Source organism: Pseudomonas sp. PDM22, assembly GCF_014851965.1.
In the GTDB taxonomy this organism is placed as follows: domain Bacteria; phylum Pseudomonadota; class Gammaproteobacteria; order Pseudomonadales; family Pseudomonadaceae; genus Pseudomonas.
Genome location: NZ_JACVAR010000006.1, coordinates 393,395 through 508,737 on the forward strand (window position 1 = coordinate 393,395; position 115,343 = coordinate 508,737).

The 115,343-nt window shown below is 64.3% G+C and carries 92 protein-coding genes and 3 tRNA genes (2 of these 95 running past the window's edge); 45 read left to right on the forward strand and 50 right to left on the reverse strand.

Going from position 1 to position 115,343, the window contains the following annotated elements:
• Both IB255_RS22380 and IB255_RS22385 read left to right on the forward strand, forming a co-directional pair.
• A protein-coding gene (locus IB255_RS22380) for a nitrite/sulfite reductase (protein WP_081516550.1) crosses the window boundary here: on the forward strand, positions 1–1,135 show its 3' portion. 524 nt of this gene lie to the left of the window's left edge; the window shows 1,135 of its 1,659 coding nt (coding positions 525–1,659); its start codon lies beyond the left edge, outside the window; its stop codon occupies positions 1,133–1,135.
• Positions 1,119–1,622 (forward strand): DUF934 domain-containing protein, encoded by a 504-nt coding sequence (locus tag IB255_RS22385; RefSeq protein ID WP_081516549.1) that lies wholly within the window; start codon positions 1,119–1,121, stop codon positions 1,620–1,622. Before IB255_RS22380 ends, IB255_RS22385 begins: the two co-directional genes overlap by 17 nt.
• A gap of 197 nt (positions 1,623–1,819) precedes the next feature.
• Here the strand turns inward: IB255_RS22385 and IB255_RS22390 are convergent, their stop codons facing one another.
• Positions 1,820–2,398 (reverse strand): TetR/AcrR family transcriptional regulator, encoded by a 579-nt coding sequence (locus IB255_RS22390; protein ID WP_081516548.1) that lies wholly within the window; start codon positions 2,396–2,398, stop codon positions 1,820–1,822.
• Positions 2,399–2,566: 168 nt separating this feature from the next.
• Between IB255_RS22390 and IB255_RS22395 the strand changes: the two genes are divergently transcribed.
• Positions 2,567–3,004, forward strand: a complete 438-nt coding sequence (locus IB255_RS22395; protein ID WP_081516547.1) for a hotdog fold domain-containing protein — start codon at positions 2,567–2,569, stop codon at positions 3,002–3,004.
• 11 nt (positions 3,005–3,015) lie between these two features.
• On the forward strand, positions 3,016–3,870 hold the full coding sequence (locus tag IB255_RS22400; protein WP_081516546.1) for an alpha/beta fold hydrolase: 855 nt from the start codon (positions 3,016–3,018) through the stop codon (positions 3,868–3,870).
• A gap of 33 nt (positions 3,871–3,903) precedes the next feature.
• Here the strand turns inward: IB255_RS22400 and IB255_RS22405 are convergent, their stop codons facing one another.
• Both IB255_RS22405 and sohB read right to left on the reverse strand, forming a co-directional pair.
• On the reverse strand, positions 3,904–4,896 hold the full coding sequence (locus IB255_RS22405; protein ID WP_081516545.1) for a YhdH/YhfP family quinone oxidoreductase: 993 nt from the start codon (positions 4,894–4,896) through the stop codon (positions 3,904–3,906).
• Positions 4,897–4,951: 55 nt separating this feature from the next.
• On the reverse strand, positions 4,952–5,980 hold the full coding sequence (sohB, locus tag IB255_RS22410) for a protease SohB (RefSeq protein WP_081516544.1): 1,029 nt from the start codon (positions 5,978–5,980) through the stop codon (positions 4,952–4,954).
• Positions 5,981–6,191: 211 nt separating this feature from the next.
• Between sohB and IB255_RS22415 the strand changes: the two genes are divergently transcribed.
• From IB255_RS22415 to IB255_RS22430, 4 genes are all read left to right on the forward strand, one after another.
• Positions 6,192–6,902: a histidine phosphatase family protein gene (locus tag IB255_RS22415; protein WP_081516543.1), complete on the forward strand. Its 711-nt coding sequence runs from the start codon at positions 6,192–6,194 to the stop codon at positions 6,900–6,902.
• A gap of 58 nt (positions 6,903–6,960) precedes the next feature.
• Complete coding sequence (locus IB255_RS22420; protein ID WP_081516542.1) at positions 6,961–7,272, forward strand: SCP2 sterol-binding domain-containing protein; 312 nt, start codon at positions 6,961–6,963, stop codon at positions 7,270–7,272.
• Between the two features lie 319 nt (positions 7,273–7,591).
• Complete coding sequence (locus tag IB255_RS22425; RefSeq protein WP_081516541.1) at positions 7,592–8,659, forward strand: phosphotransferase family protein; 1,068 nt, start codon at positions 7,592–7,594, stop codon at positions 8,657–8,659.
• Between the two features lie 27 nt (positions 8,660–8,686).
• Complete coding sequence (locus tag IB255_RS22430; protein ID WP_045208354.1) at positions 8,687–9,454, forward strand: SDR family oxidoreductase; 768 nt, start codon at positions 8,687–8,689, stop codon at positions 9,452–9,454.
• A gap of 247 nt (positions 9,455–9,701) precedes the next feature.
• On the opposite strand, the gene IB255_RS22435 is transcribed toward IB255_RS22430, so the two are convergent.
• Positions 9,702–10,346: a hypothetical protein gene (locus tag IB255_RS22435; RefSeq protein WP_081516540.1), complete on the reverse strand. Its 645-nt coding sequence runs from the start codon at positions 10,344–10,346 to the stop codon at positions 9,702–9,704.
• A 156-nt stretch (positions 10,347–10,502) separates the two neighbouring features.
• Here IB255_RS22435 and IB255_RS22440 point away from each other — a divergent pair, with 156 nt between their 5' ends.
• On the forward strand, positions 10,503–11,285 hold the full coding sequence (locus tag IB255_RS22440) for a TSUP family transporter (protein ID WP_192210881.1): 783 nt from the start codon (positions 10,503–10,505) through the stop codon (positions 11,283–11,285).
• A gap of 24 nt (positions 11,286–11,309) precedes the next feature.
• Here IB255_RS22440 and nudC read toward each other — a convergent pair whose 3' ends face one another.
• The 9 genes from nudC to IB255_RS22485 all read right to left on the reverse strand — a co-directional run bounded on the left by nudC (position 11,310) and on the right by IB255_RS22485 (position 23,649).
• The gene (gene nudC / locus IB255_RS22445; protein ID WP_138216319.1) at positions 11,310–12,149 is read right to left on the reverse strand and encodes an NAD(+) diphosphatase; all 840 of its coding nucleotides are present in this window, start codon (positions 12,147–12,149) and stop codon (positions 11,310–11,312) included.
• Positions 12,149–13,822: a ferrous iron transporter B gene (locus tag IB255_RS22450; RefSeq protein WP_081516537.1), complete on the reverse strand. Its 1,674-nt coding sequence runs from the start codon at positions 13,820–13,822 to the stop codon at positions 12,149–12,151. Before IB255_RS22450 ends, nudC begins: the two co-directional genes overlap by 1 nt.
• A 42-nt stretch (positions 13,823–13,864) precedes the next feature.
• Positions 13,865–14,677: a crotonase/enoyl-CoA hydratase family protein gene (locus IB255_RS22455; RefSeq protein ID WP_081516536.1), complete on the reverse strand. Its 813-nt coding sequence runs from the start codon at positions 14,675–14,677 to the stop codon at positions 13,865–13,867.
• Between the two features lie 238 nt (positions 14,678–14,915).
• Positions 14,916–16,259, reverse strand: coding sequence for an amino acid permease (locus IB255_RS22460; RefSeq protein WP_045208363.1), 1,344 nt, complete (start codon positions 16,257–16,259; stop codon positions 14,916–14,918).
• Positions 16,260–16,450: 191 nt separating this feature from the next.
• Entirely contained in the window at positions 16,451–18,637 is a 2,187-nt protein-coding gene (locus tag IB255_RS22465; protein WP_081516535.1) for a putative bifunctional diguanylate cyclase/phosphodiesterase, read from the reverse strand.
• Positions 18,638–18,743: 106 nt separating this feature from the next.
• Complete coding sequence (locus IB255_RS22470; RefSeq protein WP_081516534.1) at positions 18,744–20,996, reverse strand: Orn/Lys/Arg decarboxylase N-terminal domain-containing protein; 2,253 nt, start codon at positions 20,994–20,996, stop codon at positions 18,744–18,746.
• A gap of 633 nt (positions 20,997–21,629) precedes the next feature.
• On the reverse strand, positions 21,630–22,367 hold the full coding sequence (dnaQ, locus tag IB255_RS22475) for a DNA polymerase III subunit epsilon (protein ID WP_081516488.1): 738 nt from the start codon (positions 22,365–22,367) through the stop codon (positions 21,630–21,632).
• A 71-nt stretch (positions 22,368–22,438) separates the two neighbouring features.
• Positions 22,439–22,882: a ribonuclease HI gene (rnhA, locus tag IB255_RS22480; protein WP_024763291.1), complete on the reverse strand. Its 444-nt coding sequence runs from the start codon at positions 22,880–22,882 to the stop codon at positions 22,439–22,441.
• Between the two features lie 11 nt (positions 22,883–22,893).
• A complete protein-coding gene (locus IB255_RS22485) occupies positions 22,894–23,649 on the reverse strand; it encodes a class I SAM-dependent methyltransferase (RefSeq protein WP_151189651.1) in 756 nt (251 codons plus the stop codon).
• Between the two features lie 89 nt (positions 23,650–23,738).
• Here IB255_RS22485 and gloB point away from each other — a divergent pair, with 89 nt between their 5' ends.
• The 8 genes from gloB (at position 23,739) to fabI (ending at position 34,574) form a co-directional block, all read left to right on the forward strand.
• On the forward strand, positions 23,739–24,533 hold the full coding sequence (gloB, locus tag IB255_RS22490) for a hydroxyacylglutathione hydrolase (protein ID WP_192210902.1): 795 nt from the start codon (positions 23,739–23,741) through the stop codon (positions 24,531–24,533).
• A gap of 79 nt (positions 24,534–24,612) precedes the next feature.
• The gene (locus IB255_RS22495; RefSeq protein ID WP_081516485.1) at positions 24,613–26,223 is read left to right on the forward strand and encodes a LysM peptidoglycan-binding domain-containing protein; all 1,611 of its coding nucleotides are present in this window, start codon (positions 24,613–24,615) and stop codon (positions 26,221–26,223) included.
• Between the two features lie 116 nt (positions 26,224–26,339).
• Entirely contained in the window at positions 26,340–28,169 is a 1,830-nt protein-coding gene (locus IB255_RS22500) for an extracellular solute-binding protein (RefSeq protein ID WP_192210882.1), read from the forward strand.
• Positions 28,166–30,031, forward strand: a complete 1,866-nt coding sequence (locus tag IB255_RS22505) for an extracellular solute-binding protein (RefSeq protein WP_192210883.1) — start codon at positions 28,166–28,168, stop codon at positions 30,029–30,031. The genes IB255_RS22500 and IB255_RS22505 overlap by 4 nt, the downstream gene beginning before the upstream one ends.
• Positions 30,031–31,113: a microcin C ABC transporter permease YejB gene (locus IB255_RS22510; RefSeq protein WP_081516482.1), complete on the forward strand. Its 1,083-nt coding sequence runs from the start codon at positions 30,031–30,033 to the stop codon at positions 31,111–31,113. The genes IB255_RS22505 and IB255_RS22510 overlap by 1 nt, the downstream gene beginning before the upstream one ends.
• Before the next feature lie 4 nt (positions 31,114–31,117).
• Positions 31,118–32,137 carry an ABC transporter permease gene (locus tag IB255_RS22515; RefSeq protein ID WP_081516481.1) on the forward strand — a complete coding sequence of 340 codons (1,020 nt, stop codon included), beginning with the start codon at positions 31,118–31,120 and terminating at the stop codon, positions 32,135–32,137.
• Position 32,138: 1 nt separating this feature from the next.
• A complete protein-coding gene (locus IB255_RS22520; protein ID WP_192210884.1) occupies positions 32,139–33,749 on the forward strand; it encodes an ABC transporter ATP-binding protein in 1,611 nt (536 codons plus the stop codon).
• 27 nt (positions 33,750–33,776) lie between these two features.
• The gene (gene fabI / locus IB255_RS22525) at positions 33,777–34,574 is read left to right on the forward strand and encodes an enoyl-ACP reductase FabI (RefSeq protein WP_192210885.1); all 798 of its coding nucleotides are present in this window, start codon (positions 33,777–33,779) and stop codon (positions 34,572–34,574) included.
• A gap of 56 nt (positions 34,575–34,630) precedes the next feature.
• Here fabI and IB255_RS22530 read toward each other — a convergent pair whose 3' ends face one another.
• From IB255_RS22530 to IB255_RS22580, 11 genes are all read right to left on the reverse strand, one after another.
• Positions 34,631–35,686: a fimbrial protein gene (locus IB255_RS22530; protein WP_081516478.1), complete on the reverse strand. Its 1,056-nt coding sequence runs from the start codon at positions 35,684–35,686 to the stop codon at positions 34,631–34,633.
• Between the two features lie 467 nt (positions 35,687–36,153).
• Positions 36,154–42,408, reverse strand: a complete 6,255-nt coding sequence (locus tag IB255_RS22535) for an Ig-like domain-containing protein (protein WP_192210886.1) — start codon at positions 42,406–42,408, stop codon at positions 36,154–36,156.
• Positions 42,409–43,158: 750 nt separating this feature from the next.
• Positions 43,159–45,048, reverse strand: coding sequence for a SurA N-terminal domain-containing protein (locus IB255_RS22540; protein ID WP_081516475.1), 1,890 nt, complete (start codon positions 45,046–45,048; stop codon positions 43,159–43,161).
• A gap of 227 nt (positions 45,049–45,275) precedes the next feature.
• Positions 45,276–45,548, reverse strand: a complete 273-nt coding sequence (gene hupB / locus IB255_RS22545) for a nucleoid-associated protein HU-beta (protein ID WP_003087931.1) — start codon at positions 45,546–45,548, stop codon at positions 45,276–45,278.
• 136 nt (positions 45,549–45,684) lie between these two features.
• A complete protein-coding gene (gene lon / locus IB255_RS22550; RefSeq protein WP_081516474.1) occupies positions 45,685–48,081 on the reverse strand; it encodes an endopeptidase La in 2,397 nt (798 codons plus the stop codon).
• Between the two features lie 133 nt (positions 48,082–48,214).
• The gene (clpX, locus tag IB255_RS22555; protein WP_017519553.1) at positions 48,215–49,495 is read right to left on the reverse strand and encodes an ATP-dependent Clp protease ATP-binding subunit ClpX; all 1,281 of its coding nucleotides are present in this window, start codon (positions 49,493–49,495) and stop codon (positions 48,215–48,217) included.
• Between the two features lie 107 nt (positions 49,496–49,602).
• Entirely contained in the window at positions 49,603–50,241 is a 639-nt protein-coding gene (clpP, locus tag IB255_RS22560) for an ATP-dependent Clp endopeptidase proteolytic subunit ClpP (RefSeq protein WP_081516473.1), read from the reverse strand.
• A gap of 96 nt (positions 50,242–50,337) precedes the next feature.
• Complete coding sequence (tig, locus tag IB255_RS22565) at positions 50,338–51,648, reverse strand: trigger factor (protein WP_081516472.1); 1,311 nt, start codon at positions 51,646–51,648, stop codon at positions 50,338–50,340.
• 142 nt (positions 51,649–51,790) lie between these two features.
• Positions 51,791–51,875 (reverse strand) — tRNA-Leu (locus tag IB255_RS22570).
• A gap of 52 nt (positions 51,876–51,927) precedes the next feature.
• Positions 51,928–52,003: transfer RNA gene (locus tag IB255_RS22575), tRNA-His, on the reverse strand.
• Positions 52,004–52,034: 31 nt separating this feature from the next.
• Positions 52,035–52,111, reverse strand: a tRNA-Arg gene (locus tag IB255_RS22580).
• A 262-nt stretch (positions 52,112–52,373) separates the two neighbouring features.
• On the opposite strand from IB255_RS22580, the gene folD reads away from it, so the two are divergent.
• The gene (gene folD / locus IB255_RS22585; RefSeq protein ID WP_081516471.1) at positions 52,374–53,228 is read left to right on the forward strand and encodes a bifunctional methylenetetrahydrofolate dehydrogenase/methenyltetrahydrofolate cyclohydrolase FolD; all 855 of its coding nucleotides are present in this window, start codon (positions 52,374–52,376) and stop codon (positions 53,226–53,228) included.
• Positions 53,229–53,291: 63 nt separating this feature from the next.
• Here folD and cysS read toward each other — a convergent pair whose 3' ends face one another.
• Positions 53,292–54,680: a cysteine--tRNA ligase gene (gene cysS, locus IB255_RS22590; RefSeq protein WP_081516470.1), complete on the reverse strand. Its 1,389-nt coding sequence runs from the start codon at positions 54,678–54,680 to the stop codon at positions 53,292–53,294.
• Positions 54,681–54,683: 3 nt separating this feature from the next.
• Positions 54,684–56,381, reverse strand: a complete 1,698-nt coding sequence (locus IB255_RS22595) for a glutamine--tRNA ligase/YqeY domain fusion protein (RefSeq protein ID WP_081517051.1) — start codon at positions 56,379–56,381, stop codon at positions 54,684–54,686.
• A 121-nt stretch (positions 56,382–56,502) separates the two neighbouring features.
• On the opposite strand from IB255_RS22595, the gene IB255_RS22600 reads away from it, so the two are divergent.
• From IB255_RS22600 to IB255_RS22610, 3 genes are all read left to right on the forward strand, one after another.
• Positions 56,503–57,009, forward strand: coding sequence for a peptidylprolyl isomerase (locus IB255_RS22600; RefSeq protein WP_081516469.1), 507 nt, complete (start codon positions 56,503–56,505; stop codon positions 57,007–57,009).
• 4 nt (positions 57,010–57,013) lie between these two features.
• Positions 57,014–57,736: a UDP-2,3-diacylglucosamine diphosphatase gene (gene lpxH, locus IB255_RS22605; RefSeq protein ID WP_081516468.1), complete on the forward strand. Its 723-nt coding sequence runs from the start codon at positions 57,014–57,016 to the stop codon at positions 57,734–57,736.
• A gap of 123 nt (positions 57,737–57,859) precedes the next feature.
• Complete coding sequence (locus IB255_RS22610) at positions 57,860–59,188, forward strand: SPFH domain-containing protein (RefSeq protein WP_081516467.1); 1,329 nt, start codon at positions 57,860–57,862, stop codon at positions 59,186–59,188.
• Between the two features lie 65 nt (positions 59,189–59,253).
• On the opposite strand, the gene IB255_RS22615 is transcribed toward IB255_RS22610, so the two are convergent.
• Complete coding sequence (locus IB255_RS22615) at positions 59,254–59,865, reverse strand: tRNA-(ms[2]io[6]A)-hydroxylase (protein ID WP_412548052.1); 612 nt, start codon at positions 59,863–59,865, stop codon at positions 59,254–59,256.
• A gap of 173 nt (positions 59,866–60,038) precedes the next feature.
• Here IB255_RS22615 and IB255_RS22620 point away from each other — a divergent pair, with 173 nt between their 5' ends.
• Positions 60,039–60,902, forward strand: coding sequence for a universal stress protein (locus tag IB255_RS22620; RefSeq protein ID WP_081516466.1), 864 nt, complete (start codon positions 60,039–60,041; stop codon positions 60,900–60,902).
• Between the two features lie 60 nt (positions 60,903–60,962).
• Here IB255_RS22620 and IB255_RS22625 read toward each other — a convergent pair whose 3' ends face one another.
• Positions 60,963–61,439 carry a DUF1289 domain-containing protein gene (locus IB255_RS22625; protein WP_081516465.1) on the reverse strand — a complete coding sequence of 159 codons (477 nt, stop codon included), beginning with the start codon at positions 61,437–61,439 and terminating at the stop codon, positions 60,963–60,965.
• 382 nt (positions 61,440–61,821) lie between these two features.
• On the opposite strand from IB255_RS22625, the gene acnB reads away from it, so the two are divergent.
• From acnB to cobA, 11 genes are all read left to right on the forward strand, one after another.
• Complete coding sequence (gene acnB, locus IB255_RS22630; protein ID WP_151186560.1) at positions 61,822–64,431, forward strand: bifunctional aconitate hydratase 2/2-methylisocitrate dehydratase; 2,610 nt, start codon at positions 61,822–61,824, stop codon at positions 64,429–64,431.
• 421 nt (positions 64,432–64,852) lie between these two features.
• Positions 64,853–66,055 carry a CmpA/NrtA family ABC transporter substrate-binding protein gene (locus IB255_RS22635; protein WP_081516463.1) on the forward strand — a complete coding sequence of 401 codons (1,203 nt, stop codon included), beginning with the start codon at positions 64,853–64,855 and terminating at the stop codon, positions 66,053–66,055.
• A gap of 2 nt (positions 66,056–66,057) precedes the next feature.
• Positions 66,058–66,636 carry an ANTAR domain-containing response regulator gene (locus IB255_RS22640; protein ID WP_081516462.1) on the forward strand — a complete coding sequence of 193 codons (579 nt, stop codon included), beginning with the start codon at positions 66,058–66,060 and terminating at the stop codon, positions 66,634–66,636.
• Between the two features lie 254 nt (positions 66,637–66,890).
• Complete coding sequence (locus tag IB255_RS22645) at positions 66,891–67,583, forward strand: polysaccharide lyase family 7 protein (protein WP_081516461.1); 693 nt, start codon at positions 66,891–66,893, stop codon at positions 67,581–67,583.
• 98 nt (positions 67,584–67,681) lie between these two features.
• Entirely contained in the window at positions 67,682–68,110 is a 429-nt protein-coding gene (locus IB255_RS22650) for a thioesterase family protein (protein WP_081516460.1), read from the forward strand.
• Between the two features lie 313 nt (positions 68,111–68,423).
• Positions 68,424–69,635 carry a nitrate/nitrite transporter gene (locus tag IB255_RS22655; RefSeq protein WP_081516459.1) on the forward strand — a complete coding sequence of 404 codons (1,212 nt, stop codon included), beginning with the start codon at positions 68,424–68,426 and terminating at the stop codon, positions 69,633–69,635.
• A 116-nt stretch (positions 69,636–69,751) separates the two neighbouring features.
• On the forward strand, positions 69,752–71,422 hold the full coding sequence (locus IB255_RS22660; protein ID WP_081516458.1) for a bifunctional protein-serine/threonine kinase/phosphatase: 1,671 nt from the start codon (positions 69,752–69,754) through the stop codon (positions 71,420–71,422).
• Positions 71,423–71,696: 274 nt separating this feature from the next.
• Positions 71,697–74,147 carry a nitrite reductase large subunit NirB gene (nirB, locus tag IB255_RS22665; RefSeq protein WP_081516457.1) on the forward strand — a complete coding sequence of 817 codons (2,451 nt, stop codon included), beginning with the start codon at positions 71,697–71,699 and terminating at the stop codon, positions 74,145–74,147.
• 56 nt (positions 74,148–74,203) lie between these two features.
• Positions 74,204–74,533, forward strand: coding sequence for a nitrite reductase small subunit NirD (nirD, locus tag IB255_RS22670; protein ID WP_081516456.1), 330 nt, complete (start codon positions 74,204–74,206; stop codon positions 74,531–74,533).
• Between the two features lie 49 nt (positions 74,534–74,582).
• Positions 74,583–77,297 (forward strand): nitrate reductase, encoded by a 2,715-nt coding sequence (locus IB255_RS22675; protein WP_081516455.1) that lies wholly within the window; start codon positions 74,583–74,585, stop codon positions 77,295–77,297.
• Between the two features lie 36 nt (positions 77,298–77,333).
• Positions 77,334–78,071 carry a uroporphyrinogen-III C-methyltransferase gene (cobA, locus tag IB255_RS22680; RefSeq protein WP_081516454.1) on the forward strand — a complete coding sequence of 246 codons (738 nt, stop codon included), beginning with the start codon at positions 77,334–77,336 and terminating at the stop codon, positions 78,069–78,071.
• Between the two features lie 67 nt (positions 78,072–78,138).
• On the opposite strand, the gene IB255_RS22685 is transcribed toward cobA, so the two are convergent.
• The 8 genes from IB255_RS22685 to ppsA all read right to left on the reverse strand — a co-directional run bounded on the left by IB255_RS22685 (position 78,139) and on the right by ppsA (position 86,195).
• Positions 78,139–79,197 (reverse strand): OmpA family protein, encoded by a 1,059-nt coding sequence (locus IB255_RS22685; RefSeq protein WP_081516453.1) that lies wholly within the window; start codon positions 79,195–79,197, stop codon positions 78,139–78,141.
• Positions 79,198–79,306: 109 nt separating this feature from the next.
• A complete protein-coding gene (gene sigX, locus IB255_RS22690) occupies positions 79,307–79,897 on the reverse strand; it encodes an RNA polymerase sigma factor SigX (RefSeq protein ID WP_045208526.1) in 591 nt (196 codons plus the stop codon).
• Positions 79,898–79,970: 73 nt separating this feature from the next.
• Positions 79,971–80,795 carry a mechanosensitive ion channel family protein gene (locus tag IB255_RS22695; RefSeq protein WP_081516452.1) on the reverse strand — a complete coding sequence of 275 codons (825 nt, stop codon included), beginning with the start codon at positions 80,793–80,795 and terminating at the stop codon, positions 79,971–79,973.
• A gap of 2 nt (positions 80,796–80,797) precedes the next feature.
• Positions 80,798–81,046 carry a hypothetical protein gene (locus tag IB255_RS22700; RefSeq protein ID WP_017516812.1) on the reverse strand — a complete coding sequence of 83 codons (249 nt, stop codon included), beginning with the start codon at positions 81,044–81,046 and terminating at the stop codon, positions 80,798–80,800.
• Positions 81,047–81,100: 54 nt separating this feature from the next.
• Positions 81,101–82,099, reverse strand: coding sequence for a zinc transporter ZntB (locus tag IB255_RS22705; RefSeq protein WP_081516451.1), 999 nt, complete (start codon positions 82,097–82,099; stop codon positions 81,101–81,103).
• A gap of 101 nt (positions 82,100–82,200) precedes the next feature.
• Positions 82,201–82,689: a ribonuclease E activity regulator RraA gene (rraA, locus tag IB255_RS22710; RefSeq protein WP_024765711.1), complete on the reverse strand. Its 489-nt coding sequence runs from the start codon at positions 82,687–82,689 to the stop codon at positions 82,201–82,203.
• A 96-nt stretch (positions 82,690–82,785) separates the two neighbouring features.
• A complete protein-coding gene (locus IB255_RS22715) occupies positions 82,786–83,760 on the reverse strand; it encodes an alpha/beta fold hydrolase (RefSeq protein WP_081516450.1) in 975 nt (324 codons plus the stop codon).
• A 65-nt stretch (positions 83,761–83,825) separates the two neighbouring features.
• Positions 83,826–86,195, reverse strand: a complete 2,370-nt coding sequence (ppsA, locus tag IB255_RS22720; RefSeq protein WP_081516449.1) for a phosphoenolpyruvate synthase — start codon at positions 86,193–86,195, stop codon at positions 83,826–83,828.
• A gap of 166 nt (positions 86,196–86,361) precedes the next feature.
• Between ppsA and IB255_RS22725 the strand changes: the two genes are divergently transcribed.
• The 6 genes from IB255_RS22725 to IB255_RS22750 all read left to right on the forward strand — a co-directional run bounded on the left by IB255_RS22725 (position 86,362) and on the right by IB255_RS22750 (position 93,221).
• Entirely contained in the window at positions 86,362–87,180 is an 819-nt protein-coding gene (locus IB255_RS22725; protein WP_017516884.1) for a pyruvate, water dikinase regulatory protein, read from the forward strand.
• A 154-nt stretch (positions 87,181–87,334) separates the two neighbouring features.
• Complete coding sequence (locus tag IB255_RS22730) at positions 87,335–88,963, forward strand: DUF3300 domain-containing protein (protein WP_192210887.1); 1,629 nt, start codon at positions 87,335–87,337, stop codon at positions 88,961–88,963.
• A gap of 10 nt (positions 88,964–88,973) precedes the next feature.
• Positions 88,974–89,867 carry a DUF2950 domain-containing protein gene (locus IB255_RS22735; protein ID WP_081520577.1) on the forward strand — a complete coding sequence of 298 codons (894 nt, stop codon included), beginning with the start codon at positions 88,974–88,976 and terminating at the stop codon, positions 89,865–89,867.
• A gap of 284 nt (positions 89,868–90,151) precedes the next feature.
• Positions 90,152–90,694 carry an ATP-dependent zinc protease gene (locus IB255_RS22740; RefSeq protein WP_081520578.1) on the forward strand — a complete coding sequence of 181 codons (543 nt, stop codon included), beginning with the start codon at positions 90,152–90,154 and terminating at the stop codon, positions 90,692–90,694.
• A gap of 4 nt (positions 90,695–90,698) precedes the next feature.
• Positions 90,699–92,231 carry an inactive transglutaminase family protein gene (locus IB255_RS22745; RefSeq protein WP_081520579.1) on the forward strand — a complete coding sequence of 511 codons (1,533 nt, stop codon included), beginning with the start codon at positions 90,699–90,701 and terminating at the stop codon, positions 92,229–92,231.
• Positions 92,232–92,234: 3 nt separating this feature from the next.
• Positions 92,235–93,221: an alpha-L-glutamate ligase-like protein gene (locus IB255_RS22750; RefSeq protein ID WP_081520580.1), complete on the forward strand. Its 987-nt coding sequence runs from the start codon at positions 92,235–92,237 to the stop codon at positions 93,219–93,221.
• A 156-nt stretch (positions 93,222–93,377) separates the two neighbouring features.
• On the opposite strand, the gene IB255_RS22755 is transcribed toward IB255_RS22750, so the two are convergent.
• The 7 genes from IB255_RS22755 to IB255_RS22785 form a co-directional block, all read right to left on the reverse strand.
• The gene (locus IB255_RS22755; protein WP_081520581.1) at positions 93,378–94,562 is read right to left on the reverse strand and encodes a MalM family protein; all 1,185 of its coding nucleotides are present in this window, start codon (positions 94,560–94,562) and stop codon (positions 93,378–93,380) included.
• 10 nt (positions 94,563–94,572) lie between these two features.
• Positions 94,573–96,171, reverse strand: coding sequence for an outer membrane protein transport protein (locus tag IB255_RS22760; protein ID WP_139791695.1), 1,599 nt, complete (start codon positions 96,169–96,171; stop codon positions 94,573–94,575).
• Positions 96,172–96,189: 18 nt separating this feature from the next.
• Positions 96,190–97,194: a transporter gene (locus IB255_RS22765; protein ID WP_081520583.1), complete on the reverse strand. Its 1,005-nt coding sequence runs from the start codon at positions 97,192–97,194 to the stop codon at positions 96,190–96,192.
• A gap of 48 nt (positions 97,195–97,242) precedes the next feature.
• Positions 97,243–98,004: a C39 family peptidase gene (locus IB255_RS22770; RefSeq protein WP_081520584.1), complete on the reverse strand. Its 762-nt coding sequence runs from the start codon at positions 98,002–98,004 to the stop codon at positions 97,243–97,245.
• A 90-nt stretch (positions 98,005–98,094) separates the two neighbouring features.
• Positions 98,095–98,550 carry a DUF6160 family protein gene (locus IB255_RS22775; protein ID WP_017516894.1) on the reverse strand — a complete coding sequence of 152 codons (456 nt, stop codon included), beginning with the start codon at positions 98,548–98,550 and terminating at the stop codon, positions 98,095–98,097.
• Positions 98,551–98,781: 231 nt separating this feature from the next.
• On the reverse strand, positions 98,782–101,505 hold the full coding sequence (locus IB255_RS22780; protein ID WP_081520585.1) for a helix-turn-helix transcriptional regulator: 2,724 nt from the start codon (positions 101,503–101,505) through the stop codon (positions 98,782–98,784).
• Between the two features lies 1 nt (position 101,506).
• Positions 101,507–104,215, reverse strand: a complete 2,709-nt coding sequence (locus tag IB255_RS22785; RefSeq protein ID WP_081520586.1) for a helix-turn-helix transcriptional regulator — start codon at positions 104,213–104,215, stop codon at positions 101,507–101,509.
• A 162-nt stretch (positions 104,216–104,377) separates the two neighbouring features.
• Between IB255_RS22785 and pabB the strand changes: the two genes are divergently transcribed.
• Positions 104,378–105,721, forward strand: coding sequence for an aminodeoxychorismate synthase component I (gene pabB, locus IB255_RS22790; protein WP_081520587.1), 1,344 nt, complete (start codon positions 104,378–104,380; stop codon positions 105,719–105,721).
• Positions 105,722–105,910: 189 nt separating this feature from the next.
• Here the strand turns inward: pabB and thrH are convergent, their stop codons facing one another.
• Positions 105,911–106,528, reverse strand: coding sequence for a bifunctional phosphoserine phosphatase/homoserine phosphotransferase ThrH (thrH, locus tag IB255_RS22795; protein WP_024765701.1), 618 nt, complete (start codon positions 106,526–106,528; stop codon positions 105,911–105,913).
• A 189-nt stretch (positions 106,529–106,717) separates the two neighbouring features.
• Between thrH and IB255_RS22800 the strand changes: the two genes are divergently transcribed.
• The 3 genes from IB255_RS22800 (at position 106,718) to IB255_RS22810 (ending at position 109,145) form a co-directional block, all read left to right on the forward strand.
• Positions 106,718–107,452, forward strand: a complete 735-nt coding sequence (locus tag IB255_RS22800; RefSeq protein WP_081520588.1) for a phosphoadenylyl-sulfate reductase — start codon at positions 106,718–106,720, stop codon at positions 107,450–107,452.
• Between the two features lie 85 nt (positions 107,453–107,537).
• Positions 107,538–107,882, forward strand: a complete 345-nt coding sequence (locus IB255_RS22805) for a hypothetical protein (RefSeq protein WP_081520589.1) — start codon at positions 107,538–107,540, stop codon at positions 107,880–107,882.
• A 78-nt stretch (positions 107,883–107,960) separates the two neighbouring features.
• Positions 107,961–109,145: an MFS transporter gene (locus IB255_RS22810; RefSeq protein WP_081520590.1), complete on the forward strand. Its 1,185-nt coding sequence runs from the start codon at positions 107,961–107,963 to the stop codon at positions 109,143–109,145.
• Positions 109,146–109,199: 54 nt separating this feature from the next.
• Here the strand turns inward: IB255_RS22810 and cysB are convergent, their stop codons facing one another.
• The 5 genes from cysB to IB255_RS22835 form a co-directional block, all read right to left on the reverse strand.
• On the reverse strand, positions 109,200–110,174 hold the full coding sequence (gene cysB / locus IB255_RS22815; RefSeq protein ID WP_024765699.1) for an HTH-type transcriptional regulator CysB: 975 nt from the start codon (positions 110,172–110,174) through the stop codon (positions 109,200–109,202).
• 167 nt (positions 110,175–110,341) lie between these two features.
• Positions 110,342–110,827 carry a universal stress protein gene (locus tag IB255_RS22820; RefSeq protein ID WP_081520591.1) on the reverse strand — a complete coding sequence of 162 codons (486 nt, stop codon included), beginning with the start codon at positions 110,825–110,827 and terminating at the stop codon, positions 110,342–110,344.
• 96 nt (positions 110,828–110,923) lie between these two features.
• Complete coding sequence (locus IB255_RS22825) at positions 110,924–111,835, reverse strand: 5'-nucleotidase (RefSeq protein WP_081520592.1); 912 nt, start codon at positions 111,833–111,835, stop codon at positions 110,924–110,926.
• An 18-nt stretch (positions 111,836–111,853) separates the two neighbouring features.
• Complete coding sequence (locus IB255_RS22830; RefSeq protein ID WP_081520593.1) at positions 111,854–112,801, reverse strand: putative 2-dehydropantoate 2-reductase; 948 nt, start codon at positions 112,799–112,801, stop codon at positions 111,854–111,856.
• Positions 112,801–113,187: a thioredoxin gene (locus tag IB255_RS22835; RefSeq protein WP_081520594.1), complete on the reverse strand. Its 387-nt coding sequence runs from the start codon at positions 113,185–113,187 to the stop codon at positions 112,801–112,803. The genes IB255_RS22830 and IB255_RS22835 overlap by 1 nt, the downstream gene beginning before the upstream one ends.
• On the opposite strand from IB255_RS22835, the gene IB255_RS22840 reads away from it, so the two are divergent.
• Positions 113,186–113,605, forward strand: a complete 420-nt coding sequence (locus IB255_RS22840) for a PilZ domain-containing protein (protein WP_081520595.1) — start codon at positions 113,186–113,188, stop codon at positions 113,603–113,605. The genes IB255_RS22835 and IB255_RS22840 overlap by 2 nt on opposite strands.
• Positions 113,606–113,785: 180 nt before the next feature.
• Entirely contained in the window at positions 113,786–114,862 is a 1,077-nt protein-coding gene (locus tag IB255_RS22845; protein WP_081520596.1) for a 3-deoxy-7-phosphoheptulonate synthase, read from the forward strand.
• A 213-nt stretch (positions 114,863–115,075) separates the two neighbouring features.
• Here IB255_RS22845 and IB255_RS22850 read toward each other — a convergent pair whose 3' ends face one another.
• Positions 115,076–115,343, reverse strand: partial view of a GNAT family N-acetyltransferase gene (locus IB255_RS22850; RefSeq protein ID WP_024765462.1) — the 3' portion only. It continues 17 nt past the right edge of the window; only the last 268 of its 285 coding nucleotides appear in the window; its start codon lies off the right edge, out of view — the gene reads right to left on this strand; the stop codon is at positions 115,076–115,078.

Here is a 115,343-nt window from a genome sequence, read left to right on the forward strand (position 1 = left end):
CGACCGTGCGGCCATCGAGGTGCACGACATCGGTCTGGAAGCGGTGCAGAACGAAGCCGGCGAGCTGGGCTTCCGCGTCTCCGTCGGCGGCGGCCTGGGCCGTACCCCGATCGTCGGCAGCTTCATCAATGAATTCCTGCCTTGGCAGCACCTGCTGTCCTACCTGGACGCCATCCTGCGCGTGTACAACCGCTATGGCCGTCGGGACAACAAGTACAAGGCGCGCATCAAGATCCTGGTCAAGGCGCTGACTCCTGAAGTCTTCGCCCAGAAGGTCGACGCCGAATGGGCGAACCTGAAGGACGGCCCGAGCACCCTGACCGACGCCGAGCTGCAGCGCGTGGCTGCGCACTTCGTCGATCCGGCCTACCAGGCCCTGGAAGACCAGGACGCCACCCTCGCCCAGCTGGACGCCGAGAACCCCGGCTTCGCCCGCTGGCGCACCCGCAACACCTTCGCCCACAAGAAGCCCGGCTACGTCGCCGTGACCCTGTCGCTCAAGCCCACCGGCGTGGCGCCTGGCGACATCACCGACAAGCAGCTGGACGTGGTCGCTGACCTCGCCGACCGCTACAGCTTCGGCGAAGTGCGCAACAGCCATAACCAGAACATCATCCTCGCCGACGTCGAGCAGGCGCAGCTGTTCACCCTCTGGGGCGAACTGCGCGAGAACGGTTTCGCCACCCCGAACGTGGGCCTGCTGACCGACCTCATCTGCTGCCCGGGCGGCGACTTCTGCTCCCTGGCCAACGCCAAGTCGCTGCCGGTGGCCGAAGCCATCCAGCGTCGCTTCGATGACCTGGACTACCTGTTCGACATCGGCGACCTCGACCTCAACATCTCCGGCTGCATGAACGCCTGCGGCCACCACCACGTGGGCCACATCGGCATCCTCGGCGTGGACAAGAAGGGCGAGGAGTTCTACCAGGTCTCCCTCGGCGGCAGCGCCAGCCGTGAGGCGAGCCTCGCGCAGATCCTCGGCCCGTCGTTCGCCCAGGACCAGATGGCCGACGTGATCGAGAAGATCATCAAGGTCTACGTGGAACAGCGCACCGAAGAGGAACGTTTCCTCGATACCTACCGTCGCATCGGCATCGACCTCTTCAAGGAGCGCGTATATGCAGCGAATCATTAAGAACCGCGAGGTCGTCGACGATCGCTGGCACCTGCTGCCCAAGGACGCGACCCTCGAGACCGTGCCCAACTGCGACGACGTGATCATCCCGCTGAACCTGTGGCTGGAACACGGCCCTGCGCTGCGCGGCCGTGACGGCGGCCTGGGCGTGTGGCTGGACGCGGACGAAGAGCCCGAAGCCATCGCGCAAGACCTGGACAAGTTCAAGGTCATCGCCGTGAACTTCCCCGCCTTCACCGACGGCCGCGGCTTCAGCACCGCGCGCCTGCTGCGCGAGCGCTTCGGCTACAAGGGCGAAGTGCGCGCCATCGGCGACGTGCTGCGTGACCAGCTGTTCTTCATGCAGAGCTGCGGCTTCGACGCCTACGCCATCCGCGCCGACCGCGACCCGCAAGCGGCGCTGGCCGGTCTGGATGACTTCTCCGAGGTCTACCAGACCTCGGTGACCCAGCCGCAACCGCTGTTCCGTCGCCGTCAGCTCGCCTGATTCAGCGACAGGAAAAAGCCCCGCACTGCGGGGCTTTTTCATTTCTGCTCGGCACGGTTTCTCGCAGGGCGCCTATCGCGCCAGCGTTATCCGCAGCCGGGACAACGGCGGATAACCTGTTCCAGGTTATTCGCCCTACGGTTCGGCGAGCCCCCTAGTGGCTCGCTCCTACAGGGTGCCATTGCGCGACCACGGTATCAGGCGCGGACGCTGTCCCACGCGATCTGCGCCAGTTGCTCACGGCACTCGATCAGGTCCACCCGCGTCCGCCCGGCCAGCCAGTTGCGCGCGTAGTCATGAGTCGGACCAATCACCACGGAGTTGAACAACTCCGCCGACAGCGCCTTGAACGCCCCCGCCTTGCGGTGTTCGGCCAGCAGTTCGGCAATACGCCGGCCCTGCTGGCGGTTGGCCTCGCGCAATTCCTCGCCCACCTCCCCCGCTTCCACGCGCCCGCGGCTGTGCAGGATGAAGCGAGCCCACTGCGGATTGGCCGAGACCCAGTCGATGTAGGAGGTGACGAACAGCTTCACCACTGCCTCGGCGCTCTTCGCCTCCTCCAGCCCGGCGTCGAGCAACGCCGCGTACTGGCCGATGCCGGTCAGGTACAGCGCGCCGATGATGCGCTCCTTGTTGCCGTAGTGGTGATAGAGGCTGCCAATGCTGGCACCGGAGCGATCGCGAATCATCTCGATGGTGGTGGCGTCCACGCCGGATTCACTGAAACAGGCCAGCGCGGCCTGGAGGATGTCGTCTTTGCGGGAAGGTCGGGCCATGGGGGTCCTGTATCGAAATTCGGTCCAGAAAGTAATTCTAGAATAATTTTCTAGAATTACTTTCTAATCTTCGTATACTGCCTGGGCGCGCACCGCTCTTCAATGACAGTTCTTCAATCACAGCTCTTCAATCCCAGCTTGCCCACCCCATCAGCCTGCGGAGCCACCATGAGCCAGATGCTGCAGATGTTCCAACAGGCCGGCCCGGCGCAGTTCAGCGCCATGATCGGCCAGGTTGCCCCCTACTTCTCTACCATCGCCCCGCAGTTCGTCGAGCTGCGTCCGGGCTATGCAGAAGTCACCTTCCCCAAGCGCCGAGAAGTGCTGAACCACATCGGCACCGTGCACGCCATCGCCCTGTGCAACGCCGCCGAACTGGTGGCCGGTACCCTGACCGACGTGTCGATCCCCAAGGGTCGCCGCTGGATTCCCCGCGGTATGACCGTGGAATACCTGGCCAAGGCCGAAGGCGACGTCCGCGCCGTGGCCGACGGCCTGGCAATCGACTGGAACCAGGAAGGCGACATCACCGTACCGGTGCTGGCTTATGTCGGTGACAAGAAGGTCTTCCGCGCCGATATCACCATGTACGTCAGCCAGGCCTGAGGGACGCTGCCATGATCACCCCGCTCCCCCGCCCCCTGGACAACGGTAACGGCCACAGCCTCTCCAGCCACTGGTACTACCCACCCGGCGAAGCCCGCGGAGCGGTGCTGATCGTCCCCGCCATGGGCGTCGAGCAGCGCTTCTACACCGCCTTCGCCAACTGGCTGGCAGAGCGCGGCTTCCTCACCGTGACCTTCGACTACGTAGGCATGGGCAAGTCCCGCGCCGGCCACCTGCGCGACCTGGACGTCAACGTCGTCGCCTGGGGCAACCACGATTGCAGCGCCATGCTCGACGCCGTGGTCGAGGCCGCTGGCGAGTTGCCGGTGTACTGGATCGGCCACAGCCTGGGCGGGCAGATCCTGCCCTTCGTCCGTGGCAACGAACGCATCCAGCGCGCCTTCACCATCGCCACCGGCAGCGGCTACTGGCGCGAGAACACCAAGGGATTGCGGCACAAGGCCTGGCTGCTCTGGTACTGCCTGGCACCGACCATCACGCCGTTGCTGGGCTACTTCCCGGGCAAGCGCCTGGGCGTGGTCGGCGACCTGCCGCGCGGGGTGATCGAGCAATGGCGGCGCTGGTGCCTCGACCCGGAGTACGCGGTGGGCGCGGAAGGCGGTGCGGTGCGCGAGGCGTATTCATCGGTGCGCACGCCCATCACCTCCATCTCCTTCACCGACGACGAGATGATGTCCGGCCGCAATACCGAGTCGCTGCACGGCTTCTACCGTGGCTCGCCAAAGACCGTGAAGCGAATCGCCCCGGAGGACATCGGCGTGAAACGCATCGGCCACTTCGGCTTCTTCCGCAGCCAGTTCGCCGATTCGCTGTGGGCGGGCTACCTGCTGCCGGACCTGGGCTGACACCCAGGCCCGGCGCGGGCATCGATCGGAGGATCAGTCCAGCGTCACCAGTACCCGGCCAACCAGCTTGCCGGCGAGGATCTGGTGGATGGCGGCGGGCAGGTCGTCGAGCTTGACCTCGCGCACCGCCGCTTCGAGGTTGTCGAGCTTCCACTGCAGGGACAGCTTGTCCCACATGGACGCCTTGACCACCAGCGGCAGCTCTACCGAGTCGACGCCCAGCAGGTTCACGCCGCGCAGGATGAACGGCAGCACGGTGGCCTTGAAGGCGGCGCCGGCAGTCAGGCCGCAGCAGGCGACGCTGCCGCCGTATTGCAGCGACTTGACCACGTTGAACAGGATGTCGCCGCCCACGGTGTCCACCGCGCCGGCCCACTGCTCGCGCAGCAGCGGCTTGTCGACCCCATCGGAGACGGTGGCACGGTCGAGGATCTGCCGCGCGCCCAGGCGGTTCAGCAGCTCGGCCTGCTCCAGCTTGCCGGTGGCGGCGGCCACGGTGTAGCCCAGTTGCGCCAGCAGCATCACCGCGATACTGCCCACGCCGCCGGTGGCGCCGGTGACCAGGATCGGGCCCGCGGACGGCGTGACGCCAGCGCGCTCCAGCTTGTCGACGCACAGCGCGGCGGTCAGGCCGGCGGTGCCGAGGATCATCGATTCACGCAGCGACAGGCCCTGCGGGCGCTTGATCAGCCAGGCCGCGGGCACACGGATGTACTGGCCGAAACCGCCAGGGGTGTTCATGCCCAGGTCGTAGCCGGTAACGATGACTTCGTCGCCAACGGCGAATTCGCCCACCGAGGATTCTTCCACCACGCCAGCAGCATCGATGCCGGGAGTGTGCGGGTACTTGCGGGTGACGCCACGGTTGCCGCTGGCGGACAGCGCATCCTTGTAGTTCAGCGAGGAATACTTCACCCGCACCAGCACTTCACCCGCCGGCAGATCGGCAACCTGCCGCTCGGCCACCTGCAGGTCATACACGCCATGCGCGCTCTCCGTGACCCACAACGCCTTGAATGCACTCATCTCGACCCTCCTCTTTCGAATTTGGAACGGGCGCGATCCCGGCGCCCGACGACGATCATTGCCAGAAGCGGCTGCGACCCAGGCGGTCCCACCAGGTCACCAGCACGCGATCGATCACGCCGCTGACGCCCACGCCGAAGCGCTCCTGGATGGACTTCTTCTGTACGTAACTGAGCTGGTAGACATCCGCCTCGCGAGCGCGTTCGGCCAGGTATTCGTCACTGGTCTTGAGCTCGTCGACCAGCTTCTTGCCCAGCGCCGCTTGACCCAGCCAGACCTCGCCGGTGGCGATCTCGTCGATGGCCAGTTGCGGGCGGTAGTGGACAACGAAGCGCTTGAACAGCTCGTGGGTGGTTTCCAGGTCTTCCTGGAACTTCTCCCGGCCCTTGTCAGTGTTCTCGCCGAACACGGTCAGGGTGCGCTTGTACTCGCCAGCGGTGAGCACCTCGAAATCGACGTCGTGCTTCTTCAGCAGGCGATGGATGTTGGGCAGCTGCGCCACCACGCCAATGGAGCCGAGAATGGCGAAGGGTGCGGAAAGGATGCGTTCGCCGATGCAGGCCATCATGTAGCCGCCGCTGGCTGCAACCTTGTCGACGCAGACGGTCAGCGGTACGCCGGCCTGACGGATGCGCGCCAGCTGAGAGGCCGCCAGGCCGTAGCCGTGGACCATGCCGCCGCCGCTCTCCAGGCGCAGCACCACTTCGTCACGCGGGGTGGCGAGGGTCAGCAGCGCGGTCACTTCATGGCGCAGCTGCTCGGTGGCCGAGGCCTTGATGTCGCCGTCGAAGTCGAGCACATAGACGCGGTTCTTCTCGCCGCCCTTCTTCTTTTTCGCTTCCTTCAGGCTTTTCGCCTCGGATTTGCGCAGGGCCTTGAGCTTGGTCTTTTCCAATACGCTATGTTGCAGGCGCTCGCGCAATTCCTTGTAGAAGTCGTTGAGCTTGTGCACTTCAAGATGCCCGCTGCCGCCGCGACGACCGCGGCCGCGCAGTGCGGCGATCACCACCAGGACGATGACGATGGCCACCACCACGGTGAAGGTCTTGGCCAGGAAACCCGCGTAATCCGCTAGAAACTCCACTCACATCCCCTTTTACAATTCTGGTCGAGCCCGCCAGGCGAGCGCAGCGAATCCCGCAAGCATACCCACGCCGCAGGCCCGCCACCAGCGCTGGCAAACCGCTGCATCAGTCCAGCGAATGCCATTCAAACAAGCGTATGTTTTTTCGTTGACAGCCCCAGGTGATCCTCATAACCTCGCCGGAACTTTCAGCCCTGCCGGGATACTGCGCGTGGGAAGCATCTACCTGATTCGACATGGCCAGGCTTCATTCGGTGCCGACGACTACGATGTGCTCTCGGCCACTGGCGTACGCCAGGCTCAAATCCTCGGCGAACACTTGGCCGGCCTGGGCCTGCGCTTCGATCGCTGCGTGGCCGGCGACCTGCGCCGCCAGCGCCACACCGCCGAAGCGGTGATGGGCCGGCTGAACGAAGCCGGGATCGAAACCCCCACCCTGGAAATCGACTCCGCCTTCAACGAATTCGAAGCCGACGCCGTGATCCGCGCGCACCTGCCGGACCTGCTCGAGATCGAGCCGCAGGCGCTGCACATCATGCGCAACGCTGCCGACCACCGCGCCGAGTTCCAGCGCCTGTTCTCCACCGTGATTGCCCGCTGGGTTTCCGGCGACCACGACAAGGACGGCCTGGTCAGCTGGGCCGAGTTCCTCGACACCGTGCACGGCGGCCTCCAGCGCCTGCTGGAATCGGCCAGCGGCAAGGACAACATCGGCGTGTTCACCTCCGGCGGCACCATTACCGCGGTGCTCCAGCATGTGACCGGGATTCCGGCGCTGAACGCCTTCGAACTCAACTGGCAGATCGTCAACACCTCGCTCAACCGCCTGAAGTTCCGCGGCAGCGAAGTGGCCCTGGCTTCCTTCAACAGTCACGTGCATCTGGAACTGTTGAGGGCGCCGGAACTCATCACCTATCGTTGAGTACCGGCCCATTGCGACGCGAGCGTCGCGCGAGAAAACCTAGAAAAGGAATAGAACCATGAGTGTTGCTGACATCGTTTCCACCATGCAGAGCAAGTTCAACGCCAGCGCGGCCGCCGGCCTGGATCTGGTGTTCCAGTTCAACATCGAAGACGGCGACAACCACTACCTGGTCGTCAAGGACGGTACCTGCCAGGTCGTACAGGGCGACGCCGAGTCCCCCAACGTCACCCTGATCATGGACAGCGAAACCCTCAAGGGCATCACCAGCGGCGAAACCGACGGCATGCAGGCCTTCATGGCTGGCAAGCTGCGCGCCGAAGGCGACATGATGCTGGCGATGAAGCTGGGCGAACTGTTCCCGGTCTGATCCGAGGAAAACCTGCCCGCGCAGCACGAAAAACCGGAGTCCATGGCTCCGGTTTTTTTATGCCCGCGCCCCGCTGCAATACCCGGATCAGGCAGCTTGATCGGGGTCCAACACGAACGCCAATAAGGGCTTTGTGTGCTTGTGACGGGCAAGGCCTGACATTAGATTAGCCAATGATCACCCGGCGCCATCATTGCTTTGCCTGATCCTGCCGCGACCCATCGGGCAAGATACAGACGCCGGCCTGCGCGCACCTCGCCAGGAGCCCTGGGCCCTCGCGGGGACGATTCGTAAAAGCCCGTACAAGAAAGGGACCAGCATGTCGTTGACCGACCAGACCATCCGCTCCCGCGAAGGCGAAGAACTCGATGCCGCCGTGATCGACGGCTTCCTCAAGGACCACATTCCCGGCCTGCAGGGTCAGCCGCGCATCAGCCAGTTCCCCGGCGGCGCCTCGAACCTGACCTACCTGATCCAGTACGACAACCAGGAACTGGTCCTGCGCCGCCCGCCGTTCGGCAAGAAGGCCAAGTCCGCCCATGACATGGGCCGCGAATACCGCATCCTGAATCAGCTCAAGGACGGTTTCCCCTACTGCCCCAAGGCGTACGCCTACTGCACCGACGAGTCGGTGATCGGCGCCGAGTTCTATGTCATGGAGCGGGTCAATGGCATCATCCTGCGCAGCGACCTCCCCAAGGAACTGAACCTCGACGCCGGGAAGACCACCGCGCTGTGCAAGAGCTTCATCGACAAGTTCGTCGACCTGCACAACGTCGACTACAACGCCTGCGGCCTGGGTGACCTGGGCAAGCCCGAGGGCTACGTGCAGCGTCAGATCGGCGGCTGGATCGATCGCTACGAGAAATCCCTGACCCCCGACGCGCCGGCCTGGGAACAGGTGAAGGTGTGGCTGCGCGAGAAGATGCCGGCCGACCACCACAAGCCGGGCATCGTCCACAACGACTATCGCTTCGACAACGTCATCCTCGACCCGAACAACCCGATGCAGATCATCGGCGTGCTCGACTGGGAGATGACCACCATCGGCGACCCGCTGATGGACCTGGGCAACACCCTCGCCTACTGGATCGAAGCGGGCGACCCGCAGCCGATGCAGATGCTCCGCCGCCAACCCAGCCACGAGCCGGGCATGCTGACCCGCCAGCAGTTCGCCGACTACTACGCCGAGCGCGCCGGCATCCAGATCGACAACCTCGATTACTACTACACCTACGGCCTGTTCCGCCTGGCCGGCATCATGCAGCAGATCTACTACCGCTTCTTCCACGGCCAGACCCAGGACAAGCGCTTCGCCACCTTCATCCACGCCAACAAGCTGCTGGAACAGGTGAGCCTGCAGGTCATCGGCAAGTCCCGCCTGTAACGGCGCCCCAGAACAAGGAGAACTCCCATGTCCAAGACCCAACTGTTCGACCTCGAAGGCAAGATCGCCTTCGTCTCCGGCGCCAGCCGCGGTATCGGCGAGGCCATCGCCAAGCTGCTGGCCCAGCAGGGTGCCCACGTGATCGTCTCCAGCCGCAAGATCGACGGCTGCCAGGCCGTGGCTGACGAAATCGTCGCCGCCGGCGGCAAGGCCACCGCGATTGCCTGCCACATCGGCGAGATGGAGCAGATCCAGGCCGTCTTCGCACAGATCCGCGAGCAGTTCGGCCGCCTGGACATCCTGGTCAACAACGCCGCCACCAACCCGCAGTTCTGCAATGTGCTGGACACCGACCTGTCGGCCTTCCAGAAGACCGTCGACGTGAACATCCGCGGCTACTACTTCATGTCCATCGAAGGCGGCAAGCTGATGAAGGCCAACGGCGGCGGCAGCATCATCAACGTCGCCTCGGTCAACGGCGTCACCCCGGGCGAGTTCCAGGGCATCTACTCGGTAACCAAGGCCGCGGTAATCAGCATGACCAAGGTCTTCGCCAAGGAATGCGCGCAGTTCAACATCCGCTGCAACGCCCTGCTGCCGGGCCTGACCGACACCAAGTTCGCCTCGGCGCTGGTGAGCAACGATGCCATTCGCAACGTCGCCCTGCAGCGCATCCCGCTCAAGCGCGTGGCCGATCCGAGCGAGATGGCCGGTGCCGTGCTGTACCTCGCCAGCGACGCCTCCAGCTACACCACCGGTGTGACGCTGAACGTGGATGGCGGATTCCTCGCCTAAGCGCTATCGCGGAAACCAAAAAGGGAGCCGGTTGGCTCCCTTTTTCTTTGGTGAGGATTGGGCTCGCTCAGACAAGATCAAAAGCCCCTCACCCTAACCCTCTCCCGCAAGCGGGAGAGGGGACTGTCTGGTGCAGGATGACACCACAGTGCCAGCCGGCACGAGTTGCCCCTCTCCCGCTGGGAGAAGGTTGGGGTGAGGGAATGAGGCGGCACAGACTTCACAGAGGAAACCAGTTGCTCCTGGCTCACTGCCAATCCTTGAGAGCCTGGTTCGCCGCCGCATTCATCGGCTCAGCGGTCAGCCCGCCGGCCCCGTAACGCACCGCGAAAACAGCCTGGTCGGCCAGCGGCAGGTAGTTCACCCGGCCCGCCTTGGGCACGAAGGTCAGCAGGTCATGCTGGCCGTCGCGCAGCCATCGCCACAGATCGAGACCCAGCACGTCGTCCGCCAGCGCCACCTTGCGCCCCAGGCTCTGCTGCTCGACGGCGAGGAATCGGCCGCTGAGGTCCTGCAGGCGGTAACCCGGCGCCATCCCTATCAGCCGCGCCAGGCCTTTCCATTCCAGCACCCGCGCATCCAGTTGCCAGAGGTCACCGGCCAGTTCAACACGACGCTCGTCATCGCCCTGCAGCAACGTCACGTCATACCGCTGCTCACCGACCTTGTGGAAGCTCAGCGTCGCCAGCGGGCGCTCTGCCGGTAGCGGGTCGTAGCTGCGCAGGTCCCAGGCCACCAGCGCCACCAGTGCGGCCACGGCCACGAACAGCATGCCCGCCGTACCCCGCAGCCAGCCGAGGAACCAGTGACGGTCGAACAGAATGCGGGCGGCTACCACCAGGGCCAACAGCGCCAGGAAGGCAACGACCCAGGCCAGACCGTCGTACTGCATCGAATGATTTCCTTCCTCGTAGAAATGCCGGCATTATGCGCACCGCGTACCTGCACGGCCAGCCAGACCGTCGCAGCTTTCGGGCCCGTTAACGTTTCCCGCGCACCATTCTTTACGAGAGAGTGGCGCCACGGGCCCCCGATCAAGGCCAACCCCATGCCCTTCGAACTCGTCGTAGACCCGACCACCCTCGTCATTCTCGCCGGCGTCGCCTTCCTTGCCGGCTTCATCGACGCCATCGCCGGCGGCGGTGGCCTGCTGACCATCCCTGCCCTGCTCACTGCCGGCGTCCCTCCGCACCTGGCGCTGGGCACCAACAAGCTGAGCTCGACCTTCGGCGCCGCCGTGGCCAGCTACACCTTCTATCGGCGCAAATTGTTCCAGCCGCGCCAGTGGCGCAAGGGCCTGATCGCCGCAGCCATCGGCGCCGCGCTCGGCGCCTGGGCCGCGCACCTGATGCCGGCGGAATGGCTCAACCGCATGCTGCCGGTGGTGGTCTTCGGCTGCGGCCTGTACCTGCTGTTCGGCAAGACGCCCGAAGCGCCTCTGGACGCCAATCCGCAAATCGCCCAGGGCCGCCAGTGGCCGCAAGGCCTCGGACTGGGCTTTTACGACGGCGTGGCAGGCCCAGGAACCGGCGCCTTCTGGACCGTCAGCACCCTGCTGATGTACCCGCTCGACCTGGTCCGCGCCAGCGGCGTGGCGCGCAGCATGAACTTCGTCAGCAACATAGTCGCGCTGGCGGTGTTCATCGCCTCGGGTCAGGTGGTCTGGCTGATGGGCCTGTGCATGGGCAGTTCGCTGATGATCGGCGCCTACTTCGGCGCGCGCACGGCGATTGGCGGCGGCGCCAAATTCATCCGTCCGGTATTCATCCTGGTGGTACTCGCCTTGACCGTGCGCCTGGCCTGGCAGCACTGGTTCACCGCCGCGGCCTGAGGGAGGCCGGAGCGGCGCCTGGAATCAGGCGCCGCCGGGCAGGACAGGATCGGGACGACCGGCGCGGCGCGCCAGGTAGACCTCGATCAGGTAGCGGGCGATCGAGCGCTCGGCCGGCAGGCGCGGCAGCTCGTCGACGTGGAACCAGCGGGCGTCCTCTATTTCGTCCGGCTGCATGACGATCTCACCGCTGACGTACTCGGCGTGGTAGCCGAACATCAGCGAATGCGGGAACGGCCAGGGCTGGCTGCCCATGTAGCGGATATTGCCGATCTCGACGCCCACCTCTTCGCGCACCTCGCGCGCAACGCAGTGCTCCACCGACTCGCCCGGCTCGACGAAGCCGGCCAGGGTGCTGTACATCCCCGGCACGAAGCGTGGCGAACGTGCCAGCAGCACCTCATCGCCACGGGTCACCAGCACGATCATGCTCGGCGACAGCAGCGGGTAGCGCTGGATGCCGCAGCTTTCACAGTGCATGGCGCGGTCGCGGGGCATACGCAGGCTGGGCTGGCCGCAGCTGCCGCAGAAGCGGTTCTGCCGCCACCAGATGCCGATCTGGCTGGCGAAGCCGAGCATGGCGAAGATGTCTTCCTCGGCCTGCATCATGAACTGGCGCAGGCCGATCCAGCTGGCGCCTTCCAGCGGGTCGGTACGGTCGATTTCCAGCAGGTAGACCGGTTCGCCGTCGAACTGGCCGACAGCATGTTCGGACAGCACCGAAAGATCCTGGCGCTTGAGCCAGTCACGGGGGAACAGCACGCCGTTGCTGTCGGCGAGGAACTGCTGCTGGCAGTGGGCAAGCGCCCAGCCGCCGTTGGCAGCGACCTCGAACATCGAGGACTCCCAGCGCCCGGTGCGCATCAGGCTGCCACCGTCAGGCCCAGGGCCTTGACGCTCTCGCTGGCGACGTCGAGGACGTCGGGTTGGCCTTCAGGCCGCATCATGGCTCCACCCTCCAGGTAGTACTCCAGGCCGGTCAGCGCATCCGCCAGGGTTTCCAGCATCTGCTCGGACGGCATCTGGGTCGTCTCGATCATCTGCCCCTGAATGTAATCGGCACAGGCGCCCACGAGCAATGCCGCGCGCTCCTGGCCGAGGAACCACAGGCCGCCGCGCACTGCCTGCAGGCTGATCGGCACGTTGGCCAGGTGAAGTTTGTCGCCATTGGATTCCAGGTAGGCGGTGATCGCGCGCTTGGCCAACGCCAGGCCCGCCTGAGCCTCGTCGATCACCACAATGCGCGCTTCGGCGAGCTGGTGCACGGCGAAGGAGTCATCCTCACCCATCGGCGCCGGACGCGCATTCATGCGCTCGCCACGCTCCAGGTTGCCGACCATGCTCTCGACGTAGAGCAGCGCGTCGGCCAGGGAGTTGAGGGCGGCAGGCTCGTCCACCGAGCCCTTGGCGACCCAGCCGGCGACCACGCCGTGCTGGTGCTGCAGCGAAGTGGCGGCGGAATTCAGGCCGACCATGCCCAGGGTCTTGGCCAGTTTGCCCAGCTGGGTGTGCAGGATGCCCAGCGCATCGGCCTGGGACACGCCGCGCTCGATCAGGTCGAGCTGGTCCTTCACCGCCGTGAGTTCCTCGCGGATCGCCACCGACAGCGAGCGCATCACCGACTTGCCCGGGCCGGACAGGCGTTGCGACTCGTCTTCGAGCAGGTGATCGGTGAACGGCAGCGGTGCCAGGCCGAACACCTGGCGCAGTTCGGTCGCGCGCACGCCGCTGGTGTCAGCCAGCGTGGTGAGATACAGCAACTCCTTGAGCAGCTGCCGTGGCGCTTCGTACTGCGGGTTGGCGATCAGCTGCTTGAGTTCGCGGTCCAGGCGCGAGAACACCTGCTTGCGCGTCTTGCGCGGCAGCATCTGCGCGTCCACCAGCGACTCCAGCGCGCCAGCGCCGACCCAGCACAGGCGGGTGCGCGCGGCGCTGCCCAGCAGCACGTCGAGCTTGCCCAGTGCGCGCCCCATGAGCTTGAGGCTGGGGTAGAGATTCTGTTCGCGGATCAGCCCGACCAGGCCGACCTGGTACATCTGCCGCAGACGGCGGACTTCGCGGGCCGGGTCTTCCACCTGCGGTGCGGTAACGGCGCGCAGCGGGCGTGGCAGGTCCAGGCGCGCGCTGAAGAAGAAGCTCTCCGGCAGCGCGGGCTGGCCAGCGGCCTGGCGCACATCGTTGATCGCCGGCAGCAGCAGCTCGGGGATTTCCTGGCGGTGCGCCTCGAGGTTTTCCAGGTAGCGGCGCAGCACGTAGAGCGCATTGCCGAGCGCTGCCAGCTGGCCGTCGCGGTCTTCACTGACCCCGGTCGGAATGTCGGTGGCCAGGTCCAGCGCTTCCTGCGCCAGCAGCTCGGCGCCGGCCAGTTCGATGAGATTCAGCGTGCCGCGAATCTGGCTCAGGCAATCGACGGAATGTTGCAGCAGGCTGCCGTTCTGACGCTCGGCGATGAAGTGCTCGAGATTCTGCTCGGCCTCCTCCATCGTCGCGAACAGCTCGTCGCGGACCAGACTGAGGGACGTGGCTCCAGTAACCATCGGCCTAGTGCGCCTCCTGCGCGCAAGAAGAGTGGACGGACATCAATCGGCGAACTCGGGGGTCTTCTTGCTCATGTGCGCCATCATCGCGGCCTGCAGGTCAGCGGACTGCAGCATGGCGGCGTTCCAGGTGGCGATGTATTCCAGGCCGTCCTCGACGCGGTGGTCGCGGGCGTAGCCGATCATTTCCTTGGTGCCGCGGATGGCAATCGGCGACTTGGCGGCGATCTGCCGGGCCAGCTCCATCACGCCGTCCTGCAGCGCGGAATGGTCGGCGTAGACGCTGTTGACCAGGCCAATGCGCTGCGCTTCCTCTGCGTTGACGTTACGCCCGGTGTAGGCCAGCTCACGCATGATGCCGTCGCCGATCAGGCGCGGCAGGCGTTGCAGGGTGCCGACATCGGCTGCCATGCCCATGTCGATTTCCTTGATGGAGAACTGCGCATCCGCGCTGCAGTAGCGCATGTCGCAAGCGGAGATCAGGTCGATGCCGCCGCCGATGCAGTAGCCCTGGATCGCCGCAAGGACCGGCTTGCTGCACTTGTCCACGGCGTTGAAGGAGCCCTGCAGCTGCAGGATGGTCTTGCGCAGTGCGCGGGCGTTGCGGCCGACGTCCTTGCCCAGGTGGTTGGCGGCCTGGGCCAGCAGGGCGAGGTCGATACCGGCGGAGAAGTGCTTGCCGGCGCCGCTGAGGACGACGACGCGGACTTCATCCGTTTCATCGGCCCACTGGAAGATATCGATGATTTCCTTCCAGAAATCGGCGTTCATCGCGTTGAGTTTTTCCGGACGGTTGATCTGCACATGGGCGATCTTGTCCGCCAGTTCAACGCGGAAGGCTTTGTATTCGGTCACGGGAGATGTCCTCGGGAATGCCCTGCTTCTCGTCTGGGTGCGGCGCGCTGCCGCTGGAGCCCGGGCCAACAGTTCTTATGGTTGCCGCATACAGATTTTTGGCATCGCGCCACTATAACAAGGCAAGACCAAAAGTCGATGCCGCGGTCTGTGACACAGGCCACGGCATCGGGCGTGAATCCGCTCGCAATTCGCTCACCAACTGCTTGATCTGGCAGGAAGGTGGCCGCCGCGACAATCAGTCGCCGGCGGCCATCGGCAGCCCCTGCGCGCGGTTGCGGTACTGGCGCCAGGTGTACATCGGGATGCCCGCCATGAACACCAGGAAGCCCCAGAAGATCGCCTGCTGGCCGGTGCCGTAGAGTGCCCACAGCGAGTAGAGGAAGCCCAGGCAACCAATCGCCAGCACCTGCGGGCGCGAGCGCGGCGAGAAGGACTCGGGCTTCACCGCCAGCATCTGGATCAGCGCGGCGGTGCAGAAGGCGTAGGGTACGACGCCCGTCATGGTGCCGAGCAGGATGATGACGTTGAACACCTCCACCAGCTCGCCATGGCCATCGACCATCACCAGCGCGGTGACCAGCAGCCCGGAGGACAGCAGGCCGTTGGCCGGCGCGCCGTTCTTGTTGAGCTTGCCCAGGGACTCGGGGAACAGCCCGTCGCGGGCCGGCGCCACCGGGATCTGGCCCTGCAGCAATACCCAGCCGTTGAGCGCGCCGAGGCAGGCGATCACTGCCCCGCCAGCCACCAGGTAATAGCCCCAGGTGCCCAGCAGGATGCGCGCGGCATCAGCGAACGGCGACGTGGACTTGGCCAGCACTTCCGGCGGCATCAGGCCCTGCACGGCGGTGATCGACAGGATGTACACCGCGGCAGCCGCCAGGGTGCCGAACAGCGTGGCGCGGGGGATGGTCTTCTTCGGGTCGCGCACATCGTCCGCCGGCACAGTGGCCGATTCCAGGCCGATGAACGACCAGAGCGTCAGCGCTGCCGTGGTGGCGATGGCCTGGGCATAGCCCATGTTCGGCAGCTCGCTGGGCGCCGGGATGGTCAGGTAGTCGGGGTTGAAGTGGAACCAGCCGAGAATGCCCACCAGCAGCAGCGGGATCAGCTTGAGCGCGGTCAGGCAGTTCTGCACCACGGCGAAGGCGGTGATGCCGCGCAGGTTGATCAGGGTGCACAGCCAGATGGCGCCGATGGCCGTGGCGACCATCAGCAGCGGGTCGGCCAGTGCCGGAATGAAAACCCGCAGATAACCGACCAGCGTGACGGCGATGGCGGCGTTGCCGATCCAGGCGGCTTTCCAGTACGTCCAGGCACAGAGATAGCCGGCGAAGCTGCCGAAGCCGTCACGGGTATAGGCGTATGGCCCGCCAGCTCCAGGGTTGAGCCGCGCCAGCCGGGCGAAGGTGAAGGCGAGGATCACGGCCCCGGTGCTCGACACCAGCCAGCCGAACAGACTGAGCCCGCCGAACGCGGCCAGGCTCGACGGCAACAGGAACACCCCCGACCCCACCATGTTGCCAACCACCAGCGCGGTGCAGCTCCAGAACCCCATGCTGCCCTTTTTCGCTTCCGCCATCTGCGCTCCTTAGAAGCCCGCGATCTGTATTTTCGTGTTGTCGCCCTGGCCATCGAAGGGGCGCAGAGCGGCGATCTGTCCTACAGGGTAGACAGCGCCGGGCAAAGGAGGAAACCGTTTTGCAGGACGAGACCGCCCGTTTCGAGCGATTTCGCCCCGCGCGGTCAATGCCGCTGCAGAAATTCCGCCGCTCAGGCGGAGCCGAACTGCCGCGTGCCGATCCCGTAGAGCTGCTCGAACTGCAGCGACGGCATCGGCTTGGCGAACAGGTAGCCCTGCCCTTCGGTGCAGCGTTCGGCGCGCAGGCGGTCGCGCTGGGCTGAGGTTTCGATGCCTTCGGCGATGGTCTCCAAATCGAAGCTGCGGGCCATGTCGAGGATCGCGCGGATCACCGAGAGGTCCTGCTGGGTCTCCAGCATGCCGATGACGAAGGTGCGGTCGATCTTGATGCGGCTCAGCGGATAGGTCTTGAGCAGGCTGAGGGAGGCGTAGCCGGTGCCGAAGTCGTCGAAAGCGATCCCGACCCCATAGGAGCGCAGGCTCTGCAGGGTACTGAGAACGGTGTCGTCGTGGTTGAGCACGATGTTCTCGGTGATCTCCAGTTCCAGCGCCTCCGCCGGCAGGCCGTGCCGTTCCAGTGCCTCCAACACCTGGGTGACCAGGTTGCCCATGCGGAACTGCGCGCCGAACAGATTCACCCCCATGCGCAGGTCGGGCGCACCGTTGCGCCGCCAGTAGGCAGCCTGGGCGCAGGCCTCATCCAGTATCCAGGCGCCGACGATGGCCGCCAGGGGCCCGCCCTCCAGCGACGGCAGGAAGGCCGCTGGCGACAGCAGGCCGCGCTGTGGATGCTGCCAGCGGATCAGCGCCTCGGCCCCGCGCAGGGAGCCGTCGCGCAGGCTGACCTGGGGCTGGTAGAACAACAGGAACTCGCCGTTGGCCACGGCGCGATGCAACTCCATGCCATACAGGTGCCGCGCCGCCGCTTCCATCTTCAGCGCCGGAAGGAACACAAACGCGTGGCTGCGACCGCTGCTCTTGGCCTTGAACAGCGCCAGGTCGGCGTCACCCACCAGCTCCAGCGCTTCCTGCGCATGCAGAGGCGCCAGAGCCACGCCGCAACTGGCAGCGACCCGCACCTCATGAGCGTCGATGACGATGGGCTCGGCGATACTGGCGATCACCGCCTGGGCGAAGCGCATGGCGTGTTCGGGCGAGAGCAGGTTCGGCTCGAGGATGGCGAACTCGTCGCCACCGATGCGCGCCACCGTGGCGCCAGCGGTGGCCAGCCGGGCCAGTCGCTCGGCAACCTGCCGCAAAATGCCGTCGCCGACGGCGTGGCCGAGGGAGTCGTTGACGTCCTTGAAGCCGTCCAGGTCGATCATCAGCACGGCCGCCGGGCGCGACTGCACCAGGACTTCCTCGGTGCGCCGGTAGAACTGGCCGCGATTGGCCAGCCCCGTGAGTACATCGACGCTGGCCAGTTGGCGCAGCGCCTCCTCTTCCCGATGGCGGGCGGTGAGGTCCTTGAGCACTGCCTCGAACTTGAGCTTGCCCCTTTCCGACCAACTGAAGAGCGTCAGGCCCAGCGAGAGTTCGGAGCCGTCCTTGCGCAGGCCGGCGATTTCCCCCGGCACGGCCATGCCGTCCAGGGACGTGGCATCGCTGGCTCCGCTGATCAGGGCGCGGAAGGACTGGCGACTGCGCTCGGGCAGCAGCAGCTCGAAGGACTGGCCGCTGCCTTCGATCAGGTCGTAGCCGAACAGGTTGGCCGCCGCTTCGTTCCAGGCACCGATCTCGCCCCAGCAGTCGAACCAGACCACGGGAGTCGGCGAGGTGCCGGCGTACTCCTCGAACAGCGGCCGGGTGCGCGACGAGGCCACCTCGATGCGGCGCAGTTCGAGCCGGTCGGACGCCATGCGCGCCAGCTCGACCAGACGCTCGCGGTCCTCGCCGGAAAAGTCTTCGTGGGGCTGGCTGTCGATGATGCACAGCGCGCCCAGCGCCTGTCCCTCGACCGAGAGCAGCGGCACGCCCGCGTAGAAGCGCACGCCATTGGGCGCCGTCACCAGCGGGTTGTCGTGGAAGCGCTCATCGCGGCTGGCGTCGCCCACCACCATCACGCCGTCCTGGGCGATGGCATGGGCGCAGAAGGATACGTCGCGCCCCATGTCGACTTCGCCGATGCCGGTGGCGGCGGCGAAGAACACGTGGTCACTGCCGATCATGTTCACCGCTGCGACCGGCATGCCGAACATGCGCACAGCGATCTGCACCACCGGGTCGAGGCTGGGCAGCAGGCTTTCGTCGTCGAAACCGTAATCGGAGAGCGCACTCAGGCGCTCGCTCTCGTTCGGCAACGTCACGGGACAGCGCATGGGGGAAACCTCCCTTTTTCCTCAATTTCTCCCTTTACCGATGCGCACAAGGATAGTTCCACTTTTCATACAGTGATGTATGTCGCTGCTGTCAGTAGTCGGACGGTCACTTGCAGCACTCCACGGTATAGCGCCGCTCGCCGTCTACCTCGCGCACCTGCAGGCCATGGACGTCGGAGTCGAAGCCGGGAAAATTGCGTTCGAAGCTCTGCGCGAAGGCCAGGTAATCGAGTATGGAGCGGGTGGATTCGGTGAACCGCTCGCCCGGCATGATCAGCGGGATACCTGGCGGATATGGCACCAGCATCACCGCGGCGATGCGCCCTTCCAACCGATCGATGGGCACCGCCTCGACCTCGCCGCGCACCAGTTGCGCGTAAGCGTCCGCCGGGCGCATGGCGATTTCCGGCAGCACCGTGTACATGCGCTTCATCGCCTTGGCGGTCGCGTGGTCGCGATAGCAACGGTGCAGCTCATCGCAGAGGTCGCGCAGGCCCATACCCGCATAACGTACGCCGCCGGCCTGGGCGACGCTGGGCAGCGCGTCCGCCAGCGGCTGGTTGGCGTCGTAGCTGCGCTTGAACTCCAGCAGTTCGGTGACCAGGGTGCTCCACTTGCCCTTGGTCACGCCCATGGAGAACAGCACGAGGAAGGAGTACAGCCCGGTCTTCTCCACCACCAGCCCGCGCTCCCAGAGGAAGCGGCTGACCACCGCGGCGGGAATCCCGCGTGAATCCAGCCGCCCGCCGGCGGTGAGCCCCGGCGTGGCCAGGGTGACCTTGATCGGGTCGAGCAGCACGTAATCTTCCACCGCGTCGCCGAAGCCGTGCCAGTCGGCGTTGGGTTCCAGCACCCAGTCGCGGGTCTTCACCTCGTCAGTGCCCTCGACGCCCGGCGGCTGCCAGACGCAGAACCACCAGTCGTTCTCCGCGAGGTTCTGTTGCACATTGGCCAGGGCGCGGCGGAAGCTCAGGGCTTCGTCGAAGGTTTCCTGGATCAGCGAGCGCCCCGCCGGGCCTTCCATCATCGCCGAGGCCACGTCCAGCGAGGCGATGATGCCGTACTGCGGCGAGGTGGAGATGTGCATCATGAAGGCTTCGTTGAAACGCGCCTGCTCGAAGCGCCGCGCGCCGGCATCCTGCACATGGATCATCGAGGCCTGGCTGAAGGCGGCAAGCATCTTGTGCGTGGAGTGGGTGGTGAACACCAGCGGGCCGCTGTCGTCACGGCTGGTGCCCATGCCGTAGCGTCCGTCATAGAACTCGTGGAAGGCCGCGTAGGCGTACCAGGCTTCGTCGAAATGCAGCACCTCGACGCTGTCGCCCAGGGCCTGCTTGATCATCTGCGCGTTGTAGCAGAGGCCGTCGTAGGTGGAGTTGGTCACCACCGCCAGCCGCACCCTGGGCTCCCGGCCGCGCGCCAGCGGGCTGGCCTCGATCTTCGCGGCGATGGATTCGCGGCTGAACTCCGACAGCGGGATCGGCCCGATGATGCCCAGCTCGTTGCGCTCAGGCGTCAGGTACAGCGGGATGGCGCCGGTCATGATGATCGAATGGAGGATCGACTTGTGGCAGTTGCGGTCCACCAGCACCAGGTCGTCGCGGCAGACCATGGAGTGCCAGACGATCTTGTTCGCCGTGGAGGTGCCGTTGATCACGAAGAAGGTATGGTCGGCGCCGAAATTGCGCGCCGCACGGGCTTCCGCCTCGGCCAGCGGACCGGTGTGATCGAGCAGCGAGCCCAGCTCGGGGACCGAGACGGAAAGGTCCGAACGCAGCGTGTTCTCCCCGAAGAACTGATGGAAGGCCTGTCCCACCGGACTCTTGCGGTAGGCCACGCCCCCTCCGTGGCCAGGCGTGTGCCAGGAATAATTGGACTGCGCGGTGTGCTCCACCAGCGCGCGGAAGAACGGCGGCAACAGGCCTTCCAGGTACTTGCGCGCAGCGCGACTGACCTGGCGGGCGAGAAAGGGCACGGTGTCTTCGAACAGGTAGAGAATGCCACGCAGCTGGTGCAGGTCGGCCATGGACTCGGCCGGCGCGTTCTCGATGGTCATCTGTTCGCCGAGGGCGAAGATCGGCAGTTGTGGCGCGCGCACCCGCGCCATGCGGATCAGCTCCACCACATCCTGCAGAAGGCGCTGGTTCTCCCCCGCCCCCTCGGCGGCGACCAGGATGCAGGCGAGACCGTGGTGGGTCGAGGCAACGATGCGCCCCTCGGCGGAGCTGGCGGTGGAAAGGATGCTGAAGCCATCCTGCTCCAGCTCCCGCGCGATATCCCTCACCCGGTCGCCGGCCACGGTATCGGCCTTGATGTCGCGGTGAACGATGAGGATGGGGAATTTTAAGTCTTTGTACATTGTGAACCCCTGAATGGACGTACGACTGGCGTCGATCCCTTTCAGAGTATGGGCTCACGGAATGTAGGGGAATGCACCCGGCAGACGGCTGTAATAAAACGTCGCGTGGCTGACAGGTGCGCTCACCTCGAGCGTTTTGATCTGGCTCTGGCTCTAAAAGACTTCCAGAGAAATGCCAGCGCACTCCAGACTGCCCCGTTCAGGAGGCCTCGTTGAATTGGAGTTTCAGGGGTTGAGCGACATGGATGTCGCGAGAGCCGCGATGGGCCAGGGATGGCCCTTCGTGGGGGGACGCCTAGTTCGTGCCCCTGAAACTTCGATTCAACAAGGGAATTTTTCGCCTAAGCGAAAAACCGGATGTCCGGGGCAAGACCTTTGCCTACTTTGGGTGGGGCGGCCATCCGTCGTTTGCCAAAGTAGGTCGCCCGAGGGGGCGAAACAGAGAGTTTGCGCGTACGTTGAAGCGGCGCTGGAACGCCCAAGCCAACGCAGCGATGCAGGATCAACATCCGAGCCAAAAGACGGCGCCGGCCTTGCCGGCGGATCGCGGGCATGGCCCGCTCCTACAAGTGTCACACCATCAGAAACGAAAAAGGCCCCTGACAGGGGCCTTTTCTCAGGTGGCGAGAAGGATCACTCCTTCGGCGCTTCCATCTGCGCCCACAGCGACGGACCACCCGCGGACTTCTCGATCACCGCCAGGCGCGCCACATGCGCCTCGATCTCCGCATCGCTGGCGCGAATCACCCGGGTCAACCCGCGATCTGCCGCCAGGCGACGGATCGCCGAGGCCGTGGCACGGCCGCTGCCGTCACCCTCTGCACCATTGCCAGCCAGCGACAGGCTGGTCTGGCCACCGGTCATCGCCAGGTAGACGTCGGCAAGAATCTCGGCGTCGAGCAATGCGCCGTGCAGGTCACGGCCGGAGTTGTCGACGCCATAGCGCTTGCACAGCGCATCGAGGTTGTTGCGCTGGCCCGGATGGCGCTCGCGGGCCATCAGCAGGGTGTCGAGGATGCCGCAGTAGTCGGCAACGTCCGCACGCTCGGACTGCCCCAGCAGGGCGAACTCGTTGTTGATGAAGCCAACGTCGAACGCCGCGTTGTGGATGATCAGCTGGGCGCCCTTGATGAACTCGAAGAAGTCATCCGCCACTTCGCGGAAGCGCGGCATGTCCTTGACGTATTCATTGGTGATGCCGTGGACCGCGATCGCACCTTCGTCGATCTCGCGGTCGGGCTGCAGGTAGACGTGGAAATGCCGGCCGGTCAGGCGGCGACCGTCGAGTTCGACGCAACCGATCTCAATGATCCGGTGGCCGTCGGTGACCGGCATACCGGTCGTTTCAGTATCGAGTACGACGCTGCGCATTCTGTGTGAAACCTTCTTGCGATTGATGCGCCCGAATGACTTCGGGCGACCTTGATTCTGAGAGCGGACGCTTAGCGCGGCAGCTCGCTCACGCCACGGTTGGCGAGCATGTCGGCGCGCTCATTGCCGGGGTGGCCGGTATGGCCGCGTACCCAGCGCCATTCGACAGTATGCCGGTTTACCTGCTCATCCAGCGCCTGCCACAGGTCGGCGTTCTTCACCGGCTGCTTGGCGGCGGTCTTCCAGCCGCGCTTCTTCCAGTTGACCATCCACTCGGTGATGCCCTGCATGACGTACTGCGAGTCGGTGACGATACGCACATCGCAATGCCGCTTGAGTGCGGCCAGGGCCATGATGGCGGCCATCAGTTCCATGCGGTTGTTGGTGGTTTCGGCCTCGCCGCCCCACAGTTCGCGCTCGGCGCCCTTGTAGAACAGCACGGCGCCCCAGCCACCCGGTCCCGGGTTGCCCTTGCAGGCGCCGTCGGTATAGATCTCGACTTTCTCTTCGCTCATTTGGCTCGCTTTCAGGACTCGGAATCGCGGCGGCTGACCTTGGCCACCGGCAGCGGCACCAGTTGGCCGCGCGGCTCGCGACGGGGCTGACGCAGGGGCCGCAGACCGACCACCAGCTTGCGCGCCACCAATAGATAGAAGCCGGCGCCGGAGCCCTGCAGGACGGGGCCCCAGGTCTCCATGCGGGCCAGACGGCCCTGCCATTTCGCCGATGCAAGCGGCGGACGATAACACCCGAAGCGGCGTTTCTCCAGCGCGAAGCCCAGCAGGTTGAGCCAGTCGCAGACCCGGTTCGGCGAGATGCAACGGGCGCGGCGCAAGGCATCGCGGGCGAAGTAGTGGCGGATGCCCCAGGCACTCCAGGGATTCACCCCGACCACCAGCAGGTGCCCGCCCGGACGCACGCTGCGCGCGGCTTCGCGCAACAGGCGATGCGGCGACAGGCAGAAATCCAGGCCATGCTGCAGCAACACCACATCAGCGGCATGCTCGCCCAGCGGCCAGGCCGCCTCGTCGCAGGCGATCTCCACGCCGGGCAACGGCGGCCCGAGGCGCACGCCACGCTGGATATTGCCGACGCTGGCCGGCAGCTCCGCATGCGGCCCGTAATGCACCAGGTAGCCGCCGAAATAGCGCTCCAGCTCGTCGATCAGCAACTGCTGTTCTTCGGCGAGCATCATTCCGCCGATCGGCCCGGACAGCCAGTGGCGGGCCTGGTCGATCAGCTCAAGCCAGTCGGCATCGGCCTGGGCGAAGGGTTCTTCGATCATCACTACCCCCTGTGGGACAGCGCGACACAAAAGTGCGTATCCGCACTACTATGCGCCAATGCCCACCACTTGGCGACTTTCCACCCATGATACAGATAGATGCTCTGCCCGCCTTTTCCGACAACTACCTCTGGCTGTTGCAGGATGTGACCCGCCGCGAATGCGCGGTGGTCGATCCGGGTGACGCCGCGCCAGTCGAGCAATGGCTGCAGGCCCATCCCGGCTGGAAGCTGACCGACATCATCATCACCCACCACCATGCCGACCACGTCGGCGGCGTCGCCCGCCTCAAGGCGGAAACCGGCGCCCGCGTGCTGGGCCCGGCCGGAGAGAAGATTCCGGGACGCGACGTGGCGCTGGAAGACGGCGACCGGGTCGAAGTGCTGGGGCTGGGCTTCGAAGTCATCCATGTGCCCGGCCACACCCTCGGCCACATTGCCTATTTCCATGCAACGAACAGCCATGACGATGAAAGCCAGCCACTGCTTTTCTGTGGCGACACCCTGTTCGCCGCCGGTTGCGGCCGCCTGTTCGAAGGCACGCCGGCGCAGATGCATGCCTCGCTGAGCCGGCTGGCCGCCCTGCCCGGCCGCACCGCCGTGTACTGCGCCCACGAGTACACCCTGAGCAACCTGCGCTTCGCCTGTGCGGTCGAACCGGAGAATCCGGAGGTCCTCGCGCGCTTCGAAGAGGTCAGCCGCTGGCGCGAACAGGGCAGGATCAGCCTTCCTTCTTCCATTGCCCTAGAACGAGCTACGAATCCTTTCCTTCGCGTGTCGGAAATATCCGTTAAGAAAGTCGCCGACGAGCGGAGCGGCCAGCAAATCCGCACGCCGGACGAGGTCTTTGCGACCATTCGCCGCTGGAAGGATCAATTCTGAAGGCTGGCGAAATCTTGACCAGGGCAGGCTCGGTTTCTAGAATCGCCGAAATTTTTGCCCCGGACATAGTCATCAGCCAATGCCGCCCAAGACCAGAAAGACCTCCGATCTAGACGCATTGGCACGTGCCATCCGAGTCTCCATCGTCCTCCTCGCAGCGGGTCTGGCGGGTTGCCAGTCGACCCAGCAGACCGCCAGCGACAACCAGGCCCGCAGCGCCTCCCGCGCCGTCGACGTGCAGTTCAATCCAGCCTGGAACCAGGCCCAGAACGATATCTGGGATCGCATGCGCGGCGGCTTCCAGTTGCAGGACCAGCTCAATACCAACCCGCGTATCGAGCGTCAGCGCCTGTGGTTCATGAGCAACCAGTCGTTCCTGGAAAACGCCAGCGAGCGCGGCGCGCCGTACATGCACTACGTCGTCGAGCGCCTGGAAGAGCGCGACATGCCGCTGGAACTGGCGCTGTTGCCGATGATCGAGAGCTCCTACAACCCGATGGCCGTGTCGCGTGCCCAGGCCGTAGGCCTGTGGCAGTTCATCCCGAGCACCGGTACGCACTTCAACCTGCGCCAGACCAACTTCTATGACGGCCGCCGCGACATCACCGCGTCGACCAATGCCGCGCTGACCTACCTGAACCGCCTGCACGACATGTTCAACGGCGACTGGCTGCTCGCGCTGGCCGCCTACAACGCCGGCGAAGGCACCGTCAGCCGCGCGATCGAGCGCAACGAGCGCCTCGGCCTGCCCACCGACTACTGGAACCTGCCGCTGCCGCAGGAAACCCAGGACTACGTGCCCAAGCTGCTGGCCCTGTCGCAACTGGTGAATGCCCCGACTATCTACGGCATCAACCTCAGCCCGATCGCCAACCAGCCCTATTTCACCTCGATCCGCGTCAAGCCGGGCCTGGACCTCTCCCAGGTCGCCGCCGCAGGCGATCTGGACCAGGACGAACTGCAGCAGCTCAACCCCGCCTTCAAGCGTGGCGTGACCCTGGATGGCCCGCACCACCTGCTGGTGCCGCTGGCCAAGGCGGATTCGCTCAAGGCCGGCGTTGCGAACCTGGAGCCGGTACAGGTCAAGCCCCTGGTGGCTTCGAGCAATGGCCATTATCGCGTACGCAAAGGCGACAGCCTGCACAGCATCGCCCAGCGCTACCGTCTGAGCGTGGCTGAACTCAAGGCCGCCAACCGCCTGAGCGCCAACCGTCTGCGCAATGGCCAGACCCTGGTCATCCCCGGCCAGCCCGGCCGTCCGACCATCGAGCCGGAGAGCCCGCGCCAACTGGCCCAGGTGGAAAGTTCGAAGACCGTCGCCAGCGCCCGCGTCGCTACTCGCAGCTACACCGTGAAGAATGGCGACACCCTGTGGAACATCGCCAAGAAGAACGGCGTCGAGGTCGCGGACCTCAAGCGCTGGAACGGCCTGGACAGCCATGGTGTCAAGCCCGGCCAGACCCTCAAGTTGCAGAGCGCCGCCGCTACCCAGCTGGCTTCCAGCAGCAAGAGCAAGGCCAAGCAGGACACCGCGACCTACTACAAGGTCAAGCAGGGCGATTCGATGTACCTGATCGCCAAGCGTTTCAACGTCGAGATGCAGCACATCAAACGCTGGAACCCGCGCAGTGGTCAGGCCCTGAAGCCGGGCCAGACCATCACGCTGTACCTCGATACCGCCAGCCGCTGAGTTTCACCTTGCGCCGGGGCGCACAGCCCCGGCCGCATGTCTTCTGGCAGCAAGGACAAGCTGCTACTGTACGACGCAACTCTCCTTCAGCCAGCCGGGATCGGATCCTACGCCTGATGCGTCGCTTGTCTCTCCTGTTCCTGGGACTCTTCCTGGGCCTCCCCGCCTCCGCCCAGATCACCGAGAGCCACGGCTACGCCCAGTTCGGCAACCTCAAGTACCCGGCCAGTTTCGACCACTTCGACTGGGTCAACCCCAAGGCGCCCAAGGGCGGCCTGCTGCGGCTGATGGGCCTGGGCACCTTCGACACGCTCAACCCCTACACCTTCAAGGGCAGCCCGCCGGTCAGCACCGCGGACTTCCTGCAGTACGGCGTCAGCGAGCTGAACGAGCCACTGATGGTCGGGACCGGGCTGTATGACCCGTCCGGCGACGAGCCTGCCTCCAGCTACGGCCTGATCGCCCGCAGCGTGGAATACGCCGAGGACCGAAGCTGGGTGGTGTTCAACCTGCGCCCGGAAGCCCGCTTCCACGACGGCAAGCCGATCACCGCCTACGACGTGGCGTTCTCCTACCGCACCCTGCTCAAGCATGGCCACCCGATGTACCGCACCAACCTGCAGGAAGTGCAGCGGGTCGACATCCTCTCGCCGCAGAGCATCCGCTTCGTCTTCAAGCGCCACGACAACCCGCTGCTGATCCTGCGCCTGGGCGAGATGCCGGTGCTGCCGCAGCACTACTGGAAAGGCCGCGACTTCCAGGCCACCACCTTCGAGCCGCCGCTGGGCAGCGGCCCCTACAGAATCACCGAGGTGGTGCCGGGGCGCCGGCTGGTGTTCGAGCGGGTCAAGGACTGGTGGGGCAAGGACCTGCCGGTGAATCGCGGCAAGTACAACTTCGACCGTGTCGAGGTGGACTTCTACCGTGACGCCGGCATCGCCTTCGAAGCCTTCAAGGCTGGCGAGTTCGATATCTACGTCGAGCACCAGGCGAAGAACTGGCGCAGCAACTACCGCTTCCCGGCCGTTCGCCGGGGCGAGGTTATGAAAGTGGAAATCCCCCACCAGATTCCCACCCAGACCCAGGCGCTGTTCCTCAACACCCGCCGCGCGACCTTCGCCGATCGCCGCCTGCGCGAGGCGCTGGGGATGATGTTCGACTTCGAATGGACCAACCGCGCGCTGTTCAACGATGCGTACGTGCGCGCCAGCAGCTACTACCCCAACAGCACCCTCGCGGCCACCGGCGTACCACAGGGCCAGGAGTGGCTGCTGCTTTCGCCGTACCGCTCGCAACTGCCCGAAGCACTGTTCAAGCGCCCCTTCACCGTCCCGGTGACCAAGGGTGCCGGCATCCCGCGGGAAACCCTGCGCCACGCTTTGGGTCTATTGGGCGAAGCCGGCTGGAAGCTCTCCGGCGACCGCCTGCTGGACGCCAACGGCAAGCAGCTGCGCTTCGAGATCCTGCTGGTCAACCCCAGCCTGGAACGCATTCTCCAGCCGTATCGCGAGAACCTCGCCAGCATCGGCATCGATGCGAGCTTGCGCACCGTGGACCGCGCCCAGTACAAACAGCGTCTGGACCAGTTCGACTACGACATGATTCTGATGACCCTGCCCCAGACCCTGAGCCCCGGCCTCGAACAATGGCAGTACTTCCATTCCAGCCAGGTGGCGGTGAAGGGCAGCAAGAACTATGCAGGCATCGCCAACCCCGTGGTGGACGCGATGCTCGAGAAACTCCTCGGCGCCACCAACCGCGACCAGCAGGAAGCCGCGGCGCGCGCCCTGGACCGGGTGCTGCTGTGGCAGCACTACAGCATTCCCAACTGGTGCCTGAACAAGCACCGGCTGGCGTACCGCAACCGCTTCGCCTTCGTCACCACGCCGCCCTATACGCTGGGTCTGCGAGCCTGGTGGCAAAAAGACCAGGAGAAAACCCTATGAAAAGCCCCCGCCGCGCCGCGCTCTGCGCCGGCCTGTTGCTGGGACTGCTGGGCAGTGCGCAGGCCGCGCCGCAGCATGCCATCACCCTGTATGACGAGGCGCCCAAGTACCCGGCGAACTTCAAGCACTTCGACTTCGTCAATGCCGATGCGCCCAAGGGCGGCACGCTGCGCCTCTCCGACTTCGGCGGCTTCGACAGCCTCAACCCCTTCATCGCCAAGGGCAACTCCGCGCCGCAGATCAACCTGATCTACGACACCCTGACCTTCCACTCCCTCGACGAGCCCTTCACCGAGTACGGCCTGCTCGCCGAGAAGATCGAGAAGGACCCGGAACACCGCTTCGTCCGCTACTACCTGCGCCCCGAGGCGCGCTTCCAGGACGGCACGCCGGTCACTGCCGAAGACGTGGTGTTCACCTTCGAGACGCTGATGAAGGACGGTGACCCGATGTACCGCAACTATTACGCGGACGTCGACAAGGTGGTGGCCGAGGACAAGCTGCGCGTGCGCTTCGACTTCAAGCACGGCGACAACCGCGAGCTGCCGCTGATCCTCGGCCAGCTGTCGATCCTGCCCAAGCACTGGTGGGCCAGCCGCGACTTCAACAAGACCAACATGGAACCGCCACTGGGCAGCGGCCCGTACCGCATCGCCAAGGTCGAGGCCGGCCGTTCGATCCGCTACGAGAAGGTCAAGGACTGGTGGGGCGACAAGCTGCCGGTGAACCGCGGCTTCAACAACTTCGACGCCGTGGTGGTGGAGTCCTATCGCGACCTCACCGTCGCCCTGGAAGCCTTCAAGGCCGGGCAGTTCGACTTCAACGACGAGCGCATCGCGAAGAACTGGGCGACCGCCTACGACTCGCCCGCCGTGCGCGACGGCCGCATCGTCCGCGAGGAGCCGGTGAACGGCAACCCGTGGGGCATGCAGGCTTATGCCTTCAACATCCGCCGCCCGGTGTTCCAGGACCCGCGCGTGCGCGAAGCGATCACCAACCTGTTCGACTTCGAGTGGACCAACAAGCAGCTGTTCTTCGGCTCCTACCTGCGTGACGGCAGCTACTTCGAGAACTCCGAGATGGCCGCCAAAGAGCTGCCCGACGCCGAGGAGCTGAAGATTCTCGAGCCGCTGCGCGACAAGCTGCCGCCAGAGGTCTTCACCCAAGTCTACGTGCCGCCCACCAGCGACGGCAGCGGGATCATCCGCGAGCAGAAGCGCAAGGCCTACCAGTTGCTGCTGGAGGCCGGCTACAAGATCGAGAACGACAAGATGGTCGGCCCCGACGGCAAGCAGCTGAGCTTCGAGTTCATGCTCGCCCAGGCGGACTTCGAGCGCGTGCTGCTGCCCTTCAAGCGCAACCTCGCGGAGCTGGGCATCGACATGCAGCTGCGCCGCGTCGACGTCTCGCAATACATCAACCGCCTGCGCTCGCGCGACTACGACATGATCGTCAGCAGCTGGCCGCAGTCCAGCTCGCCCGGTAACGAACAGCGCGAGTTCTGGCATTCCAGCAGCGCCGACAAGCCCGGTAGTCGCAATTTCATCGGCCTGCGCGATCCAGGCATCGACGCCCTGGTGGAAGGCCTGATCAACGCTGGCTCCCGCGAAAGCCTGGTGCGCCACGCCCGAGCCCTCGACCGCGCGCTGCTCTGGGGCCACTACGTGGTGCCCAACTGGTACCTGGGCAACTGGCGCATCGCCTACTGGAACCGCATCGCCCACCCGGAAAAACTGCCGCCCTACAGCTACGCGCTGCAGACCTGGTGGCAGGCCCGCGACAAGGCCGTACCGACCAAGACGGATGCCAAGGCCGCGAGCGAAACGCCGGCTGACGGCACCGTCGCCCAAGGGACCCACTGATGCTGGCCTACATCCTGCGGCGCCTGCTGCTGATCATCCCCACCCTGTTCGGCATCCTGCTGATCAACTTCATCATCATCCAGGCCGCCCCCGGCGGCCCGGTGGAGCAGATGATCGCCAAGCTGGAAGGCTTCGACGCCGCCAGCGGCGGCGCCACCGGGCGCATCTCCGGCGGCGGTGGTGAAGTCGCCTCCGCCGGCACGCACTACCGCGGCGCCCAGGGCCTGGACCCGGAACTGGTGAAGGAAATCGAGCGCATGTACGGCTTCGACAAGCCGGCGCCCGAGCGCTTCTGGATCATGCTCAAGAACTACGTGCACCTGGACTTCGGCCAGAGCTTCTTCCGCGACGCCAAGGTCACCGACCTGATCGTCGAGAAGCTGCCGGTGTCCATCTCCCTCGGGTTGTGGAGCACATTGATCATGTACCTGGTGTCGATCCCGCTGGGCATCGCCAAGGCGGTGCGCCACGGCAGCCACTTCGACGTCTGGACCAGCTCGGCGATCATCGTCGGCTACGCCATCCCCGCCTTCCTCTTCGCCATCCTGCTGGTGGTGCTGTTCGCCGGCGGCAGCTACTGGGACTGGTTCCCCTTGCGCGGACTGACCTCCAACAACTTCGACGAGCTGACCTGGGGTGGCAAGGTCCGCGACTACTTCTGGCACCTCGCGCTGCCCATCACCGCGCTGGTGATCGGCAACTTCGCCACCATCACCCTGCTGACCAAGAACAGCTTCCTCGACGAGATCGGCAAGCAGTACGTGGTCACCGCCCGCGCCAAGGGCCTGACCGAGCGCCGCGTGCTCTACGGCCACGTGTTCCGCAACGCCATGCTGCTGATCATCGCCGGCCTGCCCTCGGCCCTGCTGGGCATCTTCTTCACCGGCTCGCTGCTGATCGAGGTGATCTTCTCCCTCGACGGCCTGGGCCTGCTCAGCTTCGAGGCAGCGCTGAACCGCGATTACCCGGTGGTGTTCGGCACGCTGTTCATCTTCACCCTGTTCGGCCTGATCATGAAGCTGGTCAGCGACGTCCTCTACACGCTGGTCGATCCGCGCATCGACTTCGAGAACCGGGAGTAATCCGATGCGCCTGTCTCCCATCAATCAGCGCCGCTGGGCGCGCTTCAAGGCCAACAAGCGCGGCTGGTGGTCACTCTGGCTGTTCCTCACGCTGTTCATCCTCAGCCTGGGTGCCGAGCTGATCGCCAACGACAAGCCCCTGGCGATCCGCTACGACGGCGAGTGGTATTTCCCGGTGGTCAAGCGCTACCCGGAAACCGCCTTCGGCGGCGAGTTCCCCATGGAGGCGAACTACAAGAGCCCGTACATGCGCGAACAGATCGCGCAGAAGGACGGCTGGATACTCTGGCCGCCGATCGCCTACAGCTACGACACCATCAACTACGACCTGCGGGTGCCGGCGCCCTCGGCGCCCACCGCGGAGAACTGGCTGGGCACCGACGACCAGGCACGCGATGTGATGGCGCGGGTGATCTACGGCTTCCGCGTGTCGGTGCTGTTCGCCCTGATCCTCACCGTGCTCAGCTCCATCCTCGGTGTCGCCGTGGGTGCATTGCAGGGCTTCTACGGCGGCTGGATCGACCTGCTCGGCCAGCGCTTCCTGGAAATCTGGTCCGGCCTGCCGGTGCTCTACCTGCTGATCATCCTCGCCAGCTTCGTGCAGCCGGGCTTCTGGTGGCTGCTGGGAATCATGCTGCTGTTCTCCTGGATGAGCCTGGTGGACGTGGTGCGCGCCGAGTTCCTCCGCGGCCGCAACCTGGAATACGTGCGTGCCGCGCGCGCCCTGGGCATGCGCAACGGGGCGATCATGTTCCGCCACATCCTGCCCAACGCGATGATCTCCACCCTGACCTTCATGCCCTTCATCCTCACCGGCGCGATCGGCACCCTGACCTCCCTGGACTTCCTGGGCTTCGGCCTGCCCGCCGGTGCGCCGTCACTGGGCGAGCTGGTCGCCCAGGGCAAGTCCAACCTGCAGGCGCCCTGGCTGGGCATCACCGCCTTCGTGGTGCTGGCCGTGATGCTGAGCCTGCTGGTGTTCATCGGCGAAGCCGCCCGCGATGCCTTCGACCCGAGGAAGTGACATGAACCAGAACGAGAACCTCATCGAAGTCCGCGACCTGTCCGTCGATTTCCTCTGCGGCGACGAACAGGTGCGCGCGGTAGAACACATCAGCTTCGACATCCGCAAGGGCGAGACCCTGGCGCTGGTGGGCGAAAGCGGCTCGGGCAAGTCGGTCACCGCGCATTCCATCCTGCGCCTGCTGCCCTACCCCACCGCCAGCCATCCCTCCGGCAGCATCCAGTACGCCGGCAAGGACCTGCTCAAGCTGCCCGAGCGCAAGTTGCGCGGCATCCGCGGCAACCGCATCGCCATGGTGTTCCAGGAACCCATGACCTCACTGAACCCGCTGCACACCATCGAGAAGCAGATCGGCGAAGTGCTCGCGCTGCACAAGGGCATGAACGGCAATCAGGCCCGTGCCCGTACGCTGGAGCTGCTCGACCTGGTCGGCATCCCCAATCCCGCCAGCCGACTCAAGGCCTACCCGCACGAGCTCTCCGGCGGCCAGCGACAACGGGTGATGATCGCCATGGCCCTGGCCTGCGAGCCGGAGCTGCTGATCGCCGACGAACCGACCACGGCGCTGGATGTCACCGTGCAGCTGAAGATCCTCGACCTGCTGCGTGACCTGCAGCAGCGCCTGGGCATGGCGATGCTACTGATCACCCACGACCTCAACTTGGTCCGGCGTATCGCCCATCGCGTCTGCGTGATGAAACGCGGCTGCATCGTCGAGCAGGCCGATTGCGACACCCTCTTCGCGGCCCCACAGCACCCCTACACGCGCGAATTGCTCGGAGCCGAGCCCAGTGGCACCCCCGCGCAGAACGAGCCTGGTGCGCCGCTGCTGGAGGTCGACGACCTGCGCGTGTGGTTCCCGATCAAGAAAGGCGTGTTCCGCAAGACCGTCGACCACGTCAAGGCGGTGGACGGCATCGACTTCAGCCTGCCGCGTGGCCAGACCCTGGGCATCGTCGGCGAGAGCGGCTCGGGCAAATCGACCCTGGGCCTGGCCATCCTCCGGCTGATCAACAGCCAGGGCGGCATCCGCTTCGAGGGCCAGGCCATCGAAAGCATGAACCAGGCGGAAGTCAGGCCGCTACGGCGCGAGATGCAGGTAGTCTTCCAGGACCCGTTCGGCAGTCTCAGCCCACGCATGTCGGTGGGCCAGATCGTTGGCGAAGGCCTGGAAATACATGGCATGGGCACGCCCGAGGAGCGCGAGCAGGCGATCATCGAGGCGCTCAAGGAAGTCGGACTCGACCCCGACACCCGCCACCGCTACCCCCACGAGTTTTCCGGGGGCCAGCGGCAGCGTATCGCCATCGCCCGCGCGCTGGTACTCAAGCCGGCGCTGATCCTGCTGGACGAGCCGACCTCGGCACTGGACCGCACCGTGCAGCGCCAGGTCGTCGAACTGCTGCGCGGGCTGCAGGCCAAGTACAACCTGACCTACCTGTTCATCAGCCACGACCTGGCGGTGGTGAAAGCCCTCAGCCACCAGCTGATGGTGATTCGCCACGGCAAGGTGGTCGAACAGGGCATGGCCGAGGAAGTCTTCGCCGCACCGCAACATGCCTACACACAGCAACTGCTGGAAGCAGCCTTCATGGTACCGACGCAAGCCTGAGCCAGCAGCAGACAAGGAAGCAATGACATGGGGTTTCTCGCCGGTAAACGCGTACTGATCGTTGGTGTCGCCAGCAAGCTGTCCATCGCCTCCGGCATCGCCGCGGCGATGCACCGCGAAGGCGCCGAGCTCGCCTTCACCTACCAGAACGACAAGCTCAAGGGCCGCGTCGAGGAATTCGCCGCCGGCTGGGGCTCCAGCGCCAAGCTGTGCTTCCCCTGCGACGTGGCCAGCGATGCAGACATCGAAGCCGTATTTGCCGCACTGGCAAAGCAGTGGGACGGCCTGGACTGCATCGTCCACTCAGTGGGGTTTGCGCCAGGCGACCAGCTCGACGGCGACTTCACCGAAGTCACCACCCGCGATGGCTTCCGCATCGCCCACGACATCAGCGCCTACAGCTTCGTCGCCCTGGCCAAGGCCGGCCGCGAACTGATGCAGGGCCGCAACGGCTGCCTGCTGACGCTCTCCTACCTGGGCGCCGAACGCACGATGCCCAACTACAACGTGATGGGCATGGCCAAGGCCAGCCTGGAAGCCGGCGTGCGCTACCTGGCCAGCAGCCTCGGCCCGGAAGGCACCCGCGTCAATGCCATCTCCGCCGGCCCGATCCGCACCCTCGCCGCCTCGGGCATCAAGAGCTTCCGCAAGATGCTCGCCGCCAACGAACGCCAGACGCCGCTGCGGCGCAACGTGACCATCGAGGAAGTCGGCAACGCTGGCGCCTTCCTCTGCTCGGACCTGGCCAGTGGCATCAGCGGCGAGATCCTTTACGTCGACGGTGGCTTCAACACCACCGCCATGGGCCCGCTGGACACGGACTAAGTCTTCCGGACAGGCAACCAAGAAGGCCCCTTTTCAGGGGCCTTTGACTGAGCCCGTCAGTTGTATGCCATCGTCACGGTGGCAATGCTCGCTACGGTTCCAGGCGATACCGTCCCCGTTCTCACGTACCGGACCGACAAGGGAATACTGACGGTCGTTGTGCCGGTCACCGTTGTGACATACCACTGGTTCAGTGTTCCAACGGTGCTGGAGTCCGGGCCGAACCGCACTGCGCTCCCATCAGCCTTGAACACCCGCAGCCCCACCCCCTTGGCGGTCGAGCCGGACGCGAGTGACAACACATCGGTGATGTTACCGGTGTTGTTGGCATCCGAGAGGGTGATGTACATCTTGCTAGCCCCTCCCGTACCGGTACCCGCCTTGCAGTTGAGGTCGACGCTGAAGTTTGTCGCCTTGCCTGCCGCGTCGCCGATCGCCCCGAAAGCCCCCATGGAAATCGGGTCAAGCTTGACGGATTGCGAAAATGCACTGATGGCGCAGGTCGGGTTGGTCGGTTTGATCGGAATCGAACCGCTGATGACGATAGTCGCCAGTTGCTTTCCCTGGCTGGGTACCCACCAGCCCGCGACCTCACCGTTGATAGTGCCACCGTCGGCGATCGGCCCTGTCTTGACAAAGGTGATGGTCAGGTTAGCGGTCGGGTTAACGTGGCTCGGATCACCGGGCGTATTGAAATAATAAGGGAATGTGGACTTATTGGAGCCCGTATATTGGAACTTCATACCGAGGCCGGCGATGCCAGTTGAGTAGATCGCCTGCGCTCCTACCGCTCCTATCTGCGGAGTACTTCCCCGGTGGACCTGCTGCACACCATCACAACCCGTGATGTCGCCTGCAACAGTGCTGAGGGGAACGGACTTGGTAAATAAATCCGTCCCGTCGGGGACGTTGGTATCGATCGCAGCATCGAATCCGGGCAGCGTGAAGGTGAACATTGGCTGTATGGTCGTATCGCAGGCCGCCCATGCGCTGGCAGAAGCAAAGAACGGCAGCAAAGCCAGTAGGCTGACGGAAATCCGAGTCTTGACCGGGGTAACCCGCTGGCGATCCAGATGAAAGTGGCAAAGGTTGGCTGTGGAAAACAGCTTCATCCTGGTCTCCTGACCTACGGCTGCAGGTCCATATGCATAAATATTCATGGCGACAGACTGACTGCCTCCTCCTTGATGACGATGAGCGCTGGCCGGCAGCGCCGTTTATTCTGCGTCCTTCCGAGCACAGTCATCTGTCAGCCTGCCCCGCCTTTTTCTCTGAACTTTCCCAAGACCTGGCAAGCACCATCCCGCTGCCAGGGCCGCGTCTCACAAACATCCAGGGAAGAATTACCCACCTCTTCCTGGATAAAAGGAAATCCCCTTCAGGACTGACTGATAACTGGCGTACCGATGAAAAACTCGGGCGAATCGTCCACCCGCCCAATACATCGATAGACCGCCGCAAAAAAGAAGGCCGCTGATGCGGCCTTTTTTGAGGATTGTTAGAGGAAGAGCTCCGGATGGATATTCCACCCGGAGCGTTCTGCAATCTCGGGCAAAAAAGGATCAATGCCCGATTCGGCTCACACCAGGTTGACCTTCACCGCCTGTTGCACCAGCAACTCGGCGTCCAGGCCGGAGTGCTGATAGACGTTGTACGTCGTGCCACCAACGTTGATCGATCCGTTGTTGGCCCAGTCGCCGTAGTCCGGCCCCTTGGCGCCCAGCAGGTCATCAAGGTTCACCACGCTCTTGGCGTTGCCCTTCACCATCATCTGCACCGTGTGCTTGTCGGTGCCGTGGAACAGGTCGGTCTGACCGTTCTCCAGCACGTCCTGCACGGACAGCTTCAGCGTGTTGCCATAAGAGGCGTTGGTGCTGGTGAGATCGATGATTTCCATGCTGCTGACCTTGCCCTTGGAGGTGGCCAGGGTCAGGTCCAGCACCTGGTTGTAGTTCTCCACCTTCAGGGTATCGACGCCGTCGCCACCGTGGATGCCGGTGTTGCCGGTGTAGGCCAGGTAGCTGCTGGCAGCGTACTTGAGCAGCGCCACGTCGTCGCCAGCGGTGCCGTAGTAGCTGTCCGTCGCGTGGTCGATGGTCTGCGCACGGGTATCACTCACATGCAGGGCTTCGGTGAAGCTGAAGCTGCTCAGCGTCACGCTGTCGCTGCCGGCCACGACCTTGAAGCTGCCCACTTCCACACCCGCCGTCGCCGTGTAGGTGTAGTACTTGTAGTAATACGGAGTGGTCAGCGTCTCGTGGGCAAGCTCCTTGCCATCCACGCCGTAGACATAGACCGTGGCGCCCGTCTTGGCCAGCGCAGCGCCCGACAGGTACATCGCGAACTTGGTCGCCGGCTGGCTCAGGGTGACGGTGGCATTGGCGTTGCTCGCGTCGCCAAGCGTCAGGCCCGCCATCTGCTTGCTGGCTACCGCCGCGGTCTTGGCCATGCTGGTGCCGCTGGTGCTCACCGAGAAGTCGTTGCCGGTATAGACGTTGCTCGACACCGCTCCGGCCGTGAAGGCCGCATCGCTGATCGCCTTGGTGGCAAAGCCGCCGCCCACGATCGCGTAGGGCTGCGAACTGGCCCCAGCCACGCCGTTGGAGACGATAGACGCGCTCACGTTGAAGTTGTAAGCGACGCCCTGTTCGCTGTACGCCACGGCGGAAGGCACCTTGACGGTGACCTGGCCGGCGGTGATGTTCGCCGCGGTCAGTGCCTGGTCATACAGCCCCACGCCCCACTGCACGTGAACGATATCGCCTGCCTTGGCGCCGGTGTTGGCCAGGGACACCACCATGTCGACACCGCTGTTGGCCTCGGCTGCAGTCAGCAATCCGTCATCTGCCTTGGGAATGCTGAGGATGGTCGGGGCCTTGGCGATATCCGCCAGGGTCACCTTCTGGCTGGCCAGGTTGGCGCTCAGACCAGTGCCATCGCTGACCCGCAACTGAACGTTCCAGTCGGAGGTATGCGCGATCTTGTCGACGAAGGCCCACTCCGAGCCCGAGATAGCCGTAACCTTGCTCCAGCTGGCGCCATTGTCCGAGGAGGCCTCGAGATAGCTGCCGCTGGCCAGGGCGCCGGAAAGCTTGCCCGTTACCAGTCGACCGGCCGAGCCGTCCTCGGTGATGAAGTCGGTCAGGACGCCGGTGTCCTTGGTCATGGCATCGATGCTGCTGGCGCCACCGCCTTCGGCACTGATCGTGATGCTGGTGGTCACGCCCTGCTTGATGAAGATTTCCGCATCCAGCGCGTTGTAGCTGTAGACCTGGTAGACCACGCTGCCAATGGTGGCGGTGCCGCTGTTCTGCCAGCCTCCGATGCCCGCGCCGTGCCCTTCCAGGCCGTACAGCTCGACGATGTCGCCGGCATTGCCATCGACCAGCACCTGCACCTTGCCGTCTTTACGGAACATGTCCGTTTCGCCCAGGTGCAGCACTTCGTTGAGGGAAATCTTCAACGTGTTGTTGCCGGTGCCGGTGATGTCGAACTTCTCGATGCTGCTGATCTTGCCTTCACCGCTCTCACCGGTCAGCCCGCGCAGGTCCAGGACCTGATCCTTGCCGGTGAGCTTCAGCGTATCCATGTGGTTGCCGCCATGGACATGCGCCGAGCTCTGCTTGAAGTAAGCCGTCGGATCAATCGACATGGAGATGACATCGCTCGCCGACGAGCTGATGCTGTCGGAGAAGTAGGACTCCCACGGATGGTCGATGAGCTTCTGGTTCGGCGCCTGCCAGGGTGCCGTAACGGTGACTTCAACCGGGACCAGGTACGGTACCTGCACCTGCACGGTCGTCGTGACCTGTTGCGTTGTGGTGAAGTTATCGATCGGCAGGCCAAACATGTCGCTGTACACCATCACCTTGCCGATGGTGGTGCCCGAGGGCGCGCTATAGCTGAAGTTATTCACCAGCCCATAAGGCCCATGGTTGTTATAGCTGTAGATCAGTCTGTAACTACTGTCGAAGACCTGAACCAGCGAGCCATTGCTCCCGATGTTTTCGGTGCCCCAGTAATCGTAAGAGAAGGACGTCACCGGATTATCGAAGGTGAAGATTGCCGCACTCTTGCCGCTGGCATTCGGGTCTGTGATGCCGCCGATATACAGACCACCGCCATGCCCCTTGCCGCCGGGGAGTATGACTTTCACGATGCCGAAGGAATTGACGGTGAAGTGGCCCGTTCTGCTGTAGAAACTTCCGCTATAGCCAACCTCGCTGTCAAAGTTGTCGAGGTACGTGACGCTCTTGGTTTGCGTCTGCGTCTCGGTCCTGTAACGAGTCTCGTAATGGATCTCGGTACGGGTCTGGTTGAGCGCGAAGACGGAGCTGGGGTTACTGATCTGCCCCTCGTCGGTCACGATCTGCGCCGTCACCCCGAAGCTGTAGGAAACGCCCTGGGACAACGTCTGAACGGCCGGCACGTTGGCCGTGACGCTGCCCTTGGCGATATCGGCCGCAGTCAGCACCTGGTCGTAGGTAGTGTTGCCCCAGATGATATGCACCGTGTCGCCGGCCCTGGCGCCGGTATTGGCCAGCGAGACGTTCACGTCGCTGCCATCGGCGGCCTTGGCCAGCGTGTACCCACCAATGCTGTCCGGGATACCGGTGATGGTCGGGGACGCGACCTGCGGAGCCAGGTAGGTCACATCCTGCGAGGCGAAAGCTAACTCCAATGGTGGCGAGATATTGGCGAAGACACGAGCCTGGATGGTCCAGTTGGCGCTATGGGCCTTGGTATCCACGGCGACCCAGTTCTGACCACTGACGACGGCATTCGTCCAGGTGGCGCCTTTGTCGAAGGACACCTGAACTGTCTCGTATTCGAGCAACTCCTTGCTCAGAGAGCCGTAGACCCCCCGCCCCGCTGTACCATCGGCAGTGATGAAGTCGACGGAGTGCGCCAGGTCGGTCGAAGAGTCCTTGCTCATGCTGTCGATGGTAATCACCAGCTCGGGCTCTTCCACGGTGTACCCATGCGGCGAGGCGGTAATGGTCCCCGCATTACCCGCCGCATCGTGTGCCACCAGCGTGGCCACGATCGATTGGCTGCCATCAGCCACCAGCTTGCTGCCGGGCACGCTCGTGCTCCAGCTGCCATCCGCCGCGACCTTGGCGTTGTACTGAGTGCCATCGACCGTGACGGACACCAGATCACCGGCGGTGAAGTCACCAGATACCTTACCGCTGATGGCCACGTTCGCCTTGGCCTCACCGACACTGATGAAGTCGTCACCAGTGATGGCATCGATACTCAGGAAGGTCGAGTTCGCGTTAGGCCCGGTGTAGTCAGTGATGACGTTGAACGGGTCGGACTTGACGCTGGTATTGCCCATCGCGTTGGTCGCCTCAACGGTAAAGGCGTGCGAGCCTTCGCTGAGGTTCGTCACCGGCGTGAAGCTCCACTTGCCATTCTTGTCGGCGGTCGTGGCGCCCAGCTTGCTGCCATTATCGTAGAGGGTCACGGTGGAACCAGCTTCTGCCTTGCCCGACAGGACCGGCGCCGCGTCGTCGGTGGCGCCGCCCTTGGCGACTGAGCCCTGGATACTGCCCTGGCCGTCATAGACCTGCTCGATGCTCGGCTTGGCCGGTGTATCGAGGTTCACCTCGTAGGCGTGGACTTCGGTCACGGTGTTGACCTTGCCCGCTTCGCCATGCGCGATGACAGTGGCGGTGATCGCATGCAGATCATTGGCCACCAGATCGCCTCCCGCCACGCTGACGCTCCACTTTCCATCAGCACCAACGGTGGCACTGTAGTCGTGGCCATTCAGCGTGAAGGTAACCTGGTCGCCCTCCTGGAAGACGCCACGAACCTTGCCGCTGACAGTCTGCTCGGTCTTCGACTCGGGCAGGTTGACGATGTCATCCCCGGCGACCGTCGCGATAGTGAGTTCGGTGGCGCCCGGCTCGACAGCCGAGATATTGATCGTATAGGGCTCTGACAAGTCGCTGAGCTTACCGGTCGGGCCTTCCGCACGGAGCGTGATCGAGTGCTCGCCATTGGAGAAAGCCATCGCGGCTGGCACCTTGAACGACCAGGAGCCATCGTCGCCAGCCACAACGCAACCCAGCTGGGTTGCGCCGCTGAAGACATGGATGATGACGTCCTTCTCGGCGCCCACGCCTGAAATCAGCGGATGCGCGGTGTCCTGGTCGATGACGGTGGCGAGACCAGGTACTTCGGGAGCCAGAACGTCGACAAGCACTTGAAGAGTCTTGGAGGAGCTCGGATTGCCGGCAGCGTCCCTGGCGATCAGGATAATGTCATTGTTGCCTGCGGACATGGCCTGGACCGGGGTAACCGTCCAATCGCCATTCTTGTCCGCCGTGACATTGATCGTTTCGCCTGTCGGGAAAGTCACGGTGACCATCGCGCCCGGCTCGGTCTTGCCTTCGATGGTCGGCTTGTTTACGCCGGCAGCGGCCGGATCAATCCAGGCATCCGGTGCAGCAGGTGCAACGAGATCCACACTGTAGGCATGATCCTGGGTGATGGTACCGGCGGCGCCAGCCTTGCTGTGTGCCACGATGGAAGCATGGATGCTGGTGCCGGCGGCGAGTTCGCCTCCGGGCACCGACACGCTCCATTCACCCTTGGCGTTCACTGTCGTGCTGTAGAGGGTGCCATGCAGATCGACCTTGACCACATCACCGGCCTGGAAAATACCCACGACCTTGCCACTGACGGTCTGCGCGGCCTTTGAATCGGCCAGGTTGACGACGTTGTCGCTCGTCACTGGGTCAACGATGAGTTGGGTATCCCGTGCAGTGACGGTTCCCAGCATCGTTTCAGCAATTTTCTGCGCCGAGGGCTCCTCGATGGTCGCGCTGGTGGTGATCTGCGACAGATAGTAGTCACCGATACCGGCACCAATGCGGAATGTCGTCACCGGAATTGGCTCATGGGTCGCCGATGGCTTGTCCATGAAGGCATGCCAGGCCTTGAGCGTCGCGGCAGAGGGCACATGGGTCGTATAAGGAGCGGCGCTACCGTTGGAGATGAAGAACACTTGCTTGTTCTCCACCATGCCGGCCGACGCTTCCTTCTGCAGATTGGCCAGGGCCATCTTCAGACTGGCTTCGTAGTTCGAATTCCCCGACGCCATGAAGCCGTTGATCACATTGAGCAGCTTGTTGTAATCCGGGTCCGCGGGGCTACTGAACTTGAAGGAGCCAAGATCTTTCGCGGTGTCTTTCATTTCGATCAGGTTGAAGGTCACCGCGGAGCCGGACCTCAACGAGACGCTCACCATCTCCATCAGCGCCATTTTGACCGAGTTCAGGCCGATGAAGCCCATGCTTCCAGAGGCATCGACCACGACGGTATAGCTTTGCGGAGCGGCAACCGCTGATAACGTACTCGCCTGATCAGCTTGTGCACCCAGGGTCGCCCCGAGAACGAAGGACTTGGGGGACGCACTGGTGCTGGTGGTCTGGGAAATCTCACCGGTCGGCAGGCTCGGACTCGAACCGACGGCAAGGCCCGACTTGCCCGGCGACTCCTGTGCGGCACCGAGGCTGCTGCCCTGGGGGGCAACGACAACACCCGGCTGCACCATGGGGGTGGTTATTCCGGCGTCCTTAGCGGTGATCTGAGCGTCACTCGCCAAATGGTCTTGCGCCATGGCCGCGATAGGAGCGCTGGTCGATCCTTGCTCCTGCAGAACAGCTGACTGCTGTGGCGGTACTGACGAGGAGGACTGGACGATAGCCTCTCCACCATTGGTGTCCGGCGAACCGGACCGCAGCAGCTCGGATTGGGCAGTGATCAATTCCGTCTGGGCAACGGCCAATTGGCGCGGTGTAAGGGAGTTGGGTTCAGTCATGGTGCTCTCCTGGAAACCTCACCGACAACGGCGAGGAAAAGTGAAGTAGCGAAAGCATTGCCAGGGCGCGAAGTACCCCGTCGGCGCATCGCTGTCATCGGAATCGAAAAGATGTCGTCTGCGGTTGAGTTCGCCGTGCTCAGCGGCATTGAGGCGGGGTCAGGGCCTGCCTCATCGCGACTATCTATTCGGCGTGACTCGAAAACAGGCTCTGGAGCAACCCGGGAGCGACTGTCGGGCGACAGCGTTGTGATGCAGGGTTGGCGGCAGCTGCACCACGTCTTCGGCGTCACCCGGGGCGGTGACGAACTCGGGCAAGACGTTGCTGCCTTCGTGGTTTTGGCCCTTCGCTTCACCCGACGCCGTATCGTCGACCTTGGGCGACGCTTTCAGGCCTGCGTGGGGAGAAAAGAGAGTCAGAGCTACCTTTTCCATGGGCATCTGTTTCCTTCCTTATGAAATCTGTCACCTCCAAATCTTAAAATTCACCCCACTGGCGTGGCTGTCAGACGAAGCTTTTCAGCGGCGTGGACGCTTCCTGCACCGACGTACTAAAACACCCCCGACCCTCAGAAGAAGAATCTCTGAATTCCGCCCCCCAGGTAGAAAGGCAGGTACACCAGGCCGCCGAGAAGCGGGATCGCACCCCGCGAGCAAAAACACAGGACCAAAAAAAACGCCGTTTCCCTCACGGGAAACGGCGTTTTTTGAGAAGACGGAGTCAGGGCCGTCGTCGACAGCCCATACCGATCACTTCTTGGCGTCGTCGAATTTCTCGATCTTCGCCTGATCCTGCAGGTAGCGACGGAACGCGGAGAAATCGTCCTGGCCGCTACGCGAAGCGAGGAAGCGCTGGTACATCGCTTTCTCCTGCTCGGTCGGCTTGGCATCCGGCTCACTTACACCGCTGAGCTTGACCAGCACGAAGTCGCCGTTCTGCAGCGCGACACCGCCCAGGCTGGGCTTGCCGGCGCCTTCCGGACGAGCCATGCGGAACACACTCTGCAGCACGACCGGATCGACGCCTTCCTGACCGCGGGCAGCGGCTTCCACGACTTTCCAGTCCTGGCCTTCCTGGGCCTGGGTCAACGGGATCTTGCCGTCGCGCAGACCAGCCAGCAGCGCTTCACCACGAGCCTTGGCATCGGTGGCAGCGTGCTCGACCTGCAGGCGCTTGAGGATATCGGCACTCACCTGTTCCAGGGTTTCCTGCTCAGGTTTGTGGTGCTCTTTCACGCGCAGCACGACCACGGTGTCGGGGTCCAGCTCGATGGCGCCGCTGTTGGCACCCTCTTCCAGCACTTCGGGACTGAAAGCGGTCTGGATGACCTGGCGGTTGGCGGTCACGCCCTCACCACCTTCCTTGCCGAACGGCTTGCTGCTCTGCACCTTCAGGCCCATATCCTGAGCCGGCTGGCCCAGATCGGAGGCTTCGTAGGCAGAGCTTTCCAGTTGCTTGGTCGCATCGACGAAGCGCTGTTCGACCAGTTGGGTCTTGGCTTCGTGCTCCAGCTTGGCCTTCAGGCTGTCGAAGGTCGGAACCTCCGGCGCTTCAACGCCCAGCAGCTTGATCAGGTGCCAGCCGTAGGAGGTCTTCACCGGAGCAGAGACTTCGCCCTTCTTCAGCGCATACAGCGACTCTTCGAAGGCCGGGTCATACACGCCACGACCGGCGAAGCCGAGGTCACCACCGTTGGCGGCGGAGCCGGTGTCGTTGGACAGTTCCTTGGCCAGCTTGGCGAAGTCTTCACCCTTGTCCAGGCGTGCCTTGATCTCGTTGATCTTGGCCTTGGCCTGCTGGTCGTTCTGCTTGTCGTTCACCTCGATCAGGATGTGCGCGGCGTCGCGCTGCTCGGCCAGACCGGCGATTTCCTTCTGATAGAGGGCATCGAGGTCTTCTTTCTTCACCTCGACCTGGTCGAAGAAGGCGGACTTCTTCAGCTCGACGTAGTCGATGGTGACCTGTTCGGGTGTCATGAACTCGGTGCTGTGGGCGTCGTAGTACGCCTTGATCTCACTGTCCTCGACCTTGCTCTTGGCCGGGTCGGCCTTCAGGGTCAGGGTGGCGAAGTCGCGGGTCTGCTTCTCCAGGCGGGCGAAGGCATTCAGCTCGTCGTCGGTGACGAAGCCAGTACCGGCGATACCGGCGCGTAGCTGACCAATGAGCATTTCCTCGCCGAACATGCGACGGAACTGCATGCGGTCATAGCCCATCTGGCGGATGACCTGGTCGAAGCGCTCGGCGCTGAACTTGCCGTCCACCTGGAATTCCGGGGTCGACAGGATCAACTGATCCAGCGCCTGCTGGGAAAAGGCGAACTTGTCGTTCTGGGCGGCCTGCAGAATCAGCTTGCGCTCGATGAGCGACTTCAGCGCGGAGTCCTTGAGCAGCTTGTCGTCAAGCATGGACGAATCGAAGTCCTTGCCCAGACGCTGCATCAACTGGCGACGCTGCATGTCCGCAGCCTGCTGCAGCTCCGGCAGACCGATGTCTTCACCGTTGACCTGAGCAGCGACGTTCTCGTGGTGGGTTGCGCGAATGATCTGATCGAACCCGGTCAAAGCCATGAGGACAACGATCACGCCCAGGATGGTCTTGGTGATCCAGCCTTGGGAATTGTCCCTGATGTTTTGCAGCATGCGGCCCCCGACGCGGCCACGGCTCACCGTCAATGGCGGCGCGGCGTGGAAAAAAGGCGGATATAAGAAAGGCGCATCCGAGGATGCGCCTTCTCGTAACTGGTGGAGCTTGCGGGCATTGAGCCCGTGACCCCTGATGATTCCAACCGACCTACGCCAGCCGGGTCATCGCTCCGTGACCGGCCCAACCGAGGTTGAACCGGTCCAGGTCAAGTCCAAAAAGACGCTTAGTTGACAGCGTCCTTGAGGGCTTTACCGGCCTTGAAGCCCGGGATCTTAGCAGCAGCGATCTTGATCGGCTTGCCGGTTTGCGGGTTGCGACCGGTGCGAGCAGCGCGCTCTTTGACAGCGAAGGTGCCGAAGCCTACCAGTACGACGGAGTCACCAGCCTTCAGGGCGCCAGTTACGGACTCGATCACCGCGTCCAGAGCGCGACCGGCAACAGCTTTCGGGATATCAGCAGATGCGGCGATAGCATCGATCAGTTCCGACTTGTTCACTCTAAGTCCCCTTATTTCTGTTGAGTATGTTTCTATGTGTTAGGTGTAAGCAAAAGCAGGTGCTGGTTTGCCAACTGACAAAGCAAGTGCCGCTTTATAACAAGGGCTCAAAAACAGTGTCAAGAAAGCCCCCCAACTAATGCGTGCTGATTCGCTCCTTGGAATCAGACTCGCGCTTCTCATCCTTTGCAACCATCTCGGGAGCCGCATCGGGCAAGGGCTCCGGGGCGTATTGCAGCGCAATTTGCAGGACCTCGTCAATCCATTTAACCGGTTTAATAACGAGATCGGCCTTAATATTATCCGGAATTTCCCTAAGGTCCCGTACGTTTTCCTCGGGAATGATCACCGTCTTGATTCCACCACGGTGCGCAGCCAGAAGTTTTTCCTTCAGGCCGCCAATCGCCAGCACCTGCCCCCGAAGGGTGATCTCGCCGGTCATGGCAACGTCCGCGCGGACCGGGATCTGGGTGATCGCCGAAACCAGTGCGGTGCACATGCCGATGCCCGCGCTAGGGCCGTCCTTGGGCGTGGCGCCTTCCGGCACGTGGATGTGGATATCGTGCTTTTCATGGAAGTCCGGGGCGATGCCCAGGCTCTTCGAACGACTACGAACCACGGTCAGCGCGGCGGTAATGGACTCCGCCATGACGTCGCCCAGCGAGCCGGTCTTGGTCAATGCGCCCTTGCCGGGAACCATGGCCGATTCGATGGTCAGCAATTCGCCGCCCACCTGGGTCCAGGCCAGGCCAGTAACCTGGCCGATCTGGTCCTGCTGCTCGGCCAGGCCGTAGCGGAACTTGCGCACACCCAGGTAGTTCTCCAGCGAATCCGGAGTCACCACGGCTTCGATGCGCTTGGCCTTGCCGCCGTCCTTGACGGCCTTGCGGCAGACCTTGGCGATCTGGCGCTCAAGGCTGCGGACACCGGCCTCGCGGGTGTAATAGCGGATGATGTCACGGGTAGCCGCTTCCTCGAAGACCACCTCGCCCTTCTTGAGACCATTGGCCGCAGTCTGTTTCGGCACAAGATATTTCGAGGCGATGTTGATCTTCTCGTCCTCGGTGTAACCCGGCAGGCGGATGACTTCCATGCGGTCCAGCAAGGCTGCCGGGATGTTCATGGAGTTCGCCGTGCAGAGGAACATCACATCGGAGAGGTCGTAGTCGACTTCGAGGTAGTGGTCGTTGAAGTTGTGGTTCTGCTCCGGATCGAGCACTTCGAGCAGCGCCGACGCGGGGTCGCCGCGCATGTCGCTGCCCATCTTGTCGATCTCGTCGAGCAGGAACAGCGGGTTGCGCACGCCCACCTTGGTCATTTTCTGAATCAGACGACCGGGCATGGAACCGATGTAGGTGCGACGGTGACCGCGAATCTCGGCCTCGTCACGCACGCCCCCCAGGGCCATGCGCACGAACTTGCGGTTGGTCGCGCGGGCGATGGACTCGGCCAGCGAGGTCTTGCCCACGCCGGGCGGGCCGACCAGGCAGAGCACCGGGCCCTTGAGCTTCTTCACGCGCTTCTGGACGGCGAGATACTCGAGGATGCGCTCCTTGACCTCTTCCAGGCCATAGTGGTCCGCGTCGAGGATATCCTCGGCCTTGTCCAGGTCGTGGCGCACCTTGCTTTCGGCCTTCCACGGCACATTCACCAGCCAGTCGATGTAGGAACGCACCACGGTCGCCTCGGCGGACATCGGCGACATCTGCTTGAGCTTGTTCAGCTCGGCAGTGGCCTTGGCCAGGGCCTCCTTGGTCAGGCCGGCGGCGTCGATGCGCTTCTTCAGCTCCTCGACTTCGTTGTGGCCTTCGTCGATGTCACCCAGTTCTTTCTGGATGGCCTTCATCTGCTCGTTGAGGTAGTACTCGCGCTGGCTGCGCTCCATCTGCTTCTTCACGCGACCACGAATGCGCTTCTCGACCTGCAGCAGGTCGATCTCGGCATCCAGCATGGCCAGCACGTGCTCGACGCGGGCGGAGAGCTCGGTGATCTCGAGGATTTCCTGCTTCTGTTCGATCTTCAGCGCCATGTGGGCAGCCATGGTGTCTACAAGACGGCCCGGCTCATCGATGCTATTGAGCGAAGACAGGACTTCGGCCGGGACTTTCTTGCCCAGCTGCACGTACTGCTCGAACTGGCTGAGCAGGCTGCGGGTAAAGACTTCGGATTCGCGCTCGCCGACGGTGGCCTCGTCAATGATCGAAACTTCCGCGCGGCAGTAGGCTTCCTCGTCGATGAAGCGCTCTACCTGGCCGCGCTGCTCGCCTTCGACCAGCACCTTGACGGTGCCATCGGGCAGTTTCAGCAGTTGCAGGACGGTGGCTACGGTGCCCATGCGGTACAGGCCGTCAGCGCCCGGATCGTCGTCGGCCGGATTCTTCTGCGCCAGCAACAGGATCTGCTTGTCACTGGTCATGGCGGCCTCGAGGGCCTCGATGGATTTCTCTCGTCCCACGAAAAGCGGGATGACCATGTGCGGATACACCACTACGTCACGCAGGGGGAGCAGGGGCAACTCGACGAGTGTTTTCATGATATTCGGCTCTACAGCGGCACTTGGCCAAAACGATGGGATTGGACCCTTCGGCCTAAGATGGGGTTAGGACTGGGAAAAAACAAGCGCGGTAGATGGGAAGAAAAAAGGGGCCCTAGGGCCCCTTCTGGTTTCAGGCGTCAGGTGCAGCCTTGGCCGGCTGCTCGCTGTTCTCGTAGATCAGCAGCGGCTGGGAGGAGCCCTCGATGACGCTTTCGTCGATCACCACCTTGCTGACATCGTTCTGCGAGGGGATCTCGTACATGGTATCGAGCAGGATGCCTTCGAGGATCGAACGCAGGCCACGGGCGCCGGTCTTGCGCTCCAGCGCGCGACGGGCGACAGCCTTGAGCGCGTCCGGGCGGAACTCGAGGTCCACGCCTTCCATTTCGAAGAGCTTGGCATACTGCTTGGTCAGCGCGTTCTTCGGCTCGGTCAGAATCTGCATCAGCGCAGGCTCGTCCAGCTCGTCGAGGGTCGCGATGATCGGCAGACGGCCGACGAACTCGGGGATCAGGCCGAACTTCACCAGATCTTCCGGCTCGACCTCACGCAGCGCTTCGCCAACCTTCTTGCCCGCTTCCTGGCTGCGAACCTCGGCATTGAAGCCGATGCCACCCTTGGTGGAACGGTTCTGGATGACCTTTTCCAGGCCAGCGAACGCGCCACCGCAGATGAACAGGATGTTGCGGGTGTCGACCTGCAGGAATTCCTGCTGCGGGTGCTTGCGGCCGCCCTGGGGCGGTACGGAAGCCACGGTGCCTTCGATCAGCTTCAGCAGAGCCTGCTGAACGCCTTCGCCGGACACGTCGCGGGTGATCGACGGGTTGTCGGATTTGCGCGAGATCTTGTCGATTTCGTCGATGTAGACGATGCCCATCTGGGCCTTCTCGACGTCGTAATCACACTTCTGCAGCAGCTTCTGGATGATGTTCTCGACGTCCTCGCCCACGTAGCCAGCCTCGGTGAGGGTGGTGGCATCGGCGATGGTGAAGGGAACATTGAGCAGACGCGCCAGGGTCTCGGCGAGCAGGGTTTTGCCCGAGCCGGTCGGCCCGATCAGCAGGATGTTGCTCTTGCCGAGTTCGACGTCGTCCTTGCGCTCACGCTGGTTCAGGCGCTTGTAGTGGTTGTACACCGCTACTGCCAGGGTTTTCTTGGCACGTTCCTGGCCGATCACGTACTGATCGAGGATGGTGCGAATCTCTTTCGGCGCCGGAAGCTTGTGCGCACTGCTCTCCGCCTGTGCTTCCTGCACCTCCTCACGGATGATGTCATTGCACAGGTCGACGCACTCGTCGCAGATAAAGACCGAGGGGCCGGCAATCAACTTGCGCACTTCGTGCTGGCTCTTGCCGCAGAAGGAGCAATACAGCAGCTTGCCGTTGTCCTCGCCGTTGCGGGTGTCAGTCATTCGATCGTTCCAATCGGGGATATACGTGAAGGACAAGATGAAGGCATTCGCAGGCATTTTCAAGCCCGCGAGCGGCCGGATTACCGGCCGCGGTACAGCGGAGAGACTCAGCTGGCGGAAGGACGCTGAGTGAAGACCTGATCGATCAGACCGTACTTGACAGCCTCGTCGCCGCTCATGAAGCGGTCACGGTCGGTATCGCGGGCGATGACGTCCAGCGGCTGGCCGGTGTGGTGTGCCAGCACCTGGTTCAGGCGCTCCTTGATGAAGAGGATTTCCTTGGCGTGGATCTCGATGTCCGAGGCCTGGCCCTGGAAGCCGCCCAGCGGCTGGTGGATCATCATGCGCGAATGCGGCAGGCAGTAGCGCTTGCCTGCGGCGCCGCCGGCCAGCAGCAGGGCACCCATGCTGCACGCCTGGCCCACGCAGATGGTGGACACGTCGGGCTTGATGAACTGCATGGTGTCGTAGATCGACATGCCAGCGGTGACGGAACCACCCGGGGAGTTGATGTAGAGGTGGATGTCCTTGTCCGGATTCTCGGCTTCGAGGAACAGCAACTGGGCAACCACGAGGTTGGCCATGTAGTCCTCGACCTGGCCGACCAGGAAGATGATCCGCTCCTTCAGCAGGCGCGAATAGATGTCGTAGGAACGCTCACCGCGGGCGGACTGCTCCACCACCATCGGCACCAGACCACCAGCGGCCTGAATGTTCGGAACTTGCGGCATATAAGGATTATGCATGTCCGACGATCACTCCCTAATAAAAAGTCATGTCTCTATAGACGCACAAGCCAGCCCGAAGGCTGGCTTGTGACAATCGAACGAAGAAGCGCTGGATCAGGCCGCTTGCGGAGCTTCTGCAGGCTTGACCGCGTCTTCGTAGGATACCTGCTTGTCGGTCACATTGGCCTTCTGCAGGACAGTATCTACAACTTGTTCTTCCAGTACAACCGAACGAACTTCGTTCAGTTGCTGGTCGTTCTTGTAGTACCAGGAAACAACTTGTTCCGGCTCCTGATAAGCGGAAGCCATTTCTTCGATCATTTCGCGAACGCGGGCTTCGTCAGCCTTCAGCTCGTGCTGCTTGACCAGCTCGGCAACGATCAGACCCAGTACGACGCGGCGCTTGGCCTGCTCTTCGAACAGCTCGGCCGGCAGTTGGTCGGGCTTGATGTTGCCACCGAACTGCTGGACAGCCTGGACGCGCAGACGACTGACTTCGTTGCCGATCAGGGCTTTCGGAACTTCGATCGGGTTGGTCTCGACCAGACCTTCCATCACCTGGTTCTTCACCTTGGACTTGATGGCCTGACGCAGTTCACGCTCCATGTTCTTGCGAACTTCGGTGCGGAAGCCTTCCAGGGTGCTTTCCTTCACGCCGAACAGAGCGAAGAACTCTTCGTTCAGTTCCGGCAGTTTCGGCTCGGCGACGCTGTTGACGGTAGCGGTGAACTCGGCGGCTTTGCCGGCCAGGTCCAGGTTCTGGTAGTCCTCGGGGAAGGTCACGTTCAGAACACGCTCTTCACCAGCCTTGGCGCCGACCAGGCCTTCTTCGAAGCCCGGGATCATGCGGCCGGAGCCCAGCACCAGCAGGGTGCCCTTGGCGGAACCACCAGCGAAGGCTTCGCCGTCGATCTTGCCAACGAAGTCGATGTTCACCTGGTCGTCGTTCTGAGCGGCGCGGTCAACAGCTTCGAAGCGGGTGTTCTGCTTGCGCAGGATTTCCAGCATGTTGTCGAGATCGGCGTCAGCCACATCGGCCTGCAGGCGCTCGACCTTGATGCCGTCGAAACCGGCAACCTGGAACTCGGGGAAGACTTCGAAGGTAGCGATGTACTCGAGGCCCTTCTCTTTCTCGAACACTTTCGGCTCGACGGAAGGAGCACCGGCCGGGTTCAGCTTCTGCTCGACCACGGCTTCGTAGAAGGTTTCCTGGATCAGGTCACCAAGGGCTTCCTGACGAGCGGCGGCTTCGTAGCGCTGACGGATCACGCTCATCGGCACCTTGCCGGGACGGAAGCCAGGAACCTTGGCGCGACGAGCGGTCTGCTGCAGACGCTTGTTGACTTCGGTCTCGATGCGCTCGGCCGGCACGCCAACGGTCATGCGGCGCTCAAGAGCGGAGGTGCTTTCAACGGAAACTTGCATGGATATTCCTCGTGGCACAGACGTAAGCCGGTCCTTCCGGCTCCCAGAATCAAGGGCAAGCATTCTAGTAGCTAGAAATGCAGAAGTCACCCTGAGCGGAAGCTGCGGAAATTCACGGATGCGAGAGCTTATGGAAAGAAGATGGTGCGGACGGAGAGACTCGAACTCTCACAGCTTGCGCCACCGGAACCTAAATCCGGCGTGTCTACCAATTTCACCACGTCCGCAGGGTACCGCAGAAACGAAAACGCCAGGCTCTGGGCCTGGCGCTTCGGAATATGGGGTGGACGATGGGAATCGAACCCACGACACCAGGAGCCACAATCCTGTGCTCTACCAACTGAGCTACGCCCACCATATTACATTTGCTTGTACCGAACGCCACTTGGCGCACCCGGCAGGACTCGAACCTGCGACCATCCGCTTAGAAGGCGGATGCTCTATCCAGCTGAGCTACGGGCGCTTTAGTGGCGGCAACCCTTGCTAAGCAGACTCAGTGGAAACCACCGAATCGGTTGGCACCGCCTCTTTCGTGTTTCAGGCTGTGCTCGGCAAGCGGGGCGCATGTTATCGATGAGGCCATACCCCGTCAACAACTTTTTTAAAAAAAGTTCAAAGAGATAAAGGAGTTACGCCAAATCAGGGGCTCCCGCCTTTGCCTTATGGAGGCAGCATGCGAAAATGCGCGCCTTCTTTTCACCCGCCTTAATGGTTATCCCCCCGACATGACTGCAAAACTGATCGACGGCAAAGCGATCGCCGCCAGCCTCCGCCAGCAGATTGGCCAACGCGTCAATGAACGCCGCCAGCAAGGACTGCGCATCCCCGGCCTGGCTGTGATCCTGGTCGGTAGCGACCCCGCCTCTCAGGTCTATGTCGCGCACAAGCGCAAGGACTGTGAAGAGGTTGGCTTCCTCTCCCAGGCGTACGACCTCCCCGCCAGCACCACCCAGGAAGAGCTGCTGGCACTGATCGACCGCCTGAACGCCGACCCGGCCATCGACGGCATCCTCGTCCAGCTCCCCCTCCCCGCCCACCTCGACGCCTCCCAGCTGCTGGAACGCATCAGCCCGGACAAGGACGTGGACGGCTTCCACCCCTTCAACATCGGCCGCCTGGCCCAGCGCATCCCACTGCTGCGCCCCTGCACCCCGAAAGGCATCATGACGCTGCTGCAGAGCACCGGCGTCGATCTGTACGGCATGGACGCAGTGGTAGTGGGTGCATCGAACATCGTCGGCCGCCCCATGGCGCTGGAGCTGCTGCTGGGCGGCTGCACCGTCACCGTGACCCACCGCTTCACCCGCGACCTGGCCGAGCACGTACGCCGCGCCGACCTGGTGGTCGTGGCCGCCGGCAAGCCGGGCCTGGTCAAGGGTGAGTGGATCAAGGAAGGCGCCATCGTCATCGACGTGGGCATCAACCGCCAGGAAGACGGCAAGCTGGTGGGCGACGTGGAATACGACGTCGCCGCCGAGCGCGCCAGCTGGATCACCCCGGTTCCGGGCGGTGTCGGCCCGATGACCCGCGCCTGCCTGCTGGAAAACACCCTGTACGCCGCCGAACACCTGCACACCTGACAGGTTTTCGACGAGCAAGAAAAAGGCCGCTGATCAGCGGCCTTTTTCATTTCCGGGGAGCTGTTACTCGGCAAGGCGCCAGGTAGTGCCGCCCTTGCCGTCTTCCAGCACTACGCCCAGAGCGGTCAGCTCGTCGCGGATACGGTCGGATTCGGCCCAGTTCTTCGCCGCACGGGCATCCAGACGAGCCTGGATCAGTGCCTCGACCTGCTCCGCGTCGACCTTGCCGGCTGCGCCGGCCTGGAGGAACTCGTCGGCATCCAGTTGCAGAACACCCAGCAGAGCCCCCAGCTCACGCACGCGTGCCGCCAGTGCAGCCGCAGCCGCCGGATCGCTCTCGCGCAGGCGGTTGACCTCACGGACCATCTCGAACAGCACGGCAACCGCTTCCGGCGTACCGAAGTCGTCGTCCATCGCGGCGCCGAAGCGCTCGACGAACTCCTCGCCACCCGCCGCAGCCACCTGCGGCAGACCACGCAGCGCGGTGTAGAAACGCTCCAGCGCGCCCTTGGCTTCCTTCAGGTTGTCTTCGGAGTAGTTGATCGGGCTGCGGTAGTGGCTGGAGACCAGCAGGAAGCGCACGACTTCCGGGTGGTATTTCTCCAGCACCTCGCGGATGGTGAAGAAGTTGCCCAGGGACTTGGACATCTTCTCGCCGTCCACGCGCACCGCTCCGGCGTGCATCCAGCTGGCCGCATAGAGTTTGCCGGTGGCCGCCTCGCTCTGGGCGATCTCGTTCTCGTGGTGCGGGAACACCAGGTCCGGGCCGCCGCCGTGGATGTCGAAGGTCTCGCCCAGGCAGCAGGTGGACATTACCGAGCACTCGATGTGCCAGCCCGGACGCCCGGCGCCCCAGGGCGACTCCCAGCTCGGCTCGCCCGGCTTGGCGCCCTTCCAGAGCACGAAGTCCAGCGGGTCTTCCTTGGATTCGTCGACCTCGATCCGCGCACCGATGCGCAGGTCCTCGATCTTCTTGCGCGACAGCTTGCCGTAGCCGGCGAACTTGCCGACCCGGTAGTAGACGTCGCCATTACCCGGCGCGTAGGCGTAACCCTTGTCGATCAGGGTCTGGATCATCTCGTGCATGCCGGCGATGTGACCGGTGGCGCGCGGCTCGATGTCCGGACGCAGGACCGACAGGCGCGCCTCGTCTTCATGCATCGCGGCGATCATGCGGGCGGTCAGGTCTTCGAACGATTCACCGTTCTCCTGGGCGCGGCGGATGATCTTGTCGTCGATGTCGGTGATGTTGCGCACATAGGTCAGGTCATAGCCGCGATGGCGCAGCCAGCGGGCAATGACGTCGAACGCCACCATCACGCGGGCATGGCCGATGTGGCAGAAGTCGTACACGGTCATGCCGCACACGTACATGCGCACCTGGTTGCCCACCAGCGGCTTGAAGCTGTCCTTGGTCTTGGACAGCGTGCTGTATATCTGCAAGTCAGCCATCCGTTACTGCCCCCAGGAGTCGCGCAGGGTCACGGTACGGTTGAATACCAGGGCATCAGCCCTGGAATCCTTGGCATCCGCGCAGAAGTAGCCTTCGCGCTCGAACTGGAAACGATCCTCGGCAGTGGCGCTGGCCAGCGACGGCTCGGCGCGGCAACCCTTGAGCACCACCAGGGAGTCGGGGTTGATGTTGTCGAGGAAGCTGCCGCCCTGCTCTCCACCGTTCTCGGGGGATTTCTCCGGGTTGGCGGAGCGGAACAGGCGGTCGTACAGGCGCACTTCGCACTCGACGCTCTCGGCGGCCGGCACCCAGTGGATCACGCCCTTGACCTTGCGGCCTTCCGGGTTCTTGCCCAGGGTGTTCTCGTCGTAGCTGCAGCGCAGTTCGACGATGTTGCCGGCGGCGTCCTTGATGGCTTCGTCGGCGCGGATCACGTAGCTGCCGCGCAGGCGCACTTCGCCACCCGGGATCAGGCGCTTGTAGCCGGCCGGCGGGACTTCCTCGAAGTCACTGGCGTCGATGTAGATCTCGCGGCTGAACGGCAGCACGCGCACGCCCATGTCCTGTTTCGGATGGCGCGGCAGCTCGAGGTTCTCGACCTGGCCTTCCGGATAGTTGGTGATGACCACTTTCAGCGGCTTGAGCACGCACATGGCGCGGCCAGCGTTGGCATCCAGATCGTCACGGATGGCGAATTCCAGCATGCCGATGTCCACCACGCCGCCGGCGCGGTTCACGCCGATCATGTCGCAGAAGGTGCGAATCGACGCCGGGGTATAGCCGCGGCGGCGGTAGCCGGAGAGAGTCGACATGCGCGGGTCGTCCCAGCCATGCACGTGGTTTTCATCGACCAGTTGCTTGAGCTTGCGCTTGCTGGTGATGGTGTAGTTCAGGTTCAGGCGCGCGAATTCATACTGGCGCGGCTGGGCCGGGACCGGCAGGTTGGCCAGGAACCACTCGTACAGCGGGCGGTGATCCTCGAACTCCAGGGTGCAGATGGAGTGGGTAATACCCTCGATGGCGTCCGACTGACCGTGGGTGAAGTCGTAGCTGGGGTAGATGCACCACTTGTCGCCGGTCTGGTGGTGATGGGCGTGGCGGATGCGGTAGAGGATCGGGTCGCGCAGGTTGATGTTCGGCGAGGCCATGTCGATCTTCGCGCGCAGCGAGCGGGCGCCGTCCGGGAACTCGCCGGCTTTCATGCGGGCGAACAGGTCCAGGTTCTCTTCCACCGAGCGCTCGCGGAACGGGCTGTTCTTGCCCGGCTCGGTCAGCGAACCACGGTACGCGCGCATTTCCTCGGCGTTCAGGTCGCAGACGAAAGCCTTGCCGGCCTTGATCAGGTCTACCGCCCAGTCATGCAGCTGGTCGAAGTAGTTGGAGGCGTAGCGCACCTGCCCGGCCCAGTCGAAGCCCAGCCATTTCACATCGGCCTCGATGGCATCGATGTACTCCTGGTCTTCCTTCGCCGGGTTGGTGTCGTCGAAGCGCAGGTGGCAGTCACCGCCGAACTCCTTGGCCAGGCCGAAGTTCAGACAGATGGACTTGGCGTGACCGATATGCAGGTAGCCGTTGGGCTCCGGCGGGAAGCGGGTGACGATTTTCTGGTGCTTGCCACTTTCCAGGTCGGCCGCAACGATCGGGCGCAGGAAGTTGGCGGCAACAGTGGCTTCTTTCGTATCGGCGGTAGGCTTGCTCATGGTGTCCTTGATCATGCTGGTGTTCGGCCAGGGTAGGCCAGCCAAACCAAAGCGCTTATCATAGCCGAAGCTGTCAACCCCCTGACAGGCCTTCGATTTTTCCAAAGAGCGGAATTCCCTGATGACTACCACCGTCAAACTGCAGACCAACTTCGGCGACATCACCCTTGAACTCTTCGACGACAAGGCGCCGGAAACCGTGGCCAATTTCAAGGAGTACGTGAAGGCCGGCCATTACGACAACACCGTTTTCCACCGTGTGATCAACAACTTCATGATCCAGGGCGGCGGTTTCGAGCCGGGCATGAAGCAGAAGTCCACCCGCAAGTCGATCAAGAACGAAGCCAACAACGGCGTCGGCAACAAGATCGGCACCGTCGCCATGGCCCGCACCATGGAGCCGCACTCGGCCAGCGCGCAGTTCTTCATCAACGTCGCCGACAACGATTTCCTCAACCACAGCGCGCCGACCGTGCAGGGCTGGGGCTACTGCGTGTTCGGTGAAGTGAAGGACGGCATGGACGTGGTCAACAAGATCAAGACCGTCGCCACCACCATGCGCTCCGGCCACCAGGACGTACCGGCCGACGACGTGATCATCGAGAAAGCAGAAGTCATCGGCGAGTGAGTCGATGAGCGTCCTGTTCATCTCGGACCTGCATCTCGAAGCGGAACGCCCGGACATTACCCGGGCGTTCTTGCATTTTCTCTCCACCCGCGCCCGCATGGCCGAGGCGCTGTACATCCTCGGCGACTTCTTCGAAGCCTGGATCGGCGACGATGGCATGGACGAGTTCCAGCACTCCATCGCCGGCGCCCTGCGGGAGTTGTCCGACAGCGGCACGCGCATCTTCCTGATGCACGGCAACCGCGATTTCCTGATTGGCCAGGCCTTCTGCCGCGAAGCCGGCTGCACCCTGCTGCGCGACCCGAGCCTGATAGACCTGGACGGCGAGAAGATCCTGCTGATGCACGGTGACAGCCTGTGCACCCTCGACGCGGCCTATATGAAGCTGCGTCGCTGGCTGCGCAATCCGCTGACCCTGTTCATCCTGCGCAACCTGCCGCTGGCCACCCGCCACAAGCTGGCGCGCAAGCTGCGCAAGGAAAGCCGCGCGCAGACCCGCATGAAAGCCAGCGAGATCGTCGACGTCACCCCGGCGGAAGTGGAGAAGATCATGCGCGACAAGGGCGTGCGCATCCTGATCCACGGCCACACCCACCGCCCCGCCGTCCACGAACTGGAAATCGACGGCCGCCCCGCGCGACGCATCGTCCTCGGCGACTGGGACAGCCAGGGCTGGGCTCTGGAGGCCGACGACCAGGGCCTGCAGCAGGCACCCTTCCCCCTGTGAAGCTCCAGGCCACCGCAATGGTGGCCTTTTGGCGTTAACCCACACGCACTGTCAGACATTTCTCCTTGACCAGCACCGACCGCCTTGCGCAGCATTCGCGGTTTGCTCACTCAAGGAAGAAACATGTTCAGCAAGGGAAACCTCATCAAGTTCGGCGCCCTGCCCCTGGCATTGGTCGCCGCCGCCTTCATCCTGTTCAACGGCGTCTTCTTCTATAACGAAGCCGGCTTCATGACCCACGTGCGGACCATCTTCGGCGACGAGAAGATCGTCGACGACGTCGGCTACGCCACCAAGTGGTTCGGCCGCGCCACCACCTGGAAGAAAGCCATCAGCGTGCAGTCCGTGCTGATCATGGACGAGAACGACAACAACCCGGACAACGACGGGCTGGGCGCGACCATCGAAGCCTTCCCCATCGTCTTCCTCGGCAACGTCGACGCCAAGGTCGAATCCTCCGCGCGCTTCCGCCTGCCCGGCGGCGACCAGTTCCTGAAGATGGCCCAGGAATACCGCAACCCGGACAACTTCATCCGCACCGCGCTGGTCCCGGCGATCAAGGAAACCCTGCAGGCCACCGCCTCGCTGATGACCGCCGACGACTACTACGCCGGCGCCCGCAGCGAATTCGCCGCGGAGTTCGAGAACCAGCTCAACGATGGCCTGTACCTGATCAAGCGCAAGGAGGTCCGCGGCCCACGCGGCGCCGTACCACACCAGACCGCGATCCTGCAGGCCGGCACCGAACAGGGCAGCTTCGGCGACAACAACGCCAGCCAGTTCGTCACCGAGAAGGTCACCGACGCCAAGGGCATCCCGGTGCGCAAACAGCAGCAGTTCCGCAAGTTCGGTGTGGAAGTGGTGGAGGCGCGAATCACCAACGTCGACCCGAACCCGCAGTACAAGCAGCGCATGGTCAAGGTGCAGCAGGCACTGGCCGAGCTGGCCGTAGCGCGCCAGAACCGACTGAAGGAAGAGGAAGAGAAGCTGCTGGTCACCGCCCGTGGCGAGAAGGAAGTAGAAGCCAAGCGCCAGGAAACCCTGCGCGACCAGATCGAGCGCACCACCCAGGCGGAAACCGAGAAGCAGCTGGCGGTGATCAACGCCGAGCGCGAGAAGCAGCGCGCCGAGATCGAGAAGCAGACTGCTGAGTTGCTGCGCGACAAGGCTGCCGTGACAGCGCAGGCCACCAAGATCACCGCCGACGCCGATGCCTACGCCCGCGAAGCGGTGATCAAGGCGGACGGCGCGCTGCAGCCGAAGCTGGACGCGCTGATCGCCATCAACAAGGTCTGGGCCGAAGCAGCCGCCCAGGCGCCCGTCCCCAGCGTGATGATGGCCGGCGGACAGAACAGTGCCAGCAGTCGCCAGGATGAGATCGGCCAGCTGATGGGCGTCCTGGCGACCAAGGCCGCGCGCGACCTGGCGCTGGATCTGAAGGTGAAGGACTGAGCCCCACCAGCAGCGACAAAGAAAAAGCGCCCGTCAGGGCGCTTTTTTTCATTTCGGCGGACGACTCAGGCCGCCTGCTCCACCGGCACTCCGCTGTGGAAGCGGAACTCGCTGTCCGGCGACTGGATCAGGCCAGCCTCCACTTCGCGAATCTCCGCCACGCGGCGGTCGATGTCGGCGTCATCGCCATAGCGGCGCGCCAGGCTGAGGTAGCCCTGGAAGTGCCTTGCCTCAGATTTGAGCAGCGAGCCGTAGAACTTGGCCAGGTCGGCGTCCAGGTGATCCACCAGCGCGGCGAAGCGCTCGCAGCTGCGGCATTCGATGAAGGCGCCGACGATCAGGGTATCCACCAGCTTCTGCGGCTCATGGTTGCGCACCACGGTGCGCAGGCTGGAGGCGTAGCGGCCGGCGGAGATCGGCCGCAGGGGGATGCCGCGTTTCTTCAGGATCGCCAGCACCTGCTCATGGTGGCGCAGTTCCTCGCGCGCCAGGCGCGACATGAAGTTCACCAGTTCCTCATGGGCGCTGTACTTGGCGATCAGGGCCAGGGCCGTGCTGGCGGCCTTGAACTCGTTGTTCTTGTGGTCGATCAGCATCACCGCCTGATCCCGCAGCGCGGCTTCCACCCACGCATCCGGCGTGGCACAACCGAGGAATTCCCTGATTTCAGACAGCATGTTCAAAACTCCGAGCTCGCGACCCACCGGCTGGCCGGTGTCATAAAGGCGGAGCATTATACGAATGCCACCGCGCGGAACCAGCTTCCGGCGTTGATATGCCTCAACGTCATGAACGAGATATCCCGACTACAGTTGTTCCACATAAACAACGCGCACGAAGGGAAACGATCATGCAAGCCATCCGTAGCATCCTCGTAGTCGTCGACCCGGACCAGCCGGAAGGTCTCGCGCTGAAACGGGCCCGCCTGATCGCCAGCGTTACCCAGTCGCACCTGCATCTTCTGGCCTGCGAGCGGCGCGCCGACTACAGCGCCAAGCTCGAGGAAGTCGCCGAGGTGCTGCGCCAGGAAGGCTTCAGCGCTTCCAGCCGCCAGGCCTGGAAGGACAACCTGCACCAGACCATCATCGCCGAGCAGCAGGCCGAAGGCTGCGGGCTGGTGATCAAGCAGCACAGCCCGGACAACCCGCTGAAAAAAGCACTGCTCACCCCGGACGACTGGAAGCTGCTGCGCTTCTGCCCGTCTCCGGTGCTGCTGGTGAAGACCAGCCTGCCCTGGGCCGGACGCAACATCCTCGCCGCCGTGGACGTGGGCAACAACGATATCGAGCACCGCACCCTGCACGCCGGCATCGTCAGCCACGCCTACGATATTGCAGGCCTCGCCCACGGCCAGTTGCACGTCATCAGCGCGCACCCCTCGCCCATGCTCTCGGCCGCCGACCCGACCTTCCAGCTCAGCGAGACCATCGAAGCCAAGTACCGCGAGGCATGCAAGGCGTTCCAGGCCGAATTCGGCGTCGACGACCAGCACCTGCACATCGAGGAAGGCCCGGCGGACGTACTGATCCCCCGCGCGGCGCACAACCTCGACGCGGCGGTGACGGTGATCGGCAGCGTGGCACGCACCGGGCTGTCCGGCGCACTGATCGGCAACACCGCCGAAGTGGTGCTGGATTCGCTGGAGAGCGACATCCTGGTCCTCAAGCCGGACGACATCATCGCCCACCTGGAAGAGATCGCCGCCAAGCCGTGATCCGGCAGCCATGACGAAAAAAGCCGCCCATCGGGCGGCTTTCTCATTGCGCGGCAACGATCAGACCCGCGACTCCAGCGCGTCAGCCAGGAAGCTCGGCGCGATATAACGCTCGTAATGCGCCTCGGAGAGGATGAAGAACTCCTTGTCGATGGCGTCGCGCAGGTCCGGTAGCGGCCATTCGCGAAACTCCGGCAGCAGCGCCAGGCCGTAGGCTTCCACCTGGTTGATCATCCGCGAGCCGCGGGCAATCAGCTGGTAGGCCCAGCAATAGGGCGACTGCTCGGGCACGAAGCGGATCTGCCGCTGCTCCAGCTGGCTGCGCAGCAAGGACGCATCGAAGACTTCCAGCTTGGCCATCATCACCTGCGTCAGCAGGATCTCCAGACGGCTCAGCACCGCCCGCTTCTCCTCGTCGCCGTAGCGGTTCCAGTTCACCACTTCGTGGTGGAAGCGCTTGCAGCCACGGCAGACCAGGTCGCCATAGACCGTCGAGCAGAGCCCGACACAGGGGGTTTTGATGCGTTGCGAAGACATGGTTGAACAGATAGCTGGCAAAGCGGGCATGTTAGCCCTTTGTCTAGGCAAGATCACCCTCGGGCGCCACGCAAATCGGCTTACCAAGGCCCATTAATTCCATTAGAATGGCTGCGCCTTTTTGGCGTCATTGTCCGAAAGAAGCTGTTTTCAAAGCGTCACGAAGCACAGATTCCGGCAGCCGCGCGGTCTGGGCGCCTCCCTCAAGCGCCCATTCCCATCAGTCCCAGGCCACCCCGGCGTAAAACTTTGAAAACAGCTTCTGCCCGGAGATCGCCGGTGCCGTCGTAGGTCAGTGGATTACCGTCCACCATGCCTGACGAATGGATCGGAGGGGTCTCCTGGATACGCGTCCTCCGGGACCACTGATGAGGGAAATACTGTGCTTGAAGCCTATCGCAAACACGTAGAAGAGCGTGCCGCCCAGGGCGTCGTGCCCCAGCCGCTGAACGCCGAACAGACCGCTGGTCTGGTCGAACTCCTGAAGAACCCGCCGGCCGGCGAAGAAGAATTTCTCCTCGACCTGATCACCAACCGCGTACCGCCGGGCGTGGACGAAGCTGCCTACGTCAAGGCCGGTTTCCTGTCCGCCGTCGCCAAGGGTGAAGCCACTTCCCCGCTGCTTTCCAAGACCCGCGCCCTCGAGCTGCTGGGCACCATGCAGGGTGGCTACAACATCACCACCATGGTCGAGCTGCTGGACAGCGCCGAGCTGGCCGAAGTCGCCGCCGCGCAACTGAAGCACACCCTGCTGATGTTCGACGCCTTCCACGACGTCGCCGAGCGCGCCAAGAAAGGCAACGCCGCCGCCAAGTCCGTGCTGCAGTCCTGGGCCGAAGGCGAGTGGTTCAAGGCCCGTCCGGCCGTCGCCGAGAAGCTGACCCTGACCGTGTTCAAGGTCCCCGGCGAAACCAACACCGACGACCTGTCCCCCGCTCCGGACGCCTGGTCGCGCCCTGACATCCCGCTGCACGCCCTGGCCATGCTGAAAATGGCCCGCGACGGCATCGAGCCGATCCAGCCGGGCTCCGTCGGTCCGCTGAAGCAGATCGAAGCGGTCAAGGCCAAGGGCTTCCCGGTTGCCTACGTCGGTGACGTGGTCGGTACCGGTTCTTCCCGTAAGTCCGCCACCAACTCGGTGCTGTGGTTCTTCGGCGACGACATCCCCTACGTGCCGAACAAGCGCGGCGGTGGTTTCTGCTTCGGCACCAAGATCGCCCCGATCTTCTACAACACCATGGAAGACGCCGGCGCCCTGCCGATCGAATTCGACTGCACCAACCTGGCCATGGGCGACGTCATCGACGTATACCCGTACGAAGGCAAGGTCACCCGTCATGACAGCGGCGAAGTGGTCACCACCTTCGAGCTGAAGACCCCGGTTCTGCTGGACGAAGTCCGCGCCGGCGGCCGTATCCCGCTGATCGTTGGCCGCGGCCTGACCGAGAAGGCCCGCGCCGAGCTGGGTCTGCCTGCCTCCGACCTGTTCAAGAAGCCGGAAGCGCCGGCCGACAGCGGCAAGGGCTTCACCCTCGCCCAGAAGATGGTTGGCCGCGCCTGCGGTCTGGCCGAAGGCCAGGGCGTACGTCCGGGCACCTACTGCGAACCGAAGATGACCACCGTCGGTTCCCAGGACACCACCGGCCCGATGACCCGCGACGAGCTGAAAGACCTGGCTTGCCTGGGCTTCTCCGCCGACCTGGTGATGCAGTCCTTCTGCCACACCGCCGCTTATCCGAAGCCGATCGACGTCAAGACCCACCACACCCTGCCGGACTTCATCATGACCCGCGGCGGTGTTTCCCTGCGTCCTGGCGACGGCATCATCCACAGCTGGCTGAACCGCATGCTGCTGCCTGACACCGTCGGCACCGGCGGCGACTCGCACACCCGCTTCCCGATCGGCATCAGCTTCCCGGCCGGCTCCGGCCTGGTAGCCTTCGCCGCTGCCACCGGCGTCATGCCGCTGGATATGCCGGAATCGGTTCTGGTGCGCTTCAAGGGCCAGCTGCAACCGGGCATCACCCTGCGTGACCTGGTCCATGCGATCCCCTACTACGCCATCCAGGCTGGCCTGCTGACCGTCGAGAAGAAGGGCAAGAAGAACATCTTCTCCGGCCGCATCCTCGAGATCGAAGGCCTGAACGACCTGACCGTCGAGCAAGCCTTCGAGCTGTCCGACGCCTCCGCCGAGCGTTCGGCTGCCGGTTGCACCATCAAGCTCCCGGAAGAGGCGATCGCCGAGTACCTGAAGTCCAACATCACCCTGCTGCGCTGGATGATCGGCGAAGGCTACGGCGACGCCCGCACCCTGGAGCGCCGCGCGCAAGCGATGGAAGCCTGGCTGGCCAACCCGCAACTGCTGGAAGCCGACAAGGACGCCGAATACGCCGCGGTCATCGAGATCGACCTGGCCGACGTCAAGGAGCCGGTACTCTGCGCTCCGAACGACCCGGACGACGCCCGTCTGCTGTCCAGCGTCGAAGGCCGCAAGATCGATGAAGTCTTCATCGGTTCCTGCATGACCAACATCGGTCACTTCCGCGCTGCCGGCAAACTGCTGGACAAGGTCAAGGGTGGCATTCCGACCCGCCTGTGGCTGGCTCCGCCGACCAAGATGGACGCCCACCAGCTGACCGAAGAAGGCTACTACGGCATCTACGGCAAGGCTGGCGCGCGCATGGAAATGCCGGGCTGCTCGCTGTGCATGGGTAACCAGGCTCGCGTACAGACCGGTTCGACCGTGGTTTCCACCTCGACCCGTAACTTCCCGAACCGCCTGGGCGACGCCACCGACGTGTTCCTGGCATCTGCCGAGCTGGCCGCTGTCGCTTCGATCATCGGCAAGCTGCCGACCGTCGAGGAGTACATGGCCTACGCGAAGGATATCGACAGCATGTCTGCCGACATCTACCGCTACCTGAGCTTCGACCAGATCGCCGAGTTCCGCGAAGCTGCTGCCAACGCGAAGATCCCGGCCGTCCAGGTCTGAGTCTCCTAGCGTGATGAAAAGCCCCGCCCCGTGCGGGGCTTTTCTTTTCCAGGCCCCGAAACAGAGCGCTCCCGCCCGCCCCTAACGATGGGCCTAATACTTATTGACCGGTTGCGCCGCAGGCCACCGGGTCTAAGGTGGACGACAGGCTCCTGCCGATATCCGTGCCCAGGTGCCCTTGTGGAACCCTCCAGAGGTGCGCTCCCTTCCTCTGCGCCCCGCCCTCCATGGCGGGGCTTCTTTTTTTCTGCACCGCCACTGGCACAGCCCTTGCTCCACTCCTCACACCTGCGGTCCAACGGCGGATCGCGCCCGACAATCAACAATCGACAATGGCGTCGTGCCTACCTCCTGTGACAGCAGGTGGCGCGGCGCCATTTTTTGCATTGAAAGCGCGTTGAGAGTGTGTTCAGAGGTGGAGATGATCGACAGCACCAGCCCACTGCCGGACAGCCTGGCCTGGGTGGCCGGTTCCGATGCCCCGGAGAAGACAGCCCTTAACCTGGGCTTCATGGCCCTTACCGACTCCGCCTCGCTGGTGGTAGCCGCGACCCAGGGCTTCGGCCAGCCCTACGGCCTGACGCTCAACCTGCAGCGGCAGAATTCCTGGGCCGGGTTGCGCGACCGCCTGCTCAGCGGCGAGCTGGACGCGGCGCAAAGCCTCTACGGGCTCATCTATGACCTGCAACTGGGCCTGGGCGGCGCCCCAGCCACCGACATGGCCGTGCTCATGGGCCTGTGCCAGAACGGCCAGTCGATCAATCTTTCCGCCCCACTGATGCGCGACGGTGTGACCTCTGCCGGGGCACTGCAGAGCCACGTGCGCCAGAACGGTGCGCAACTGACCCTGGCCCACACCTTCCCCACCGGCACCCATGCGATGTGGCTCTACTACTGGCTGGCCAGCCACGGCATCCACCCCCTGCAGGACGTCCGCAGCCTGGTGGTGCCGCCGGCACAGATGGTCGAGCACCTGAAGGCCGGGCGCATCGACGGCTTCTGCGCCGGGGGCCCGTGGGGCGCCCTGGCGGTGGACGAAGGCATGGGCTTTACCCTCGCCACCAGCCAGCAGATCTGGCCGGACCACCCGGAAAAGGTCCTGGGCACCACCCGTGCCTTCGTCGAGGAGTATCCCAACACCGCGCGCGCACTGGTCATGAGCCTGCTCGATGCCAGTCGCTTCATCGAAGCCAGCGCAGACAACCTGCGCAGCGCCGCCCAGCTGATCAGCAGCGAAGACTACGTCGACGCCCCACTCGCCAGCGTCGAGCCGCGCCTGCTCGGTCGCTACCAGGACGGCCTCGGTCACGCCTGGCAGGACGCGCATCCACTGCGTTTCTTCAATGCAGGCCACGCCACCTATCCCTGGCTCTCCGACGGGCTGTGGTTCATGACCCAGTTCCGCCGCTGGGGCCTGCTGCGAGAAGACGTCGACTACCTTGGCATCGCCCGCCAGGTCCAGCAGCTCGACCTCTACCGCGAAGCTGCCAGCGCCGTGGGCGCAAGCGTGCCGGACGCCGAGATGCGCACCTCGACCCTGATCGACGGCCGCCTCTGGGACGGCAGCGACCCGGCCGGCTATGCCCGCAGCTTCGAGCTGAATGCCCTGGCGGAGCGAGGTTGAGCATGCTGCGCGTCCTGCTGATCAACGACACCCCGAAGAAGGTCGGGCGCCTCAAGGCCGCGCTGGTGGAAAGCGGCTTCGAGGTCATCGACGAATCCGGCCTGACGGTCGACCTGGCGCAACGGGTGGAGGCCCTGCATCCGGATGTGATCCTCATCGACACCGAGTCCCCTGGCCGCGACGTGATGGAGCAGGTAGTGCTGGTCAGCCGCGACCAGCCGCGCCCCATCGTCATGTTCACCGACGAGCACGACCCGCAGGTGATGCGCCAGGCGATCCGCTCCGGGGTCAGTGCCTACATTGTCGAGGGCATCCAGGCCGAGCGGCTGCAGCCGATCCTCGATGTCGCCATGGCCCGCTTCGAGAGCGACCAGGCCCTGCGTGCCCAGTTGCAGGCCCGCGAGCTGCAGCTGGCGGAGCGCAAGCGCATCGAGCTGGCCAAGGGGCTGCTGATGAAAATGAAAGGCTGCGCCGAGGAAGAGGCCTACACCCTGATGCGCCGCCAAGCCATGGGCCGCCAGCAGAAGCTGGTGCAGGTGGCCGAGCAGATCATCGCCATGCACGAGATGCTCGGGCACTGAGGCTGCAAGTGCGAATCGGCTGAAAGTGCGAGGCGGCCAACGGCCAGCGGCGGCAAGGCGCGATCATTTCGCCAGCCGCCGAGCTGGCCCCCACCTCGCCCGCAACGCCCTATGCTGCGGCCGCCCGGTCTTCTGGCCGGGCCCCAGGAGCGTCATCGGCAGGGTTCGATGGCGCATCGCAGTGGCCGCCGCCGGCTAGGCACCTCGGCGCCCACCCGACCTCGCCGCCTGCGCGGCTCAGCAAGGGCAAGCCCATGATCGACCTCACCACCTGGAACCTCAGCGTTCCCACCGACCCTCGCCCCACCGAAGTCACCACCGAACAGATCGCCCGGGGCTACCAGAGCCGCTACTTCCAGCGCGGCGGCAGCCAGGTGGTGTTCTGGGTGCCCGTCACCGGCTCGCACACCTCCGACAGCGTCTACCCCCGCAGCGAGCTGCGCGAGACTCTGTCCAACGGCGAGGTTTCCAACTGGTACTACACCCAGGGCGACAACGAGCTGCGCGTGACCATGAGCGTCCAGCAGGTGCCCTCGAAGAACAAGATCATCATTGGCCAGATCCACAGCCGCTCGCCCTACACCGGCAACGGCGAGCCGCTGGTCAAGCTGCAGTACCACTACCTGCCCACCCTGGAGAGCGGACGTCTGGAAGCCCTGGTGCGCAACCACCCCGACGACAGCGCCAGCATCAACGTCCCGCTGATCGACAACATCGCCCTGGACCAGACCTTCAACTACAGCCTGCGCGTCACCTCGGTGGGCAACCTGGCGATCCGCGTGGAGACCTCCGACGGCCGGGCCAACTACTACCGCAAGATCCTCAGCACCACCTGGTCCAAGCAACTGCTCTACTTCAAGGCCGGCGCCTACATCAACGACAACTACGGCGACACCAGCGAAGGCGCGCGGGTAACCGTCTTCCACCTGAACTCGGCGCACCGCTGATTCGCCATTCACTGGCCTGATGAGGCGCGGGCCGCGCGGACTGCGCGTAGAATGCGCGGCACATCCGCACTACCCGTTGCCTTGTCACCGAGACCGCCATGGCCCGCCTGAAACTGGAATTCCCCGAAGAACTCTTCATCTACGAAACCAAGCTCACCGTCCGCGTCACCGACATCAACGGCGCCAACCATCTGGGCAACGATTCGATGATCTCGATGATCTCCGAAGCCCGCGCGCGCTTCCTGTTCGACTACGGCATCCGCGAGACCGGCATCATCGTCACCGACCTCGCCACCACCTATCGCGCCGAGGCCCACGCGCGCGACCAGCTGCTGTTCGAGGTCGGCGTGATGGACTTCAACAAGTACGGCGGCGACATCATCTTCCGCATCACCCGCCCGGCCGACGACACGCTGGTAGCCATGGCCAAGTCGGGCTTCGTGTTCTTCGACTACAAGGCCGGCAAGGTCGTGCCGATCCCCGAGGCATTCCGCGACACCTTCCCCAACGTCAACTGGGTCGCCTGACGCTCCAGTACAGGGCACGCCGCAGCACGGCGCGCCCTCTGATGGATCAGCATCGGTCCTGACCCTCCTCTCATCTCTTTGATCTGACTGGGATTTCTCATCCTGGCCCGCGCCTTGCTCTGCACAGGGCGATGGTAATCAACGGCGATTACCCGACTTCGACAAAGGCGTCGCATCCACACCCGCGCAGTGCGGTGGGTGGAGCGACGCCTTTTTCGTTTGCCCCGGCGCAGGGGCTCAGGACCTTCTCGAACCCGGCGGCTGCCAAGTGGCGCATGACCGGGCTCCTCTACCGTTGCTGATGAGGTGTTCGATGAACACGAGTTTCTGGAAAGCCGGCCATGCGCCGACCCTGTTTGCCGCCTTCCTGTATTTCGACCTGAGCTTCATGGTCTGGTACGTCCTCGGCCCGCTGGCGGTGCAGATCGCCACCGACCTGCAACTGACCACCCAGCAGCGCGCGCTGATGGTCGCCACGCCGATCCTCTCCGGCGCCATCCTGCGCTTCCTCATGGGCCTGCTGGCCGATCGCTGGTCGCCCAAGGCCGCCGGCATCCTCGGCCAGGTGATCGTCATCTGCGCGCTGTTCGGAGCCTGGCGGCTGGGCATCCACAGCCTGGAGCAGGCGATGATCCTCGGCGTGCTGCTGGGCATGGCCGGCGCCTCCTTCGCCGTGGCGCTGCCGCTGGCCTCGCAGTGGTACCCGCCGCAGCACCAGGGCAAGGCCATGGGTATCGCCGGGGCCGGCAACTCCGGCACCGTGCTCACCGCGCTGTTCGCCCCGGCCATCGCCGCCGCCTTCGGCTGGCAGAACGTCTTCGGCTTCGCGCTGATCCCGCTGCTGGCCACCCTGGTAGTGTTCGCCCTGCTCGCCCGCAACGCCCCGGAGCGCCCGCCAGTCAAGTCACTGGCGGATTACCTGAAGGCCCTGGGCGACCGCGACAGCTGGTGGTTCATGTTCTTCTACAGCGTGACCTTCGGCGGCTTCCTCGGCCTCGCCAGCACCCTGCCCGGCTACTTCCACGACCAGTACGGCCTCGACCCGGTGAAAGCCGGCTACTACACCGCCGCCTGCGTCTTCGCCGGCAGCCTGATGCGTCCGCTGGGCGGCGCCCTGGCCGACCGCATCGGCGGCATCCGCAGCCTGCTGGTGATGTACACCGTCGCCTCGATCTGCATCGCCGCCGTGGGCTTCCACCTGCCCAGCGCGGTAGCGGCACTGAGCCTCTTCGTGGTCGCCATGCTCAGCCTCGGCGCGGGCAACGGTGCGGTGTTCCAGCTGGTGCCGCAGCGCTTCCGCCAGACCATTGGCGTGATGACCGGCCTGATCGGCATGGCCGGCGGCATCGGCGGTTTCTGCCTGACGGCGGGCCTGGGCGCAATCAAGCAGGCCACCGGCGACTACCAGATCGGCCTCTGGCTGTTCGCCAGCCTCGGCGTACTGGCCTGGTTCGGCCTGCACGCGGTAAAAGCCCGCTGGCGCACCACCTGGGGTAGCGCGGCCGTTACCGCGGCGCGAGTCTGAACGATGCGCCTTTGTAGGAGCGAGCTTGCTCGCGAACCGCTTGACACCGAAGTCGCCTGGAAATCAGTTCGCGAGCAACAACGATGGCGTCCCCCTCGCTCCTACAGGTGGTGGCGATGACCTTGCAGTTATCCTTTGCCCAGGCCAGCGCCACCGGCCCGCGCGACGAGAACCAGGATGCCCTGCGGGTGGTCACCCCGCCCGCAGGGCTGGCCGCCAGCAAGGGGCACCTGTTTGCCATCGCCGACGGCGTCAGCCACTGCGCCGACGGCGGCCTGGCCGCGCGCCTGAGCCTGCAGGCGCTGGCCGCCGACTACTACGCCACTCCCGAGACCTGGGCCGTCGCCCAGGCCCTCGACCGCCTGCTGATCTCGCAGAACCGCTGGCTGCAGGCCAACGGTGGTGGCCAGCCGCTGCTCACCACCCTCACCGCGCTGGTCCTGCGGGGCCGGCGCTTCACCCTCGCCCATGTCGGCGACTGCCGCCTGTACCGCTGGCACGCCGGCCAGCTGGATTGCCTGACCCAGGACCACGTCTGGGAACAACCCGGCATGCAGCACGTGCTCAAGCGCGCACTGGGCCTCGACCAGCATCTGGTGGTGGACTACTGCGACGGCGAACTGGAAGCCGGACAGAGCTTCCTGCTGGTCAGCGACGGCATCTGGGCTGCTCTTGGCGACAGCGCCATCCAGCGCCTGCTGGAGGACGCACAGAGCTTGCAGGCCTGCGCCGACGCACTGGTCAGCGCCGCCCACCTGGCCGGCAGCCAGGACAACGCCAGCGCCCTGCTCCTGCAGGTGGACGAACTGCCGCCTGCGAGCCTCGGCGACGCCCTCGCCCAGCTCGACCACTGGCCCGCGCCGCCCGCCCTGCGGGACGACCAGGAGTTCGAAGGCTGGCAGGTGGAAGGCCGACTGGCGCAGTCGCGCCAATCGCTGATCTACCGCGTGCGCGACCGGCAGAACCGCCCCTGGCTGCTCAAGACCCTGCCGCCGGCACTGCGCGACTCCGCGGAAGCCGCCCAGGCGCTGCTGCTGGAGGAGTGGTTCCTGCGCCGCGTGCAGGGCCGCTACTTCCCCGAACTGCACAGCCTGCCGCAACGCCAGCACCTGTACTACGTGATGCGCGAGTATCCGGGGCAAACCCTGGACGAGCACCTGAAACTCAACGGCCCGTTGAACCTGCCCGACTGGCTGGACCTCGCCCAGCGCCTGTTGCGCGGCCTGGGCCAGCTGCACCGGCGCAACATCCTGCACCGCGACATCAAGCCGGAAAACCTGCACTGGGCAGACGACGGCGAGCTGCGCCTGCTGGACTTCGGCCTGGCCTACTGCCCGGGCTTGTCGCAGGAAGACCCGCACGACCTGCCCGGCACCCCGAGCTACCTCGCCCCGGAATCCTTCCAGGGCGCGGCGCCGGAAGCCCGCCAGGACCTCTACGCGGCCGGGGTCACGCTCTACCGCCTGCTCTGTGGGCACTACCCCTATGGCGAGATCGAAGCCTTCCAGCATCCGCGCTTCGGCACGCCCGCCCCGGCCAGCCGCTATCGCCCGGATGTGCCAACCTGGCTGGACGACTGGCTGGCAAAGCTGATCGCCGCCCAACCGCAACAGCGCTTCGAAACCGCCGAGGAATGCCTGCTCGCCCTGGAACAAGGCGAACGCCAGGCACCGCCGCGCCCACGCCCGCTGCTGGAACGCGAACCGCTGCGGGTCTGGCGCGGCGTCGCCCTGGCCTCGCTGGCGATCAACCTGGGGCTGCTGCTCTGGCTGCTGCACGGGGGCTGAAGGCGCACCAGATCGGTTCAGAACGCATCACCGCAGTGCAGCAAAAAGGCCAACCGGCAGAACAGGCCAGCCGAAAGCCCCGAAAACCGGGGGTCGAGAAAGTTGGCACAGCCCCTGCACTAACCGTTTCAACAATCTACAAAAGCGCGTCCCTCAACGAAGAGGCTCGCACTTCCCGATCGATCGGGACTTGGACAAAGGCGTCCTCGCTGGGTAACCGGCGGGACGCCTTTTTTGTTTTCCGTGTTTCAGCTTTGCGTGACGGAGCCCTGACATGAAGAAGCTCAAGCTCGTACTGATCGGCAACGGCATGGCCGGTGTGCGCACCCTGGAAGAACTGTTGAAGATCGCCCCCGATCTTTACGACATCACCGTGTTCGGCGCCGAGCCCCACCCCAACTACAACCGCATCCTGCTCTCCCCCGTGCTGGCCGGTGAGCAGGCCTTCGAGGACATCGTCCTCAACGACCTCAACTGGTACAGCGAGAATGGCATTCGCCTGCTGCTCAACCGCAAGGTCAGCCGCATCGACCGTCATCGCCGCAAGGTCTACGCCGAAGACGGCACCGAGGCCGAGTACGATCGACTGCTGATTGCCACCGGCTCCAATCCCTTCATCCTGCCGGTGCCGGGCAGCCGCCTGCAGGGCGTGATCGGCTACCGCGACATCGCCGACACCCAGACCATGATCGACACCGCCGGCACCCACAGCCATGCGGTGGTCATCGGCGGCGGCCTGCTCGGCCTGGAAGCGGCCAACGGCCTCAAGCAGCGCGGCATGGACGTCACCGTGGTGCACCTCTCCGACTGGCTGCTGGAGCGCCAGCTGGACCGCACCGCCGGCAAGCTGCTGCAGGAAGCGCTGGAATCGCGCGGCATCAACTTCCGCCTGAACACCCACACCGAAGAACTGATCGACGACGGCAGCGGCCGCGTCTGCGCCATCCGCTTCAAGGACGGCGAAGTGATCGCCGCCGACCTGGTGGTGATGGCCGCCGGCATCCGCCCCAACACCGAACTGGCGGAGAAGACCGGCCTGCCCTGCAACCGCGGCATCCTGGTCAACGACACCCTGCAGACCTATGACCCGCGCATCTACGCCCTGGGCGAATGCGCCAGCCACCGCGGCATCGCCTATGGCCTGGTGGCCCCGCTGTTCGAGCAGGCCAAGGTCTGCGCCAACCACCTGGCCATGCTCGGCTTCGCCCGCTACCAGGGCTCGGTGACCTCCACCAAGCTCAAGGTCACCGGCATCGACCTGTTCTCCGCCGGCCAGTTCATGGGCGGCGAAGGCACCGAGACCATCACCCTCTCCGATCCCATCGGCGGCGTGTACAAGAAGCTGGTGATCAAGGACGACGTGCTGGTCGGTGCCTGCCTCTACGGCGACACCGCCGATGGCGGCTGGTACTTCCGGCAGATCCGCGAGAACCACAACGTCGGCGAAATCCGCGACCACCTGATGTTCGGCGAGAGCAGCATCGGCGACGTCGGCCACCAGGGCCAGAACAGCGCAGCGAACATGCCCGACACCGCCGAAGTCTGCGGCTGCAATGGCGTATGCAAGGGCACCATCGTCAAGGCGATCCAGGAGAACGGCCTGTTCAGCGTCGATGAGGTGAAGAAGCACACCAAGGCCGCCAGCTCCTGCGGCTCCTGCGCCGGGCTTGTCGAGCAGATCCTGATCAGCACCGTGGGCGGCGCGGCGGACGTGAAGCCCAAGAGCGAAAAGGCCATCTGCGGCTGCAGCGACCTCAACCACGGCCAGGTACGCCAGGCGATCCGCGACCATCACCTGATCACCCTGAGCAGCGCCATGCGCTTCATGGACTGGCGCACCCCGGACGGCTGCGCCACCTGCCGCCCGGCGCTGAACTACTACCTGATCTCCACCTGGCCGGGAGAAGCCAAGGACGACCCGCAGTCGCGCCTGATCAACGAGCGCGCCCACGCCAACATCCAGAAGGACGGCACCTACTCGGTAGTCCCGCGTATGTGGGGTGGCGTCACCAACGCCGCCGAACTGCGGCGCATCGCCGACGTCGCCGACAAGTACCAGGTACCCATGGTCAAGGTCACCGGCGGCCAGCGCATCGACCTGCTGGGTATCAGGAAAGATGACCTGCCGGCGATCTGGAAGGAACTGGACATGCCCTCCGGCCACGCCTACGGCAAGTCCATCCGCACCGTGAAGACCTGCGTCGGCAGCGAGTTCTGCCGTTTCGGCACGCAGAACTCGACCCAGCTGGGCATCGACCTCGAGCACGACCTGTTCAACATGTGGTCGCCGCACAAGGTCAAGCTGGCGGTCTCCGGCTGCCCGCGCAACTGCGCCGAGGCCGGCATCAAGGACATCGGCATCATCGGTGTGGATTCGGGCTGGGAGCTGTACATCGGCGGCAACGGCGGGATCAAGACCGAGGTGGCGGAGTTCTTCGTCAAGCTCAAGACCTCCGACGAAGTCCGCGAGTACAGCGGCGCCTTCCTCCAGCTCTACCGCGAGGAGGCCTTCTACCTCGAACGCACCGTGCACTACCTGCAGCGCGTCGGCATGGAGCGCATCAAGAAGGCCGTGCTGGAAGACGCGGAAAACCGCAAGGCGCTCAATGCCCGCCTGCAGTTCTCCCTGTCGCTGGAGCAGGACCCGTGGCAGGAGCGCATCGCCCAGCAGCCGCTGAAGAAGGAATTCGAACGGATTCCCCTCAAGCAGCTGGAACCCGCCTGAGTGCCCGCCGGGCCCCGCCACCGGGGCCCCTACTACCCGATTGCCGGAGACACCCCATGAACTGGTTAGACATCTGCGCCCTGGACGACATCAACCCGCTGGGCTCGCGCGTCATCGCCGGCCCCAAGGGCGACATCGCGATCTTCCGCACCTCCGATGACGAGGTCTTCGCCCTCGACGACCGCTGCCCGCACAAGGGCGGCCCGCTGTCCCAGGGCCTGATCTACGGCAAGCGCGTGGCCTGCCCGCTGCACAACTGGCAGATCGAACTGGCCAGCGGCGAAGCCGTGGCCCCCGACCAGGGCTGCGCCCATCGCCACGAGGTAAAGATCGAAGATGGCCGCGTGCTGCTGGCCCTGCGCGACAACCTCGCCCACTGCGCCTGATCCCCCTGCGATTGATTTCCCTGCTTCCGATTCAGAGCGAGGCTGCGCCATGACCCACAACCGTCGCACTACCGCCTCCACCTGCTGCTACTGCGGCGTGGGTTGCGGTGTACTGATCGAGCACGACGACGAGCGCATCCTCGGCGTGCAGGGCGACCCGCAGCATCCGGCCAACTTCGGCCGCCTGTGCAGCAAGGGCTCGACCCTGCACCTCACCGGCGACGCGGACGCCCGTGCGCAATTCCCGGAGCTGCGCATGGGCAAGAGCCTGTCGCGCGCCCGCACCGACTGGGACACCGCGCTGGAGCATGCCGCCGGCGTCTTCGCCGAAACCCTCCGCGAGCACGGGCCGGACAGCGTGGCCTTCTACGTCTCAGGCCAGTTGCTGACCGAGGACTACTACGCCTTCAACAAGCTCGCCCGCGCCCTGGTCGGCACCAACAACATCGACAGCAACTCGCGCCTGTGCATGTCCTCGGCGGTGGTCGGCTACAAGCGCAGCCTGGGCGCAGACGCCCCGCCCTGCAGCTACGAGGACATCGAACTGGCCGACTGCGTGATGATCGCCGGCAGCAACATGGCCTACGCCCACCCGGTACTGTTCCGCCGCCTGGAAGAGGCCCGCGCACGTCGCCCGGAGATGAAGCTGATCGTCATCGATCCGCGCGTCACCGACACCGCGGAGCAGGCCGACCTGCACCTGGCGATCCTGCCCGGCACCGACGTCGCGCTGTTCCACGGCATCCTGCACATCCTGCTCTGGGAAGGCTGGACCGACCGCGCCTTCATCGAAGCCCACACCGACGGCCTGGATGAACTCAAGGCCCTGGTACGCGACTACGGTCCGCTGGCCGTCGCAGAAATCTGCGGCATCGCCGTCGACGACCTGCAACGCGCGGCCCAGTGGATCGGCCAATCGCCTTCCTTCCTCTCGCTCTGGTGCATGGGGCTTAACCAGTCCACCGCCGGCAGCGCGAAGAACAGTGCGCTGATCAACCTGCACCTGGCCACCGGGCAGATCGGCCGCCCCGGTGCCGGCCCCTTCTCCCTCACCGGCCAACCCAATGCCATGGGCGGCCGCGAGACTGGCAGCCTGTCCAACCTGCTGCCCGGCCACCGCGAGGCGGCCAACGCCGAACACCGTGCCGAAGTGGCTGCTTACTGGGGTGTCGAACAACTGCCGGAGAACCCCGGCCTGAGCGCCATCGAACTCTTCGACGCAGTACGCGACGGGCGCATCAAGGCCCTGTGGATCGCCTGCACCAACCCGGCCCAATCACTGCCAGACCAGACCCGCGTGCGCGAAGCCCTGGCCGCCTGCCCGTTCGTCATCGTCCAGGAAGCCTTCACCACCAGCGAGACCTGCCAGTACGCCGACCTGCTGCTGCCGGCCGCCAGCTGGGGCGAGAAGGAAGGCACGGTGACCAACTCCGAACGCCGCATCAGCCATGTGCGCCCGGCCATCCCGGCCATCGGCGAAGCGCGGGCGGACTGGAACATCGTCTGCGACTTCGCCCGCCGCCTGGAGCAGCGCTTGCGCCCCGGCGAAAACAGCCTGTTCGACTTCGATTCGCCGTCCTCGCTGTTCGACGAATTCAAGCTGCTGACCCGTGATCGTGATCTTGATCTGTCCGGCGTCGACTACGCCCTGCTGGACACCCGTGGCCCGCAGCAATGGCCCTTCCGGGCCGGTGCAACCCAGGGTACCGAGCGCCTGTATGGCGACGGACAGTTCCCCACCGCCAATGGCCGCGCGCGACTGATCGCCGAGCCCTACCGAGCACCGAAGGAAAAGCGCGATGCACGTTACCCGCTGATCCTCAACACCGGCCGCCTGCGCGATCAGTGGCATGGCATGACCCGTACCGGCACCGCGCCGCAACTGTTCGGCCACGTGGAAGAAGCCGTGCTCGGCCTGCACCCGGACGAGCTGCGCCGCCGGCGCATCAGCGACGGCCAACTGGTTCGCCTGCACAGTCGCCGTGGCGAACTGGTGCTGCCGGTGCAAGCCGACGACCGCCTGCGTCCCGGCCAGGCCTTCCTGCCGATGCACTGGGGCGACCGCTTCCTCAAGGGCCTGGGCATCAACGTGCTGACCCTGCCGGCGGTGGACCCGCTGTCGCGCCAGCCCGAGCTGAAGCACGCCACGGTGGAAGTCAGCCGCATCGAGCTGCCCTGGCAGTTCTTCGCGCTGGTGGAAGGTGAGGTGCAGAAGCGCTTCGACGCCCTGCGCCCGCTGTTCGAAGACCTGCGCTACGCCAGCTTCAGCCCCACCGGCCGTGAACGCCCGGCACTGGTGATCCGTGCCGCACACCACGAAGCGCCCAGCGCGGACTGGCTGGCCCGCATCGACGCCCTGCTCGACCTCGGTGAAGGTCCGGTCATGGCCTATGACGACCCGCGCCGCACCGTCGGCAAACGCGTGCGTATCGAACAATCGCGAATCGTCTCGCTGCGCCTGGCCGGCGAAACCGCCGCCCGCGCCTGGCTGCGCGAATTGTGGAAGGAAGGCCGCGCGGACCAGGAGCTGCGCCGCTGGCTGCTCGCCCCGCTCAGCGCCGCCCCGGGTAAAGCCGGCGCGGCGGCGGACAAGACGCTGTGCAACTGCCTGAACGTCAGCCAGAGCCGCATCCAGGCCGGGATCGACAAGGGCCTGGACCTGGAAGGCCTCAAATGCGAACTCAAGTGCGGGACCGCCTGCGGCTCCTGCGTACCGGAAATCAAGCGCCTGCTGGCTCAGAAGCCGCTGGCCGCTACCGCCTGAATCAAGCCGCGAAGACGGCAGCCTGAGGAGAACGACATGAGTGGAAAAGTCTGGCTGATCGGCGCCGGCCCCGGCGACCCGGAACTGCTGACCCTGAAGGCCGTCCGGGCCATGGCTCAGGCCGACGTGGTGCTCATCGACGACTTGGTGAATCCGGCGGTGCTGGAGCACTGCCCTTTGGCGCGAGTGATTCGCGTCGGTAAACGCGGCGGCTGCCGCTCCACCCCGCAGGACTTCATCCATCGCCTGATGCTGCGCTACGCCCGCCAGGGCCGCCGCGTCGCACGCCTGAAAGGCGGCGACCCGTGCATCTTCGGCCGTGGCGGCGAAGAAGCTGACTGGCTGATTGCGCGGAGCATCGATTGCGAGTTGGTCAACGGCATCACTGCCGGGCTGGCAGCAGCGACTCAGTGCGGCATCTCCGTAACCCTGCGTGGTGTCAGCCGGGGTGTGACCCTGGTGACCGCACACACCCAGGACGACAGCCCGCTGAACTGGCGCGGCCTGGCCGAAGGCGGAACAACGCTGGTGGTGTACATGGGCGTGGCGAAACTGGCGGAAATCCGCGACGGACTGCTCGAAGGCGGCATGGCGGCCGGCACGCCGGTGGCGATGATCGAGAACGCATCCCTGCCCGCCCAACGCGAATACCGCAGCCAGTTGGGCGACATGCTGGAAGACGCCCAGAGCTTCGCCCTGAAGAGCCCGGCAATCCTGGTGATCGGCGAAGTCGCCGCCGCTGCGCAGCAGGCAATCCTGGCCCGCACCGCCTGAAATTCACTTTCCTGCAGGCAAAGAAAAACCCGGCCTAGGCCGGGTTTTTCTCGTCAGCTCAGACCAATTACTTGGCTTGGGCTTCCACTTCGGCTTCTACGCGGCGGTTAACAGCGCGGCCTTCGGCGGTTGCGTTGTCAGCAACCGGACGGGACTCACCGTAACCAACAGCGTTTACGCGGCCGCCTTCAACACCGTACTCGTTGACCAGTACGTCACGAACGGCGTTGGCACGACGCTCGGACAGCTTCTGGTTGTAGGCGTCGGTGCCGACGGAGTCGGTGTGGCCTTCAACGGTGGTGGAGGTGGACGGGTACTGCTTCATGAAGTCAGCCAGGTTTTTGATGTCAGCGTAGCTGTTCTCTTTAACCTTGGACTTGTCGAAGTCGAACTTCACGTCCAGCTGAACGCGAACGACTTCGGCAACAGCCGGGCAGCCGTTGGCGTCAACGGTGACGTTGGCCGGGGTGTTCGGGCACTTGTCGACGTTGTCGCAGACGCCGTCGTTGTCGGAGTCGGAGCAGACTTCAGCAACCGGCTCGGGAGCCGGGGCCGGCTTGGCGCCGCCGCCGAAGTTCATGCCGACGCCCAGGCCAGCCATCCACTCGCCCTGGTGACCGTTCTCACGCTTCTCCAGGCCGTACTGACCGTCGAGGCTGGCTTTGGCGTAGAAGTTTTCGGTGAAGTAGTACTTCAGACCGGTACCGACCATGGCCATGGTCAGGTTCTGACGACCACCGTTGTCGGAGTTGATGTTGGTCAGGCTCTGGTGGCCAACGCCGGCGGAAACGTACGGACGCAGGTTGCCAGCACCCGGAGTGCCGAAGTGGTAGATGGCGTCCAGAGTGCTCAGGTTGCCATGGACCTTCTTGTTGCCGGTCTCGTAGGTGCCACGTACGTCGTGGTACTCACCGTAGGACAGAGCCAGCTCGACGTCGTCGGTCAGGAAGTAACCAACGGAGCCGCCGTACAGGTCCGCGTTCTTCATGTTGCGGGTGCTGTCGGTGAAGTAGCGCTTGCCGAATGCTTCGACTTCGACGGCGCCCTGGCCTTGAGCGAAGGCATTGACAGCGGCGGTGGCGATCAGCGAGCCAACTACGACGCCTAAGGTGTTCTTCAGTTTCATCCGTTAAATCCCCATCTTGGTGGTCAATAAGTTGTCCTAACCATAGGCCGTACAACTTGGGTGGCAAGTTTATCAGAACTTGCCAAACAGAGAGACAATATTTCCCGGACTAAGATTCCGTCACATTCGAAAACTTTTCTCTCATTCGATCGAGTGCACGTTTGTAGCGCATCTTTGTGGCGCTAAGCCCCATGTGCATGATGTCGGCGATCTCCTGGAACTCCAGTTCCGCAACAAATCGAAGCACGAGAATTTCCCGATCAATGGGATTGACATGAACTAGCCAGCGGTCTAGTCCACCCCGTTCTTCGACTTTCGGAGCCTTCTCTTCAGAGGCTTCCTCGACTGGATCCAGACTCAGCGCATCGAGCAATCTGCGTTTGCGCCGTTCCTTCCGATACTGGGTAATGCACTCGTTGTAAGTGATGCTGTACAGCCAGGTCTTGAACTTCGACTTTCCCTCGAAGTTCTTCAGACCATACAGCACCTTGAGCATGACCTCTTGACACACATCATCGGCGTCCCGGTCGTTGCCCAGATAGCGCGCGCAGACGTTGAACAGCGTGCGCTGGTATCGGCGCATCAGCTCTTCATAGGCCCGCGTCACGTGGTAGAGCTCCTCGTGGGAACGCTCCACCAGCTCCTCGTCGGTGAGCTGGCGCGGGTCATAGCGCAAGGACAGTGATTGCGGCTTGTTCAAGTCAGGTCGGGCCAGGTCAAGTCAGCGTCCGGCGCGGCTTTCAGGAAGCCGTACCGGTAATCGGTCATCATCTTCAGCGACTGGTTACACGCTGATCGAGCAGAATGCGGTTGGCGATCGACACCAGCTCACCCTCGTCTGTCAGCAGGATAGTCTTGATGGTACCAATTTCCTCGATGATGCCTTCGACATCAGCCACTTTCACCTGTTGTCCGACCTGATACAGCTCCCGCACGTAAATACCCGCGATGATCTGCCCTGCCACCTCACGGCTGCCCAGGCCCAGGGCCAGGGCGGCAGCCAGGCCGATGGTGATCAGCACGATGGCGATGATGTAGTTCAGCAGGTCGGTCTTGACCTCGAGCTGGCCGATGGCCACCGAGATGCTGATGATGATGACCAGCCACTGGGCCACGCGCCCCAGGCCGTTGGCGTATTCCAGGCCGACACCATCGGCCGCGCCGCGCACCAGGCTGTTGGCCAGTTGGGCGAGCAGGATGCCGACGATCAGCACCAGCGCCGCCCCGAACACCTTGGGCAGGTACAGCGCGAGCATGTCCAGGGTTGCCGAGACGCGCTGCAGACCGAGGGACTCCGCCGCGGAGACGAGGAATACCAGCAGCACGAACCAGTAGATGATCTTGCCGATCAGGGTCGAGACCGGCACCTGGATGCCGGCACGAGCCAACAGCTTGGTCAGGCCGGTACCCGCCATGAGGCGGTCGAGGCCGAGCTTGGCCAGCAGCTTGGAGATCAGCGCATCGAGCAGTTTGGCGACGACGAAGCCGAGCAGCACGATCACCAGCGCGGCGAGCAGGTTCGGGATGAACCCGGCCAGCTTGCCCCACAGGGTGTTCATGGCGGTGAGCAGGCTTTGCGTCCAGATGTCGAATTGCATGTTCAGTCGGCCTTGTCAGCGGAAGGGGCGGAATTCTGCGCGTGGCGCGAGACGGGTGCAAGGTGCGCGGCGCCACGGCTCACGCCAATGGACAGGGCCTGGAACCAGTGCCCCATCAGGCTGAACAGATCGCCCGCGCCTACCTGGCGGTTGGCGGTCTTCAGGACGCGATCCAGGCGCGAATCGTCTCCCGGCTGTTCCGGTGGCATTCGCAGCAGATCGCGCAAGGATTCTTCAAATGGGTCGTGCATACGCACCTCGCCTGTGTGAGGTGCTTGACGCCCCCACCACCTCAAAAGTCACACCTAGAGCCAACGCATGCGGCGGAATATCCACCATTGGAAAGCCACTATCCCGAGGATCACCAGGCAGGCCACGGCGAAGCCGTAGGGTGCACTGGAGCCGGGAATGCCGCCGACGTTGATGCCCAGGAGACCGGTCACGAAGCTCATGGGCAGGAAAAAGCCGGTAATGATACCAAGCAGGTACATGGTGCGGTTCATCCGCTCGGTAATTCGACGATGTTCGGCTTCCTGGATCAGGCTGATGCGCTCGCGCACCAGCTCCAGTTCTTCCAGGTTGCGGGTCAGGCGGTTGTAGAGCTCATTCCAGTAGTCGGCGTCGTCGGCCACCGTCCAGGACGCCTTGAACCGGACCATCTGCGAGTAGATTTCCCGCTGCGGCGCCAGGTAACGGCGCAATCCCGCGGCACGTCGCCGCAGGGTGCGCAGCTGGTGCTGGTCGGGAATGCTGCGCTCGTCTTCCTCGATGGCCTCTTCCATCGCGTCGAGCTGATCAGCCAGGCCGCCGATCAGGGTATCGACGCGGTCGGTGAGGTAGTGGGCGAGGTACAGCACCACTTCCGAGGCCGTCTTCGGGCCGGTGCCGGCATCCAGGTCGGCGCGCAGGTCGGCCACCGCCTTGAGCGGACGCAGGCGCAGGGAAATCACCCGCTGCGACTCGGCATAGACCCGCAGCGAGACCATATCCTCAGGCACCGCACCGGGGTTCAGGTTGACCCCGCGCAGAAACAGCAGCAGGCGTTCGCCCCCCAGGTCGACCAGGCGCGGGCGGGTGGCCTCTTCCAGCAGCAGGTCGCAGGCGAATTCGTTCAGACCGCTGGATTCGCGCAGCCAGGACTGGGCTTCGGGTACACCGCGATCCCAGTGCACCCAGAGGCTTTCCTCGGGCTTGAGATCCAGCAGCGGCAATTCGCTCCGGGTGATCCGCCGGCCACCACCGTGGCCGTCCAGCACGAAGCCGTCGATCAGTCCGCGTTCCGTGCCGCTCTCGTACTGCTGCATGCCCTTTTCCTTCGCTCAAGGTCGCTTGCGCGAGGCCCCATGAAAAATGCCGGAAGCTTTCGCTCCCGGCATTGACCCGAACTTCAGCTGGAAGGTTCGAATTATTCCGGCATTTTCAACGCTTTAGGCGAGACGATGATGCCGTTGTTGTCGGCATAGACGAACTCGCCCGGGCGGAAGGTGATGCCGCCGAAGGTCACGGCCACGTTGAGGTCGCCGATACCGCGCTTGTCGGTCTTCATCGGGTGGCTGGCCAGCGCCTGCACGCCCAGATCGGTCTGCGCGATCACGTCGACGTCACGGATGCAGCCGTACACCACGATGCCTTCCCAGCCGCTCTTGGCGGCCTTCTCGGCCAGCATGTCACCCAGCAGTGCACGGCGCAGCGAGCCGCCGCCGTCGACCACAAGCACCTTGCCCTTGCCATCCTTCTCGACCTGCTCCTTGACCAGCGAGTTGTCCTCGAAGCACTTGATGGTGACGATCTCGCCACCGAAGGAGTCCCGTCCGCCGAAGTTGCTGAACATCGGCTCGACGACCTGGACCAGCTCCGGGTAGGCATCGCACAGATCGGGGGTGACGTAATGCATGGAGAAGCTCCTCTTGATGAAATCCGGCAGGGTTTCAGGCCTGGATGTGACCGAAAGCCGCAATGGCGTCACAGTCTACTCCCTGCCACGCCAAGCTCAAGCCCGCGCCAGAGCGCCCTGCCCTTCCGGCAAGCCGCTGTGCTCCAGCCAGTATTGCAGCAGTGGCCAGACCTCACGCTGGGCGCCCTTGCTGATCAGCATCTCGATGTGACCAAAATCTTCCGAGAAGCCCTGGCGCCGCCCCAGGTGCAGGAACTGCCGGATCTCGGAGCCGAACTGCTCCAGCAACTTGCGACAGGCCCAGGCCGGGTCCTGGATATCGCCATCGGAGCCGATGGCCAGCACCGGCAGGGAAACCTTCTGCAAACCGCCCCACCAGTCGTTGTCCTTCTCGCCGAAGCGGCCGAACAGGCTGTACCAGTGCAGGGCCTCCAGGGCGAGCCCCAGCGGCTCGTCCTCCGGCCCGCGTTTCAGGCGCGAACCGGACAGCCCGCCCATGCGTTTGAGCAGCAAGCGCCCGCCCCAGGCCACGGGCGGTAGCTTCAGCGGCCAGTAGGTACGGCTGATCTGGCTACCGCACAGCGCCGCGCTGGCGGCCTGCTGCTCATTCAGGTAGCCGCCGCCCAGCGCGGCAGCCAGGGTGACGCCGCCCAGAGAGTGCCCGACCCAATGCGGCGCCTGGCCGCTCTGCTCGACCACGAAATTGGCAATGGCCGGCAGGTCGAAACGTGCGTAGTCGGCGACACGATTGCGATCGTAGTCAGCGTTACGGGGCGACAGGCCATGCCCGCGCATCTCGGCGATCCAGACATCGAAGCCGGCACGCGCCAGATACGCACCCAGGCCAATACCCTTGGGCGAGAACCAGAAGCGGCGGTTGGAGAAGCTGCCGTGCAACAGGATCACCGGCACGCCACGCCGCCCTTCGGGGCAACCGAGACGGGTGATCGCCAGCTCGACGCTGGAGTCCGGGCTGTTGTTCGGCTTGAGGCGGTAGACGTCCTCGGTGAGGTCGCCGCGCAATTCCGCGCTGACTAGCGCGACGGGGAAGAGTTGACTGCTGCTTTGCATGGAATCGCTTGCATAAAAAAGGGCGGGTGAAATCACCCGCCCTTCTCAGGATGGAGAAGGAACCGTCAGGACTGGCCTTCGGCGAGGAAGAACCAGGTGTCGAGGACCGAGTCAGGGTTCAGCGACACGCTCTCGATGCCCTGCTCCATCAGCCACTTGGCGAGGTCCGGGTGGTCCGACGGGCCCTGGCCGCAGATGCCGATGTACTTGCCGGCGCGGTTGCACGCCTGGATGGCATTGGACAGCAGCTTCTTCACCGCCGGGTTACGTTCGTCGAACAGGTGCGCGACGATGCCCGAGTCACGGTCCAGGCCCAGGGTCAGCTGGGTCAGGTCGTTGGAGCCGATGGAGAAGCCGTCGAAGAACTCAAGGAACTCGTCGGCCAGCAGAGCGTTGGACGGCAGCTCGCACATCATGATGACGCGCAGGCCGTTCTCGCCACGCTTGAGGCCGTTGGTGGCCAGCAGGTCGACGACCTGGGAGGCTTCACCGAGGGTACGGACGAACGGCACCATCAGCTCGACGTTGGTCAGGCCCATCTCGTTGCGGACCTTCTTCATCGCGCGGCATTCGAGCTCGAAGCAGTCGCGGAAGGATTCGCTGATGTAGCGCGAGGCGCCACGGAAGCCGAGCATCGGGTTCTCTTCTTCCGGCTCGTAGAGCTTGCCACCGATGAGGTTGGCGTATTCGTTGGACTTGAAGTCCGACAGACGCACGATGACCTTCTTCGGCCAGAAAGCCGCGGCCAGGGTGCTGACGCCCTCGACCAGCTTCTCGACGTAGAAGCCGACCGGATCGTCGTAGCCGGCGATGCGCTTCTCGACGCTTTCCTTGATGTCCGCCGGCAGGCTGGCGAAGTTCAGCAGCGCCTTGGGATGCACGCCGATCATGCGGTTGATGATGAATTCCAGGCGGGCCAGGCCCACACCTTCATTCGGCAACTGGGCGAAGTCGAAGGCACGATCCGGGTTGCCGACGTTCATCATGATCTTGAACGGCAGGTCGGGCATGGCGTCGACCGAGTTCTGGCGGACGTCGAAGCCCAGTTCACCTTCGTAGATCAGGCCGGTATCGCCTTCGGCGCAGGATACGGTCACGCGCTGGCCATCCTTCAGCGCCGCGGTGGCGTTGCCACAGCCGACGACTGCCGGGATACCCAGTTCACGGGCGATGATCGCGGCGTGGCAGGTACGGCCGCCACGGTTGGTGACGATGGCGCTGGCGCGCTTCATCACGGGCTCCCAGTCCGGGTCGGTCATGTCGGAGACCAGCACGTCGCCCGGCTGGACCTTGTCCATCTCGGAAACGTCGTGGATCACCTTCACCGGGCCGGCGCCGATGCGCTGGCCGATGGCGCGGCCTTCGACCAGGACCTTGCCTTTTTCCTTGAGCAGGTAGCGTTCCATCACGTTGGCGCTGGAACGGCTCTTAACGGTTTCCGGACGGGCCTGCACGATGTACAGCTTGCCGTCGTCACCGTCCTTGGCCCACTCGATGTCCATCGGACGCTCGTAGTGCTTCTCGATGATCAGGGCCTGCTTGGCCAGCTCGGTCACTTCGGCGTCGGACAGGGCGAAGCGGGCGCGGTCGGCCTTCTCCACGTCGACCACCTTGACCGATTTGCCGGCCTTGGCTTCGTCGCCGTAGATCATCTTGATCGCCTTGCTGCCCAGGTTGCGACGCAGGATGGCCGGGCGGCCGGCTTCCAGGGTCGGCTTGTGGACGTAGAACTCGTCGGGGTTCACCGCGCCCTGCACCACGGTCTCGCCGAGGCCGTAGGCGCCGGTGATGAACACCACGTCACGGAAACCGGATTCGGTGTCCAGGGTGAACATCACGCCGGCGGTGCCGGTTTCCGAGCGGACCATGCGCTGCACGCCGGCGGACAGGGCGACCAGTTTGTGGTCGAAGCCCTGGTGGACGCGGTAGGCAATGGCACGGTCGTTGAAGAGGGAGGCGAAGACTTCCTTGGCCGCGCGGATCACGTTGTCCACGCCGCGGATGTTCAGGAAGGTCTCCTGCTGGCCGGCGAAGGAAGCGTCCGGCAGGTCTTCGGCGGTGGCGGAGGAACGCACGGCCACGGCCATGTTGTCGTTGCTGCCAGCCATCTCGGCGAAAGCCTTGCGAATCTCGGCATCCAGACGCTCGGGGAACTCGGCGTCCATCACCCACTGGCGGATCTGCGCGCCGGTCTTGGCCAGGGCGTTGACGTCGTCCACGTCCAGGGCGTCGAGGGCCGCGTGGATGCGATCGTTCAGGCCGCTCTGGTCGAGGAAGTCACGGTAGGCCTGGGCGGTAGTGGCGAAGCCACCCGGTACGGAAACGCCGGCACCGGCGAGGTTGCTGATCATTTCGCCCAGGGATGCGTTCTTGCCCCCCACATGTTCGACATCGTGGACGCCGAGCTTATCGAGGGAAACTACGTACTCTACCAAGGTGATCTCTCCACTAAGTGTTGGAAAAGGTCATACAAGTCGGTGCGGCCCCACCCTGTCTGGCCGGAGCCGGAAAAATGGGTGAGAATGCCCCGGCAAAGGGCCTTGCAAACGCGGGGCCTATCATAACCAGGATTCGATCCTACCTATAAGGCCCGCAGCGCACATGAAACGAACTGCATTCTTCATCTCCGACGGCACCGGCATCACTGCCGAAACCCTCGGCCAGAGCCTTCTGGCGCAGTTCGAGAACATCAACTTCACCAAACTGACACGACCTTACATCGATACCGAAGAAAAGGCGCGCGTCATGGTACAGCAAATCAACCGGGCTGCGGAGGCGGACGGGGCAAGACCGATCATCTTCGATACCATCGTCAATCGTGAGATCCGCTCGGTCCTGGCGCAATCCAACGGTTTCATGATTGACATCTTCTCGACCTTTTTGTCCCCGCTCGAGCAAGAATTATCCTCAGACTCGTCGTATTCCGTCGGAAAATCCCACAGCATCGGCCATAACCCGCACTACATGGAGCGGATCGATGCGGTGAACTTCGCCCTCGACAACGACGACGGCGCCCGCACCCACTACTACGACAAGGCCGACCTGATCCTGGTCGGCGTCTCGCGCTGCGGCAAGACGCCCACCTGCCTCTATATGGCCCTGCAATACGGCATCCGCGCGGCGAACTACCCGCTGACCGAAGAAGACATGGAGCGCCTGCAACTGCCCAACGCGCTCAAGCCCTACAAGCACAAGCTGTTCGGCCTGACCATCGACCCGGACCGGCTCACCGCCATTCGCCACGAGCGCAAGCCCAACAGCCGCTACGCCAGCTTCGCCCAGTGTGAGTTCGAGGTTCGCGAGGTGGAGAATCTGTTCCGCCGCGAGAACATCGCCTACATCAACTCGACGCATTTCTCGGTGGAGGAGATCTCCGCCAAGATCCTCGTCGAGAAAGGCGTCGAGCGCCGGCTAAAGTAACCGGCCACCGCGTAAAAATCCCCCAACCGACGGCCGGCATCACCGGCCGTTCGACTTTCTGCAGCCTTTCATTCGGGCGCCTATCATTCTCTGAACCCGCGTTTTACCCGTGGCAGTTTTCACGGATCGGGCATTCCCGGCACAGGAGAGCGCCATGCGAGAATGTCAGTACCTGATTCTGGTCGCCTTGTTGGCATTGACGGGTTGCGATTCGGGCGACAAGCCCGTCGCCAAGACCGCCACGGCCGCCACGCCACCCGCCAGCCCGCCCGCCGCGACAGCGCCTCCTCCGCCAGCGCCCCCTGCCCCGCCTCCAGCCGCCGCCCCGGCCGCGCCCGCTGCCGCGCCCTCGCAGGCGGTGTTCAGCGTCGAGGAACTGGACCAGATGCTCGCGCCGCTGGCGCTGTATCCCGATTCGCTGCTGGCCCAGGTGCTGATGGCCACCACCTACCCCGGTAACGTGGCCGACGCCGCAGCCTGGTCGAAGGCCAATCCCAAGGCGGTAGGCGATGACGCGGTGAAACAGGTCGCCAACCAACCCTGGGACCCCAGCGTCCAGTCGCTGGTCGCCTTCCCCCTGGTGCTCGCCACGCTGGGGCAGGACCCGGCCTGGGTGCAACGCGTCGGCGATGCCTTCCTCGCCCAGCCCGATGCGGTGATGGATTCCATCCAGCGCCTGCGTCGCCAGGCCCAGGCCGCCGGCAACCTGCAGTCGAACGAGCAGCAGACCGTGACCATCAAGCCGGCCGCCCAGCCGGCACCGGCGCAGCCCGCTTCCGGTGGAGACACCGTAGTAGTGCAGCAACCGGCAGCGGCGCAGACGATCATCATCGAGCCCACCGATCCGCAGGTGGTCTATGTGCCCAGCTACAACCCCACGCAGGTCTACGGCTCCTGGCCCTATCCCGCCAGCCCGCCGGTGTATTACCCGCCGCCGCCCGAATACCCGGTCGCCACGGCGCTGGCCACCGGCCTGGCGTTCGGCGCGGGCGTCGCCATCGTCGGTTCGCTCTGGGGCGATTGTGATTGGGACGACCATGACATCGACGTCGACGTCGAGCATTACAACAACTTCAACAGCAACCGGAACGTGAACCGGAATGTGAATCAAGATTTCACCGGCAACGTCAATGGCAACCGGGCGAAGTGGCAGCACAACCCGACCTACCGCAATGGCGTGCCCTACCGCGACTCGGCCAGCCGCGAGCAGTACAACCGCCGGCTGGCCGGGGGCGAGCAGCGCGATGCGCTGCGCGGGTTCGACTCGGCCCGCACCCAGGAGCGCGCGAAAGCCAGGGAGAGCCTGAGCCAACGAGGCATCGCCCCACCGGCGGCGAACAATGCCCAGGCCCGCGAGCGCGCGCAGGCGGCAACCCGCGACCTGCGGGACAACCCGCAAGCCCAGCAGCGTCTGCAGCAAGGCAACCGCGACAACGCCCAGGCCCGTGAGCGGGCGCAGGCTGCCACCCGCGAGTTGAACCGTACCCCGGAAAACCGCCAGCGTGCGCAGAACCAGGTGCAGAACCGCAGCAACCAGGCACAGCAACGGCCGCGGACGCAGAACAACCAGCAGATCCGCGAACAGGCGCGCCAGCAGCATGCCCGCACCCAGGCCCCACGCAACAATGCCTTCGCCGGCGCCAACAACCCCAGACAGTCCCGCGAAGTTGCCAACCGCGGCCAAGCCAGTCGCGCCGCCGCCAGCCGCCCGCAGGCCGCCCGCGCCGGTCACACCGTCCAACGTCCTGCCCGCGCGCCCTCCGGCGGCGGCCGGCGCCGCTAGGAGACGAGCCATGCCCATCGCATCGCGCCTGCTGGCGCTCGCCCTCCTCGCCGCCCTGCCTGCCAGCCTGCTGGCCCAGGACAGCTTCCCCACCCCCGACGCGGCCGCCGACGCCTTCATCGCCGCGCTCGGCACCGAAAAAGCCGACCCCGAACGCCTGGCCGCCCTGCTGGGCAAGGACTGGCAGAGCTATATACCGACCGCCGGCATCGACCGGGATGAGGTGGACGCCTTCCTCGCCCACTACAAGGACAAGCACCAGATCGAGAAGGACAACCCGCACCTCGCCCATCTGGTCGTCGGCAACGATCCCTGGACCCTGCCCCTGCCGATCGTCCACGACAAGAACGGCTGGGCTTTCAACGCCAAGGCCGGCGGCGAGGAAATCCGCATTCGCCGCATCGGCCGCAACGAGGAGTCGACCCTGGAGGCCGTGCAGGCGTACCACGATGCGCAGATGGACTACGCCGAGGTTGACCGCAACGGCGATGGCGTCCTGGAGTACGCGCAGCAGTTCGTCAGCAGCGACGGGCACCATGACGGTCTGTACTGGCCGGAGGAAGACGGTGGCGAGGAAAGCCCGCTCGGCCCATTGTTCGGCGACGACCTGCCGGGCGACGGCTGGCATGGCTACCACTACCGCATCCTCACCGCCCAGGGCCCCTCGGCCCCCGGTGGCGCCTACGACTACAAGATCGGCGGCAGGATGACCCGCGGCTTTGCCCTGATCGCCTGGCCGGTGAAGTACGGCGACAGCGGCGTGATGAGCTTCATGATCAGCCACGATGGCGAGATCTTCTCCAAGAACCTCGGCCCGGAGAGCGACAAGATCGCCAAGAAGATGAGCCGCTTCGACCCGGACAGTAGCTGGACCGAGGTCACCGCCGAGGAGGAAAAGCCCTGAGTGACTGAACCCACCCGGCCGCCTGGCGGTCGGACGGGTTCTGGCAGAGCCCGCCGCTCGCCCGGCATTCGGCGGGCCCGCAAGCCCCCTGTCATATGCCTGAAACAAATACCCTGCCAACACGCCAACCGACTGTCGCCAGCGAAAAACCACATGATAGAATTCGGCGCGCTATTGCCTGGCGTCACCAGGCCACGCCGGCCGGCATGCCGGCCACAGCCATTTGGGGTGACGACCGGGGCGTTTCTTTTCAAGGCTTTGCGGCCACTCACTCATCAAGGCCCATGAGACTCAAGCCCACTGCCCTGCTCCTCTTCCTGAGCATCTTCCTGCTTCCCGGCATCAGCGCAGCTGCCGGCAAGACCGTCTATGGCCTGAACGAATACGCCCGGATCAACGACCTGGACATCGAACTGGCCGCCAAGCTCGACACCGGTGCCAAGACCGCCTCCCTCAGCGCCCGCGACATCAAGCGCTTCAAGCGCGATGGCGAGACCTGGGTGCGGTTCTACCTGGCCACCGACACCGCCGACAGCCAGCCGATCGAGAAACCCCTGGCGCGCATCAGCAAGATCAAGCGCCGCCACGGCGACTACGACCCTGACGAAGGCAAGGCCTATACCGCGCGTCCGGTCATCGAGCTTCAGCTGTGCATGGGCAAGGCCCTGCGCACCATCGAAGTGAACCTTACCGACCGCAGCGCCTTCCAATACCCGCTTCTGATCGGCTCCGACGCGCTCAAGCGCTTCGGTGCCCTGGTCGACCCGAGCCTGAAATACGCTGCCGGCAAGCCCGGCTGCCAACCCGTAGCGAAACCTGCCGAGTAATCCCATGCGCTCTCTTACCCTGCATCTGAAGGTCCTGATCGCCATCCTGCTGACGCTGGGCGTCGCGATCACCGCCTACCAGATCTTCGTCCTCGGCATTCCCATGACCGAGGCCGAGACCGACGACCTGTGGAACATCGACGCCAAGGTCGAGTTCGTCGCCACGCCGAAGACTCCGGTGAAGGTGCAGATGTTCGTGCCGCCATTGGCCCAGGATTACGTCAGCCTCAACGAGAGCTTCGTCTCCAACAACTACGGCGTGGGCATCAACCGCTCCGACGGCAACCGCAAGGTGACCTGGTCCTCGCGCCGCGCCAGCGGCCAGCAGACCCTCTACTACCGCCTGGTGCTGACCAAGCGCTATGCCGGCGCCACCGAGAAGGCCAAGGAAAAGGGCCCGATCTTCCGCGACAGCCTGCCCCTGGAAGGCCCGGACAAGATCGCCGCCGAAGCCCTGATCGCGCCCATCCGCCAGCACTCGGCGGACGTCGAGACCTTCGTCAGCGAAGCCATCAAGCGCGCCAACAACCTCAATGACGACAACGTGAAGCTGCTGCTGGCCGGCGATACCAGCCTGGACAAGCGCTCGCATGTGGTCGAAACCCTGCTCGCGGTGGCCCATGTGCCGCTGGAGCGCGTGCACACCATCCGCCTGGTCGCCAACCAGCCGCAGCAGCCCGAACTCTGGCTGCGCAGCTACAACGGCAAGGAATGGCTGTACTTCAACCCGGAAACCGGCGAGCGCGGCCTGCCCAACGATCGCCTGATCTGGTGGCTGGGTGACGAGAGCCTGCTGTCCATCGAAGGTGGCAAGAAGGCCCAGGTCAGCTTCAGCCTCAACAGCAGCGAGATGAACGCCATCCGCCTGGCCAAGCTGTCGGACGAGAACACCGACGCGGCCTTCCTCGAGTACTCGCTGTACGGCCTGCCGCTGTCCACCCAGCAGACCTTCCAGATCATGATCATGATCCCGTTCGGCGTGCTGGTGATCCTGATCCTGCGCAACCTGATCGGCCTGCAGACCCTGGGCACCTTCACCCCGGTGCTGATCGCCCTGGCCTTCCGCGAGACCGGCCTGCAGTGGGGCATCGGCCTGTTCACCGTGATCACCGCGCTGGGCCTGTCGCTACGCTCGTACCTGGAACACCTGAAGTTGCAGATGCTGCCACGCCTATCGGTGGTGCTGACCTTCGTGGTGGTGATGATCGCCGCCATCAGCCTGCTCAGCCATAAGCTCGGCTTCGAGAGCGGTCTGTCGGTCGCCCTGTTCCCGATGGTGATCCTGACCATGAGCATCGAACGCCTGTCGATCACCTGGGAAGAGCGCGGCGCCGCCCACGCCATGAAGGCTGCCATCGGCACCCTGTTCGCCGCTGCCCTGGCGCACATCCTGATGCGCGTACCGGAGCTGGTGTACTTCGTGTTCACCTTCCCGGCCGTGCTGCTGATTCTGGTGTCGTTCATGCTGGCGATGGGTCGCTACCGCGGTTACCGCCTGACCGAACTGTTCCGCTTCAAAGCCTTCCTCAAGGACTAAGCCATGTTCGGCCTGATCAAGCGATGGAAAGCCCTGGAAGCCAAAGGCATCATGGGCATCAACCGACGCAACGCGGACTACGTGCTCAAGTACAACCAGCGGCACCTGTACCCGATCGTCGACGACAAGATCATCACCAAGCAGCGCGCCATCGAGGCGGGCATCCACGTACCGGAAATGTACGGGATCATCTCCACCGAGAAGGAGATCGAACGCCTGCCGGAGATCATCGGCGAGCGCAGCGACTTCGTGATCAAGCCGGCGCAGGGCGCCGGCGGCGACGGCATCCTGGTGATCGCTGATCGCTTCGAGGAGCGCTACAAGACGGTCTCCGGGCGGATCATCAGCCATGAGGAAATCGAGCACCAGCTGTCGAGTATCCTCACCGGCCTGTACTCCCTGGGCGGCCACCGTGACCGCGCGCTGATCGAGTACCGGGTGACCCCGGACCAGATCTTCAAGAGCATCAGCTACGAAGGTGTACCGGACATCCGCATCATCGTGCTGATGGGCTACCCGGTGATGGCGATGCTGCGTCTGCCGACCCGCCAGTCCAACGGCAAGGCCAACCTGCACCAGGGCGCCATCGGCGTGGGTGTGGACCTCGCCACCGGCCTGACCTTGCGCGGCACCTGGCTGAACAACAAGATCAGCAAGCACCCGGACACCACCAACGCGGTGGACGGCGTGCAGTTGCCCAACTGGGACGGCTTCATGAAGCTCGCTGCCGGCTGCTACGAGTTGTGCGGCCTGGGCTACATCGGCGTGGATATGGTGCTGGACCAGGACAAGGGCCCGCTGATCCTCGAGCTCAACGCCCGCCCCGGCCTGAACATCCAGATCGCCAACGACTGCGGCCTGACCCTGCGCACCCATGCCGTCGAGGCGCATCTCGCCGAGCTGGAAGCCAAGGGCGTGAAGGAGACGGTGGAAGAGCGCGTGCGCTTCTCCCAGCAGCTCTTCGGTCATGTGCACCCGAAGGAAGTCTGAGGCGCCCTGCCCCACAAAAAAGCCCGGCATTCGCCGGGCTTTTTCATTGTCATCTGATTTCGCGGACAGCGCGTAGGGCGCATAACGCCAACGGCGTTATCCGCCGTGGAGGCTGGCGGATAACCCGTTCCGGGTCATCCGCCCTACGGAACTGCTTCAGCGCACTACGGCCAGCTCAAACCCACCCTGGTCACCGTGCTCGCGCACCTTCATCCCGGCCTCGTTCACCGCCAAGTCTTCCAGCGGGCGCTTGTAGGGCTTGTTGTCGAGGGTCTGCAGGCTGCGGTCCTCGTCGGTAGTGAGCAGCAGGACGTAACGCTCACCCTGGTTGGCGCGCACCGGGATTGTCCCTTCGATGAAAGCATAGCGGTACCAGGTCTCCGGATTGAGCTTGTACACCGCGTCACTCACCAGGCGCGTCGGGCGCTTCTGCTCGTCGAGGAACAGCAGCGACGGGTAGACCACCTGGTGGTTGGCGAAGCTGCGCACGCGCAAGCCGTAGACGTGTTGTGAGCTGGGCAGCTTCATTGCCACGAAGTAGCTCTTGCCCATGGGGAAATCGAAGCTCGGCGAGAACTTGTTCAGCTCCTCGTAGCGCGGTTCTTCCACCGACAACTCGGTGAAGTCACCGTCGCCCATCTGATCGCAGCAACGCCGCTGCAGGTCGACATAGAGGTCGTCCAGGGTCTTGCCACTACCCTTGAGCAGCGCCTTCATGGCGTCAGTCTGCTCGCCCATGCCGTCGAGCCCCGGCAGGTTGTTCGGGCGCCCCTTCAGGTCGATCTGCCGGCCTTCGGTAAAGGCGATAGTGCTGCCACCCTGCTCGCCCCGACGAAACATCGCCCCGCGCTGCTCCGCCGTGATCGGCGAGTTGCGCACCTGCCCCTTGTCGTCGACCCAGGTGAAGTACGGGTTGCCGTTCTCACTGCGGACAAAGCCGCGATCTTCGTAGGACTCGGCGTCGATGTACTCGGAAGAATGCTCACCGTTGGGCAGCACGTAATCCGCGCGGCCGGGTGCTACCTGGCCGGCGGCGTAGAAGCTGTTCTGCAGGTTGCCCTGAGCGTCCACCCAGGTGAAGTAGCGGCGCTTGCTCTCCCCTGCCGGCCGGGCACCCGGCCACTGGGTGGCGCTGAGATCGATCAAGCGTGCGCGGTCGCTCTGGTCGATGCGCTTGACCGCCTGGCGCTGCTGCTGGGCGTAGTTGGCATCGACGAAGGTGTTATGCACCTGGCCGCTGTCGTCGATCCACGACAGGTAGCGACCGCTGGCAGCCTGCGCCGATGTGCTCGCCACGCCGACGGCGGCGACGCAGGAAATCAGGAGGGTCAGCCTGTTCATGTTGTTGCCCTCAGAAGGTGGTGCGGTAAGTCATGGCGAACACGTAGGCCTTTACCGTGGTGCTGACGTCGAGGCCGGCATAGGGGTTGTACACCAGGTTGTCGATGCCGGTGCAGTTCAGGTTGCAACTGGTGCCCGCCTTGATGCTCTGCTTGGAGACGAAGTAGTTGAAGCCCAGGTCGATCACCGTGTCCTTGTCCCACTGATAGCCCAGGCCCAGGCCGTAGAGATCGGCATCGCCGATGGGCACCAGGGCGTCGGCCTTGTCCTTGGGAATCGCCGAGGGACGGTACTCATACCCGGCGCGCAGTTGCAGGCGGTCGTTGACGTCGTACTGCACGCCCATGGCATAGCTCCAGGTGTCCTGGTAGCCGCGGTCGAGGATGATGCTATGGTCGGTGGCGCCGTTGGGCGCGAAGTTCTTGGCGATGCGCAGCAGGTCGAGCTCCTTGTCGAACTCGATTTCCAGCTTGTTCCAGTCGCTGTAGTCGGTCCACTTCAGGTCGAAGTTGAACTGCCACCTGTCGAACGGACGCACCTTGATGCCGGTGGAGAAGCTGTCCGGGTTGACCATGTTCAGGGTCGCCACACCGTGCTCTTCCTCGGCGTTGCCGTAGGGGAACAGCGGGCTCAGGAAGGCGCCGAACACCGAGTTCTGCATGCCGGACCAGAAGCCCTGCCAGTCCTTGGTGTAGTCGACGCGGTACTTGCCCTTGAGGTGCATGCGCGACTCGCTCTGGTAGGTCGCGCCCCAGGCCAGCCAGTCGTAGGGTTCCCACAGCACGCCCAGGTTGAAGCTCGGCGACAGGGTCTGCTGCATGTCCAGCTTGAGGTTGGCCAGCGAGTCGTAGGGACCGATGCGGCCGCCGCAGACGTTGAACACCAGCTCGACGATCTCCTGCGCACCGGGCACGCAAGTGGTGTCGTGCAGGGTCTGCAACAGGCCGGTAAGCAGGCCTGGGTTGCGGAAGTCGGTGTCCAGCGCCATCGCCTGGTGGGAGAAGCCGATGCTCAGGCCCACCGACAGGTCGTCGTTGACCTCGTAGCCCACCGAGGGTGAGAAGTAGGTGATGCGCTGCAGCGAGACGCGGCGGCCTTCGTAGCGTGCCGGGTCGCTGTCGGAGTCGCGCGAATAGCCCAGCGCCTGGGGCGCGTAGACGTTGGTGGCGAAGGTGAACTTGGAGCCCGGCGGGTTGATCGACAGGCCGGCCAGTGGCGCCACCAGCAGCGGCATGTCGGTCATGCCGCCGAGGCCCGGCAGGTACATGGTCGGAGTCAGGGTACGGCTGTTCTCACCGGCCACCGGGTCGTCGTCCAGGCCGAAGGAGGACGAACCATAGTCCGGCGGCGCCTTGAAACCGGCGCGGATATCCATGACCCCGGTGATCAGCTTGAGCTGGGTCTGGCGGCCCTTGAGCTTGGTCAGGGCAGCAGGGTTGTAGTGCACCGCGTCGATGCCGGTGGAGTCGGCCGTGACCGCGTTGGCCATGGCCATGGCCTTGGGGTTGCCGATGGTCAGGTCGTTGGCGAGCTGGGCGTTGGCGAGCGTCGCCCAGCCAAACCCTACCCCTGCCATCGCCACCGCGAGGGGCGAAATGCGCATAGTCATGTGGTAGTCGCTCGTCGGTTACTGGGCTTTGAGGCCTTGGATATCCAGGGGAAGGGAAACCCCCAGCAGTACATCCGGCGAGTCTTCGGTCAGACCGAAACCGGCGTTCACGTTGACGATGTAGTCCGGCGATGTTCGCAGGCCGAGCGAGAAGTTCATGATCGCGCTGGTCTGCTCGGGCGCCTCGACCGTGCGGTCGTTGAAGTAGTACTTGTTCTTGAACGAGTAGGCCATCTGGTAGGAGGTGGCCAGGGAAACGTCGTAGGACAGCGCGTAGGCCATACCCATGGCGAAGTTCAGCGTGTCACCCGGCACCACCTTCTCCAGCTCCTCGCCGAACTGGTTCTGGTGGATGTCATCGACCTTCATGTTGTAGGTGTAGCCCAGCGAGCCGTAGAGCACGACGGGGTCGATCACGTAGGACATGTTGGCGCCGGCGCCCAGGCTGTAGAAGCCGTTGCCGGTGGAGACGTCATCCTGCACGTTGCCCTTGTACGGGCTATCGCCGGTGGGCAGGCCGAGGGTCGCGTAGAGCGTGGTGACCGGGGCGCCGCGGCGCGCGGCCCAGGGCTGCCAGCGCAGAGTGGCGGAGACGTCGCCCAGGCTGTAGGCATGGATGTCGCGCTCGGTGTCGTACTTGGCCACGAACGGCAGGCGCATGCTGAAGGTCAGGTTGTCCCAGATGCCGTAGTCGAAGGTGAACGAGTTGGTGAAGGTGTGTTGCGCCTCGCTCTGGGCCAGCACGCTGTAGACGTTCTCGCCACTGCGCACGGCCTGCAGGCGCGTGTCGCGCATCAGGGTGTAGTCGAAGCCGTAGGTCAGCTGGCGCTCGCCTTTCTTGAGCAGGGTGTAGCTCTTCTCGGCGGCCTGGAATACCTGCTCCAGCGCCTTGGCGCTGTCGGCGTCGGTATCCTTCTTGGCCAGCGCATCACGCGCGTCTTCGGTTGTCGCTTCTTCGGCGATGGTGCTGGTACTTGCCAGCAAGGCCAGAGCGGCAACGCACGCAAACCCCTTGAAATCCATGTTGCTATCCCCTGGTCTTGTTCTTATTCGTATGGGCCGATCGGGCGATCACTTGCGCCGGATGTACTGGACATCTCCGTTCGTGGCGGCTGTGCCAATCTGGTTCTGGGTGACCTTGCTCATCTCCGGGAACTCGCGGAAAGCCAGCAGGCTCACGGTCCGGTCGTCCACCAGGCGCATGTCGGCCTCCTTCAGCTCCAGGGCGTTCCTGGGCTCCTGGCCGCTGGGGTAGATCACGAAGAGCACGTTCTGGTCCCAGATTTCCTCGAAACGGGCGCGGGTGAAACTGATGTTGCCCAAGGCAGGATCGGCAACGAAGACGTGGTCGTTGTAGACGTCGCGGACCACGACGAAATGCTTGAAGCCGGCATAGTGGATCGGCACCAGCGCCGGGTGTTCGAGCGAGTCCAGGTCGGAGAACTCGGCACGGAAGCCGCCACTCTTGTAGCCGAGTGCGGCGGCATAGCGCTTCATGTCCAGAAGCGAGAATCCACGGCGCTGGACGATCTTGTCGGCCTCGCCGTACTTGATCAGGCCTTCCATGACCTGACGTTCTTCCAGGTTGCGGCCCAGGTAGTAGTCCAGCAGCGTGGTCAGCGCCGCCGAGCCGCAGCTGTAGTCGTAGGCCTGGCGGATGACGTTGCGGAACTGCACCTGGCTCATCGGCTCGAGCTGGACCGACTCACGGAAGGGACCGTTGGGCGTGAGCGGCTGCGAGATGTTCACTGTGCCCTGCTGTTGCGGCTTGGTATCCACGGCCTGGGTAAAACCGAACAGGCCCAGCAGGCTTCCCAGCAGAATCTCGAACATCCCACCCCTCGCTTCAAATTCTGGAAGTCATTCCTGGAAGACCCTCGCCGGCAGGCGCCGGCAAGGGGTACTGCGCTTCAACCTTCGGGATCAGTGACCCCAGACCTTCACGGTCGAACCGGCGAGGTTCAGGTTGGAAACGGTCAGCGAACCAATGCTGGCGCCGCCGGTGCCTACCTTGACGGCGTCGATGGTGACGTCACCGGTCACGGTGGGCAGGCCGATGGCCAGTTGCTCGGTGGCTACGGCGGTGCCGCCGCCAACCGGAGTGATGTTGGTTTTCACCACGTCGACGGTCATCGGCGCGTTGTCGGCGATGGTCACGCTCGGCAGGTGGATACCCTGCAGGACCAGGGAACCGCCGTTGGTGTCGGCGTCCTTGTAGGTGACAGCGCCAATGGAGGCGTTGAAGGTACCGGAAATGCTGATGCCATCCTGGCCGGTGATACCGGACAGTGCAGCGTCATCCATGGATTTCATGTCGGCATGTGCCAGGAACGGAGCGGCCAGAACTGCGCTTGCAAGAACCAGTTGCTTGATTTTCATTGTTATAACTCTCCAGTGTTCAGGTGGGGTTGCCCCAGGCACTGCAAGGGGCGTCCTACCCCGCTGCAGGTTGACCGGCTGCTGCCGATCTTCCAGACCCCCGACTTCTTCCTTAGGCGCCGCGGGTATGGATTCGTGAAGCACGAAGCTTCTCGTCCTGGTCTCCAAGCTACTGACCCGCCGTGAACCTGCCAGCCCATCCAAGGGATGGCGCAAAACCAACCGTCCGACTCAAGCTTCGCTGAGCAGTCCCAGACTCTTCCCCTTGAGTACCGCCTGGGTGCGGCTGCGCACGCCGAGCTTGGCGAACAGGTTGTGCAGATGCCACTTGATGGTGGCCTCCGACAGATGCACCGCCTGGGCGATATCCCGGTTCGACAAACCCGCCGCCACGAGCCGCAGGATTTCCCGCTCGCGATGGCTAACATCTTGATTTTCATCGAAACTTTCAGGATCTACAGAGAGCCTGCGGCACTGTTCGCGAAGCATCTCGGCCACCCCTTGCCAGGCCGATGCGCGCTTGGGTTCGGCGCCTTTCCAGGCCTCCCAGAGCGGCAGTAGCCACAGGGCGTCGTCCTGGAACAGGCGCCGGTAACCCAGGTTCCAGGCTTCCTCGAGGGTGGGGGCGAACAGAGCGAAGGCTTTTTCGCTGTTACCTTTCTGCCAATACGCCACAGAAAGTAACAGCGAAAGACGTAGCCGCCGGTCGCGCTGATAGGGCGAGGTAAAGCCCGCCAGGCACGATTCCAGACGCTGCTGCGCACGTTCGGCGTGGCGCTCGGAAAGCGCCAGGCGCGCCTCCGCCATCACCAGCGCCGCGTGGGCATCGGCATAGCGTTCGGCGTTGAGCCCTGACAGGTGCCGCGCCAGTTGCAGACACACGCGCTCGGCCTCGTTGGGCCGGCGCATCCACAGAAGCAGCTGTACCTTGCAGCTCATGGCCAGCGCATGCACCCGCTCGTAGCCCGGCGACTGCAGGCCAACCAGCCATTCGTCGAGCTGGGCCAACCCTTGTTCGGCCTCACCAGCGAAGAATCGCGCCTTGGCCATCACCAACTGGCCACGACTGATCAGCTCCACCGGTGTGGCAACGTCGCGCCAGGTGGTGGCCAGCGGCAGTTCGGCGAGGATTGCCGCGTGGCGATCCTGCTCGTAGAGCAGATCGGCATAGGCCAGGGACAACGGTCCTCCGACCCGGCTGCGCCGGCCGAAGACCCGCTCCACACGGCTGCGCGCGCTCTCGGCGATGGTCCGCCCACGCTCCAGCTCACCGCGCTCCTTGCAGATCAGCGCCTCGATCATGCTGACGACGACCTGCAGGTATTCGCTGTCGGCCATGCGCAGGCAATCGCGGGCGACACCGATAGCGTTCGCCGCTTCGGCGTAGTCACCCAGCAGCGCATAGGCCGCCGCCTGGATGCACGACAGGCTGGCGCGGAACACCGGCTGGTTGCCTGGCACCAGCGCCAGCCACTGGCGCGCCACCTTCAGGCAGGCCTCCAGCTTGTCCTGGTAGAGCAGCACCAGCGCCTTGAGTACCTGGGCCACGGCGAGCAATTCGGCCATGCCGAAGTGGCGCACCTTGCCCTGCCCCTGCAGCAGCCGGACGCTGAGCTCTTCGATCAGCGCCTCGGCCTCGGCGAACTTCTGCTCGAAGGCCAGTTGCCAGGCGTAGAAGATCTGGAACACCGGGTGCTCGCGGATCACCTCGGCGGGAATGCTGCTGAGCATGCCGAGGATGCCGTAGACGCGGTTGCCGGCAATCAGCTTGGCGCCCTGGCGCTCCAGCAGGTCGGCGGCGAAGGCGTAGTCGCGGGCGCGCAGGGCGTACTTGATCGCACGGTCCGCCATGTCGCGACCCTCGCACCAGCGCGCGGCAGCATGCAGCAGCGGCGTCGGATCGGAGTTGCGCGCCAGGCGGCCCTGGAGGAATTCGGCGAACAGGTGGTGGTAGCGGAACCACTCGCGCTGGTCATCCAGCGGGATGATGAACAACTGCTCGTTCTGCAGCCGCATCAGCATGTCCAGGCCATCGCGGCGCCCGGTCAGAGCGTTGCACAACTCGGCGCAGAATTCGTCGAGCACCGAGGTCTGGTCGAGGAACTGCTGCAACGGTTCGGGCAGGCTGCGCAGAACGTCCTCGGCGAGGTAGTCGGCAAGGTCGCGCTCGGTACCGGAAAGCCCCTTGAGCAGCGCCGCGCGGTCCGGGTTGCGCGCCAGCGCCAGGGCCGCGAGATGCAGCGCAGTGATCCAGCCTTCGGTGCGTTTATGCAGCAGCTTGAGCTCGCTGTCGCTCAGGGCCAGCCCCTTGAGTTCGGTGAGGAAGGTGTCGGTTTCCTCGCGGGTCAGGCGCAGGTCGTCGCCGCTCAGGCAGAAGGCCCAGGGCGCCAGGCCCGGCTCGTCGACCAGGAAGCGCGGGCGATAGCGCGTGCTGGTGACCAGGCGGATGTTGTCCGGCAGGTGCTCGATCAGGTAGCGCGCACCGTGGGCCAGCGCCGGGTGGCGGATCTGGTGGAAGTCGTCGAGCAGCAGGTAGATCGGCCCGTCGAGGCGACGCAGGTCGGAAAGGAAGGCGTCGATGATGCCTTCCAGCGGCAGGGTCATGTCCGACTGCAGCAGGTTCGAGGTGTTGGTGCCGAAATCCGCCTCGACGCTGCGGATGCTCGCCACCAGGTACTGCACCAGGCGCTGCGGCTCGCTGTCGCCCTCGTCGCAGGACATCCAGGCGACCCGCGCGCCACCCTCCAGCAAGCGCTGGCGGAACAGGCTGAGAATGGTGCTCTTGCCAAACCCGGCCGGCGCGCTGAGGATCAGCACGCGCTGCTGGCGGTGGGCATACAGGCGGTCGATCAGGGCGCGGCGCGGCAGCAGCGAATCGCTGTCGGTGCGCGGTGGGAACAGCTTGGTGCGCAGCAGCGGCATGGGCTGCTGCGGCAGTGTGGTCAGGGTCGTCATGTCAGAGCAGACTCAGCTCGCGGGCACGGCGTATCGCTTGGGTCCGATTGCGCACCTTGAGCTTCTCGTAGATGTTGTGCAGGTGCCATTTGACGGTGCCCAGGGCCAGCGACAGCTGCTGGCCGATCTCCTCGTTGGAGAGTCCCTGGGCCGCCAGGCATACCACCTCGCGCTCGCGGTCGGTCAGACCTTCCTCGAGCACCTCGGGTGACCTGCGTGCTTCCTGCCCCGGCCAGACGGTCAACATTCCGCGAATGAAGACCTGCAGCGCCGGTTGTCGCTCGGTGGATTCCAGCTGCTGCAGCAACTGGCGAATCCCCTCGCCTTCCTCGATGAAAATGCTCCGCACCCCTTCCCGCTCGGCGCCGACCAGGCATTGGCCGAGCAGGCTGTGGGAACGTTCCTGGTAGCCCAGGCGCTGGTAGCTCAGGGCCGCCAGCAGGTCCAGGCGCAGCCGTTGCAGGCCGTGCCACCCCGGCTGCAGCATGCCGCGCAGCTGGGTGATTTCGTGCAATGCCTCGCTGAAGTGCCCGCGCGCCTGGAGCAGGCGCACACGGCTGATGCCCTGCACCCAGAGCACCGGGTTGAACGGCATCTGTTTGTAGTGGCTGGCGAGCTTTGCCCAGTCGATCGCCTTGAGCCGCTGCTCGGCGCGCTTGCAGCGGTCGGTGGCGGTTTCCTGGAGGATCAGGTTGATCTCCTCGCCCACCGCCATGGCGAAGAAGCGCCAGGACTGGTTGCGCGAAGCCAGGGTCTGCATCAACCCCAGAGTCGCCAGTGCTTCCTTGCCGCGGCCCTGCAGGCGCTGGATGCGCGCCAGGCACTGCATGCCCTGGGCGTACAGGTCGATGGGATTGACCACGTCGACCCGGCCCAGCGCCCAGCGCAGGCGCTCTTCAAGGCCATCCAGTTCGGTGCGGTAGTAGGCCGTCAGCGCTTCGGCGATGGCCGGCAACGCCAGGGCCTGGGAGCGTTTGTCGAACAGCGGCATGGCCTGCTCACGTACGCGCTCGATGAGCATCTGCGCCTGGTTGACGTGTCCCTGCTCCAGCGCCAGCACCACTTCGATGGTGCATTGCTGCATGTGCAGGTAGCGGCCATCGAGGAAGTGGTTGCGCTGCTGCGCCAGCCCCATCAGGCGACGTGCCTGCTCCGCCTGGCCACGCACGACCTGGGCGAAGGCGGCGATCAGCAGGATCGCGCCCTCGAGGAACGCCGAGTTCTGCCCCAGTTGGCTCTCCACCTTGCGAGCCAGGGTAATGCACTGTTCGAGGTCATCTTTCTGCAGCGCCAGTACGGCTTTCACCGCCAGCGCCGAGAGGTACTGGTTGCCCATCGGGCCGTTGCCGCGCGAGTCGCCCCAGCGCGCCAGCAGCTCGTCGATCATGCGATTGGCTTCGGGCAGGCTGAGCTCGGTGGCACGGGTCCAGACGTCGCTGAGCACGAGGATCGGGTAGCGCTCGGCGATCTCGTTCGGCACATGCTTGCGCCAACGCGAGATCAGGTAGAGCTGGCCCCGGTTGATCAGCTCCAGGCCGCAGCCATCGACCAGCGCGGCTAGCATCTCCGGGTCCTCAGCGAGACAGGCGTGCTCGATGGCCAGGGTCGGCATGTGGTGATTGGTGAACCACAGGCTGGCGTTGAAGTGCAGTTGCTTGAAGCGCTCCGGGTCGCGCTCGCGCAGGCGGGCGCGGAGGAAGTCGGCGAACAGCTGGTGGAAGCGGTACCACTGGCGGTCGCGGTCCAGCGGCAGGAGGAACAGCTGCATGCTGTCCAGGTGCTCCAGCAGCGCCTGGCCGTCCTGGCGACCGGTCAGGGTGTTGGCCAGATCGCCGTTCACGCGATTGGCGATGCCCAGCGACAGCAGCGCGCTCTGCACGTCGGCCGGCAGGCGTTCGAACACCGCGCGCAGCAGGTAATCACCCACCGCCGCCTTGTCGCTGCTGAGCAGCCTGAGGTCTTCCGGAGCACCCGGCTGCTGGCGCAGCCACAGGCTGACCAGGTGAACCCCCGCCATCCAACCTTCGGTCTGGTTGTGCAGCGACTGCAGGCAGCTATCTTCGAGTTGCAGGCCATCGCGGGCCAGGTACTCGCGGGTTTCGTCGCGGGACAGGCGCAGCTCGTCCTGGCCGATTTCCAGCAGCAGCCCCTTGGCGCGCCAGGTAGCGAGGTTCAGCGGCGGCTGGGAACGGCTGCCGATGGCCAGGGTCAGGCCGGGCGGCGCGTACTGCACCAGGCGATTGAGGCCGGCGAAGACGTCGGAATGGGTGATCTCATGCAGGTCGTCGAGTACCAGCAGGACCTTGCGCTCGTCGCGGGAGAGGTCCATCAGCAGGCTTTCCATGACCGCGACCACGGGCACACGCATGGTGTTGTGCACGTAGCCCAGCGCATCCTCGCCAGTGCCCGGCACGGAGGTAGCCAGGGCCTGGATGAGCTTCAGGCAGAAACGACCGGGATCGTCGTCGTCACTCTCCAGCGAGAGCCAGGCGACCTTGTGGCCTTCGCTTGCACGCTTGCCGGCCAGCGCCGCCAGTGCGGTGGTCTTGCCGAAGCCGGCGGGCGCCGAGAACGACAGGATCGAGGCATAAGGATGTCGGTCCAGGGCATTCTGGACCTCGGGACGAATCAAATAATCAGCAGGCACCCGAGGGGGTGTTAATCTGGAGCGCAGAAGGCTGCCGGCTGCGGGCTCGAGCACTACATCCACGGCCTGTATCCCTATGTCATTATCGTTGTTGGTACGGAGCACTGTCCGCGTGGGATTCGTCACTTCTTATCAGAATGCTTTTCCTACGTAAACTGAAGAAATAGCTCTAGGATCGACACTTCAGCCGACCTGATCACCTCATTTGCCTGCACGCTGTTACCCATGCCTGACTGTTTTCTGTACCCGCTTCCTTACCGGGAAGACCCGGGCGAACGCTTCGCCCTGATTCATCGGGCACCCGGCGCCGTACTCCTGGACGCCGGTCGACCCATTGCCACACGTGGACGCTATGACCTTCTGAGCGCCTGGCCATTGGCAGAACTGGCACCAACCGCCGACGAATCGGCCAAGCGCTTCTTCGCCCGCGCAAGAGCCGCCTTGCAGAGCCTGGGCGAAGCAAAAGTCCCGGACAATCAGCAATTGCCATTCGTCGGCGGAATGATCGGTTATCTCGGTTATGACTTCGGCCGGCGCGTCGAGCACCTGCCCGAACCGAACCTCGACGACCTCGCTCTCCCCGACGCACGCCTGGGCCTGTATGCCTGGGCGCTGGTCACCGACCACGAGGAGCGCAGCAGCCAGCTGGTTTTCCACCCGTCACTGGCGACGAGCGAGCGGGTGCGTCTGATCGCGCTGTTCGAGAACGCCCACGACGATGAAGCGCTGCCGCCCTTCCAGCTTGCTGCGCCCTTCCGTCCGGACCTGAGCCGCGAGCAGTACCGCGAAGCGCTGGAGCGGGTGCACGGCTACATCCTCGCCGGCGACTGCTACCAGGTGAACTACACGCAGCGCTTCCGTGCGCCCTGCCAGGGCTCGCCCTGGCTGGCCTACCGCGCGCTGCGCGAGGCGTGTCCTACGCCCTTTGCCGGTTACCTGGCATTGCCTGAAGGCGCCGTCCTCAGCCTGTCGCCGGAGCGCTTCATCCAGCTCCACGGCAAGCAGGTGGAAACCCGCCCGATCAAGGGCACCCGCCCGCGCGGCGACACCCCAGAGGCCGACCGACAGAATGCCGATGCCCTGCTCGCCAGCGAGAAGGATCGTGCCGAGAACCTGATGATCGTCGACCTGCTGCGCAACGACCTGGGTCGCAGTTGCCGCCCTGGCAGCGTGCGTGTGCCCGAGCTGTTCGCGGTGGAGACCTACCCCAACGTCCACCACCTGGTCAGCAGCGTGCGTGGCGAACTGGCGGACGGCAAGGACGCGCTGGACCTGCTCGAAGGCAGCTTCCCCGGTGGCTCCATCACTGGCGCACCGAAAGTCCGCGCCATGCAGATCATCGACGAGTTGGAGCCGACCCAGCGCAGCATCTACTGCGGCAGCCTGCTCTACCTCGATGTGCGCGGCGAAATGGACAGCTCCATCGCCATCCGCACCGTACTGGTCAAGGACGGCCAGGCAAGCTGCTGGGCCGGCGGCGGCATCGTGGCCGACTCGAATTGGGAAGAGGAATACGAGGAATCGCTGACCAAGGTGGGCGTGCTGCTGCGGACCTTGGAAAACCTGTAGGAGCGGGCCATGCGCGCGATCGCGGGCATGGCCCGCTCCTACAACAGCTGCGTGTCTCGATATTCCGCGTAGGGCGCATAACGCCTACGGCATTATCCGCCGTCCTGGCGGATAACCCGTTCCGGGTTATTCGCCCTACGAGGAGCAAAAAAGCCCCGCATCAGCGGGGCTTTTTCGTCACAGCCGGTATTACAGGCTGAGCGGGCGGTTGGACGCCTTGAGGAATTCCTTCTTCAGGTCCTCATAGGTGTGCACGGCCGGGAACTGCGGGAACTCGCGAATCACGTTTTCCGGCGCGTGGAACAGGATGCCGGCGTGGGCTTCGGAGAGCATGGTGGTGTCGTTGTAGGAGTCGCCGGCGGCGATCACACGGTAGTACAGGCTCTTGAAGGCGATGACCGACTGACGCTTCGGGTCCTTCTGGCGCAGTTGGTAATCCACCACACGATCGGTCTCGTCGGTGATCAGCTTGTGGCACAGCAGGGTCGGGAAACCGAGCTGGCGCATCAGCGGCTGGGAGAACTCGTAGAAGGTGTCGGAGAGGATCACCACCTGGAAGCGCTCGCGCAGCCAGTCGACGAACTCCACCGCGCCTTCCAGCGGCTTCAGGGTGGCGATCACTTCCTGGATGTCGGACAGCTTCAGGCCGTGCTCGTCGAGGATGCGCAGACGCTGCTTCATCAGCACGTCGTAATCCGGGATGTCACGGGTCGTCGCCTTCAGCGCTTCGATACCGGTTTTTTCAGCGAAGGCGATCCAGATTTCCGGAACCAGAACCCCTTCCAGGTCGAGACAGGCGATTTCCACGAACGATTTCCCCGCAGGTTTGACTTGAGAGGCGGCACTCTAGCCGCTCGCTCCAGGCGGTGCAACGCACCACTTATACCCAAACACCACAGTCGACCTTCCTGATGGTTATTTAGGGGCATATCCCCCTCTTTGCTACCATCGCGCCCACAGAGCGCCTTGCGCCATTAAAACTAGGAATACCGCCTGATGAGCCTCCCGTTCGATATCGCGGAAATCGCCGCGAGCTATGCCAGCAAAGCCCCACAGGACATCCTGAAGCTTGCCTTCGAGCACTTCGGCGACGAGCTGTGGATTTCCTTCAGCGGCGCCGAGGACGTGGTGCTGGTGGACATGGCCTGGAAGCTCAACAAGAACGTCAAGGTGTTCAGCCTGGACACCGGCCGCCTGCACCCGGAGACCTACCGCTTCATCGAGCAGGTTCGCGAGCACTACGGCATCGCCATCGAAGTGATGACCCCCGACCCGCGCCTGCTGGAGCCGTTCGTCAAGGAAAAGGGCCTGTTCAGCTTCTTCAAGGACGGCCATGGCGAGTGCTGCGGCATCCGCAAGATCGAGCCGCTCAAGCGCAAGCTGTCCACCGTGACCGCCTGGGCCACCGGCCAGCGCAAGGACCAGAGCCCCGGCACCCGCAGCCAGGTGGCCGTGGTCGAGGTGGACGGCGCCTTCTCCACCCCGGAGAAACCGCTGGTGAAGTTCAACCCGCTGGCGAACATGAGCAGCGAAGAGGTCTGGGCCTATATCCGCATGCTGGAAATCCCCTACAACAGCCTGCACGAGCGCGGCTTCATCAGCATCGGCTGCGAGCCCTGCACCCGCCCGGTGCTGCCGAACCAGCACGAGCGCGAAGGCCGCTGGTGGTGGGAAGAAGCCACGCAGAAAGAGTGCGGCCTGCACGCCGGCAATTTGATCAGCAAGGCCTGAAGCCGTACCCTCGGCTGACGGAAATTTCCTTGTCAGCCCGCAGCCCAGGATCGGACGCCTGCATGCCTGCGGCGGAGCCGATCCCATGCGCATCACCCTGGTGAAGAAGGTCCTGGCCGACGGCCAGGACTGCCGCAAGTGCCGCGAAGTCCACGAACGCCTGGTCAAGGGCGGCTATCTGAGTCGAATCGACCGCACCCTGGTCGCCGATGAGCGCAACCCCGCCAGCACCGGCTGGCTGGTCGCCGCGCAGTACGGTGTGGACACCGCGCCGTTCTTTGTCGTCCGCCACGATGATGGCCGCGAGGTCGTCTACACGGTGTTCATGAGCTTCCTCCATGAAGTTCTGGAAGGCCGTGGCGAACTCCCGCTGGACTCCCGCGAAGCGCTGGCCGAACTGGCCCAGCGCGACGACCTCGATCGCCTCTGAGCGTCGCCTTTGACGCTTTCTTGATGCCCGTTCGGCCAGACTGCTTTCTCCTTCCCTGACGCACAAGGATGTTTCGCCATGGCCGACGGCACGGATCGCAGACGCCCCCGCATTCCCGCCACCGTCTGGGCACTGGGTTTCGTCAGCCTGTTCATGGACCTGTCCTCCGAACTGCTGCACAGCCTGTTGCCGCTGTTCCTGGTTGGCAGCCTCGGCCTGAGCATGGTCGCGGTGGGCCTGATCGAAGGCATTGCCGAAGCCACCGCGCTGATCGTGAAGGTATTCTCCGGCGCCATCAGCGACTACCTCGGCCGGCGCAAGGGCCTGGTGCTGTTCGGCTACGGCCTGGCGGCGCTGTCCAAGCCGCTGTTCCCGCTGGCTACCTCCGGCGAGACCATCTTCGCCGCGCGCCTGCTCGACCGTATCGGCAAGGGCATCCGCGGCGCACCACGCGATGCACTGATCGCGGACGTTTCGCCGCCGTCGATCCGTGGCGCGTGCTTCGGACTGCGCCAGTCCATGGATACCGTCGGCGCCTTCGCCGGCCCGCTGCTGGCCATCGTGCTGATGCTCTGGCTGGGCAACAACCTGCCGCTGGTGTTCTGGTTCGCCTGCATTCCGGCCGGTGTCGCAGTGCTGGCCATCGTCTTCTTCGTCCAGGAACCGGAACAGGCCGAAGGCACCCAGCGCTTCCGCTCGCCGATCCATCGCGATGCGCTGCGCAGCTTCCCGGCGCGCTACTGGTGGGTGGTCAGCATCGGCGCGGTGTTCACCCTCGCGCGCTTCAGCGAAGCCTTCCTGGTGCTGCGCGCCCAGGACATCGGCCTGCCGATGGCCTGGACACCAATCGTCATGGTGGTGATGGCCCTGGTATTCATGCTCTCGGCCTACCCGGTGGGCTGGTGGTCGGACCGCACCGACCGCACCGGCCTGCTGGCTATCGGCATGCTCCTGCTGGTGGCGGCCGACCTGCTGCTGGCCTGGGCTGACTCCACGCCGCTGATGCTCGTCGGCGTCGCACTGTGGGGCCTGCACATGGGCTTCACCCAGGGGCTGCTGGCGACCTTGATCGCCGACACCACGCCAGCCGACCTGAAGGGCACCGCCTTCGGCGTGTTCAACCTCGCGAGCGGAATCGCCATGCTGCTGGCCAGCGTGCTGGCCGGCTGGCTGTGGCAGAGTTTCGGCGCCAGCTGGACCTTCCTGATCGGCGCGGCGCTGGCCTTCGCCGCCCTGCTGTTGCTGCGCTGGCGCATCCACTGAAGTCAGCAATGAAAAAGCCCGGCATCTGCCGGGCTTTTTCGAGAGCGGAGGCGATCAGTAGACCGGCAGTTCGATGCCGTCGAACAGCTCGTCCAGCTCGGTCTTGTTGTGGCACTGCACGGCCTTGGCCAGCAGGTCGCGGGTCAGGTGCGGGGCGAACTTCTCGATGAAGTCGCACATGAAGCCGCGCAGGAAGGTGCCGCGACGGAACCCGATCTTGGTCACGCTGGACTCGAACAGGTGGCTGGCATCGAGCATCACCAGGTCGCTGTCGAGCTTCGGATCGACCGCCATGTGGGCCACGATGCCCACGCCCAGCCCCAGGCGCACGTAGGTCTTGATCACGTCGGCGTCGGCTGCGGTGAACACCACTTTCGGCACCAGGCCACGCTGGTTGAAGGCTTCGTCGAGCTTGGAGCGGCCGGTGAAGCCGAATACGTAGGTCACGATGGGCTGCTCGGCGAGCAGCTCCAGGGTCAGCTTCGGCACCTTGGTCAGCGGGTGGCCCTGGGGCACGATCACGCAGCGGTTCCAGCGGTAGCACGGCATCATGATCAGGTCACCGAACAGCTCCAGCGCCTCGGTGGCGATGGCGAAGTCGACGGTGCCGTCGGCGGCCATCTCGGCGATCTGCATCGGCGTGCCCTGATGCATGTGCAGGGAGACGTCCGGGTACTGCTTGATGAAGCCGCTGATCACGCCGGGCAGTGCATAACGCGCCTGGGTGTGGGTGGTGGCGATGGACAGCGTGCCCTTCTTTTCGTTGGAGAACTCCTGGGCGATCTGCTTGATGCTCTCGACCTTGCGCAGGATCTCGCCGGCAGTGGTGATGATGCGCTCGCCGGCCGGGGTGACGCGGGTCAGGTGCTTGCCGCTGCGGGCGAAGACTTCGACGCCCAGCTCGTCTTCCAGCAGGCGGATCTGCTTGCTGATGCCGGGCTGGGAGGTGTACAGGCTTTGGGCGGTGGCCGAGACGTTCAGATCGTGGTGCGCGACTTCCCAGATATAGCGCAGTTGCTGAAGCTTCATGGACTTTCCTCGAAATGAATGTCGCGACCCGCCATCAGGGGCTTGTCGTTTTATAACCATATTAATGGTTTAAGGAATAAAACTAGACGTTTTTTTTCGCCCTGCATGCCATTCGTCTAAAGCCCCACGGAAATTCCGGGCTTGCCCGACGTATCGTCACAAAGCCTTCAGCGGTGCTGCAGCATCGGTACCAGGTAGACCGGCACTTCGGCCAGCTGTACCAGGCGCGCGGCGGTGCGCCCCAGCGGCGTGTTCAGGCCATCCCCATGGCTGTGGCTGCCGGCGACGATGATGTCGACGTCCAGGCGCTTGGCCTCGTCGAGAATCACCATCGGCGCGTCCCCCTGCACCACGCGCACCGAGCGGATCAGCTCGGCGTCCTGGCGCGCTTCCCCCAGTTCATCGCGGAACCCTTCCATCACCCGCTGCTCGATGCTGCCCATGACGTTGGTCAGGCCGTTGGTGCGCATCTCGTTCAGCGTGCCTTCATCCAGGTAGGTCTGCAGGACGGACTCGGCGAACAGCCCCAGCGGTTCGACCGCGTGCACGACATACACCTCGGCTCCGTAGGCACGGGCCAGCGAAAGTGCGTGCTGAAGGACGTAGGGGGCGTAAAGACCGAGGTCGGTGGCGTAAAGAATCGTTCGGATCATGCGGCCTCCTCGACTGCCTGCGCGGCGGGGCCTATCCAGCAGCGTAGCAGGAGAACACGAATCGCTCCGAGAAGGCCGGATGTCGCGGCCGGGCGGCTATCCGGCGACCTTCTTCTCGTTGCTCACACCATGGGGAACATGGCCGGTCGCCACCACTTCCCGCGCCTTCTCGCAGTGCATCGGCTGGTCGTCGAAGAACACGTCGGCGGCGAAGGCTTCGAGGAAGGCGGCCTTGTCCAGGCCACCGAGGAACAGCGACTCGTCCAGGCGGATGTCCCACTCGCGCAGGGTGCGGATCACCCGCTCGTGGGCCGGGGCCGAGCGCGCGGTGACCAGCGCCGTGCGGATCGGGCAGGACTCCTGGGGGAAGGCCTGCTGCACGCGATTGAGCGCCTTCAGGAAGGGTTTGAACGGGCCGCCACCCAATGGCTCACGGGCGGACTCGCGCTCGTGGGTCTGGAAGGCCTCCAGGCCACCCTGCTGGTAGACGCGCTCGGAGTCGTCGGAGAACAGCACCGCATCGCCGTCGAAGGCGAAGCGCAGCTCGCCATTGGCTTCCCGGCGGGTGCCGCCGGAAAGGATGGTCGCGGCAGCGAAGCCGGCGTCCAGCGCGTTGCGCACGTCCTCTATGTGGGTGGAGAGGAACAGGTGGCAGTTGAACGCCTTGAGGTAGGGATAAGGGCTGCGCCCGCCAACGAAGGCGGCGCGGGAGATGCCCAGGCCGTAGTGCTGGATGGAGTTGAATACGCGCAGGCCGGTATCGGCGCTGTTGCGCGATACCAGGACGACTTCCACCGGCGCGCTGTCGGTCCCGCCGTTGAGGGCGAGCAGCTTCTGCACCAGGGCAAAGGCATCGCCCGGCGGCAGGACTTCGTCCTCGCGGTCGATCTGGTACTGGCGATAGGCTTCGACGCCCTCGCTTTCATAGACCTGATGGCTTTCCCGCAGGTCGAACAGCGCCCGCGAGGAGATCGCCACCACCAGCTTGTCGCCCAGCCCTTTTGCCATGCTTCCCCCCGGTGTTCGTCAGCGAGTCTGGTTGCGTGCGTCGATGAAACGCAGCGCGCGATATAGCGCCTCGATCTTCGGCAGTTCGCGCCCCGCCTTGCGCGCAGCTTCCAGAGGCGCCGCGTAGATGGCGCCCAATTCCAGCGGCCGGCGCTGGGCAAAATCATGGTACATGCTGGGCAGGTAGTCCGGCATCGCATCGGTGGAGCTGAGCATCGCCCCGACTATGCTCTGGGGCAGCGAGTGCCCGCACGCGGCGGCGCCGGCGATGACTTCCTCCATCAGTTCGGCCACCAGGGTGCGACTGTCGGGGTTGTCCATGATCGCCCGCGTGCCGCTGTCGAGCAGCACCGAGAGACCGTTGTAGGGGATGTTCCAGACCAGCTTCTGCCAGCGCGCCTGCTCCAGGTTGGGCATGGCATTGGAGTCCAGGCCGGCGCTGCGGAACAGCGCGGCACCCTCCTCCACGATCGCCTGGCGCGCTTCGGCCTCCTGCGCGGAGCCCGAGTGATAGCCAATGTTCACCCCACCGAAGGCCTGGTGTTCGATCACACCCGGCTCGGCGCGGTGCACGCAGATAAAACAGAGTCCGCCGAGCAGGTGGATGTGGTCGGGCAGCAGCGCGCGCAACTCGTCCTCCACGGCGAGGCCGTTCTGCAGCAACAGGACCTTCGCCCCCTGCGCAGCGGCCTGAATGATCAGCGGCGCGAGGTCGGCGTTGCTGGTGGTCTTGGCGCCCACCAGCAGCCAATCGCAGGACGGCATCTTCGCCACATCGTCGTAGGCGTTCACCGGCGACAGGCTCAGCGCGCCGTGCACCTGGCTGTTCAGACGCAGGCCGTTCTGGGCGACGGCGGGATACTCGCTGCGCAGCAGAAAATGAACGTCATGGCCGACGCGGGCCAGCATCAGGCCGTAGAAACCGCCAATGGCGCCGGTTCCGATGATGCCGATTCGCAGATTCATCAAGGCAATTCCTCAGCAGGGCGCGCCAGGGCAGCGCGCAGGGCTTGGGTCAGGGGTTCGGGGCGCAGCGGTGTGTGGACCGGGCCCAGGAAGTGGCCGTCGCGCACCAGGAACAGGGACGGCAGGTGGAAGACCTCATAGCGCTCGACCAGGCCGCCGCTGTGCCCGGCGTCGATCCAGCACAGGCGGTCGATGGGCAGGCCGAACTCCGGCAGCACCTGCCGCGCCCAGCGACAGGTGGAGCAGCCAGCGCCGGTGAAAATCAGCAGCGATACGCCCGGCAGCTCCAGCAGCCGGCGGTCGGCATCCAGGTCGGTCAGCTCCAGGGCCGGCACTATACTCAAGGTGCCACCACTATAAAGATTGCAGTCGGAGCGTTCCGTCATGCGTCAGTTCCTGCGCCACCCGTGCGATTTTCCGGTCGAGCTGGTCATCCGCAAACAGACTTTCCTGCCGCGCCAGCGGTTGCACAATATCAGCCTCGGCGGCGTCGCGTGCAATTCGCCACGGGGCTTTCGCCGCGGCACCTCCATCGAGCTGCGCATTCCCCTGCTGGGCGACTCCGCCTGCTACCCCGGCGTCATCGCCTGGAGCCGCAAGCAGGCCAGCGACTACCGCGTAGGCATTGCCTTCATCGACGAAGACACCCTGTTCCGGGCGCGCATGGTCGAGCAGGTGTGCCAGATCGAGCAGTACCGTCGCCAGCAGGAACAGGCGAGCGGCAGCAGCCTGCCCTTCGAGACCCTGGCGCTGGAGTGGATCGCGCAGAACGCCGCCGACTTCCCGATGTTTTGCGCGGTCTGACCAGCGCCCCGCAGAAAGTCGCGCAAATGCCCGTGTTGCGGGCATTTTCCTGCATCGAGCCATTGTCGAGGCTACGCCTGAACGGTTAAGGTTCGGGTTCCCCTTAGCGACACCTCTGCCTGCGCCCCATCGCACGGGGATTTCTGGCGGCCGGCACCCGTGACCTGATTGAGTACCACGATGGCTGATTTACAGATCGACGACCTTAACGTTGCCTCCAACGAGACACTGATCACGCCGGAGCAGCTCAAGCGCGAAATCCCCCTGACCGACGCCGCCCTGCGCACCGTCGCCAACGGCCGCCAGGTCGTCCGCGACATCCTCGACGGCAAGGACCACCGCCTGTTCGTGGTAATCGGCCCCTGCTCGATCCACGACATCAAGGCCGCCCACGAATACGCCGAGCGTCTGAAGGTGCTGGCTGCGGAAGTCTCCGACACCCTGTTCCTGGTGATGCGCGTGTACTTCGAAAAGCCGCGCACCACGGTCGGTTGGAAAGGCCTGATCAACGACCCGTACCTGGACGACTCCTTCAAGATCCAGGACGGTCTGCACATCGGCCGCCAACTGCTGCGCGACCTCGCCGAAATGGGCCTGCCCACCGCCACCGAGGCGCTCGACCCGATCTCCCCGCAGTACCTGCAGGACCTGATCAGCTGGTCGGCCATCGGCGCGCGCACCACCGAATCCCAGACCCACCGCGAGATGGCTTCCGGCCTGTCCTCGGCGGTCGGTTTCAAGAACGGCACCGACGGCAGCCTGACCGTGGCGATCAACGCCCTGCAGTCGGTATCCAGCCCGCACCGTTTCCTGGGCATCAACCAGGAAGGCGGCGTCTCCATCGTCACCACCAAGGGCAACGCCTACGGCCACGTGGTGCTGCGCGGTGGCAACGGCAAGCCGAACTATGACTCGGTCAGCGTCGCCCTGTGCGAACAGGAACTGACCAAGGCGAAGATTCCGCTGAACGTGATGGTCGACTGCAGCCACGCCAACTCCAACAAGGACCCCGCCCTGCAGCCGCTGGTAATGGATAACGTCGCCAACCAGATCGCCGAAGGCAACAACTCCATCGTCGGCCTGATGGTGGAAAGCCACCTGGGCTGGGGCGCTCAGCCGATCCCGAAGGACCTGTGCCAATTGCAGTACGGCGTGTCGATCACCGATGCCTGCATCGACTGGGACACCACCGAGAAGGCCGTGCGCAGCATGCACACCAAGCTCAAGGAAGTCCTGCCCAAGCGCCAGCGCGGCTGACGCTCAAGGCACGAACGAAAAAGCCGGGCATCTGCCCGGCTTTTTTTATTGTTCCGCCGCCTCGCGGGATGAACCTGTAGGAGCGAGCTTGCTCGCGAACAGAGTCTCCGCCAGCGCCAGCGTCAGGCAATTCGCGAGCAAGCTCACTCCTACGAAAAGCCAAAGAAAAAGCCCGGCATTGGCCGGGCTTTTTTCATTTCAGCGCGCTGAACGTCAGAGCGCTGTATCGGTGTGACGCTGGCGGCGTTCCAGGTAGCGCTCGACGTAGGAGCACGACGGGATGACGCTATAGCCCTTGCGCTCGGCGAACTGCAGCGCATGCTCGGTTAGAGCGGCGGCGATGCCGCGACCACGCAAGCTGTCCGGAACGAAGGTGCGGTAGATGTCGAGCGTCTGCTTGCCCAGATCCATGTAGGCCAGATAGGCGCGATGACCATCAACAGTCGTTACGAACTGGTGGCTGGTTTCATCATGCTGGATG

What these genes read in the sequence shown, in the direction of transcription:
- IB255_RS22385 (WP_081516549.1), top strand. Translation starts at nt 1,119, where the DNA reads ATGCAGCGAATCATTAAGAACCGCGAGGTCGTCGACGATCGCTGGCAC.
- IB255_RS22390 (WP_081516548.1), bottom strand. Translation starts at nt 2,398, where the DNA reads ATGGCCCGACCTTCCCGCAAAGACGACATCCTCCAGGCCGCGCTGGCC.
- IB255_RS22395 (WP_081516547.1), top strand. Translation starts at nt 2,567, where the DNA reads ATGAGCCAGATGCTGCAGATGTTCCAACAGGCCGGCCCGGCGCAGTTC.
- IB255_RS22400 (WP_081516546.1), top strand. Translation starts at nt 3,016, where the DNA reads ATGATCACCCCGCTCCCCCGCCCCCTGGACAACGGTAACGGCCACAGC.
- IB255_RS22405 (WP_081516545.1), bottom strand. Translation starts at nt 4,896, where the DNA reads ATGAGTGCATTCAAGGCGTTGTGGGTCACGGAGAGCGCGCATGGCGTG.
- IB255_RS22420 (WP_081516542.1), top strand. Translation starts at nt 6,961, where the DNA reads ATGAGTGTTGCTGACATCGTTTCCACCATGCAGAGCAAGTTCAACGCC.
- IB255_RS22425 (WP_081516541.1), top strand. Translation starts at nt 7,592, where the DNA reads ATGTCGTTGACCGACCAGACCATCCGCTCCCGCGAAGGCGAAGAACTC.
- IB255_RS22430 (WP_045208354.1), top strand. Translation starts at nt 8,687, where the DNA reads ATGTCCAAGACCCAACTGTTCGACCTCGAAGGCAAGATCGCCTTCGTC.
- IB255_RS22435 (WP_081516540.1), bottom strand. Translation starts at nt 10,346, where the DNA reads ATGCAGTACGACGGTCTGGCCTGGGTCGTTGCCTTCCTGGCGCTGTTG.
- IB255_RS22440 (WP_192210881.1), top strand. Translation starts at nt 10,503, where the DNA reads ATGCCCTTCGAACTCGTCGTAGACCCGACCACCCTCGTCATTCTCGCC.
- nudC (WP_138216319.1), bottom strand. Translation starts at nt 12,149, where the DNA reads ATGCGCACCGGGCGCTGGGAGTCCTCGATGTTCGAGGTCGCTGCCAAC.
- IB255_RS22450 (WP_081516537.1), bottom strand. Translation starts at nt 13,822, where the DNA reads ATGGTTACTGGAGCCACGTCCCTCAGTCTGGTCCGCGACGAGCTGTTC.
- IB255_RS22460 (WP_045208363.1), bottom strand. Translation starts at nt 16,259, where the DNA reads ATGGCGGAAGCGAAAAAGGGCAGCATGGGGTTCTGGAGCTGCACCGCG.
- IB255_RS22465 (WP_081516535.1), bottom strand. Translation starts at nt 18,637, where the DNA reads ATGCGCTGTCCCGTGACGTTGCCGAACGAGAGCGAGCGCCTGAGTGCG.
- IB255_RS22470 (WP_081516534.1), bottom strand. Translation starts at nt 20,996, where the DNA reads ATGTACAAAGACTTAAAATTCCCCATCCTCATCGTTCACCGCGACATC.
- dnaQ (WP_081516488.1), bottom strand. Translation starts at nt 22,367, where the DNA reads ATGCGCAGCGTCGTACTCGATACTGAAACGACCGGTATGCCGGTCACC.
- rnhA (WP_024763291.1), bottom strand. Translation starts at nt 22,882, where the DNA reads ATGAGCGAAGAGAAAGTCGAGATCTATACCGACGGCGCCTGCAAGGGC.
- gloB (WP_192210902.1), top strand. Translation starts at nt 23,739, where the DNA reads ATGATACAGATAGATGCTCTGCCCGCCTTTTCCGACAACTACCTCTGG.
- IB255_RS22495 (WP_081516485.1), top strand. Translation starts at nt 24,613, where the DNA reads ATGCCGCCCAAGACCAGAAAGACCTCCGATCTAGACGCATTGGCACGT.
- IB255_RS22500 (WP_192210882.1), top strand. Translation starts at nt 26,340, where the DNA reads ATGCGTCGCTTGTCTCTCCTGTTCCTGGGACTCTTCCTGGGCCTCCCC.
- IB255_RS22505 (WP_192210883.1), top strand. Translation starts at nt 28,166, where the DNA reads ATGAAAAGCCCCCGCCGCGCCGCGCTCTGCGCCGGCCTGTTGCTGGGA.
- IB255_RS22510 (WP_081516482.1), top strand. Translation starts at nt 30,031, where the DNA reads ATGCTGGCCTACATCCTGCGGCGCCTGCTGCTGATCATCCCCACCCTG.
- IB255_RS22515 (WP_081516481.1), top strand. Translation starts at nt 31,118, where the DNA reads ATGCGCCTGTCTCCCATCAATCAGCGCCGCTGGGCGCGCTTCAAGGCC.
- IB255_RS22520 (WP_192210884.1), top strand. Translation starts at nt 32,139, where the DNA reads ATGAACCAGAACGAGAACCTCATCGAAGTCCGCGACCTGTCCGTCGAT.
- fabI (WP_192210885.1), top strand. Translation starts at nt 33,777, where the DNA reads ATGGGGTTTCTCGCCGGTAAACGCGTACTGATCGTTGGTGTCGCCAGC.
- IB255_RS22530 (WP_081516478.1), bottom strand. Translation starts at nt 35,686, where the DNA reads ATGAAGCTGTTTTCCACAGCCAACCTTTGCCACTTTCATCTGGATCGC.
- IB255_RS22535 (WP_192210886.1), bottom strand. Translation starts at nt 42,408, where the DNA reads ATGACTGAACCCAACTCCCTTACACCGCGCCAATTGGCCGTTGCCCAG.
- IB255_RS22540 (WP_081516475.1), bottom strand. Translation starts at nt 45,048, where the DNA reads ATGCTGCAAAACATCAGGGACAATTCCCAAGGCTGGATCACCAAGACC.
- lon (WP_081516474.1), bottom strand. Translation starts at nt 48,081, where the DNA reads ATGAAAACACTCGTCGAGTTGCCCCTGCTCCCCCTGCGTGACGTAGTG.
- clpX (WP_017519553.1), bottom strand. Translation starts at nt 49,495, where the DNA reads ATGACTGACACCCGCAACGGCGAGGACAACGGCAAGCTGCTGTATTGC.
- clpP (WP_081516473.1), bottom strand. Translation starts at nt 50,241, where the DNA reads ATGCATAATCCTTATATGCCGCAAGTTCCGAACATTCAGGCCGCTGGT.
- tig (WP_081516472.1), bottom strand. Translation starts at nt 51,648, where the DNA reads ATGCAAGTTTCCGTTGAAAGCACCTCCGCTCTTGAGCGCCGCATGACC.
- folD (WP_081516471.1), top strand. Translation starts at nt 52,374, where the DNA reads ATGACTGCAAAACTGATCGACGGCAAAGCGATCGCCGCCAGCCTCCGC.
- cysS (WP_081516470.1), bottom strand. Translation starts at nt 54,680, where the DNA reads ATGGCTGACTTGCAGATATACAGCACGCTGTCCAAGACCAAGGACAGC.
- IB255_RS22595 (WP_081517051.1), bottom strand. Translation starts at nt 56,381, where the DNA reads ATGAGCAAGCCTACCGCCGATACGAAAGAAGCCACTGTTGCCGCCAAC.
- IB255_RS22600 (WP_081516469.1), top strand. Translation starts at nt 56,503, where the DNA reads ATGACTACCACCGTCAAACTGCAGACCAACTTCGGCGACATCACCCTT.
- lpxH (WP_081516468.1), top strand. Translation starts at nt 57,014, where the DNA reads ATGAGCGTCCTGTTCATCTCGGACCTGCATCTCGAAGCGGAACGCCCG.
- IB255_RS22610 (WP_081516467.1), top strand. Translation starts at nt 57,860, where the DNA reads ATGTTCAGCAAGGGAAACCTCATCAAGTTCGGCGCCCTGCCCCTGGCA.
- IB255_RS22615 (WP_412548052.1), bottom strand. Translation starts at nt 59,865, where the DNA reads ATGCTGTCTGAAATCAGGGAATTCCTCGGTTGTGCCACGCCGGATGCG.
- IB255_RS22620 (WP_081516466.1), top strand. Translation starts at nt 60,039, where the DNA reads ATGCAAGCCATCCGTAGCATCCTCGTAGTCGTCGACCCGGACCAGCCG.
- IB255_RS22625 (WP_081516465.1), bottom strand. Translation starts at nt 61,439, where the DNA reads ATGTCTTCGCAACGCATCAAAACCCCCTGTGTCGGGCTCTGCTCGACG.
- IB255_RS22635 (WP_081516463.1), top strand. Translation starts at nt 64,853, where the DNA reads ATGATCGACAGCACCAGCCCACTGCCGGACAGCCTGGCCTGGGTGGCC.
- IB255_RS22640 (WP_081516462.1), top strand. Translation starts at nt 66,058, where the DNA reads ATGCTGCGCGTCCTGCTGATCAACGACACCCCGAAGAAGGTCGGGCGC.
- IB255_RS22645 (WP_081516461.1), top strand. Translation starts at nt 66,891, where the DNA reads ATGATCGACCTCACCACCTGGAACCTCAGCGTTCCCACCGACCCTCGC.
- IB255_RS22650 (WP_081516460.1), top strand. Translation starts at nt 67,682, where the DNA reads ATGGCCCGCCTGAAACTGGAATTCCCCGAAGAACTCTTCATCTACGAA.
- IB255_RS22655 (WP_081516459.1), top strand. Translation starts at nt 68,424, where the DNA reads ATGAACACGAGTTTCTGGAAAGCCGGCCATGCGCCGACCCTGTTTGCC.
- IB255_RS22660 (WP_081516458.1), top strand. Translation starts at nt 69,752, where the DNA reads ATGACCTTGCAGTTATCCTTTGCCCAGGCCAGCGCCACCGGCCCGCGC.
- nirB (WP_081516457.1), top strand. Translation starts at nt 71,697, where the DNA reads ATGAAGAAGCTCAAGCTCGTACTGATCGGCAACGGCATGGCCGGTGTG.
- nirD (WP_081516456.1), top strand. Translation starts at nt 74,204, where the DNA reads ATGAACTGGTTAGACATCTGCGCCCTGGACGACATCAACCCGCTGGGC.
- IB255_RS22675 (WP_081516455.1), top strand. Translation starts at nt 74,583, where the DNA reads ATGACCCACAACCGTCGCACTACCGCCTCCACCTGCTGCTACTGCGGC.
- cobA (WP_081516454.1), top strand. Translation starts at nt 77,334, where the DNA reads ATGAGTGGAAAAGTCTGGCTGATCGGCGCCGGCCCCGGCGACCCGGAA.
- IB255_RS22685 (WP_081516453.1), bottom strand. Translation starts at nt 79,197, where the DNA reads ATGAAACTGAAGAACACCTTAGGCGTCGTAGTTGGCTCGCTGATCGCC.
- IB255_RS22695 (WP_081516452.1), bottom strand. Translation starts at nt 80,795, where the DNA reads ATGCAATTCGACATCTGGACGCAAAGCCTGCTCACCGCCATGAACACC.
- IB255_RS22700 (WP_017516812.1), bottom strand. Translation starts at nt 81,046, where the DNA reads ATGCACGACCCATTTGAAGAATCCTTGCGCGATCTGCTGCGAATGCCA.
- IB255_RS22705 (WP_081516451.1), bottom strand. Translation starts at nt 82,099, where the DNA reads ATGCAGCAGTACGAGAGCGGCACGGAACGCGGACTGATCGACGGCTTC.
- rraA (WP_024765711.1), bottom strand. Translation starts at nt 82,689, where the DNA reads ATGCATTACGTCACCCCCGATCTGTGCGATGCCTACCCGGAGCTGGTC.
- IB255_RS22715 (WP_081516450.1), bottom strand. Translation starts at nt 83,760, where the DNA reads ATGCAAAGCAGCAGTCAACTCTTCCCCGTCGCGCTAGTCAGCGCGGAA.
- IB255_RS22725 (WP_017516884.1), top strand. Translation starts at nt 86,362, where the DNA reads ATGAAACGAACTGCATTCTTCATCTCCGACGGCACCGGCATCACTGCC.
- IB255_RS22730 (WP_192210887.1), top strand. Translation starts at nt 87,335, where the DNA reads ATGCGAGAATGTCAGTACCTGATTCTGGTCGCCTTGTTGGCATTGACG.
- IB255_RS22735 (WP_081520577.1), top strand. Translation starts at nt 88,974, where the DNA reads ATGCCCATCGCATCGCGCCTGCTGGCGCTCGCCCTCCTCGCCGCCCTG.
- IB255_RS22740 (WP_081520578.1), top strand. Translation starts at nt 90,152, where the DNA reads ATGAGACTCAAGCCCACTGCCCTGCTCCTCTTCCTGAGCATCTTCCTG.
- IB255_RS22745 (WP_081520579.1), top strand. Translation starts at nt 90,699, where the DNA reads ATGCGCTCTCTTACCCTGCATCTGAAGGTCCTGATCGCCATCCTGCTG.
- IB255_RS22750 (WP_081520580.1), top strand. Translation starts at nt 92,235, where the DNA reads ATGTTCGGCCTGATCAAGCGATGGAAAGCCCTGGAAGCCAAAGGCATC.
- IB255_RS22755 (WP_081520581.1), bottom strand. Translation starts at nt 94,562, where the DNA reads ATGAACAGGCTGACCCTCCTGATTTCCTGCGTCGCCGCCGTCGGCGTG.
- IB255_RS22760 (WP_139791695.1), bottom strand. Translation starts at nt 96,171, where the DNA reads ATGACTATGCGCATTTCGCCCCTCGCGGTGGCGATGGCAGGGGTAGGG.
- IB255_RS22765 (WP_081520583.1), bottom strand. Translation starts at nt 97,194, where the DNA reads ATGGATTTCAAGGGGTTTGCGTGCGTTGCCGCTCTGGCCTTGCTGGCA.
- IB255_RS22770 (WP_081520584.1), bottom strand. Translation starts at nt 98,004, where the DNA reads ATGTTCGAGATTCTGCTGGGAAGCCTGCTGGGCCTGTTCGGTTTTACC.
- IB255_RS22775 (WP_017516894.1), bottom strand. Translation starts at nt 98,550, where the DNA reads ATGAAAATCAAGCAACTGGTTCTTGCAAGCGCAGTTCTGGCCGCTCCG.
- IB255_RS22780 (WP_081520585.1), bottom strand. Translation starts at nt 101,505, where the DNA reads ATGACGACCCTGACCACACTGCCGCAGCAGCCCATGCCGCTGCTGCGC.
- pabB (WP_081520587.1), top strand. Translation starts at nt 104,378, where the DNA reads ATGCCTGACTGTTTTCTGTACCCGCTTCCTTACCGGGAAGACCCGGGC.
- IB255_RS22800 (WP_081520588.1), top strand. Translation starts at nt 106,718, where the DNA reads ATGAGCCTCCCGTTCGATATCGCGGAAATCGCCGCGAGCTATGCCAGC.
- IB255_RS22805 (WP_081520589.1), top strand. Translation starts at nt 107,538, where the DNA reads ATGCGCATCACCCTGGTGAAGAAGGTCCTGGCCGACGGCCAGGACTGC.
- IB255_RS22810 (WP_081520590.1), top strand. Translation starts at nt 107,961, where the DNA reads ATGGCCGACGGCACGGATCGCAGACGCCCCCGCATTCCCGCCACCGTC.
- cysB (WP_024765699.1), bottom strand. Translation starts at nt 110,174, where the DNA reads ATGAAGCTTCAGCAACTGCGCTATATCTGGGAAGTCGCGCACCACGAT.
- IB255_RS22820 (WP_081520591.1), bottom strand. Translation starts at nt 110,827, where the DNA reads ATGATCCGAACGATTCTTTACGCCACCGACCTCGGTCTTTACGCCCCC.
- IB255_RS22825 (WP_081520592.1), bottom strand. Translation starts at nt 111,835, where the DNA reads ATGGCAAAAGGGCTGGGCGACAAGCTGGTGGTGGCGATCTCCTCGCGG.
- IB255_RS22830 (WP_081520593.1), bottom strand. Translation starts at nt 112,801, where the DNA reads ATGAATCTGCGAATCGGCATCATCGGAACCGGCGCCATTGGCGGTTTC.
- IB255_RS22840 (WP_081520595.1), top strand. Translation starts at nt 113,186, where the DNA reads ATGCGTCAGTTCCTGCGCCACCCGTGCGATTTTCCGGTCGAGCTGGTC.
- IB255_RS22835 (WP_081520594.1), bottom strand. Translation starts at nt 113,187, where the DNA reads ATGACGGAACGCTCCGACTGCAATCTTTATAGTGGTGGCACCTTGAGT.
- IB255_RS22845 (WP_081520596.1), top strand. Translation starts at nt 113,786, where the DNA reads ATGGCTGATTTACAGATCGACGACCTTAACGTTGCCTCCAACGAGACA.